This is a genomic window from Streptomyces sp. NBC_01260 (genome assembly GCF_036226405.1).
Taxonomy (GTDB): Bacteria; Actinomycetota; Actinomycetes; order Streptomycetales; family Streptomycetaceae; genus Streptomyces; species Streptomyces laculatispora.
On record NZ_CP108464.1, the window covers coordinates 1,777,037 to 1,892,379 of the forward strand.

The window sequence follows — 115,343 nt, forward strand, 5'->3', positions numbered from 1 at the left end:
GTGGGCGTCGTAGAAGGCGCGCACGGCCGCGGAGTCGATCCGCTCCACGGTCTTCTCGGTGCCCAGGCGCGGGCGCGACATGCGGGCCGTGGCCGGGAAGAGCTCCTTGGAGAGCTGCTTGGCGGCGCGCCGGGCGGGGTTCGCCTGCTCGTGCGGGATCTCGTCGAGCCGGTTGTTCACCAGCCGCTCGATCTCGCTGTCGGCGAAGGCCGGCGCCCGCAGGGCCTCGGCGACCAGACCGAGCGCCTTGGCCAGCCGGGAGGCGGGAACCTCCAGGGAGACCCGGACGCCGGGGTGGTCGGCGTGGGCGTCCAGGGTGGCGCCGCACCGCTCCAGCTCGGCGGCGAACTCCTCGGCACTGTGCTTGTCGGTGCCCTCGGACAGGGCGCGCGACATGATCGTGGCCACCCCGTCCAGGCCCTCGGGCTCGGCCTCCAGCGGGGCCTCGAGGAAGATCTCGACCGCGACGACCTGCTGGCCGGGGCGGTGGCAGCGCAGCACCGTGAGGCCGTTGGGCAGGGAGCCGCGCTCGGGTGCGGGGAAGGCCCAGGGCCTGGCCACTCCGGGTGCGGGCTGCGGGTGGTACTTCATCGAAACTCCAGTCGCGGCAGCGTCGCTCACTTGTCCGCTCCTTCGTGCGCGTCGGTGTCGTTGGCGGCGCCTTCTTCGGCCTCTTCGGCGGGCTCCGCCGACTCGACCGGCTCGTAGACCAGCACCGCCCGGTTGTCGGGCCGCAGCTGGGCCCTGGCGGCCGCCCGGACCTCTTCGGCGGTGATGTCGAGCACCCGGTTCACGGCGGTCAGGGCGCGCTGCGGGTCACCGAACAGCACGGCGAACCGGCACAGTTCGTCGGCCCGGCTCGCGACCGTACCGAGCCGGTCCAGCCACTCGCGCTCCAACTGGGCCTGGGCGCGCTCCATTTCCTCGGGGGTCGGGCCCTCCTCGGCGAACCGGGCGAGCTCCTCGTCGACCGCGGCCTCGACCTGCGCCACCTCGACACCGCCGGACGTCTTGACGTCCAGCCAGCCGAGCGAGGGCGCACCGGCCAGCCGCAGCATCCAGAACCCGGCCCCGACGGCCGTCCGGTCGCGGCGCACCAGGCGGTTGTGCAGCCGGGACGACTCGCCACCGCCCAGCACGGTCAGCGCGAGATCCGCGGCGTCGCACTCCCGGGTGCCGTCGTGCGGCAGCCGGTAGGCGGCCATCAGCGCACGCGCCGGGACCTCCTCGCGGACCTCCTCGCGCAGCTCACGGCCGATGACCTCGGGCAGCTTGCCGTCCCGCGGCGGCTGCTTGCCGTCGTGGGAGGGGATGGTTCCGAAGTACTTCTCGATCCAGGCGAGCGTCTGCTCGGGGTCGATGTCGCCGACGACCGAGAGCACCGCGTTGTTGGGCGCGTAGTACGTACGGAAGAAGGTCCGCGCGTCCTCGAGGGTCGCCGCGTCCAGGTCGGCCATTGACCCGATCGGGGTGTGGTGGTACGGGTGGTCGTCCGGGTGGACGAGAGCCGTCAGCCGCTCGAACGCGGTGCCGTACGGGACGTTGTCGTAGCGCTGGCGGCGCTCGTTCTTGACGACGTCGCGCTGGTTCTCCATGGACTTCTCGTCGAGCTCGGCGAGCAGTGAGCCCATCCGGTCGGCCTCGAGCCACAGGGCCAGCTCCAGCTGGTGCGTGGGCATCGTCTCGAAGTAGTTGGTCCGCTCGAAGCTGGTGGTGCCGTTGAGGGAGCCGCCGGCGCCCTGCACCAGCTCGAAGTGTCCGTTCCCCTTGACCTGGCCCGAGCCCTGGAACATCAGGTGCTCGAAGAGGTGAGCCAGACCGGTGCGTCCCTTGACCTCGTGGCGCGAGCCGACGTCGTACCAGAGGCACACCGCGGCGACCGGGGTCAGATGGTCCTCGGAGAGCACCACGCGCAGGCCGTTGGCCAGACGGTGCTCGGTCGCTGTCAAGCCGCCGGAGCCGGCCTGGGCTGTGGCCGTGTGACCCATGGGCATGTACGTCCCTTCGATCGCGATACTGGATGTGATGCGAGACCTGCCACTGTAAGCAGGCACACCGGCGCCTGGCGAAGTCTCCGTGCCGCGCAGGTCACCGGAAAGCGGCGTCCGGACCCCCTCGGGACGGGTGGAGAACCCCCTTTGGGACGGGTCGAGGTCGGAGTTGTCAGTGCGGCGGTCCACAATGGTCCGCGTCAGAACCTGAGGTTGCCCGAACAGAATCCGTGAAGGAGTCGCAGCAGCGATGGCCCGCCGCAGCACGAAGACCCCGCCGCCGGACGACTTCGAGGAGAAGATCCTCGACATCGACGTCGTCGACGAAATGCAGGGCTCCTTCCTTGAGTACGCGTACTCGGTGATCTACTCACGGGCCCTGCCGGACGCCCGTGACGGCTTGAAGCCGGTGCACCGCCGCATCGTCTACCAGATGAACGAGATGGGCCTGCGCCCGGACCGCGGCTATGTGAAGTGCGCCCGCGTCGTCGGCGAGGTCATGGGTAAGCTGCACCCGCACGGGGACGCGTCGATCTACGACGCCCTGGTGCGGATGGCACAGCCGTTCTCCATGCGGCTCCCCCTCGTCGACGGACACGGAAACTTCGGCTCGCTCGGCAACGACGACCCGCCGGCCGCCATGCGGTACACCGAGTGCCGGATGGCCGACGCGACGTCGTTGATGACGGAGTCGATCGACGAGGACACCGTCGCTTTCCAGTCGAATTACGACGGCCAGGAGCAGGAGCCGGTCGTCCTCCCGGCCGCCTATCCGAACCTCCTGGTCAACGGCACGACCGGGATCGCCGTCGGCATGGCGACGAACATGCCGCCGCACAACCTGGGCGAGGTCATCGCCGCCGCCCGCCACCTGATCAAGCATCCGGGCGCGGACCTGGAGACCCTGATGCGGTTCGTCCCCGGTCCCGACCTGCCGACCGGTGGCCGGATCGTGGGCCTCGGCGGCATCAAGGACGCCTACGCGGGAGGCCGCGGCTCGTTCAAGATCCGCGCCACCGTCGCCGTGGAGAACGTCACGGCACGCCGCAAGGGTCTGGTCGTCACCGAACTGCCCTTCAGCGTCGGTCCGGAGAAGGTGATCGCCAAGATCAAGGACCTGGTCTCGGCGAAAAAGCTCCAGGGCATCGCGGACGTCAAGGACCTCACCGACCGCTCGCACGGACTGCGCCTGGTCATCGAGGTCAAGAACGGCTTCGTGCCGGAGGCCGTGCTGGAGCAGCTCTACAAGCTGACGCCGATGGAGGAGTCCTTCGGCATCAACAATGTGGCGCTGGTGGACGGGCAGCCGCTCACCCTGGGCCTCAAGGAGCTCCTGGAGGTCTACCTCGACCACCGCTTCGACGTGGTGCGCCGGCGCAGCGAGTTCCGCCGGACCAAGCGCCGCAACCGGCTGCACCTGGTCGAGGGCCTCCTCGTCGCACTGATCGACATCGACGAGGTCATCCGGCTCATCCGATCCAGCGACAACTCGGCGCAGGCCAAGGACCGGCTCATCGAGCACTTCTCGCTGAGCGAGGTCCAGACGCAGTACATCCTGGACACCCCGCTGCGCCGGCTCACCCGGTTCGACCGGGTCGAGCTGGAGAGCGAGCGGGACCGGCTCAACGCCGAGATCGACGAGCTGACCGCGATCCTCGACTCGGACACCGAGCTGCGCAAGCTCGTCTCCACGGAACTGGCCGCGGTCGCCAAGAAGTTCGGCACCGACCGGCGTACGGTGCTGCTGGAGTCGGCCGGTTCGCAGGTCGCGGCGGTACCGCTGGAGGTCGCGGACGACCCGTGCCGGGTGCTGCTGTCCTCGACCGGTCTGCTGGCCCGTACGGCCAACGGCGACCCGATCGTCTTCGCCGAGGACGCCAAGCGCGCCAAACACGATGTGATCGTGTCGGCCGTGCCGGCCACGGCACGGGGTGATGTCGGCGTGGTGACCTCGACGGGGCGGCTGATGCGGCTCGCGGTGATCGATCTGCCGCAGCTGCCGGACACCCATGCGGCGCCCAGCCTCTCGGGCGGCGCGATGGTCGCCGAGTTCCTCACCCTGGAGGCGGACGAGGAGATCATCTGCCTCACCACGCTCGACGAGTCCTCACCGGGGCTGGCGGTCGGCACCCTGCAGGGCGTCGTGAAGCGCGTGGTGCCCGACTATCCGGCCAACAAGGACGAGCTGGAGGTCATCACCCTCAAGGACGGTGACCGGATCGTCGGCGCGATGGAACTGCGCACCGGCGAGGAGGACCTGGTCTTCATCACCTCGGACGCGCAGCTGCTGCGCTACCCGGCGGCGCAGGTGCGCCCGCAGGGCCGTCCGGCCGGCGGTATGGCGGGCGTCAAGCTCACGGAGGGCGCGGAGGTGCTCTCCTTCGCCGCGGTGGATCCGGCCGCGGACGCCATGGTGTTCACGGTCGCCGGTTCGCACGGCACACTCGACGACTCCGTGCTGACGTGCAAGTTCACCCCGTTCGACCAGTACCCGCGCAAGGGCCGGGCCACGGGCGGAGTGCGCTGTCAGCGGTTCCTCAAGGGCGAGGACATCCTGACGTTCGCCTGGGCGGGCCCGACACCCGCCCGCGCCGCGCAGAAGAACGGCGCGCCGGCCACGCTGCCCGAGCCCGACCCGCGGCGCGACGGTTCGGGGACGCCACTGGAGTCCCCGGTCGCGGTGATCGCCGGCCCCGTGTAACCGGCCGGCCCGGTCCGTGGCGCTATGCGTCGTCGCCGGGCTGCTGCACGTACCGCAGGACGCCCCACATGCTTCGCTCATGTGCGGCGTCCTGCGCTGTGTCCGGCGCCGCTTCCCCCGGCAGCGGGGCGGTCTCGCGGCAGTCCGCCAGCTCCTTGCGCAGGGCCTCGGCGTCGATGCCCGAGCCGATCAGCACGAGCCGCGTCAGCCGTGGTTCGCCGCGGGTCCAGGGCTGCGGGGCGAACCGCAGGAACCTGCCGACGGCGTGCAGCGCGTAGCTGTTGTCCCGGTCCCCCGTGCCGAAGTCGACGTACCCCTTGATCCGGTAGAGGCCTTCCGGCCGGGAGTCCAGGAAGCCCATCAGCCGACGGGGACTCATGGGCACGTCGGAGGTGAAGTCGACGCTCTCGTAGGCCGCGTGCAGATGCTCCCCGTGCTCCTCACCGGCCCGCGCCGCCCGTTCCTCCAGGTACAGGTCCTCGAAGGTCAGCTGCCGGGCCTTCTCCTCGCGGTCGGGCCGCAGCGCCGGATCGAAGAGCAGCTCGGGGTCGACGCGTCCGTAGATGGCGGGGACGACCGCCGCCGCACTGCCGGTGGCCGCGACGGCCTCCCGGATGCGCAGCAGGTCGTCGTCCGCGGCCCGGTCCGTCTTGTTCAGCACGACGAGGTCGGCGACGGCGAGATGGCGGTCGATCTCCGGGTGACGTTCCCGGGTGGCGGCGAACTCGGCGGCGTCGACCACCTCGACCAGTCCCCCGTACACGATGTGCGGGTTGTCGCTGGCCAGCAGCATCCGTACGAGTTCCTGGGGTTCGGCGAGCCCGCTCGCCTCGATGACGATCACGTCGAGCCGGGCGGCGGGCCGGGTCAGGGTCTCCAGGTAGGTGTCCAGCTCGCTCACGTCGACCGCGCAGCACAGGCAGCCGCCGCCGAGCGAGACCGTCGAGCCGACCTGTCCGGACACCGTCATGGCGTCGATCTCGATGGACCCGAAGTCGTTGACGATCACGCCGATCCGGTTTCCCGCGCGATGGCGCAGCAGGTGGTTGAGCAGCGTCGTCTTGCCGGATCCCAGGAATCCTGCGAGGACGATGACCGGGATCTGCCTGCTGCGGGGCGGGGGCGACGGGTTCAACGGGGGCCCTTCCGGGGGACGTCAGGCGGCCGGGACCGGCTGCGGCGGAGGCGGGCCGACGTAGCGGGCCGCCGGGCGGATGATCTTGGAGTCCTCCGCCTGCTCCAGGATATTGGCGCTCCAGCCCACCACCCGCGCCGCGCAGAACGTCGGTGTGAACATCTCGCGCGGCAGCCCGCACAGCTCCATGACCACTCCGGCGTAGAACTCCACGTTGGTGTGCAGTTCGCGCCCCGGCTTGAGCTCGGCGAGGATCGCCTCGACCTGCCGTTCCACCTCGACGGCGAAGTCGACGAGCGGTCCGCCGAAGCTCTGGGCGATGCCTCGCAGCATGCGCGAGCGCGGGTCCTCGGTGCGGTAGACCGGGTGCCCGAAGCCCATGATCCGGTCGCCGGCGAGCACGCGCTCGCGGATCCATCCGTCGATGCGGTCGGGGGTCCCGATGGCGTCCAGGGTGTCCAGGGCCCGGCTGGGCGCACCGCCGTGCAGCGGTCCGGAGAGTGCGCCGACGGCCGCGACCAGGCAGGCGGCGATGTCGGCTCCGGTGGAGGCGACGACCCGGCCGGTGAAGGTCGAGGCGTTGAAGCCGTGGTCGACGGTGGAGATCAGGTACTGCTCGACAGCCCTGACCCGGGCGGCGTCCGGCACGGAACCGGTGAGCATGTAGAGGTAGTTGGCCGCGTACGGCAGGTCGTCGCGCGGCTCCACCGGTTCGAGGCCCTGACCGAGCCGGTGCAGGGCGGTGAGCACGGTGGGGACCGCGGCGCAGGCGGTCAGCGCGTCGGCGCGGCGCCGCCCTGCGTCGATGTCGTACACCGGACGGAAGCCCGCCGACGCGCCGAGCAGCGAGAGCGCCGTGCGCAGCCCCGCGAGCGGGCCGGAGACGGCGCCCGCGCGGGCTATGGCGGGCAGGGCGTCACGTACCTCCGCGGGCAGCCGGCGCAGTGCCGCGGTGCGGGCCGCGAAGTCGGCGCGGGCGGCCGGACCGGGCAGCTCGCCCTCGGTCATCAGGTACCAGACGTCCTCGAAACCGCGGGTCTGTGCCAGCTCGATCGCCGAGTACTGCCGGTAGTGGTAGAAGCCCTCGCGGCCGCGGACATCGCCGAGGGCCGTGTCGGTGACGACGACACCCGCGAGGCCACGGGGGACGTCGAGCGGGGCTGAGCCGGTCATGGTCGTCATTGCGTCCTCCATGGACATTCCGGTGCTGCGACTCTTAACATTGATTCGACTGTCCATGCTTGACTTTAGATCTGTCAATGTTGATTGAATCAATATGGATACGGTGGGCAGCATGACGGATCAAGCAGGTGCGGGCGACGGTGCGGGCACTGCAACGCACCGGCTCACCACCCGGGAGACGGCCGAGCGCCTGGGCGTGAAGCCAGAGACGGTGTACGCGTACGTGAGCCGGGGCCAGCTGAGCAGCAACCGTGCGCCCGGCGGGCGGGGCAGCACGTTCGACGCGGCGGAGGTCGACGCCCTGGCACGGCGTACGGGACGCAGGGAGCCCGCTTCCCCCACCGGTGAGCTGGCCTTCCGGACCGGCATCACGCTCATCGAGAACGACCGCTACTACTTCCGGGGCGTGGACGCCGCAGAGCTGGCCCGGCGCCATACCTACGAGGAGGTCGCCGAATGGCTCTGGACCGGTGAGCTGCGGACGGGCACGCGCTTCACGGCACCTTCCGAAGCGCTGGCCGCGGCCCGCCGGACGGTCGGCGCACTCCCGGCGCACTGCGGTTCGACGGACCGGCTGCGGGTGGCGGTCGTCGCCGCGGCAGCCGCCGATCCACTGCGGTTCGACCTGTCGCGCGAGGCGGTGCTGGGCGGCGCCCGGAGTCTGATCCCCACCCTGGTGGCCGCACTGCCGACGGTGGGCGCGGACGGGGTCGACGGCGGCGCGGTCGCGTCCGCCGACGCCGGGCTGGCGCGTCAGCTGTGGCCGAAACTCACCGCACACCCGGCCGACGAGGCGTCACTCGACGTGCTGGACACCGCCCTGGGGCTGTTGATCGACCACGATCTGGCCGCCTCCACCCTGGCGGCCCGGGTCGCGGCCTCCGCCCGGGCCCACCCGTACGCCGTGGTCTCGGCGGGGCTGGGGGTGCTGGAGGGGCCGCTGCACGGCGCGGCCAGCGGACTGGCGCACCGGATGCTGGCCGAGGCCCTGGAACGGGGCGGCGCGGCCCCGGTGGTCGCGGACCACCTCCGTACCGGACGCCGGGTACCGGGGCTGGGCCACCGGCTCTACACCGGCGAGGACCCACGGGCCACGACGCTGTTCGCCCTGCTCGCGAAGGTCCCGCGGGCGGCGCCGGCACTGGCCGCGGCCCGCGATGTGGTCGCCACGACCGCGCGCCACACCCCACTGCACGCGAACGTCGACCTGGCGCTCGCGGTGCTGTCCGTCTCCTGGGGCATGGCCGCGGAGTCGGGCGAGACCGTGTTCGCGATCTCCCGTACGGCGGGGTGGATCGCGCATGCCCTGGAGGAGTACGGGGAGCGACCGCTGCGGATGCGTCCCATCGGCCAGTACACCGGGCCGCGGCCACCTCGGCCGCTGCCCGATGCCACAAGGACGCCGCCGCAATAGACGGTTCGCCAGTCGCAAATTAGCGACGGTCAGCGGGAAGCGTTGCGCGGGGGCTGGGCCGTGGAGCCGCGTACCACCAGCTCGGGCTCGAAGAGCAGCTCGTCGGACGGCACGGCACGCCCCCCGATCTGCACGGAGAGCAGCTCGACGGCCGCCCGCCCCATGGCCTCGATCGGCTGGCGGACCGTGGTCAGCGGCGGCTCGGTGCAGTTCATGAACGCCGAGTCGTCGTACCCGACGACGGAGACGTCGGCGGGCACCGAGAGACCGCGGCGGCGTGCCGCGCGCACCACCCCGAGGGCCAGCGGGTCGCTGGCGCAGATGAACCCCGTGACCCCTTCGTCCAGCAGTCGCATGGCGGCCGCCTGCCCTCCCTCCAGCGAGAACATCGCCCTGGCCACCCACGCGTCGGGGATGGCCGTGCCGGACTCCTCGGCGAGCACCCGGGCGGCGGCCAGCTTGCGCAGCGAGGGCATGTGGTCCGAGGGGCCGAGCACCAGACCGATGCGCTCGTGGCCCAGCGAGACCAGATGGCGCCAGGCCTGCTCGACGGCCACGGAATCGTCGCAGGAGACGGCCGGGAAGCCGAGATGGGCGATGGCCGCGTTGATCAGGACGACGGGGATCTTGCGGTCGGCGAGCACCTTGTAGTGGTCGTGCGGGGCATCGGCCTGAGCGTAGAGGCCACCGGCGAAGACGACGCCCGAGACCTGCTGCTGGAGGAGCAGCTCGACGTAGTCCGCCTCGGAGACGCCGCCCTTGGTCTGGGTGCACAGGACGGGCGTCAGGCCCTGCTGCGCCAGCGCGCCGCCGACCACCTCGGCGAAGGCGGGGAAGATCGGGTTCTGCAGCTCGGGCAGGACCAGGCCGACCAGCCGGGCCCGCTCGCCGCGCAGCTGGGTCGGCCGCTCGTATCCGAGCACGTCCAGCGCGGACAGGACGGCCTGCCGCGTGGCGTCGGAGACTCCTGGCTTGCCGTTGAGCACCCGGCTGACCGTGGCCTCGCTGACTCCAACTTTCTGGGCCACCTGAGCAAGTCGTCGCGTCATGCGTGCAAGATTAGCGCAAGAAGCGCAAGTGGATTGCGTGGAGCTGGAAACGAGACGAATTTCGGAAAGCACCGGAATGCCCTCTACCGTCTCTACGATGAGCGCCCCACCGCCCACCGTCAGGAAGCGGCGCCGGATCGGCTGGCCCCAGCGAGTCTTCTCGCAGGTACTGCTGATGCAGCTGGCCATCGCCACCGGCGTCACCGTACTCGCCACCGGCCTCTTTCTGGCACCCCTCAGCGCACAACTCGACGACCAGGCGATGCGCCGGGCGCTGGCCATCGCGCAGAGCGCGGCCGCCCAGCCGGAGATGGCCGAATCGCTGCTCACCACGGACCCGGCTCCGCTCGGTCCGGTCCAGTCCGCGGCGGAGCGGCTCAGGCGTGCCACGGGTGCCGAGTACGTCGTCGTGATGGACCGGCGAGGAGTGCGCTGGTCGCACCCCGACAGCAGCCGGATCGGCAAGCTCGTCTCCACCGATCCGGGCGAGGCACTCGCGGGCGAGAACGTCATGGAGATCGACAGCGGCACACTCGGACGCTCCGCCCGGGGCAAGGTGCCGCTGCGCGACGCGTCGGGACGTATCGCGGGCGCCGTCTCCGTCGGCATCGCGTACGACAGCGTCCGCGCCCGGCTCCTGGCGGCGATTCCCGGGCTGTTCGCCTACGCGGGCGGAGCGCTGGCCGTGGGGGCGCTGGCCGCCTACCTGATCTCCCGGCGCCTGCAACGGCAGACCCACGACCTGGGGTTCTCCGATATCGCCGCGCTGCTGGCGGAACGCGAGGCGATGCTGCACAGCATCCGGGAGGGCGTCGTCGCCCTCGACGCGACCGGCCGGATCCGCCTGCTGAACGACGAGGCGCAACGGCTCCTGGGGCTCGGGCCCGAGGCGTCGGGCCGCCCGCTGACCGAGGTGCTCGGCGCGGGACGCACCGCCGATGTGCTGGCCGGTGAGGTGGCGGGCGAGGACCTGCTGACCGTACGCGGCAGCAGGGTACTACTGGCCAACCGGATGCCGACGGCCGACGGAGGCGCTGTCGTCACCCTCCGCGACCGCACCGAGCTCGAACACCTCGGCCGCGAGCTCGACTCCACCCGCGGGCTGATCGACGCCCTGCGCGCCCAGGACCACGAGCACGCCAACCGGCTGCACACCCTCCTCGGGCTGCTGGAGCTGGAGCTGCACGAGGACGCGCGGGAATTCGTCACCGAGGTCGTCGGCGTCCACCGGGCCACCGCCGAACAGGTCACCGAGAAGGTCCGAGACCCGCTGCTGGCCGCGCTGCTGGTCGGCAAGGCGACGGTGGCCGCGGAGCGCGGCGTCGCGCTGCGCATGGTGCCCGGCACGCTGCTCCCCGACCGGCTGGTGGATCCGCGCGGGCTCGTCACGATCGTCGGCAACCTGGTCGACAACGCCCTGGACGCCGCGTCCGGATCGGGCGGCGCCCTGGTCGAGGTGGGGCTGCGGGCCGAGGGCCGTACGGTGGTGCTGCGGGTCCGCGACAGCGGTCCCGGTGTCCCGCCCGGCCAGCGTGAGTCCATCTTCACGGAGGGCTGGTCGACCAAGAACCTGCCCGCGCACGGCAAGCGGGGCCTGGGGCTCGCACTCGTGCGGCGACTGGCCGAGCGGCAGGGCGGCAGCGCGGCGGTCGACGGGGCGGACGGGGGCGGCGCCGAGTTCACCGTGGTGCTGCCGGAGGCCATGACCGAAGCGGAATCCGACAGGGCGGGAGCAGACCGGTGATCGAGGTACTCATCGTCGACGACGACGTCCGCGTCGCGCGGATCAATGCCGCCTATGTGTCGAAGGTGGCCGGATTCCGGGTGGCCGCGCAGGCGCACTGCGCCGCCGACGCCCTCGCCGCGGTCGAGGAGGGCCCGGTGGACCTGATCCTGCTGGACCACTACATGCCGGACCGCAACGGTCTGGCCGTGGTGCGGGAGCTACGCGGTCTCGGCCACCGCACCGACGTGATCATGGTGACGGCGGCGCGTGACATCGCCACGGTCCAGGAGGCCATGCGCCAGGGCGCTCTTCAGTACCTGGTGAAGCCGTTCACGTACGCGGGTCTTCGCACCAGACTGGAGGCGTACGCCTCCTTGCGGCACACCCTGGAGAGTGGCGGCGAGGCCGAACAGGCGGAGGTGGACCGGCTCTTCGGCGCTCTGTGGGCGGCGGGCGAGCCCGACCTGCCCAAGGGACACTCGACGACCACCGCCGAGCTGGTCCGCAAGGCGCTCCGGAGCGCCGACGGCCCGCTCTCGGCGCAGGAGGTCGCCGAGAGCGCCGGGATGAGCCGGCAGACGGCCCAGCGCTATCTGAAGCTGCTGGAACGGTCCGGGCGGGTACGTCTGACGCTGCGGTACGGGGAGACGGGGCGCCCGGAACACCGCTACACCTGGGGCACGGACCTGCCCCGCACCTGAGGGCGGGCCGTCCCCCGTCAGACCGCGCCGGCTCCGGTCAGCGCACGGACCTCGGTCTCCGCGTGCTTGGCCGCGTCCGGCGGCTCCTGCGAGGTGACCGTGCCGATCCAGCCGGCCAGGAATCCCAGCGGGATGGAGACCAGGCCGGGGTTCTCCAGCGGGAAGAGCTGGAAGTCCGCACCGGGGAAGAGCGAGGTGGCGCTGCCGGAGACCACCGGAGAGAACACGACGAGCAGCACGGCGGGGATCAGTCCTCCGTAGACCGACCAGACCGCCCCGCGTGTGGTGAAGTTCCGCCAGAACAGCGAGTAGAGCAGCACCGGCAGGTTCGCCGATGCCGCGACCGCGAAGGCCAGTCCCACCAGGAACGCCACGTTCAGGTCCTGGGCGAGCAGCCCCAGCCCGATGGCGGCCACCCCGATCCCCGCTGCGGCGACCCGGGCCACGGCGACCTCGCTGTGCTGCTTGGAACCCGGGCGGCGGAGCGAGGCGTAGAGGTCGTGGGCGACGGACGCGGACGAGGCGAGTGTGATCCCGGCGACGACGGCAAGGATGGTCGCGAAGGCGACGGCGGCGACCACGGCGAACAGGATCGTTCCCCCGGTGGAGCCCTCGCCGCCTCCGAGTACCAGGGCCAGCAGCGGAACGGCGGTGTTCCCGGCGGGATTCGAGGCCCGCACGTCCGCCGAGCCGACCAGCGCCGCCGCCCCGAATCCGAGCACGATCGTCATCAGGTAGAAGCTGCCGATGAGGCCGATGGACCAGACGACCGACCGGCGGGCCGCCCGGGCGGTCGGCACGGTGTAGAAGCGCGACAGGATGTGCGGCAGTCCGGCCGTGCCGAGCACCAGGGCCAGTCCCAGACTGATGAAGTCGACGCGGGCCGTCCAGGTACCGCCGTACCGGAGGCCGGGCGAGAGGAACTTCTTGCCGTATCCGCTGCGATCGGCGGCGGAGTTGAGCAGTTCGTTGACATTGCCGTGGAAGTGGACCAGGACGAGCACGGTGAGGACGATCGTGCCCGCCATCAGCAGGACGGCCTTCACGATCTGGATCCAGGTGGTGGCGCGCATGCCGCCGAGCGACACGTAGATCACCATGAGCGCACCGACGCCGATGACGGTCCAGGACCGGGCGGCGCCGCTCGTTCCGCCGAGGAGCAGGGCCACCAGGCTGCCCGCGCCCACCATCTGCGCCACCAGGTAGAGCACGGAGACCGTGACGGAGGACGTCCCCGCCGCGATCCGGACCGGGCGCTCCGCCATCCGCGCCGCGACCACATCGGCGAGGGTGAACCGGCCGCAGTTGCGCACGAGTTCCGCGACGAGCAGCAACACGACGAGCCAGGCGACCAGGAAGCCGACCGAGTAGAGCATGCCGTCGTATCCGAAGAGGGCGATCAGACCGGAGATGCCGAGGAAGGACGCGGCCGACATGTAGTCGCCCGCGATGGCGAAACCGTTCTCCATGGGCGAGAACAGCCGGCCGCCGGCGTAGAACTCCTCGGCCGAACCGTGCCGGTTGCGGCTCACCCATGTGGTGATGCCGAGTGTCACGGCGATGAAGACGCTGAACAGCAGGAGCGCCAGGGTCTGGTGATTCCCGCTCAACGCCCGAACCCCCGTGTCATCTCCTGTGTCTCCCAGCGCAGATCGAGCGCCGCCCGGTCCCTGCGCAGCCGCGCGTGCCGCGCGTACGCGCCGGTGAGCAGGAACGTGGTGAGGAACTGCCCGAGCCCCGCGACCATGGCGACGTTGACCGCCCCGGCCACCGGTCTGGCCATCAGGCCGGGCGCGGTGACCGCCATGACCACGTAGGCGAGGTACCAGACGAAGAAGGCGAGGGTGGCGGGGACGATGAAGCGCCGGTACCGGCGCCGCACTTCCTGGAAGGCGTCGCTGCGCTGCACCTCCAGATAGATGTCCGCTGCGCCGTGGCCGCGCTGCGGTGCCACGGAATCGGGCGTCCCGGCGGGCGCGAAGCTTCCCGTACCGTCCAGTTCCCCCCAACCGGAGGCCAGCGCGTCGTACCACGGGTCGTCGAGTCGCATCGCTGCGGACTCGCGCCCTGCTTCCTTCTCCACCGAACAACTCCCCTTGTCCACGGACCACTTCGGCCGCGTACCCAAGAATGGGCAGATCGGGAAGATCCCGGGCACTTCATTCGCGAGATTTCACCTCTTCAGGTGAAGGATGTCCCGGGTGGCTGTGCGAGCCCTCGAACGTACGCATAGCGGACCGCCTGGGCCCGGTCGCGGAGCCCCGCCTTGGCGAACAGGTTGTTGATGTGGCTCTTCACGGTGGCCTGCGAAATGTGCAGGCTGCGGGCGATCTCCGCGTTGGACAGCCCGTCGGCGATCAGGACGAGCACCTCCACCTCGCGAGGGGTCATCCCGTCGGGCAGCTCCGGCTCACCGCCCCCGGCCAGTGGCAACGGCCCTGTGGTGACCTGTTCCAGCAGCCGGCGCTGCACGGCCGGCGAGAGCCCTGCCTCGCCCGAGAGCACCGCCTCGATGGCGCGCACGATCTCGTCGCCCCCGGCGTCCTTGGTCAGATAGCCGCGGGCCCCCGCCCGGAGCGCGGGAAAGAGCGAGTCGTCCTCGGCGAAGGTCGTGAGCACCACGACCTGGGTGGCGGGAAAGTCCTTGCGGATACGGCGCGTTGCCTCCACCCCGTCGCAGCGGGGCATCCGCAGGTCCATCAGGACCACGTCCGGGGAATGCTCGGCCACCAGGGCAACGGCCTCCTCCCCGTCCTTCGCCGATCCGACCACCTCGATCCCGGGCAGCAGGCCCAGCAGCATGACGATTCCCTCGCGCACCACCGACTGGTCGTCGGCCACCACCACCCGCGCGCTCACGCGGGCACCCTCAGATTCACCACGAACCCCTCCTCGCCGGGACCGGCCTCCAGCGTGCCGCCCAGCAGTTCGGCGCGCTCCCTCATTCCCAGCAGACCGTATCCGGAGCCACTGACAGAGAGATCGCCCCCGGGGCTCCTCCCGCCCGAATCCCTGACCTCCAGGGCGATCCCGTCCGGCAGGTATTCCAGCCGGATGAGCACCCTGGCCCCCGGAGCGTGCTTGCGCACATTGGTCAGGGCCTCCTGTGCGACGCGCCGGACCGTCTGCGAGGCCTCGGCGGTCAGCGTCCGGCGCTCGCCCTCCACCCTGACCTCGGCCGGCTCGGCCGCCACCAGCTGGCGCAGGAAGTCCTCCACCGGCGACACCTCGCCGCGCAGGGCGGAGAGCGCCTGACGGGTCTCCGCAAGCCCCTCACGGGCCATGGAGCGGGCCGCGACCACCCGCTGGAGTACCTGGTCCCGGAACTCCCCCGCAGACTCCCTCTCGATCAGCAGCCGCGCCGCCTCCAGATGCACCAACTGGGCGGAGAGGCTGTGGGCGAGCACGTCGTGGATCTCCCGGGCGATCCTGGACCGCTCGTCCAGAGCGGCCGTTTCGGCCTCCGCCACCCGCGCGGCCCGCTCCTGTGCGAGGAGACGCCGCGCGCTGCCCCGGGCCTCGGCGTCCAGGCGCAGCACGTAGCCCGCGAGGCAGAGCCCGGCCGTCGTCACGGCCGTGGCCGGCCAGTTGTCGGTGTTCACGACGGCGTAGGCGCCGAGCGCCACCGCCGTGGACGGGACTCCCGCCACAAGCGGCAGCCGCTCCAGAGCGGTGACCGCGCAGCCGCACCAGAGCACCACCGCCGGCACGGTGGCCCCGGCCTGCTGGGCCCCGAACGCCGCCAGCATCAGCAGGGCGAGGACACCGAGGGACGCCCACAGGCGGTTCTCCAGACTGGCCCGGAAGAAGGCCACCGCGAGCACCGCACAGCCGAGCACCCCGATCAGGCCGACCGCGATCTCCCAGGGCTGGAACAGCCCGCCCGTGAAGGTGCCCCAGAGCATCAGGGTGAGCAGCCCGGCCCTTACGCACCATGCGATGACGATCCGTGAGCGGGTGCGCGTCTCCCGCGAGAGAGCCTCCCGCGAGGGCCAGCTCGTCCACGAAGCGGGTGTCACACACGGTCCTTCCATGCCTGCCGGAACGGCGCGCGGTCAGCAGGAACACCGTACGACGCCGGTATCTCCGCGGCCCGCCGGGCCAGCACCCCGCTGCGCACCAGCAGCGTCACGGCGAGAGCCGTCATCAGGGCGGGGCTGCCCTGATGTATGCCCAGCGCCGCGGCCACCCCGTAGAGAGCCGCCCTCAGCACCAGGCCCCCGGTCCAGACGTAGACGGTGGCCTTGGTCCCCTTGCTCCAGAGGGAGCCGTCCTCCGCGCGCCAGAGCCGGGCCGTCCATCCCCAGGCGGCGCCCGTGACCAGTGCCACGACGAGCTCGGCGCCCAGGACGACGACGGAGAGTGTCTCGTGGTGCTGGTCCACGAGTCCGGGCTCGCGCAGCGCCATGACGAGCAGGACGCCCGGCAGGACCCACCAGCGCCGGTCGCCGGAGATCCGCCGCGCCGAGCACTGGCGGACCACTACGAGAGCGATGACCGAGACGATCACCAGGATATTGACGAGCCCTGACATGGGAGCCTCCGAACAGCGGGAAGTTCTACGACTCCGACGCTACGGAAACGGCCAGGTCAGGGGATCGGCTCAGGGGTTGATCGTGGGTGGAGCCGTCGTCTCCACCCAGGGGTGGAGACGACGGCTCCGGTGGCGTACGGGCCGCACTGGCCACGTGCTCAGACGTCGATGCGCGAGCGGTCCAGTGTGGCGGCCGAGCTGGTGATGAATTCCTTGCGGGGCGCCACCTCGTTGCCCATGAGCAGATCGAAGACCTGCTCGGACGATTCCAGGTCGCCGATGTTGATCCGCCGCAGGGTGCGGAAGCGCGGGTCCATCGTGGTCTCGGCCAGCTGGTCGGCGTCCATCTCGCCCAGCCCCTTGTAGCGCTGGATCGAGTCCTTGTACCGGACGTTCTTGCGCTGGAGCTCCAGCAGCCGCTGGCGCAGCTCGTTGTCCGAGTACGTGTAGATGTACTTGTCCTGGCCCTTCTTCGGCTGGACGAGCTCGATCCGGTGCAGCGGGGGCACCGCGGCGAAGACCCGCCCCGCCTCGACCATGGGCCGCATGTACCGCTGGAAGAGCGTCAGCAGCAGGATCCGGATGTGGGCACCGTCCACATCCGCGTCCACCAGCAGAACGATCTTGCCGTAGCGGGCGGCGTCGATGTCGAACGTCCGACCGGACCCTGCTCCTATGACCTGGATGATCGCGCCGCACTCGGCGTTCTTCAGCATGTCGGAGACGGATGCCTTCTGAACGTTGAGGATCTTGCCGCGGATCGGCAGCAGGGCCTGGAACTCGCTGTTGCGGGCCAGTTTGGCGGTGCCGAGCGCCGAGTCGCCCTCCACGATGAACAGTTCGCTGCGCTCCACGTCGTCGCTGCGGCAGTCGGCGAGCTTCGCGGGCAGCGAGGAGGACTCCAGAGCCGTCTTGCGGCGCTGCGCGTCCTTGTGCTGGCGGGCCGCGATCCGGGTCCGGGCGGCTGCCACCGCCTTCTCCAGCACGGCCCTGGCCTGGGCCTTGGCGTCCCGCTTGGTCGAGGTCAGGTGCGCCTTGAGCTCCTTGGCCACGACGTTGGCGACGATCCGGTTGGCCGCAGAGGTACCGAGGACCTCCTTGGTCTGCCCCTCGAACTGCGGCTCCGCCAGCCGTACGGTGACGACCGCGGTGAGGCCCTCCAGCGCGTCGTCCTTGACGATGTCGTCCTCGGCGACGCGCAGCAGCTTCGCGGAGCGGAGCACCTCGTTGACCGTCTTGGTCACGGAGCGTTCGAACCCGGACACATGGGTGCCGCCCTTGGGGGTGGCGATGATGTTGACGAAGGACTTCAGGGTGGTGTCGTACCCGGTGCCCCAGCGCATGGCGATGTCGACGACCAGTTCCCGGGTGACCTCGGTCGCCGTCATGTGCCCGCGCTCGTCGAGTACGGGCACGGTCTCCTTGAAGGTGCCCTGACCGGTCAGGCGCAGGACGTCGCAGACCGCCTTGTCCTGCGCGAGGTACTCGCAGAATTCGCTGATCCCGCCGTCGAAGCGGAAGGTCTCCTCGGTCTTGCCCTCGCCGTTCAGGCCCCGCTCGTCGCGCACGACGATGGTCAGGCCCGGGACGAGGAAGGCGGTCTGGCGTGCCCGCTGGTAGAGCGTGTCCAGATTGAGCTTGGCGTCCTTGAGGAAGATCTGCCGGTCGGCCCAGTACCGGACCCTGGTACCGGTACGCGCCTTCGGAACCCGCTTGCCCTTCAGGAGGCCGTTGGCCGGATCGAAGGGGCTGTCCGGTCCCTGCTCGGTGAACATGCCCGGAACCCCGCGCCGGAAGCTGATCGCGTGGGTCGCGCCGTTGCGGTCGACCTCCACGTCGAGCCGGGCGGAGAGCGCGTTGACCACGGAGGCACCCACGCCGTGGAGACCGCCGGAGGCGGCGTACGAGCCACCGCCGAACTTGCCTCCGGCATGGAGCTTGGTCATCACGACCTCGACGCCGGACAGTCCGGTCTTGGGCTCCACGTCGACGGGGATGCCCCGGCCGTTGTCGCGGACCTCGACGGAGTTGTCGTCGTGGAGGATCACCTCGATGTGATCGCAGTAACCACCGAGAGCCTCGTCGACGGAGTTGTCGATGATCTCCCAGAGGCAGTGCAAGAGGCCGCGGCTGTCGGTGGACCCGATGTACATCCCGGGGCGCTTGCGAACCGCTTCGAGCCCCTCGAGTACGAGCAGATGCCGCGCGGTGTAGTTGGAACCGTCTCGGTCTGCTCCGGTCAGCAGCGCAGTGGACGGCACGGACGTATCGGCGGTCACGCGGTTCGCTCCTCGCTGAATTTCATTTGGGGCCCAGTGGGTAACGGGCTCGGCTTCGGTCGCCGCTGAGAGGGTACCGAGGCCTGGTAGAGCGGGTGTAACGCCACCCTCGGAGAACCCTCACACTAGTCCAGCCTCGCATACACGTTCGATCTCTCGTCGGAGTGACGTGCACATCACGTTCCCTTCCAGGCATGAACCATTTAGGCTCCGGGCACGTCCTCATCAACAAGTCGGCAAGCCGGCCGACCGGACGGACCGACCAAGACAAGCAACGCGAGACCGTAGCGCCACGCAATACGGCACATTCGCCGCGAACCGGCAACAGACAGCCATCCCGAGAAGAAGTTTCGAAGAAAAGCCACGAGCGGGAACGTTTTCGGCCTGGTTGGATGTTGACCCTGGTACGACAGCTCGTCGAGCTAGAGAAGAGGCGACGTGACTACTGTTCTGACCCCCGCGAGCCCGCTGACCGCAGCAGACCGCTGTGACCGTTGCGGCGCCCAGGCATACCTGCGCGTCGTCCTGATCAGTGGCGGTGAACTGCTCTTCTGCGCCCATCACGGTCGCAAGTTCGAGCCGGAACTCAAGAAGATCGCCGCGGAAATACAGGATGAGACGGACCGACTGACGGCCGTGCAGGCCCAAGCCGCCGAAGAGGAACAACACTGACACCTCGCATCCACGACGAGCCAGGGGCCGGTCCCGGACCGACCGACGGGCGGCTCCCTCCGTAAGAGGGAGCCGCCCGTTCTCGTACCCGGAACCGGCCCGTGCCCGGAGCCGGCGGGGGTCAGCCGGCGTCCGCCATCCACCCGATGGCGGCGGAAATCCGCGTATAGACCCCGGGGCTCCCGGCCTGACCGCAGCCGCTCCCCCAGGACACCAGCCCGACAAGCCGCCCATGGGCCACCAGCGGCCCCCCGCTGTCCCCCTGGCATGCGTCGTACCCGCCCTGCGGTTCGCCCGCACAGAGCATCGCTGAGGCGTCGTACGTGCCGTTCCTGCCGCCCGGGTAGGCCTGCTCGCACGAGCTGTCCGGCAGAACGCTCACTTTCGCGGACCGGAGTGACGACGCGTAGTCGCCGACACCCGTAGTGTCTCCCCACCCATAGACGACCGCCGCGGTACCCGCTCGGTACCCGGCGTCACCGGCTTCGGCCATCGGGATCACGCTCCGCCCGGGCAACGCTTCGGCGAGGGTCAGCACCGCGACGTCCCCGCTGTTGGTGGTGGCGTCGAACCCCGGATTGACCCACGCCTCGCTCACCGCGATCTCCTTGCCGCCGGAACCGTTCAGCTCGTCCCGGCCGGAGATGATCCGCAGATCGCGCATCTGGCCGACATCGGCACCGAGCGCCTCGCTGCTGAGGCAGTGCGCGGCCGTCAGCACTTTCTTCGGCCCCACCGCCACGGCGCCGCAGAACTGGCCGGCGCGGGCATCTCCGAACCGGTCACGGCTGGAGAGCGCCACCACCCACGGACTGTCCTTGACGTGAGCGGACTGGCCCCCGATGACGATGCTGTCCGCGACGGCCGAGGCGGGGAATGCGAGCGGCGTCACGGCCGCGGCGGCAGTGAGGGCGAGCGCCACGGTCATGGTGCGGACGACGGTACGGGACATACGTACTCCTGACTCTGTGATTGATCATGCCTACCCAGAGTCATTCCGCCGACGCCGATCCGCACCCCCACACAGGCCGAGGGCCCGCATCCCCAGGGGGATGCGGGCCCTCGTTCCGTGTACTCCCGCGACCTAGTCGAGGTAGTCGCGCAGCACCTGCGAACGCGACGGGTGACGCAGCTTCGACATGGTCTTGGACTCGATCTGACGGATGCGCTCACGCGTCACGCCGTAGACCTTGCCGATCTCGTCCAGCGTCTTGGGCTGTCCGTCGGTGAGACCGAAGCGCATGGAGACCACACCGGCCTCACGCTCGGAGAGAGTGTCGAGCACCGAGTGCAGCTGCTCCTGGAGGAGCGTGAAGCTGACCGCGTCGGCCGGGACGACCGCCTCGGAATCCTCGATCAGGTCACCGAACTCGCTGTCCCCGTCCTCACCCAGCGGGGTGTGCAGGGAGATCGGCTCGCGCCCGTACTTCTGGACCTCGATGACCTTCTCGGGGGTCATGTCGAGTTCCTTGGCCAGCTCCTCCGGGGTGGGCTCGCGGCCCAGGTCCTGGAGCATCTGGCGCTGCACCCGCGCCAGCTTGTTGATGACCTCGACCATGTGCACCGGAATACGGATGGTGCGGGCCTGGTCCGCCATGGCGCGGGTGATCGCCTGACGGATCCACCAGGTGGCGTACGTGGAGAACTTGTAGCCCTTGGTGTAGTCGAACTTCTCGACCGCGCGGATCAGACCGAGGTTGCCCTCCTGGATCAGGTCCAGGAAGAGCATGCCGCGGCCGGTGTAACGCTTGGCCAGCGAGACCACGAGACGGAGGTTGGCCTCCAGCAGGTGGTTCTTGGCGCGGCGGCCGTCCTCGGCGATGATCTCCAGCTCGCGCTTGAGCTTCGGCGCGAGCTTGTCGGAGTTCGCCAGCTTGTCCTCGGCGAACAGACCCGCCTCGATGCGCTTGGCGAGCTCGACCTCCTGCTCGGCGTTGAGGAGCGGGACCTTGCCGATCTGCTTCAGGTAGTCCTTGACCGGGTCGGCCGTGGCGCCGGCGACGGCGACCTGCTGCGCAGGTGCGTCGTCCTCGTCGTCGTCGGAGAGGACGAAGCCCTTGTTCTCGCCCTCGCCCTCCTCTTCCTCACCCTTGCCGGCCTTGACTTCCTCGGCTGCGTCGTCGCCGTCGAGGGCCTCGTCGTCCTGCTTGCCGGCCTTCTTCGCCGCAGTCTTCTTGGCTGCCGTCTTCTTCACGGCGGTCTTCTTGGCAGCCGTCTTCTTGGCTGCCGCCTTCTTCGCAGGGGCGGCCGCGGCGGCGTCATCGGCCACCACGTCCACGGTCTCGGCCGACGGGGCGGCGGTGGCCGCGACGGTACGCGTCACGGTCGTCTTGGCCGCGACAGTCTTGGTGGCGGTGCGCTTGACCGGGCTCTTCGCTGCGACGCTCTTGCGGGCGCGCTTTGACGGCTCCGCGGCACTGACCATCAGCGTCACACCCTCTTCCTCGAGGATCTGGTTGAGGCTGCGCAGAACGTTCTTCCACTGGGTTGGCGGAATCTGGTCAGCCTCGAAGGCCCGACGCACGTCATCGCCGGCGATCTGCCCATCAGCCTTTCCCCGCTCGATGAGCGCCATCACAGATTCGGACTCGGCGATCTCCGGCGGGAGCGTACGGGATGTGCTGGCCGACACGAACAACCTCTCGGAACGATGGAAACGGCTTCCGGCCCGGCCCAGGAGAGGGCTGAACCGACGACCGTCGGCTGGGAATGTGCCGACGGCGCGGGCTATGCCTCAGAACTGCACAGCGCACTGAATGGCTGCTGTATTCCTTCCGCGGCGGTCACCTCTTAAGTCATCGCGCTGTTTCGAGGAGTGTTACGCCCAATCCGCGTGGCCCGAGTCACACCTCATTTCCGACGAACGCGACCAGGGGCGACATCCCACCACAATTGTGCCGCCGGACCGCGCGGGTCCGGCGACACCTGGCTGGTACGCCCCGCCCGTGCCGCGCTCAGTGCTCGCGCGGCGCCGGCACCACCCGCTCCACCTCAAGGGGAACCGCGAGCAGCTGACGCATGGCCGCCTCGGCGCCTGCGGAGTCGCCGGACGCGAGGGCGTCGACGATCCGCGCGTGATGGCCGAGCGATGCCTCATTGGGGCGGTCACAACCGGTTACCGGACCGCCCGAGACATGCAGGGCGGCGGAAACGATGCCGGAGAGGTGCTCCAGCATGCGGTTACCCGCGGCCTGGATCAGCAGGGCATGAAACTCCGCGTCGGCCCGGGCGCACGTGATCACGTCAGCCTGTCCGAGCGCGTGCCCCATGATCTCGACCATGTCGGCGAGGCGCTGCTGAAGATCCTCACGGCCGTGACCCGCGGCCAGGCTGGCGGCGAGCGGCTCGATCGTCCACCGGAGCTCGCTCAGCTCGCGGCGCTGGTCGTCTCGCTGCGGGCCGAAGGCGCGCCATTCGATGATGTCGGGGTCGAGCAGATTCCAGTCACTGACGGGCCTGACCCGGGTACCCACATTGGGCCGGGCACTGACCAGCCCCTTCGCCTCCAGCACGCGCAGCGACTCCCGGACAACGGTGCGGGAGACCTCGAAACGCTGGCCGATCTCCTCCGGCACCAGGGGTCGGTCCGCACCCAGGTCTCCGGAGACGATCATCTGTCCCAGCTGCTGAACAAGTTGGCCGTGCAGGCCTCGGCCACGACTGGCCGAGCCCCGTCGGCCCACCCTGCCGAGCTCGTTGTCGGGACCGTTCCAGGAACGAATGGCGGCACGCTCGCCGGCCGGCGCCTCCGCATAGGGGTAACGATCGAGTTCGCCCGGGCCGGCGAGGCCGGAGTCGGCAGTGCGGGCGGCGGTCATCATGGTGTGCGCAAGGGTACTCACGCATCCTTTGTCGGCTCGGCTCAGCCGCCCCTTGAGGTCTTTGGTGAAAAGCACACGAAAGGGTGATCGGCACCCGCTTCCCAATTGACGCCTTATTTGAGCAAAACCGACATATCACACAGAGTTGTGGGGCTTTCGGCGTTCCGGCGTCGCCCTGCGATCACCAACGCACCCTGCCGCGAAGGCTGGTGAACAGATACGCGCAGATGAGGACCGACAACGACACGGTCAGTGCGGCCCCCACGGGATGTGCCACGACCTGCATCGCGCCCAGCACCCACCGGTCCGCCTCGTGCGGCCACTGCAGCCAGGCCAGATCCCGCAGCCGGCCCGGAAGTCCGGTCACCGAACGGGCGGTCGGAGCCTTCGGCATCCTCTGGACGAGCGGAACCATCAGCACCGGGACCGCGAGCACCGCGGCCACACCCGCCGCCGTCACCCGGAAGACCCCGGCGGCCAGCAGCCCGGCCCAGGCGCAGCCGACGGTCAGGCCCGACCAACTCACGGCCAGCGACATCACATTCGGCGGAATCCGGATCAAGTCGCCTCCGTACACGAGGCGGAGAGACGCTGCGGAGGCCAGCACGGCAAGCAGGGCGAGCAGCAGGGCGACGGCCGCGGACACCGCCAGTTTGGCGAGGAGCAGCCCGACGCGGCGAGGTACGGTGCCGCGGCCGGCGGCGAGCGCGGGGTAGCGGAACTCGTCACCGAAGGAGAGCGCCCCGAGCAGCCCGGCACAGAACGCGGCGGGCGGCAGCGGGAGCAGGGACGGCCAGGCGGCAAGCACGTTCGGCAGCGGCGTACGGCCGTTGCGGGCGAGCAGCACGGAGAGCCCGGCCGAGGCGACCAGGGCGACGGCCACGATCAGGGTCGTGGTCCTGACCCCGAAGAGGCGGCGCAGTTCGTAACGCACCGGGCGCAGCGGACCGCGGGCGGGACGACGCTTGATCGGCGGCGGAAGATCCGGCCCGGCGGCGCGCACGGCCGGCTGTGGCGCGGCCCCGGGCCCGTGGGCACCGGTTTCGTCGGCACCGGTCGCGGGAGTGCCGCCTCCGGGAACCGTGTGGTCGACGAGCGGGGCGGTGTCGCCGACCTCGTCGGCGAGCTGGTGTACGGGAAGCCCGTGCCTGAATGCCGTGTCGCCGATCTCCGCACAGCTGCTGCCGTAGACGGAGAGGCGGCTGCTGCTCGCCTCGGTGACAACCTCGACGGAACGCCGGGCCGCCCGCGCCTCGCGGCTGACGAGCGCGGCCAGGCGGGCGGCGTGCGGGGTACGGACCGCGACGCGGGGGCGGAGCCGGGTCCGTGCGAAATCGGCGGCGTCCTGGTCCGCGACAAGCCGTCCGCCGTCGATGGACACCACATGCCCCGCCGACCGCGCGGCCTCCTTGGGGTCGCTGGTGGTGTACAGCACGGCGCCTCCCCGGGCGGCGTGGGACCGCAGCACCCCGTGCAGCCAGTCGGCCTCCCGTGCGGCGAGGCCTTCCGTGGGCTCGTCAAGGATGAGCGTGTGCGGGTCGCCGAGCAGCGCGCAGGCGAGAGCCAGCCTGCGGTCCATGCCGAGGGAGAGCGAGGCGATGCGCTGATCGCCGAGCCCGGCGAGGCCAACGGTGTCGAGCAGTTCGTCGGCCCTGGACGCCGGTACGCCCGCCGCGGCGCAGAGCATGCGGAGCTGTCCCCGGGCGGTGCGGACCGGGTGGCCCGGCACATCCCCGAGCAGCACTCCCACTTCGCGGGCGGGGTCTGGGACGCGGTGCAGCGCTCTGCCCCGGAAGTAGGTGATCCCCCGGCCCGGCTCGAGTTCGAGCATCAGCCGCAGGGCTGCGGTTTTGCCGGAGCCCGGTGCGCCCAGAAGGGCGGTGACGCAACCGGTTCCGGCTTCGAACGTGAGGTCGTCCACGGCGGGCGGAAGTCCGCGGTGGCGGGCGCTGGTGAGTCCGATGGCCTGGAGCATCGCTTCTCTCGCAGGGGGTGAGACCGCTCGACGGGAGCGGGTACCTCAGCAAGATAACCCGACATATACGACTTTTTGCGCAGCGCCGCATCTCCGGCGTTCCGGCCTCACCCGCACAGGGCCCCGGGCGGCTGCCTCATCGGGCCCACGGGCACCCATCCGGTGCACGGCTCCACCGCCGACACGCCCGCTGAAGCCGGATCAGACCTCGGGCCGGAGCATCGGCGGGTTGAGCACGGTGGCCGCGCCCGACCGGAAGAGCTGGGCGGGACGGCCGCCCTGCCTGGTGGTCGTCCCGCCGGAGGGCACCAGGAAGCCGGGAGTGCCCGTCACCTTGCGGTGGAAATTCCGCGGGTCGAGCACCACGCCCCACACCGCTTCGTACACCCTGCGCAGTTCCCCGACCGTGAACGCCGGCGGGCAGAAGGCCGTGGCCAGCGAGGAGTACTCGATCTTGGAGCGGGCCCGCTCCACACCGTCGGCCAGGATCCGCGCGTGGTCGAAGGCCAGCGGCGCCCGGTGCTCGCCGTCACGTCCGTACCCGCCCTCCGGGCCGAGCAGGTCCTCGACAGGTGCCCAGCGCGCGCTGTTCGCGTCCCCGCCGGCCCGGGGAGCGGGCAGATCGGGGGCCAGCGCGAGGTGGGCGACGCTGACGACCCTCATCCGCGGATCGCGTCCGGGGTCCCCGTAGGTGGCGAGCTGTTCGAGATGAGCACCGTTCCCGACGGCCGGGACCGCGGGGTCGTGCGCGGACAGCCCCGTCTCCTCGACGAGCTCACGCGCCGCGGCGGCACCGAGGTCCTCATCGGCTTTGACGAAGCCGCCGGGCAGCGCCCACCTGCCCTGGAACGGCGATTCACCTCGGCGCACGACCAGCGCGCACAGCGCATGACGGCGCACTGTGAGCACGACCAGGTCGACGGTGACAGCGAAGGGCGGGAAGGTCGACGGGTCGTAGGGCGGCATGCCGTGATCATAGTCGTCTGCCTGACGATAAACACTCCCTTCGACTCGCTCTTCGTCCGTCCCGACACCGGCCGGAGCCGGCCCCGGCGCGCCCTGCCCCGCGCTCCCCCGCGCCTCGGGGTCCGGTCGCCGACACCTCGGATTCACCGTGTCGCCGGATTCCGCATCGCCGCCCGGGGTGCCCGGGAGCCGCAGCCCGTTACTCGCGGTGTGCCACCGTCATCGGCGGGTCCTGGCCCCCCGGCGGCCCTGGGTCCGCGACTGTCCGGCGCGACGCCTGCCGGTCGCGGGGCCGGTTGCCGTTCCGGGCCTGGTGGAGCGCGTCTGCGTCCCGCGTCGCACGGCTGCCCGCGCCCGTGCGGAACGGGCCCCCGCGACCCGTCCCGCACGGTGGCCGCGCCGCACCGTCCGTGTGGCGCGCTCACCGCGCAGGCAGCGTCGCAGCGTCTCCGGATCGAGGCCCTGGTTGCACGCCTCGTGCAGGAGCTGGGCGAAGGTGTATCCGGGATCCAGCCGCAGGGCGAGGCCCAGCGCGACCCGCGCGGCCGGTTCGTCACCGGTGGACCACGCGACCCAGCCCGCCAGGGTCAGCGGGGCCGCCGCGTGCTCCTCGTACGGCGCGACACAACGGCGTGCCAGCGCCCGCCACAGCCTCATCGCGGACTCCGCCTCGGGCCCTTCCATCCATTCCGCGGCCCTGTCGCGGGTCTCCCGGTCCTGGAGGCCGAGAATCACCGCGGCGGCCTCCTCGTGGCTGATCAGCCGGTCGTCGTTGAGGTCGGACACCGAGGGCAGCGCCGCCGGCGCCTCCCCGAGGCGTTTCATGAGCCGCCGGGCGAGCTTCAGCGTCGAGCCGCCGACCTCCCCGCGGCCCTCCTCGTCGAGGAGCTTCGGCAGCAGCGCGGCCCCTGCCGAATCGAGCGCCTGCTGCTGCCCCGTACCCGCCGTGGCTGTCAGGGGCGTCAGCCTCGCCTCCATCTCACGCAGCGATCCCCGTACTTGAATGCCCGCATAGGTCGCTGCGGCCGCCATCACCGAGGTGCCGGGCACGGCCAGCGGATTGCCGTCGACCGGGCAGCACCGGGCGTCGGGGCAGCAATAGGACCAGTAGCGGCTGTCGGAGATGCAGAGCGCTTCGAGCACGGGCACATCCAGTGCGCCGCAGGCGGTGCGCAGTCGCTGGGCGAAGGGCCGCAGACGCTCCATGATCTGGCTGCCGGTCTCTCCTTCGGCCGGATCCTGGCAGAGGAAGACGACGATCGCGTCGGGCCGGCCACCGCGCCGCTCGCTCCCCTTGACCAGACACTCCGCGAGTTGCTCGGCAACCGACGGCCACTCCTGCTCGGACTGCGGAATGCCGAGCCTGAGCCGCCCGCCGAAGCGGCCCCGGCCACCGTGCAGGGCGACCATGACCACGCTGTCGTTCGGATGGAATCCCATGAGATACGGGAGGGCATCGGCCAGCTCGGCCGGACCTCGCAGGGTGATCTGCTGCTCGTCGGACGGGCCGGTGGATTCGTGGTGCTTGTTCATGGCATGACCGTCTCGTACCGGGCGAGAATCCGCGACCCCCTGTGGATAAGTTATCCACAGGGGGTCGCGCGGCCGTTGTGGCCGCGAGCGGTCGTCGTGGTCGCTCTATCCGGCCTGAGCGAGAACGAGCGGGAGCACCTGACCGGCTCCGCCCTGGCGCAGGAGGCGTGCGCCGACGGCCAGGGTCCATCCTGAGTCGGTGTAGTCGTCGACGAGCAGGACCGGGCCGGGGGTGTCGGCCAGAGCGGCGGCGAGTTCGTCGGGGACGGTGAACGAGGCAGCCAGGGCCCGGAGCCGCTGGGCGGAGTTGCTGCGGTGGCTCGCGTACTCGCCGGCCTGCGCGGTGTAGGCCAGGCTGCCCAGCAGCGGGAGCCTGCCGACCCGGGCCAGCCCTTCGGCCACGGAGGAGACCAGGTGCGGGCGGGTGCGGGAGGGCATGGCGACGATACCGACCGGCCGCGCCACCGCGTCAGGGGCACCACTGGCCCAGCCGCCCGGTGAACGGGCCCAGTCGGCCACCACCGTCACGACGGCGGTCAGCACGTCGTCCGGGACCGGCCCGTCCGGTGCCTGCTCCGCCAGCAGGGGGCGCAGACGGTTGCCCCAGCCGATGTCCGACAACCTGCCGAGGGCGCGCCCCATGGCCGCCTGCTGGCCTGCGGGGATGCGGCCCTTGAGGTCGATGCCGACCGCCGCCATGCCCGTGGGCCACATGCGGCGCGGCTCCAGCTCCACCCCCGGGCGGTCCAGCTCGCCGGCCGCTCCGGCGAGAGAGCCCGGTGAGACGGCGGTATCGAGCCAGGGCCCTGCGCAGGTGTCGCAGCGACCGCAGGGGGCGGCCTTCTCGTCATCGAGCTGCCGCTGCAAGAACTCCATCCGGCACCCCGTGGTCGCCACGTAGTCCCGCATGGCCTGCTGCTCGGCCTTCCGCTGGCGCGCCACCCACGCATACCGCTCCGCGTCGTAGGTCCACGGCTGCCCGGTGGCCGTCCAGCCGCCCTTCACCCGCTTGACCGCCCCGTCCACGTCCAGGACCTTCAGCATGGACTCCAGCCGCGAGCGCCGGAGCTCCACCAACGGCTCCAGGGCCGGCAGCGACAGCGGCCGGCCCGCCTGCTCAAGGACGTCGAGGGTGCGTCGCACCTGCTCCTCGGGCGGGAAGCCGACCGAGGCGAAGTACGCCCAGATCGCCTCGTCCTCCCGGCCCGGCAGCAACAGCACATCCGCATGGTCCACCCCGCGCCCCGCACGCCCGACCTGCTGGTAGTAGGCGATCGGGGAGGAGGGCGACCCCAGGTGCACCACGAATCCCAGGTCCGGTTTGTCGAACCCCATCCCCAGCGCAGAGGTCGCCACCAGTGCCTTCACCCGGTTCGCCAGCAGGTCCTCCTCGGCCTGCAGCCGGTCTGCGTTCTCCGTCTTCCCGGTGTAGGAGGCCACGGGGTACCCGCGCTGCCGCAGGAACGCCGCGACCTCTTCCGCTGCCGCCACGGTCAGCGTGTAGATGATTCCCGAACCCTGCAGATCCCCCAGCCGCTCCCCCAGCCACGCCAGCCGGTGAGCCGCGTCCGGCAGCTCCAGCACGCCCAGCCGAAGGCTCGCCCGGTCCAGCGGCCCCCGCAGAACCAGGGCGTCACCGCTCCCCGTGCCCAACTGCTCGGCCACATCCGCTGTCACCCGGGCGTTCGCGGTCGCGGTCGTGGCCAGCACCGGCACCCCCGCCGGCAGCTCCGCGAGCATGGTGCGCAGCCGACGGTAGTCAGGCCGGAAGTCGTGCCCCCAGTCGGAGATGCAGTGCGCCTCGTCGACCACCAGCAGACCGGTCGTGGCCGCGAGCTTCGGCAGCACCTGATCGCGAAAATCCACGGAGTTGAGCCGTTCCGGGCTCACAAGGAGAACGTCGGTCTCGCCGCGCTCCACTTCCCCGTAGATCGTTTCCCACTCCTCCGGGTTGGCCGAGTTGATGGTGCGTGCCTGGATTCCGGCCCGCACCGCCGACTCGACCTGGTTACGCATCAGCGCCAGGAGCGGCGAAATGATCACCGTGGGTCCCGAGCCACGCCGCCGCAACAGAGCGGTGGCCACGAAATACACAGCCGACTTGCCCCAGCCGGTCCGCTGCACCACCAGCGCGCGACGGTGCTCCTGCACCAGAGCCGACACCGCCTGCCACTGGTCCTCCCGCAGCCGTGCCGAACCCCCGGGGTCACCGACGAGCTCAGCGAGGATGGCATCGGCTTCAGTGCGGAGCTCCAGGTTGTCCATGCCCCCATGCAACCCGATGGCACGGACAATCGACCACTTCACCTCGCGTGACAACCGACTCACAGGGCACGCACGCACCACGCGGCCGCCGGGTCGCACCGTCGTGAGCGTCGCGCTCAGGGGCCGTGGGTCGCGGACCGGGGCATGCCGTATCCCCAGCTGCCCCCGGAGCTGCGGCGGGCCGGAACAGGCGCTGCGTTTCCGCTGATCCTCGCTGTTCAGGCGTGACAGGTGGCGTCATCCGGGGCCTGATTGGGCAGGGATATCCGTGTCATTCCAGCTGATTACCGTCAGCTGCGCCGATTGCTCGTTGCCGCCTGCCGATGCGCCAGGAAGAATTGGACTCGCTCCCCGCACAGTTTCTTTCGCGGCCCGGAAGGGCTGTGCCGCGGCGCGCCCTCACCCGACCCTGCCCGCATCGTGGGCGCGTATGCGAAGGGAGGACCGTGACCTTCGGATTCGCTCCGTCCGCAGCCACTTCGATGTCGGCAGCCGCCGACTCCGCCAACCGCCTTGCCCGGATACTCGAACCGGCCGAGTGGGCCGCGGCGGGCATACCGCTGCTGCGCAACCCGCGCGAGGTTGTCAGCGGCCTGCACGCCAGACACCGGCCGGCTCCGGCGACCGCCGTCGTCGCCGTGCTCGATCACGAGGAACGCCTGACGGCCAGTGCCTCGTTCGCCCGCCGCTCGGTGACGGCGGACGGCTGGGAATTCCGCAACTCACTGCTGGCGCATCTGCGCCGGGTCATCCCGCACGATCTGCGCCGCCGCACACCCGTCCGTACCGCGGTACTTCTCTACTGCCGTGAGGGCGACGAGCGCTGGACGGAGGAGGACGGGGCGTGGATGTGGGGGCTGCGGGACGCCTGCACCCTGCACGGCCTCAGGTGCGGCGCGTACATCACGCTGACTCGCGGCGGCTGGCAGGTGCTGGGCGAAGGACGAGGCGGTCGCCGCCCCAGCTCCACCTCGCAGCCGGCCGCTCTCGCCGACGCGCTGGACCAGGAGCAGGCTCCGTCGCGCACCGGCGGTGGGGCGGCCCAGGCTCTGCACCGCAGCGCGGCCCGCTGACCCGGTCGTGGGCCCGGCCGCCCCTACGGGCAGCCGGGTCACCACAGGCCGGCTCGCGCTGCGGTCAGACGTCCGCGCCGAACACCGCGTTGACCGGCTGCGGGTCACCGCAGACGATCAGCAGGGCTCCGGCGCTGCGCTTCGCGGTGGACAGCGCCTGAGCGGCGGCGTCGTCCACGGCACCGTTGACCGCGACGATCACCACCGGCCGGGACTTCAGCCGGTCCGCGGCTGCGGCTCCGGCGAAGAACACATCGTCGCCGGCTTCGTGTTGGGCCCAGTAGGCGGCCTCACCGAAGGACAGCTCGTGCGTCGCCCACGGGTGCTGCTCACCCGTGGTGAGCACCAGGATGTCGCCGGGTGCCCGACCGGAGTCGAGCAGCAGGTCCACCGCCTCGTCGGCGGCGACGAGCGCGCCGTCGGCCGAGGCGGGGATCAGCTGGAGCTGCGGCGAGGAACGATTCTCCGGCGGAGCGGCCTGGGGCCGGCCGGAGGTGGGGTGCGGGCGCTGCGCCGGGGGCGCTGGCCTCGCGGGGCCGGGACCCGGACGACCGGGGCGCGGCATGGCCGCTGTACGCGGGCCGGGTACGGGACGAGGGGTCGACGCGGTACGGCCGGTGGCCGAAGTCGCGCGGGGACCCTGGGCGCTCTCGTGAATCTGAGGCTCCTCGGGGATGAGAGGCATGGGTGATTGTCTATCAAACGCCGACGTACAAGACATCGGCGGGTGGGCACGCGTGTGCGATCAGAAGTCGAAGCCGAGCTGGCCCCCGCTTTCCAGTGCGGCCGCCTCGGCGGAGAAGCGGACCTTCTTGAGGTGCTGCCACCTGGGCAGCGCGTCGAGGTAGGACCACGAGAGGCGGTGGTGGGCCGTGGGACCCCGCTCCTCCAGTGCGGCCCTGTGCACGGGGGACGGGTAACCGGCATTGGCACCGAACGCGAAGTCCTCGTACTCACCGGATTCCGCGCCGAGTTCGGCCATCACCTTGTCCCTGCGGACCTTCGCGATCACCGAGGCCGCCGCCACCGCGATGCAGGACTGGTCGCCCTTGATCACGGTACGGACCTGCCAGGGGTGTCCCAGGTAGTCGTGCTTGCCGTCGAGGATCACCGCGTCCGGACGCACCGGCAGCGCCTCCAGGGCGCGGACGGCCGCGAGCCGGAGAGCGGCGGTCATCCCGAGCTCGTCGATCTCCTGCGCGGAAGCGTCACCGAGGCCGTAGGCGGTGACCCATCGCTCCAGCAGCGGCGCGAGTTCGGCGCGGCGCTTGGGGCTGATCAGCTTGGAGTCGGTGAGCCCGGCGGGCGGCTTACGGAGACCGGTGACGGCCGCACACACGGTGACCGGACCCGCCCACGCTCCGCGCCCGACCTCGTCGACACCGGCGACGGTCCTGGCACCGGTGGTGGCGCGCAGTGAGCGCTCGACGGTGTGCGTGGGTGGTTCATACGGCATGGCGCCAGCAAGCGTACGCCGATGCGGCCGCCGAGAACACCCCGGGGCACCCGCCGGCCGCCGCCGTCCGGGGCGGATCATGACGGTGTCGCCGCCAGGGGCCCCGAGCGGCGTCCGGCGAGGACGGTCAGCGGGCGCCGGAGCGGAAGAACGGCATCGCGACCTGCCTGATCGATCAGCTCGGCGATGTCGCCGTCGTTCCATTCGCTGCCGCACACCTTGCTGCGACACATCATCATCGCGGGGATCACGTCGAAGGCCAGCCCGCGCAAGGCATCGGGGCGAACCTCACCCCGGTCGACCCCACGGCTCACCACTTCCCTGATGAGATCGGTCGACGGCCCGATCACACCGTTGAGGATCACCGACTGAAACCGTTCGGCCGTGCTCGCATCACACTCGTGAAGGACCGACCGCAGTGCGGTGCCGGACTTGGAGAGCATGCCGTCACGCAGCGTCCGGCACAGCTGGTAGAGGTCGTCACGGATGTTGCCGGAGTCGGGCGCATCGCCGATCGCCGGCAGCGCGCAGCGCAACGCGTCGGCGACCAGATCCTCCTTGGAGGGCCATCGCCGGTAGATCGCCGCCTTCCCGGTCTGGGCGCCCGCGGCGACCCCCTCCATCGTGAGCCCGTTCCAGCCGACCGTACTCAGCCGCTCCAGTGCGGCTTCGAGGATCGCGCGCTCCAGCACGGGGCCTCGGCGGCGGAGGGACACCACCGGCGGCCGGGCGGCGGCCGCCGATCGCGAAGTATCCATGAGCTTCTCTCCATCGAAAACAGGTTCGCCGCACCCGCACCGGCCCGACCGGCACTCGGACCGGGAGGGGCACAGCGGGACAGGGCGGTGCGTGGGGCCGGACGGGACCGAGCAGTCCCCGGCCGGGACGGCGGTTGCGGACGGGACCGGGCAACAGCGGATCCAGTGAACGCTTGCGTTCACTGGAGGGGACTCACTACCGTTGCGGGATCGAGGTGTTGCGACGACCGGTTGAATCCGCCTTCGGCGCCGCAGTCGTACTGCTCGCCTCGTTCGTCCTCATCGAGATGCGCGCCAGGGAGCCGATCACCCCGCTGCGGATGTTCGCCGACCGCAACCGCTCCGGAACGTACGTGATCATGCTCAGCCTGGCCGCGGCCATGCTCGGCATGTTCTTCTTCATCGTGCTGTTCGTGCAGAACGTACTGGCCTACAGCCCGATCGAATCAGGCCTGGCGTTCCTGCCCGTAGCCGTCGCGATCGCCGCCGGGGCCGGACTCTCGCAGCGGTTCCTTCCGGTGCTCGGACCGAAGCCCTTCATGGTCACCGGCTCGGCGCTCACCGGTGCGGGCCTCGGCTGGCTCACGCTCATATCCTCCTACAGCTCCTATCTGTCGGGGGTGCTGGGACCGATGCTGCTGTTCGGCTTCGGCATGGGACTGAACTTCGTGACGCTCACTCTCACCGCGGTCTCCGGCGTCGCCCAGCACGAGGCGGGGGCGGCGTCCAGCCTGCTCAACGCGAGCCAGCAGGTGGGCGGTTCGCTGGGACTCTCGATCCTGGTCACGGTCTTCGGCACGGCAAGCCGCAACGAGGCGGAGAAGCAGGTTCCGCGGTTCCTGGCGAAGGCGTCGCCCGGACAGAAGGCGGAGTTCGCCAGGACCCGGGAGCTGCCGGGGAGCTGGGGGCACCAGGTGCTCGCCCAGGGCATCTCGACCGCATTCATCGCGGCGGTTGCCATGGCGGCCCTCGCCCTGCTCACCGCGGCGCTGGTGATCCGTGTGCGCAAGAGCGATCTGGACGCGCTGAGCGGCAAGGCGTCGGCGGGAGGGCCGGCCGTGTAACGCACAGCTGTCCATGCGGACGGGGCCTGTCCGGCCCCGGTCCGCCGGACAGGCCCGCGTGGATCAGCAGAGGCGTACGGATCCAAACAGGGCGTACGGATCAGTACAGGCAGTACAGCTCAGTACGGGTCGTACGGGTCGTACGAGTCGCCCCCGTCGTCGCCTCGTCCGCTCCCTCCATCGCCCGGCCCCAAGCCCTGGCAGTCGCGCGCCCGCACACCGGGATCCCAGTCGCCGAGAATGTCCCGGGCCCGCGCCTCGCCCCAACTCGTCGCGTACCAGGGTGTGTCCGAGCTCCTCAGCGTCCGCTGGATCTCCTGAAGGGCGCAGGAGCGGAGCGGCTCGCGCAAGGTGTCCAGAGCCGGCACCGCATCGGCGGAGAGGCCACGGAGGTACTGGATGTCGATCGAGTGACCCTGGCGGTAGCGGTGGACGTTCTGTTCCGCGATCAGGCCGTCCGGCGAGACCAGCCCGAAGGCCAGCACCCCGACGGCCGCACTCGCCGCGACGGCGCGCGGAAGCAGCTTGGCGCCGAACACCCCCGCCGCCATGATCAGCACGAGGACCACACCGAGCCAGAGCTCCACCGCCGCCACGGAGATACGCAGCCGGGTCAGACCGTAGGCCTCGACGTACAGATCCATGCGCCGCAGTGCGGAGGCGACGACCACAAGGGTCAGCAGACACAGCGTGCCGAGCACGGCCCTCACGAGCGTACGGTCGCGTGCTCCGCCGCGAGGCGCCCAGCGCAGCGCGAGCGCGATGACCACAAGTGTGAGCAGGGTGGCCCAGAGGAGCTGCCAGAAGCCCTCGCGGGCGTACTGGGCGTACTGGTCACTGAGCTCGGTTTCGGCCATCACCTTGCCGTATCCGCCGAGCAGCACCGTGACCTGAATGGCGAGGAAGACGGCGAAGAGCAGATTCAGGACAATCAGCGGCAGCGCCCATTCCAGCCGCCCGCGTGCTGTGCCGGGAGGCACGGCCACCCCGTCCCAGCGCACCGGAGCGGCGGCAGTGTACGCGGCGGCGAGCGCACCCAGGAGCCCGATCACGCCGAGGAACAGCCGCCACGGGCCTTCGCTCAGCGACACATCGGGCATCAGGCTGCCGAGTACGTCGGCGAACGCGGCATCGGCGCTCGCGAAGAGCGCTCCGAACACGATGAGCAGCACAATCGCCACGGCCGTGGAACGGAACACGACACCCCAGCGGCCCCGGGAGTCCGCCATCCGGTCGCGTACGCCATGGGCGCACCAGCCCAGCGATCCGGCGACGGACGTCAGGAGTCCCAGCGAACCGAGGAAGATCCCGAGCCAGCCACGACTGCCGTGCAGCGCGAGCGAGCCCACCGCCACGGCGGACACGACGGCGAGGAAGACCGGCCAGCCCGCGTCCCGGAGTGCCGGGACGACGAGGAGCGAGAGGCCGCCGACCGCCCAGACAGCGGTCCACGGGCGCAGCCGGCGACCGGCCGCCCGTGCGGCGAAGTGCGCCGCGAGGGCCGCGGGCACCGCCACGACGAGCAGGTTCGGACCGATTCCGTCACCGAGCAGCAGGGCGCTGAGCAGCGCGGTGGCCAGCACGGACCAGAGAGTGGCTACGGGGATGACCCCCGGTTCGGCGGGGCGGATCCGCGTGAGCTCCGAGGGCGTCCGCTTGGCGTTGTGTCCCCAGGGAGCGGGCGGCGGCTGCGGATGGGCCTGCTGCGCGTACTTCGGCACCTTCAAAGGCTCCGGCACGGTGTCGCGCTCGTCCGGGACGGCGGGAGTCGGCGTGCCGGCCTGCGCGGGCACCTGCGCGGGCTTGGACAGCTGTGCTTTGGCCGGCCCCGTCCCGGGCGCCCCCGCCCCGGACGCTCCGGGCGGATCCGCCGGCTCCGGCGACCCCGATGCATGCCCAGGCCGGGGTGGTTCTGATCTGTGATCGGACATGGGACCCCTCCCCACCGAGGTCCGCCCACGCGAGCCCTGGGCAGCGCGCGGCCCCCCGGCATCTCATTCGGTGCGCACCCGTCGTAATGATCACCGAGGGCGGCGTGGCCGAAAGAGTAACCCCCCGTTACCGGCGTCGACCGAACGGGGAAGCGCTGTGGCAGTACCGTGACACTCGGGTACGGCGCGCCGATTCCTACCGGGCCAGCCAGCCGGGAAGCTGCTCCGTCCTGGCCGTCCAGTCCGCAGGTGGCGCGCCCGCCGTGCCCGCCGCGACCACTCCGCCGACGATCGCGCAGGTCGTGTCGACATCTCCGCCCGCCTGTGCGGTCACCCAGAAGGCCTGCTCGAAGTCGCCGAGGCTGCGGGCCGCGGACCAGAGGGCGAACGGGACGGTGTCGTGCGCGCTGGTACGACGGCCGTTGCCGAGGACCGCGGCGACCGTGCCGGCGTCGCGGTAGTCGAGCATGTCGCGCGCCCGGCGCAGTCCGGCACCGACCGCGCTGCGCGGTACGAGCGCGATGACGCCGTCGAGGAGGTCCGCCGGCTTCGGCGGGCCGGCGGGCGACGCCGCGAGCGAGGCGGCCGCCGCCACGGCCATCGCGCCCACGACGGCTTCCCGGTGCTGGTGGGTCGGGTACGAGGAGATCTCGGCCTGGTGCGTGGCCTGCTCGGGGTCGTCCGCGTACCAGGCACCGAGCGGTGCGATGCGCATCGACGAGCCGTTGCCCCACGACCCCTGGCCGTTGAACAGCGCGGAAGCCAGCTCCCGCCAGTCCCCGCCCTCCCGGACCAGCCTGAGCAGGCGGTTCACGGCAGGACCGTAGCCCCGGTCGAAATCGTGGTGCACCGCGAAGGAGCGGGCGAGCGCGTCCTGGTCGATGCGGTCGTGCCCCCGGAGCACGGACAGGACCGAACAGGCCATTTCCGTGTCGTCGGTCCACTGCCAGGGCCCCGGGGGCAGGGCACGGTCCTTCAGGAGCGGATAGTTGGCGGGCACAAAGAACTGGGAGCCCAGAGCGTCTCCCACGGAGAGGCCGCGCAGGCTGGCAAGGGCGCGTTCGAAGCGCTGGTCGGAAGCCGATTCGGTCATCGCTCCCACTCTATCCGGTGATGCCGTACGGCTCAGGGGTACGCCAGCGCTCGAACGGCCGGTCAAGTGTGTAGCGCCCGTCCTTGCCGAGCACCAGCGTGCGGGTCTCACCGTTGCCCGGGTTCGAGAGAGACTCGAATTCCGCCACGGACCAGTGGAACCAGCGCATACAGAACAGCCGCATGGTCAGACCGTGTGTGACCAGCAGGACGTTCGGCGGGTGGTCCGGGGCCTCGAAACTCCGGTGCAGGCTCTCCAGGAAGGCGCCCACCCGGTCGTACACATCCGCTCCGGACTCGCCCTGCGCGAAGCGGTAGAAGAAGTGCCCGTAGGCATCCCGGTACGCCTTCTGCAGCCTGACGTCATCCCGTTCCTGCCAGTTCCCCCAGTCCTGCTCGCGCAGCCGCGGCTCCTCCCGCACCCGCACGCGTTCCAGGTCGAGGCCGAGGGACCTGAACGTCTCGTGCGTACGGCGGTAGGGCGAGACGTACACACTGACCCGCTCGCCGTCGAAGAGCTCGCGCAGCCGCACCCCCGCCTCGCGAGCCTGCCGCAGCCCTGTCGCGGTAAGCCTCAGCGCGTGGTCGGGCTCACGCTCGTACACAGTGTCATCGGCATTGCCCTCGGACTCGCCGTGACGGACGAGGACAATGCGTTGCGGTCTTGCCATGTACCGACCCTAGATCGAGTCGCCACCGTTCGAGCAATTGTCCGGATCCCGACCCGTCGCATGTCGCGGGCGGGACTCCGACGCCTGGTCCGCTCACACCGTCCACGACGGTTCGAGCTGCACCACGTCCCCGGAGAGCGCCGCGACGTCGTCCTCGGTCTGCGCCCGCTGCGAGAGCCGTTCGACACTCCCCGCCCGGTACTTGCCGCGTTCGGCGCTCGACTGCCACATGGAAAGGACCAGGAACTCATGGCCCGGCGCCTCTCCGAACACTCCTCGCAGCATCCCGGGCGATCCGGCCATCGCCGGATTCCACACCCGCTGCTGCATCAGCGCGAAGTGCTCGACCCGGTCCTCGTGCACCTTGCTGTGCGCCACCCTGAGCACGTCCGCGTCGGTGAACCCGGGTTCGAATCCGGTCTTCACGTCGAAGCGGTACTCGAACAGCTTGACCTGTATGTCGTTGCAGGTACCCGACTGCGCGGCGGCCAGGGCGTCGTGCCCGCGTGCCATGAAGGAGTCGTAGAAGACCCGGTTCTCCCAGAACGCGAAGACATGGGCCACCTCCGGCCGGCCACGGCTCCAGCCGCCGCCCTGCCCCCTGAACCCCGGCTCCCCCAGCAGCCCCGCCCACTTCCGCTGCCCCCGCTCGAAACCGCGACGGTCGACCACATTGCAGCGAATCCACTTGACCAGCACGGCCCCATCGTACGGGTGTCGGACGTGGCATGGGCCACGCTCTGCCGTAGTGCACCGGAACGAGCCTGCGCAGTTCGCCAATCCGTCCTTCAGCGCCCTCGAAGGGCTCCCCCTCGACTCCTGGCTCGCGCCCGAACTCGCCCTCATCACGCCCGGAACGGCCCTCCACCAGACGTACTTCCCGCAGCGGATTCCGCACTGAGGCACCCGGTTCGAGCGGTGGCCCGATTCCGCCGCCCGTGGCCAAGCCGGTTGGTTTCACGGACAGTTACGGACATGATCGGGTAATGGAACCGGAGCGACGGCCCCGCGCGCGAAGGAGGGAAGTCCGATGAGCACGCCCAACAAGGACATCGAGAAGGTCGAGGTCAGGCTCAAATGGGACCCCAGTTCTCAAGGCGAATCCCCCAATGACCTCGACATAATCGCGGCAACCTACTCGACCGAGGAGCCGTACGGCAGCCCCGTGTACCTCGTGCACTTCGACAGCCGCGCCCCGGACGGCACCATCACGCTCAACCGGGACAGCCGGACCGGTCAGGGGCTGGGATACGACGAGGTGATGACGCTGGAACTGGACCGGCTGTCGGAGTCGTACGCCCGGGTCATCGTCGGTGTGGCCATCCAGCAGCGCGACGGCCACAAGACCTTCGACGCCGTGGAGAACACCGCGGTGCAGGTCCGCGAGGGGTACGACAGCCTGGCCGAGGACGATTTCTCGGCGGTCGGCGCCGCGACGGCGGCCGTCGTCGCCGAGTTCGTCCGGGACTCCTCGGGCGTCTGGCGGTTCCACGACACGGTACGGGGCTTCGACGGGGACGCCGACTCGTTCGCCGCGACGATGGGAAGCCGCCCGCCCGGAGCGTGAGGCTCGGGATACGGGAAGGGGCGGGAAGGTCTCCGAGGAGACCTTCCCGCCCCTTGGCCGGCCGCTGTGCGCGGCTCAGCCGTGGTGCCTCATGCCGCCGGGATCAGCTGCAACCGCTGGTCGAGCCGCAGCCCTCGCAGATGTAGCAGGATCCGGCGCGCTGCATCTTCGTACCGCAGGAGAAGCAGAGCGGGGCGTCCGCGCTGATGCCCAGCTGCATCTCGACGAGTTCCGCCGAGGTGTGAGCCGTCTTCGGGTCCGGCTTCTCGGCCTCCCGCACGGGGGCGACCGCCTTCAGCGGTTCCGGCGTCCGCACGGGGGCGGACTGGGCCAGGCTCTCGACGTCCAGATCCTCGTCGTCCAGCGAGGCCTCGTACGAGCCGGTGTCGAGGTGGCGCTGACGCTCGTCGGCCGAGTGGATGCCGAGTGCCGAGCGGGTCTCGAACGGCAGGAAGTCGAGCGCCAGGCGACGGAAGATGTAGTCGACGATCGACTGCGCCATCCGCACGTCCGGGTCGTCCGTCATACCGGCCGGCTCGAAGCGCATGTTGGTGAACTTCGAGACGTACGTCTCCAGCGGGACGCCGTACTGCAGACCGACCGAGACGGCGATGGAGAAGGCGTCCATCATGCCCGCGAGGGTCGAACCCTGCTTGGACATCTTCAGGAAGACCTCACCGAGACCGTCGTCCGGGTAGGAGTTGGCGGTCATGTAGCCCTCGGCGCCGCCCACCGTGAAGGAGGTGGTGATACCGGGACGGCCCTTGGGCAGACGCTTGCGGACCGGGCGGTACTCGACGACCTTCTCGACCGCGGTACGGATGGTGTCCTCGGCCTTGGCGGTGACCGCCGCCTTCTCCTTCTCCTTGGTCTTCGCGGAGAGGGGCTGGCCGACCTTGCAGTTGTCGCGGTAGATCGCGAGCGCCTTGACGCCCATCTTCCACGCCTCGAAGTAGACCTCTTCGACGTCCTCGACGGTGGCCGTCTCCGGCAGGTTCACCGTCTTGGAGAGCGCGCCGGAGATCCACGGCTGGATGGCCGCCATCATGCGCACGTGACCCATCGCGGAGATGGAACGCTCGCCCATCGCGCAGTCGAAGACCTCGTAGTGCTCCGGCTTCAGGCCGGGCGCGTCGATCACATTGCCGTTCTCGGCGATGTGGGCGACGACCGCCTCGATCTGCTCCTCCTGGTAGCCCATGCGGCGCAGGGCCTGCGGCACGGTGCCGTTGACGATCTGCATCGAGCCGCCGCCGACCAGCTTCTTGAACTTGACCAGGGCGAGGTCGGGCTCCAGGCCGGTGGTGTCGCAGGACATCGCGAGACCGATGGTGCCGGTGGGCGCGATGACCGAGGCCTGCGCGTTGCGGAAACCGTTCTTCGCGCCGAGGCGGATGACGTCCTGCCAGGCCTCCGTGGCGGCGGCCCAGATCTGGTTGTCGAGGTCGTCCGCGTGGACGGCCACGGCGTTGGCGTCGGAGTGCTGCTTCATGACGCGCTGGTGCGGCTCGGCGTTACGGGCGTAACCGTCGTACGGGCCGACGACCGCCGCCAGCTCCGCGGAGCGACGGTAGGAGGTGCCGGTCATCAGCGAGGTGATGGCGCCGGCGAGCGCGCGGCCGCCGTCGCTGTCGTACGCGTGGCCGGTCGCCATCAGCAGGGCGCCGAGGTTGGCGTAACCGATGCCCAGCTGGCGGAACGCGCGGGTGTTCTCACCGATCTTCTGGGTCGGGAAGTCGGCGAAGCAGATGGAGATGTCCATCGCGGTGATGACCAGCTCGACGACCTTGGCGAAGCGCTCGGACTCGAAGGACTGGTTGCCCTTGCCGTCGTCCTTGAGGAACTTCATCAGGTTCAGCGAGGCCAGGTTGCACGAGGTGTTGTCCAGGTGCATGTACTCGCTGCACGGGTTCGAGCCGTTGATCCGGCCGGACTCGGGGCAGGTGTGCCACTGGTTGATCGTGTCGTCGTACTGGATGCCGGGGTCGGCACAGGCCCAGGCGGCCTCGGCCATCTTGCGGAAGAGGGACTTGGCCTCGACCTCTTCGATGACGTCACCGGTCATCCGGGCACGAAGCCCGAACTTCCCCCCGGCCTCGACGGCCTTCATGAACTCGTCGTTCACCCGGACCGAGTTGTTGGCGTTCTGGTACTGGACGGACGTGATGTCGTCGCCGCCCAGATCCATGTCGAAGCCCGCGTCACGCAGGGCGCGGATCTTCTCCTCCTCCTTCACCTTGGTCTCGATGAAGTTCTCGATGTCGGGGTGGTCGACGTCGAGGATGACCATCTTGGCCGCACGGCGGGTGGCGCCACCGGACTTGATCGTTCCGGCGGACGCGTCGGCGCCGCGCATGAAGGAGACCGGACCGGAGGCGTTGCCGCCGGAGGAGAGGAGCTCCTTGGAGGAGCGGATGCGGGAGAGGTTCAGGCCGGCGCCCGAGCCGCCCTTGAAGATCATCCCCTCTTCCTTGTACCAGTCGAGGATCGACTCCATGGAGTCGTCGACGGCCAGGATGAAGCAGGCGGAGACCTGCTGCGGCTGGGGCGTGCCCACGTTGAACCAGACCGGCGAGTTGAAGCTGAAGATCTGGTGCAGGAGGGCGTACGCCAGCTCGTGCTCGAAGATCTCCGCGTCCGCCGGAGAGGCGAAGTAGTCGAAGTCCTCACCGGCCTTCCGGTAGGTCTTCACGATCCGGTCGATGAGCTGTCGCAGACCGGTCTCGCGCTGCGGGGTGCCTACGGCCCCGCGGAAGTACTTGCTGGTGACGATGTTGACCGCGTTCACCGACCAGAAGTCGGGGAACTCGACGCCACGCTGCTCGAAGTTGATCGAACCGTCGCGCCAGTTGGTCATGACGACGTCACGGCGCTCCCACGCCACCTCGTCGTACGGATGCACGCCGGGGGTGGTGTGAATGCGCTCGATACGCAGGCCCTGCTTGGTCGCAGTCGACTTGGTTCCCTTGTTGCGGGAACCTCGTGCCGGGCCGCTCGCCGTCTCTGTCATGCCGCCTCCCATATGTGGGCAAAAACGCCCTGAAGTGCCGAGAACTTCCCCGAGCACAGTGTGTGTCTGGTACTTCGGACGCCGCGCAGGGCATCCGGAGCAGGTCTGTGTGCCGCTCGGCCGCCGGTCCGCGGACCGGCGACGATCGGCCTGCGCCGCTCAGTCGGCGGCGACGGCGGGAACGGGGACCTCAAGGGTCTCGCCGGTCCCGCATCCTTCTACGGGAGGCCGCTGCTCGCGGAGTTCCACGATGGCGGCCTCGAAGTCCTCGAGACTGTTGAACGCCCGGTACACGGATGCGAACCGCAGGTACGCGACCAGGTCGAGTTCCTGCAGGGGGCCGAGAATGGCCAGCCCCACGTCGTGCGTGGTCAGCTCGGCGCTGCCGGTGGCACGCACCGCCTCCTCGACCCGCTGGCCGAGTTTGGCGAGGGCGTCCTCGGTGACCGGCCGCCCCTGGCACGCCTTGCGCACCCCGGAGATGACCTTGGTGCGGCTGAAGGGCTCGGTCACGCCGCTGCGCTTCACCACCATGAGCGAGCAGGTCTCCACCGTCGTGAAACGGCGGGAGCAGTCGGGGCACTGACGGCGCCGGCGGATCGAGGTCCCGTCGTCGGTGGTGCGACTGTCGACGACCCTGCTGTCGGGGTGCCTGCAGAAGGGGCAGTGCATAGCTCCCAACCCTCCTTCACAGCACGACTGAATGGCCTCTTCAGGCCCCGCGAGGGGCCTTCGAAGCAGTCTCAAGCATAGGCGATGACCGCACCCCCAAAGGACGGGGACCACAACTTCTGGGCGGCTGGAACAATCGAACCACTAGATATTGGGTTTGGCCGCGCATTTGGCCCTAGCGCGTGTCGCGCGTCACGGACGGCCGGAAGGCAGCGTACGACCGAGCACGAGGGTACGGGAAGCGCGCGGCTCCACTCATTGCGGGGCGGCGGCTTCCGGGGCGCGAGGAAGACCGGACGGCGCCCCCGCGCGGCGCCGCCGCGGCCGCGAACGCTACCGTAATGGTCCGAATTGCCGTTCGACCCGACGGCGGGCGGCACACACCCCGGCTTCGCTCATACACCCAGCAATGAACGCCCAACAGGCTTTTATTTGTTTTTCACTCGAACGTGTGTTTGGCGCAACCTTTCGAAAGCTACTACCGTTGTGCAGCTAGGGAGACCATTCGAGAGGGGCCGACGTGACCACCACCGCAGACAGTGCCATCATCACTGCCCAGGACCGCTCCCAGAGCCGACTCGAGCCGGTGCATGCCATGAATGACTCAGTCACGAACACGGAGGGACCGGAGCCCGCGCGCCCAGCGCGCTCGCTGCCCGGGCGACCTCCTGGAATCCGAGCGGACAGCTCCGGGCTCACGGACCGGCAGCGGCGAGTGATCGAGGTCATCCGGGACTCCGTGCAGCGGCGGGGATACCCCCCGTCGATGCGGGAGATCGGTCAGGCGGTGGGCCTTTCCAGTACGTCCTCCGTCGCGCATCAGCTCATGGCTCTGGAGCGCAAGGGATTCCTTCGCCGCGACCCTCACCGCCCCCGGGCGTACGAGGTGCGCGGTTCGGATCAGCCCAGCACACAGCCCACGGACACCACGGGGAAGCCGGCGGCCTCCTATGTGCCGCTGGTCGGCCGGATCGCGGCCGGTGGCCCGATCCTCGCCGAGGAATCCGTCGAGGACGTCTTTCCGCTCCCCCGCCAGCTGGTCGGTGACGGAGAGCTCTTCGTACTGAAGGTCGTCGGCGACTCGATGATCGAAGCGGCGATCTGCGACGGGGACTGGGTCACCGTCCGCCGCCAGCCCGTGGCGGAGAACGGCGACATCGTGGCGGCGATGCTGGAGGGCGAGGCCACGGTCAAGCGCTTCAAGCGGGAGGACGGTCATGTCTGGCTGCTCCCCCACAACTCCGCGTACCAGCCGATCCCCGGCGACGAGGCGACCATCCTCGGCAAGGTCGTGGCGGTGCTGCGGCGGGTGTGACGTCTCGCCTGCTCCGACGGGGCCCCGGGATCGGTACAGCCGATCCCGGGGCCCCGTCCGTGCGACCCGGCCCCGTACGGAACTACTTCTCCTCGGCCTTCGCGGCGGCGTCGATCGCGGCGAGCGAGCGACGCGTCTGGTTGCGGTCGGTCGTGTACCAGAAGTCGGGGAGCGAGGCGCGCAGATAGCTCCCGTACCGGGCATTGGCGAGGCGCGGGTCGAGCACCGCGACGACGCCCTTGTCGCCTGTGGCACGGACGAGTCGGCCGGCGCCCTGCGCCATCAGCAGCGCGGCGTGTGTCGCCGCGACCGCCATGAAGCCGTTGCCCCCCGCTTCCTCGACCGCCTTCTGGCGCGCGCTCATCAGCGGGTCGTCGGGTCGGGGGAACGGAATCCGGTCCATGACCACCAGCTGACAGCTCGCCCCGGGGACGTCCACACCCTGCCAGAGCGAGAGCGTGCCGAAGAGGCAGGTCTCCGGGGAGGCCGCGAAATTCTTGATCAGCTCCCCCAGCGTCTCCTCGCCCTGGAGCAGGATCGGCCTCTCCAGCCGGCCCCGCAGCTCCTCGGCGGCCGCCTGGGCGGCCCGCATGGAGGAGAACAGCCCCAGTGTGCGGCCGCCTGCGGCCTCCACCAGCTCGGCGAGCTCGTCCAGCATGTCGGTACGGGAGCCCTCCCGGCCGGGTGTCGCCAGATGCCGGGCGACGTACAGGATTCCCTGCTTCGGGTAGTCGAAGGGCGAGCCGACGTCGAGCCCCTTCCACTGCGGGATGTCGTCACCGGCGGTGCCCTCGGGGGCGAGCCCGAGTGACGCGCCCACCCCGTTGAAATCGCCGCCGAGCTTCAGCGTGGCCGAGGTGAGTACGACGGAGCGGTCGGTGAAGAGCTTCTCGCGCAGCAGTCCGGAGACGGAGAGCGGGGCGACCCGTACGGAGGCACCGAAGCGGTCATGGCGTTCGTACCAGACGACGTCGTACTCGGACCCCTGCGTGATGCGTTCGGCGACACCGTGGATGGTCTCCACCGAGGCCAGTGCCTGCTTGCGGACGGCGTCCTCGTCCTGGACGGACTTGTCCCGGGTGGAGCCCAGGGCGGAAATCACCGTACGTGCCGCGTCGCGCAGGGCCATCAGCGCGTAGCCCAGATCCTCCGGCACCTCCTCCAGACGGCCGGGAAGCGCCAGCTCCATCACGCGCTCGAAACCTTCCGACGCGCTCTGCAGCGCGTCGGCGGCCTTCTCGTTGACCAGCTTCGCCGCGCGGCGCACCGCGCGGCCGACCTGGCCGGGAGTGAGCTCGCCGGTGGCCACGCCGGTGACCCTGGAGACCAGCTCATGGGCCTCATCGACGATCAGCACCTCGTGCTGCGGGAGCACCGGGGCGCCCTCGATGGCGTCGATGGCCAGGAGCGCGTGGTTGGTGACCACCACATCGGCGAGCTTCGCCCGCTCACGGGCCTGTTCGGCGAAGCACTCCGCCCCGTACGCGCACTTGCTGGCGCCCAGGCACTCGCGCGAGGAGACGGAGATCTGCGCCCAGGCGCGGTCGGAGACACCCGGGGTGAGGTCGTCACGGTCGCCGGTCTCCGTCTCGTCCGCCCAGTCCCGCATCCGCAGCAGGTCCTGACCGAGCTTGCTCGACGGGGCCGCGGCCTCGAACTGGTCGAAGAGCCCCTCTTCCTCCTCCTGCGGCACTCCTTCGTGGAGGCGATGCAGGCAGAGGTAGTTCGACCGGCCCTTGAGCATCGCGAACTGAGGACGGCGGCGCAGCAGCGGATGCAGGGCGTCGACCGTACGCGGCAGGTCCCGCTCCACCAGCTGTCGCTGGAGGGCCAGGGTCGCCGTGGCCACCACGACGCGCTCGCCGTGCGCCAGGGCGGGCACCAGGTAGCCGAGCGATTTGCCCGTGCCGGTACCGGCCTGGACGAGCAGGTGGGAATGGTCGTCTACGGCCACGGCGACGGCGTCGGCCATGGCGGCCTGACCGGGCCGCTCCGTACCGCCGACGGCGGTCACGGCGGCGTGCAGGAGCTCGGGGAGGGATGGCTTCGTCATAGCCCGACCAGCCTACGGGGCGCCACTGACAGCGGCGATCACTCCCGGCCTCACGCGGAGGGGTGGAGCGGGTTGGGCACCGTGCCGTGGACCGCCGCGTGCGGTCGCTCGGGTCGGTCCCGGTAGCCGTCCAGATGCAGGCGGTTGCGGTTCAGGCAGAGGCGTTCGATGCGCGGCGTCAGCATGTCGAACATCTCGAACCTGTCCTTCAGCTCGGGAAAGCGGGCGTGGTGGCGCAGGATCTCCGCCCGGACGAGTGACCAGAATTCGGCCTCCGGGACGCCCAGCTGCTCCTCGCAGAGCGGGGAGAGGAAGCGGAAGACGCCGGTGAAGAGCCCCGAGTGGATGAACTGGGTGAGGAAGGCGGGCTCCTCGGTGAGCAGGACGCGGCGTACGTCGTGCGGCATGGTGTCGTGCTCCGGCAGCGGCCGGGCGCTGATGTTCACGTCGTCCACGAAGTCCTTGATCGCCAGACGGACGGGCACGTCCTGGCCGTCGAAGACGACGATGGCGTTCTCACCGTGCGGCGAGAACACGGTGCCGTAGCGGTAGAGGAAGTGCAGCAGCGGCGGAAGGAGCGCGGCGAAGAGCCGGGTCAGCCACACGGCGGGGGGCAGTCCCGAGCGGGCGACCAGCTCGGCGGTGAAGGCACGGCCCTGGGGGTCGGTGAGCAGCAGTGAGGCGAGGGTGCGGGCGCGCTCGCCGGGCGCCAGACGCGGGAGGAGGGGCTCACGCCAGATCGCGCCGAGGATCTCCTTGAACTGGTACGGCGTCTCGGGGAGGTGGTCGTACAGCGGGTGCTCGACCGTGACCGATGCCACCTCGCCGAGCAGGATGACGCCGCAGGTGTCACGCAGGAAGGGATCGCTGTCGCGCAGCCCCTGGACCCAGCCGGTGACGGCGGGGGCCGCGAGGGTGCGTTCGGTCGGGAGTCCGCGCCAGACCAGCGTGTTGAGGATCGACAACGGCAGTTTGACGGTGTGCCGGTCGGGCCGCTCCAGGTTGACGAAGGTGCGGATGGACTGCTGCGGCAGCCGCAGGTCCGGGTCGGCGTGCAGCGGGACGATGTCGCCCGCGGCGATGGCCGGGGCGAACAGCGGAACGATCCATTCGTCCCATTGCCAGGGGTGGACGGGCAGACAGTAGTAGCCGTCGGGGTCGAGGCCTCGGGCACGGAGGGCGGCGGCGAAGGACTCGCGGACCTCGGCGTCGAGCTCCTGGGCGTAGAGCTGCTCGGCGGTGGCGAGCGAGGGCACGCCCCGGTAGGCGGCGATCCGGGAGGAGACCGCGATCCAGGGCAGCCTGACCGGCTTGCGGGCCTCGGGGGTGAAGCGGGACGCGTCGGTGGCGGAGAATCCGAGCCGCCCTTTGTTGGCGACGATCCAGGGGTGGCCGGTCTGGTGTCCTTCGAGTTCCGCGTAGTCGAGGTCGGCCAGCTCGGCGACGGCGAGCGCGCTGTGGTCGAGGCGGGCGTCGGCGGTGAGCGTGGTGGTGAGCTCGCGGACGAGGTGGCCGAGGGTGGCGCCGTCGAGCCCGAGGAGACGGCGGGCGCGGGCGAGGAAGAGCAGCGGGTCGCGGAAGGGGACGCCGGCGGGGACGCGGTCCCGGGGCCGGCCGGTGTGCTCGGCGGGTGCGTCGGGACCGGGTGCGGCGGGTGGATCGGCCGGGGGCGCACCGAGTGCGTCCGCCTCGGTCTCGGCGGTGGTCGCCTCACGGATCGAGTCGGGGCCGACCCGCCAGCTGCCGTAGACCCCCCGCCCGGCGGTGAAGGTCAGGCTTCCGCCGTCGTCCAGCACGAGGGTGTACGCATCGCCCCCGGCGGATCGCGGAACCGGCTGGATGACTTCCTCGTAGGCGAATTCGCCGAGCATCTTCGCAAGCATCCGGGCGGCGGCTCGGTCCCACACCGCCCGGTTCAGTTCTGGAGTGCTGAGTTGCGCGGGCGACTCCGCTGATTCATGGCTCACAGGGTATTTGGGCACGGGCACTCCTCGGGACGGAACCGATGGGGTTCGAGCGGTGTGGAGAAGGCGGCGGATGGTTCACAGCTGGGCACGGTGGGCTCGGTCGCGGATCATCAGCGCGGCCCGCTTGTCCGGGAGTTCGACCTCCGCGAAGAAGCGGAATCCGGCGCTGAGAAAGGCGGAGACGGAAGGGGTGTTGCGGAGATCCGGTTCGGCGACGACTCGTGTGCACAGGGGCCGGTTGTCGAGCACGAGGTCGGAGGCGGCCCGGAGCAGCGTGGTGCCGACTCCGTGGCCGCGGCTGTTCACTTCACCGATGAGGAGGTGGATTCCGGTGTCATGCGGGCGGGCGGGGTAATGGCGCGCCAACGGGTCCAGGTCGGCGCGGTAGATCTCCCAATAGCTCATGGGGACCCCTGACAGCACCCCCAGACAGGGGAGGCTGCGTCCGTCGCCGTCGAGTTGGGGCATCAGATGCTCCGCTGTGACGGATGCGGCTCCGTCGAGTTCCCAGAAAGCCGCGACGGCCGGGTCGTTCATCCAGCGGCTGATCACCGCGAGGTCGCGCTCCAGCCGTACGGGAACGAGCTGGAACACTCCGGCCGGCGTGGTGACGGGCTTCCACTCGGCCGGCCGGTCGAGCAGCTCGCAGACGCCCGCGCCGTGCTCGGTCACGGGTGTGCCGGGTGTGTCCGGCGCCAGGAACGCGAGGAGCTCATCGGCGAGCTGTAGATCCAGTGTGTCCTCGGCACCCGTACCGGCCTGGGGGGCAGGGCCGGTACCGGGGCCGGCGTGCGCATCGGTGGGCGGCACGGTGATGCTCTCCTCTCTCAGCATTTCGGACGGCGGGGTTCCGTCGGGCACCCTGCGGGATTCCGTCAGCCGCAGAGCGGGTTGGTGATGGTGACGTAGACGGACTGGGTGTCGACGGGGCCGACGAGTTCATCGAGGCCGTGCAGCCGGGTCAGCATGTTGGCCTTGCAGCGCAGGCGCGGCGTTTCCAGCAGATGCGCCGGGAGGGGGGATCCCAGCCCGGTGGCCGCTCCCAGGAACCGGCGGAAGGCGGCGAGGAGCATGTGTTCGTCGGCGAGCTGCTGGGCACCGAACGCTCCGATCAGTCCGAACACGTTGTTGATGCCGAGGTAGTACGCGAAGCGCTCGTCGGTGACGGCATCGGAGACGAAGGTGTCGCTGACCGATCCGATGCCGGGGAGCCTGCGCTCAAGTGCCGCGCGGTGTGACTCGCGGAAGTAGTAGCCCTGATTGTCGCGGTAGCGGCCGCCGACCGGCCAGCCTTCTGCGTCGAGCATGACCAGGGTGTTCTGCTGGTGGGCTTCGAGGGCGACCCCGGCGTGTGCGTCGAGCCAGAGCACCGGCCGGACGACACGGTCCAGGTAGCGCAGGAACCACTCGGCGGCGACGGCGGTCGTGGTCCGTCCGGTGCCGGTGGCGAGCCGGCGGACGATTTCGGCGAGGCGTGAGTGCATACCCGCCCGGTCCGGCCAGGGGCGCGGCGCGGTGAGCCCGGCGATGCAGACCGCGTCGTCGTGCCGGTCGAACGGGTTGTGGCGCAGCATGACGTCGAAGCCGTGGACGGGCTCGCCGTCCGGGGTGTCGACCGCGAGCCAGGCGGGGTCCCGGACGATGTCGAAGCCGGGTTGGGCCAGGTGCAACTGGGTGGCGAGTCCGCTGCGCAGCAGACGGTGGACCTCCACCCCCCGGTGGAGTTCCTTACGGAGGTTCTCGCGACGGGAGTTGGTGATGCGCAGGCCGAGCGAGAGCTTCAGCATGGTGTCGACGCCGGGCCGTTGCACGGTGCGCACCGACGAGGTGGGGTGCCAACGCGCGCCGTACGGCCCCAGATCGTGCACGAGTCCGACGTCGAGCAGAGCGGCGACCTCGGGCCGGTTCCCCAGTTCCCGGGCCTGCCAGGGGTGGAGCGGAATCAGCGCGGTGTGCTCGGGGAATCGCAGTCCTTCGGCGTGCCGGGCCACGAGTTCCGTCGCCGGCACCGGACGGCCCTGGTCGGTCCATGCGGAGTCGGCTGCCAGTACGGACCGGTCGACGGCCATCCAGTGGAGGCGGAAGGAGCCGTGCGACTCGGGTGAGTAGAGGCGGGATTCGGAGTCGGAGAGACCTTCGCGGCTTTTGGGAGAGGGGTGGAGAGGATGTCCGAGGAGAAGTGACTGCTCCGCGGTAAGGAAGAGGTCGGCCTCGGCGGGAGCAGTGGGGCGGCGGCGTTGCCCGTCGATGAACCCGGCGGTTCGCCGTACCGAGTCGGCCACCCTGGCGACCATGTCGGCACCCTCGTTGTGGTCGGCCTCGCGGCCCAGGAGAGCGGCGACGGTGACGGCGTCCGTGGTGGGCGCCCCGTCGGGTGCCTGTTCCAGGACGGGTGCGCCGAAGCGGTGCCAGCCCGTGGCCGACCAGTGGCGGAGGGGGACGAGCAGGGCGGTTCCGCTCGCGGGCAGCGGAATGCGGAGGGTCTCCCCCTCCGGGCGGGGCAAGTCGCATTCGCGGACCCAGCAGCGCAGCAGGTTCTCGATGCCGGCGGCATCCGCGGCCCGGAGCGGGTCCGGGTGGTCCAGGGGGTCGGCGGCCGGTGCCGGGCAGGCGGGCGTGGCCAGGGAGGCGTACCACTGACCGTGCGGCATCTCCTTCTGGCGCGGCACGGTCGTCGATTCGACAGCGAGGTGGCCGGTTGTTCCGGCCTCTGCGCGGTGGTGGGTGGAGGGAGGGCCGTCGGCCTCGGGCGTGGGGGTGGGGTTCACGGCGGTCTTTCCTGTGGTGGTGTCCGGGGTCAGCGGATCGATCCGGTCGCGGTCCGTCGGCGCGGTGAGCGCTCCGCGGCTGCCATGGCATCGGCAAGGCGGTCGACGACCGCCGTTGCCTGTTCGTCGGTGAGGGTGAGGGGAGGGAGCAGGCGTACGACCGTGGAGTGACGGCCGCCGAGTTCGACGATGAGACCGCGGCGCAGGCACTCCTGCTGGACGGCGACGGCGAGCACCGGGTCGGGCGGTGCCTCGCTCCCTCCGCCCACCGGGGCCGCCTCGGGGTCGACGAGTTCCACGCCGATCATCAGGCCCCGGCCGCGGACGTCGCCGATGCACGGGTGGTCAGCGGCGAGTGCCCGCAGGCTCGCCAGCATCCGGGCGCCGAGGACTGCGGCCCGCTCGGCGAGGCGGTTCTCCCGGACGTGGGCGAGGGTGGCCGTGCCTGCCGCCATCGCGAGCTGGTTGCCGCGGAAGGTGCCCGCGTGGGCACCGGGCTGCCAGGTGTCGAGTTCGGAGCGGTAGACGATCACAGCGAGCGGGAGGGAGCCGCCGATGGCCTTGGACAGCACCATCACATCGGGAACGACCCCGCTGTGCTCGACGGCCCAGAAGGCACCGGTCCTGCCGACGCCGGTCTGGACCTCGTCCGCGATCAGGGGGATGGACCGGGACGCGGTGATGTCCCGCATCCGGCGCATCCAGCCGTCCGGGGCGGGGTTGACGCCGCCCTCGCCCTGTACCGGTTCGACGATCATTCCGGCCGGCGCGGGTGTTCCGCTCTTGGGGTCGTCCAGCACGCTCTCGGTCCACCGCGCGGCGATCTGCGCGCCGCGCTCGCCGCCGATGCCGAAGGGGCAGCGGTAGTCCTGCGGGTACGGAAGACGCGTCACCCGTACGTCCTCGGCGCCGCCGGATGCCGCGAGGGCGCCGGCCGTCATGCCGTGATAGGCGCCGGTGAAGGCGAGCAGACCGCTGCGTCCGGTGGCCGCGCGGACCAGTTTGAAGGCCGCCTCGACAGCGTCCGTACCGGCGGGTCCGCAGAACTGGATCCGCGCGTTGTCGGCGAACTCACGCGGCAGCGTGGCGAACAGCTCCGTGGTGAAGGCGTCCTTGACCGGAGTGGCCAGGTCAAGCACATGCAGGGGTGCGCCCGAATCGAGGACCTTCTTGATCGCTTCCAGGACGACCGGGTGGTTGTGGCCGAGGGCCAACGTCCCGGCTCCGGAGAGGCAGTCGAGATAGCGCCGCCCGTCCGCACCCTCGATGGTCAGGCCCCTGGCCCGTACCGGGACGATCGGCAGCGACCGCGCGTAGGTGCGGGCGGCCGACTCGCGCATCGCCTGGCGGCGCAGGATTCCCTCGTACGCCGCCGGCGGTGCCGCCGGAGCTGGTTCGGTCACGGCCACGACTCTTGATCCTCCCGCTGTAACAGTTGCGTTGCACGTCAGCACGATTCCGCAGGGACGGACCGCGGGGGTGAATTCTGTCCGTGTGTCCCCCGTACGTACCAACGACCCAGGACGCAGCGGATCACGGGTAAATCTGAAGATCCTTGCGGAACGGAACCATGCCCCTGCCGCGCACCGTCCGGACCGGCACCGGCATAGTGGGGGACCGCGCCGAGCCTCCGGGACAGCTTCCCGGCGGTCGCGGCGCCTCCGGAGCAGTCTCAGATCGCCATCCGGGGAACTGCCGGTGTGCCGTAAGCGAGTCCGGTGCGCCGTGCACAAGTGCGTTACAGAAGCGTTGAGTTACGAAGTCCCAGGGGGATCACCAGATGCGACTCATTCGACCAGCAGCCACCACGCGCCGCGAAGGGAGCGCCCGTCGCTCCGCCTCTCCCGTGCTCGCCACCGCGGCGGTCGCCGCCGTCCTCGCGCTCACCGCGACCGCCTGCGGGCCGAGCGACGACGGTGCGAGCGCCGAGCCGAACAGCAGCTCCGCGGGCCAGACGTCGGACAACAAGATCACCGTCCCGGACGATCTCAAGGACCGGCTCAAGGAGCACGGGATAGACCTCGGCCAGTGGAAGAACGGCGAGTGGAAGAACTGGGACAAGGACAAGTGGCTGCGTGAGGCCAAGGACTTCATCAATCCGATCATCGCGGGCCTCTGGGACCCGGACCGGATGCGGGACGCCGACAAGCCGCCCGAGAAGCCCGTCGACAACGACATCTCGGGTGACGAGGGCGTGACCGACCCGACCCCCGCGCCGGTCCGGGCTGTGGGCGTGAAGGCCCCGTTCCACGACAGCGCCGCCGAGTCCGGGAAGCTGTTCTTCGACGGCCCCGAGGGATCGATGGTCTGCTCGGCGACCGTGGTGAAGGACCCGGCGCACCCCGGCAAGTCCAACATGGTGTGGACCGCCGGCCACTGTGTCCACGCGGGCAAGAAGGGCGGCTGGTACCGCAACATCGCCTTCGTTCCGTCGTACAACAACAGCGGTCTGTCGACCGATGAGCTCCGGAACAACCCGCCCAAGGAGAAGGTCGCCCCGTACGGCGTGTGGTGGGGCTCGTGGGCACAGACCTCCGAGCAGTGGATCGACCAGGGTTCCTCGGCCGGTGGTCTGGGCGCTCCGTACGACTTCGCGGTGCTGCACGTGACGCCGGAGAAGGGCTCGAACGGAAAGTCCCTCGAGGAGACGGTCGGTTCGGCCCTGCCGGTCGAGTTCAACGCCCCGGCCGTACCCAAGATCGCCGATATGACGGCTACCGGCTTCCCGGCCGCTCCGCCGTACGACGGCCAGAAGATGTTCCAGTGCGAGGACAAGCCGGGCCGGCTCTCGCTCACCAAGGACGACCCGACGATGTACCGCATCGGCTGCTCCATGACCGGCGGTTCCTCCGGTGGCGGCTGGGTCGCGGCGGGCCAGGACGGCAAGCCCGCGCTGGTCTCGAACACCTCCATCGGGCCGGTGACGGCCGGCTGGCTGGCCGGACCGCGCCTCGGCAAGGAGGCCAAGGGCGTCTACGACTCGGTCAGCGAGAAGTACGCGGGACAGTGAGGACGGGCCGTCACCCGTTCAGCCACGGGTGACGGCCGGTCAGGGGCCCTCGGCTCCGGCGGGAAGGCTGTCCGCCGGAGCCGAGGGCCCCTGACCTGTCCGGACCTTGTTCCGGGCCCCGCCGCGTCCGGCTCCCCGGCCCGTGGACCTCGCCCGCCACCCGCGCACCGGCCGGTGGCAAGAACCTCGGTTCCGGCCGTCATAGGGTGATCCCGCATCATCACCGACCGCCGGTCCGACCGGCGTTTCGCATGACACGCTCATGCCATTTTTAGATTTCAGGGGGAATCTTTTCCATGCGATCCATACGTCCGCTGCTCGCAGCCACCGGCCTCGTCGCGGCACTGGCGCTGACCGCGACGGCCTGTGGTCCGGGCGAGGACCAGGCGGCCGACAAGCCCGCCGCCACCGAGTCCGCCGGTACCGGCGCCGACGGCGGGCTGTCCGCCGGTCTGGCCGACACGCTGAAGAAGCACGGTGTCGACCCGGAGAAGTGGAAGAACGGCGAGTGGAAGAACTGGGACAAGGACAAGTGGCTGCGTGAGGCCAAGGACTTCGTGAACCCGGTCATCGACGGGCTGTGGAAGCCCGACCGGATGAAGTCGGCCAAGGACCCGGCCAAGACCATGTCCGCCGGTGACTTCTCCGGCGACCAGGGCGTCAGCGACCCCGAGCCGAAGCCGGTCAGGGCCGAGCGCGAGAAGACGCCGTACCACGACTACGCGGCCCCGGTCGGCAAGGTGTTCTTCGACTCCCCCGAGGGCCACATGGTCTGCTCGGGCACGGTCGTCAAGGACCCGAAGAACCCGGGCAGGTCCAACCTGGTGTGGACCGCGGGCCACTGTGTGCACGCCGGTTCCAAGGGCGGCTGGTACCGCAACATCGTCTTCGTCCCCGCGTACAACGACCAGGGCAAGGACGCCGCCGCGCTGCGGAACGCGCAGCCCCAGGAGATCGCCCCGTACGGCGCCTACTGGGCCGACTGGGCCACCACCTCCGGCGAGTGGCTGGCCGACGGCGGCCCCACCGGCGGCGAGGGCGCACCGTACGACTACGCGGTCCTGCATGTGAAGCCGGAGAAGGGCACGAAGTCCCTGGAGGAGACCGTGGGCAACGCCCTGGCGGTCGACTTCGACGCCCCCGGGGCCGAGCGGATCAGCGCGATGGGCGCCTGGGGCTACCCGGCCGCCCCGCCGTACGACGGCCTGATCATGCACAAGTGCGTCGACCGTCCCGGCCGGCTCTCCATCAGCCCCGGCACCCCCACGATGTACCGCATCGGCTGCACCATGACCGGCGGTTCCTCCGGCGGCGGCTGGTTCAGTAAGGGCGACGACGGCAAGCCTGCACTGGTCTCCAACACCTCCATCGGCCCGGTGACCTCGGGCTGGCTGGCCGGGCCCCACCTGGGCCAGGGCGCCGAGCAGATCTTCACGATGATGAGCGACAAGTTCGGCGGTCAGTGACGACGCCGCATGACGAACGGCCGACGGCCCGCTCCCTGGATGGGGAGCGGGCCGTCGGTCCGTACGGTGCTGCGCCGCGGTCAGTGCACCGCGGGCACGAACGGGGCGAGGTCCGAAGCCAGTTCCTCGTGCACCCGGGCCTTGAGCAGGGTGCCCTCCGATGTGTGCTCCTCGGAGATCACCTCACCCTCGGCGTGCACCCGGGAGACGAGTCCGCCCTGGGTGTACGGCACGAGCGCCTCGATCTGGACCGAGGGCCGCGGCAGTTCGCTGTCGATGAGCGCGAGCAGCTCATCGATTCCGGCGCCGGTCCGGGCCGACACCGCGATCGCGTGCTTCTCGATGCGCAGCAGCCGCTGGAGCACCAGCGGATCCGCGGCATCCGCCTTGTTGATCACCACGATCTCGGGCACGTCCACCGCGCCGACCTCGCGGATCACCTCGCGCACGGCGGCGAGCTGCTCCTCGGGCACCGGGTGCGAGCCGTCCACCACGTGCAGGATCAGGTCGGATTCGCCGACCTCCTCCATGGTGGAGCGGAACGCCTCGACGAGGTGGTGCGGCAGATGCCGTACGAATCCGACGGTGTCGGCCAGCGTGTAGATCCGGCCGCTCGGCGTCTCGGCCCGGCGCACGGTCGGGTCGAGGGTGGCGAACAGCGAGTTCTCCACCAGCACGCCCGCGCCGGTCAGCCGGTTGAGGAGTGAGGACTTACCGGCGTTGGTGTAGCCCGCGATCGCGACCGAAGGCACCTTGTTGCGCTTGCGCTCCTGGCGCTTGATCTCGCGGCCGGTCTTCATCTCCGCGATCTCCCGGCGCATCTTCGCCATCTTCTCGCGGATCCGGCGCCGGTCCGTCTCGATCTTGGTCTCACCGGGACCACGGGTCGCCATGCCGCCACCGCCGCTGGAACCGCCGCCGCCCATCTGACGGGACAGCGACTGACCCCAGCCGCGCAGCCGCGGCAGCATGTACTGCATCTGTGCCAGCGAGACCTGCGCCTTGCCCTCACGGGACTTGGCGTGCTGGGCGAAGATGTCGAGAATCAGGGCGGTCCTGTCGACCACCTTGACCTTGACGACATCCTCCAGGTGGATCAGCTGGCCGGGGCTCAGCTCACCGTCGCAGACGACGGTGTCGGCCCCGCTTTCGAGGACGATGTCGCGCAGCTCCAGGGCCTTGCCGGAACCGATGTAGGTGGCCGCGTCCGGCTTGTCGCGGCGCTGGAAGACGGCGTCCAGCACCTGGGCTCCGGCCGTCTCGGCGAGAGCCGCCAGCTCGGCGAGCGAAATCTCCGCGTCGTGCACGGTGCCCGAGGTCCACACACCGACCAGCACCACACGCTCCAGGCGCAGCTGCCGGTACTCGACCTCGGTGACGTCCTCGAGCTCGGTGGAGAGTCCCGCCACTCGCCGCAGGGCGGCGCGCTCGGAGCGGTCGAGCTGTTCGCCGTCCCGCTCTCCGTCGATCTCGTGGCTCCAGGCGACGTCCTCTTCCATCAGGGCGTCGGCCCGGAGGGGCTCGGTGAGGCTCTCGGTGACGTTCTCCGTGGCGCTCTGCGCGTCCTGCGCGTCCTGGGGAAGGGAAGAAGAGGAGGTCATTGGATCCTTACGTCGATAGAAGTGGTCTACAGCAGTCACAACGCGTGACCTCCCCGGATGATTCCCGCACGGGGAACGCTCCGGTCCGGCCGCCGTGGCGACCTGTCGATAGTGGCATGGCGCGCCCGGCCCGTCACGCGGGTTTCCCCCCGCCCGACGGTGCGGTGCTGTGCCAGTCCGGGTGGCCCGGCATGGGCGGCGTACTCGTCCCGTACAGCCAGCCGTCGAAGAACGCGGTCAGGTCGCGTCCCGCCACCTGGGATGCCAGCCGGGTGAAGTCCGCCGTGGCGGCGTTGGAGTCGCGGTGCTTGCGCACCCAGAGCCTCTCCAGCCGGTCGAAGGCGCGGTGGCCGATCTCCTGGCGGAGCGCGTACAGGACCAGCGCGCTGCCGTCGTAGACCACCGGCCGGAACAGGCTGATCTTCTCGCCCGGGGCCGGCGCGTCGGGGCGCGCGGGCGGGCCTCCGTCGGCGCGCCAGCCGTCCGACCTGGTGTAGGCGTCACGCATCCGGCGTTCGAGCGGCTTGTCGCCGTGCTCCTGCGCGTAGCGTGCCTCGTACCAGCTGGCGTGCCCCTCGCTCAGCCAGAGATCGGACCAGGTGCGCGGCGAGACGCTGTCGCCGAACCACTGGTGTGCCAGCTCATGGACCATGACCGAGTCGACGTACCACTCGGGGAAGCCGCCGTCGGTGAACAGGCGGCGTTCGAAGAGCGACAGGGTCTGGGTCTCCAGCTCGAAGCCGGTGTCGGTGTCGGCGATCAGCACGCCGTAGTTCTCGAAGGGGTAGCGGCCGACCTGCTTCTCCATCCATGCCAGCTGCCCGGGTGTCTTCTTCAGCCACGGTTCCAGCCGCTTCCGGTCGGCGGCCGGCACTACGTCGCGCACCGGCAGTCCGTGCGGCCCGGTCCGCCGCACGACGGCGGACTTGCCGATGCTGACCTGGGCCAGTTCGGTGGCCATCGGGTGGTCGGTGCGGTAGGTCCAGGTGGTGCGGTCGCCGTGCCGGGTACGCCCGGTGCGCAGCCCGTTGGCCACCACCGTCAACTCCTGGGGGGCGGTGATCCGGAAGGTGAAGTACGCCTTGTCGGCCGGGTGGTCGTTGCCGGGGAAGACCCGGTGCCCGGCGTCGGCCTGGTTGGCCATGGCGAGCCCGTCGGCGGTCTGCACCCAGCCGCCGCTGTTCTGCTCCCCGCGGGGATCGCTGGTGTGCCGGACCGTGATCCGCAGCGGCACGCCGGCCGGGAGCCGGCCGGGCGTCTCGACGATCAGGTCCTCGTCCTCGACCGCGAAGCCGGCGCGCAGGCCGTTGACTTCGACGGAGTGCACGGTGCCCCGGGTGAAGTCGAGGTTGATCCGGTCCAGCGGCCCCGTCGTCCGCGCGTCGATCGTGGTGACGGCTTCGAGCGGTTCGCTGTTGCTGCCCGGGTAGTCGAGTCCGATGTCGTAGGCGAGTACGTCGTATCCCGGGTTGCCGAGGTGGGGGAAGAGCGGGTCACCGATACCGAGCGGCACCGGTGCGGGCAGGGTGGCGGCGACGAGAGTGGCCGATGCGGTGGCCAGCAGAGCGGCACGCAGTCGGCGGGAGAGGAACGGCATGGACTACGGCTACCAGCGCTGCCCCGCCCCTCGCGGGACGGCGCGCGCCCCGCCACTCGAACGAGATCCGCGGTGGCGGACGATGCCTGCCGGCCGGGGCCGGGAGCCCGCCGGGGTCAGAGAACGGCGGCCGGGTGCTGGGCGCGGCTCACGTCGTACACCCCCGGTACGTCACGCATCGCGCGCATCAGCGCGGGCAGTCCTGCGGCGTCGGGGAGTTGCAGGGTGTAGGTGTGCCGCACGCGCTGTTCACTGGGCGGTTCGACGGTGGCGGAGATGATCGCCGCGTCCGCTCCGGCGATCGCCTCGGTGAGGTCGGCCAGCAGCCGGGGCCGTCCGAAGGACTCCGCGACCAGCGTCACCCGGCATTCGGACGCATCGCCCCAGCTCACCGCGACCGGCACCCGGCCGACGGCCTCCATGCGGGCCACCGCGGGACAGGCCAGCCGGTGGACGGTGACCGCGCCGCCGCGCACCGTGAAGCCGGTGACGTCGTCGGGCGGTACGGGGGTGCAGCAGCCGGCGAGCCGCACGGTGGCGCCCGACCGTTCGACCAGGGCGCTCGCGCTACGGCCGGCCGGCCCCGCGGATCCGGGCGGCGCGGGCTGCGGTCCGGGTCTGGGGTCCGCGGGCCGGCTGCCGTGGACGGTCTCCGGATCCTGCGGGTGGGCGTCGAGCCAGCCGGTGATCGCGATGCGCGCGGTGGGGGTCCGGGCGTGGTCGAGCCAGCCGGGCGAGGGCCCCGACGCGGCGTCCTCGGTGAGGAGCAGCTGTACGGTGTCGCCGTCGCCGAGCGGGGTGCCGAGCGTGGCCAGCCTGCCGTTCACCCGTGCCCCGATACAGCTGTGCGCCGCGTCCCCGTACTGCGCGTAGGCGGCGTCGACGCAGCTGGCGCCCGCGGGCAGGCCGAGCGTGCCGCCGTCGGTGCGGAAGACCGTGATCTCGCGGTCCTGGGCGAGGTCGGCGCGCAGTGTGGTCCAGAAGGTGTCGGGGTCGGTCGCGGACTGCTGCCACTGGAGGAGCCGGGACAGCCAGCCGGGCCGGGTCGGGTCGGCGCGTTCGCCGTCGGTCGGCTCGACGGTCTGCGCACCGCTGTCCGCGGCGTACGGATTGCCGAGCGCGATGACCCCCGCCTCGGCGACCTTGTGCATCCGGTGGGTGCGGATGAGGACTTCGGCGACCTCGCCCTCGGGGCCCACCACCGCGGTGTGCAGCGACTGGTACAGGTTGAACTTCGGGGCCGCGATGAAGTCCTTGAACTCGGAGATCACCGGGGTGAAGCAGGTGTGGAGTTCACCGAGGACCGCGTAGCAGTCGGCGTCCTCGCCGACGAGCACCAGCAGCCGCCCGAAGTCGGTGCCGCGCAGTTCGCCGCGTTTGATGCTGACCCGGTGGACGGAGACGAAGTGCCGTGGCCTGACAAGGACTTCGGCGGGGATACCGGCTTCCCGCAGCACCGAGGCGACGTTCCCGGCGATGGCGGTGAGCGGGTCCGCCGCGGCGGTGGCGGCGGAGATCACGGCTCGGGTGTGTACGTACTCCTCGGGGTGGAGGATCGCGAAGACGAGATCCTCCAGCTCGGTCTTGAGCGCCTGCACGCCGAGCCGTTCCGCGAGCGGAATCAGTACATCGCGGGTGACCTTGGCGATCCGGGCCTGTTTCTCGGGGCGCATCACGCCGAGCGTGCGCATGTTGTGCAGCCGGTCGGCGAGCTTGATCGACATCACCCGGACGTCGTCCCCGGTGGCCACCAGCATCTTGCGGAAGGTCTCGGGCTCGGCCGCCGCGCCGTAGTCGACCTTCTCCAGTTTGGTGACGCCGTCGACCAGGTAGCGGACCTCGTCGCCGAACTGCTCCCCCACCTGATCGAGGGTCACCTCGGTGTCCTCGACGGTGTCATGGAGCAGGGACGCGGTCAGCGTCGTGGTCTCGGCGCCGAGTTCGGCGAGGATCAGGGTGACCGCGAGCGGGTGTGTGATGTACGGCTCGCCGCTCTTGCGCATCTGTCCGCGGTGCGAGGACTCCGCGAGGACGTAGGCCCGGCGCAGGACGGTGAGGTCGGCGTCTGGATGGTGGGCCCGGTGCGCCTCGGCGACATGGCCGATGGCGTCCGGCAGCCGGTCCCGGGAGACCGGGCCGAGCAGGGCGACCCGCCCCAGCCTGCGGAGGTCGATCCGGGGACGGCCCCGTCTGCGGATGGGAGCACCTGGGTTGGTGGCCTCTGCGCTCATGGGGCACCTCCGGCGGCGTCGACCGGCGGTGGGGAGGTGCGGTCGCGCCTCCGGGCCGGTGCTTGATGCTACCGACCCCACCACGTGGCGGAGTCCAGCTCTCGCCCAGCGTGAAACGGATCACCCATTCGAGCGAAGCCCCAGGGCCCCTCGTTTGGATCTTGCCTGGCTCACGGGGCCGGCACCGCACCCCGATCCACCCTGAACCCACCTGATCCAGGCGAAGGACCTAGCCGTTCAGCGTGTGGAGCCAGGCCGGATCGATCTTGCCCTCGGCGACGATGACGGCCGGTCCGGTCATCTCGATCTCGCCGTGCGGGTGCTCGGTGATCACCAGCGTGCCGCCGGGGAGGTCGACGGTGTAGGTGACCGGGGTGCCGGTCAGCGCGGGATCGGCCGCGTCCCGGCGGGCCGCCGCGACGGCCACGGCGCAGGCGCCGGTGCCGCAGGACCGGGTCTCCCCCGAGCCGCGCTCATGAACGCGCATGGCGACATGGCGGGGGCCGAGGTCCACGACGAATTCGATGTTGACCCCGTCGGGGTAGACCGCGGCCGGGCCGAAGGCCGGCTCGGAGAGCAGATCACCGGCGTGCGCCAGATCGTCGACGAAGGCGACCGCGTGCGGGTTGCCCATGTTCACGTTGCGGGCGTCCCAGCTGCGGTCCCCGACGGTGACCGTGACTCCGGCGGCCGGGAGCTGCGCGCGGCCCATGGAGACGGTGATGTCGCCGTCCTTGGCGAGGTGCACCTTCTTCACCCCGCCGCGGGTGGCGACCGCCAGATCGCCCTCCTCGACCGAGCCGGAGCGCTGGAGGTAGTGGGCGAAGACCCGTACGCCGTTGCCGCACATCTCGGCGATCGAGCCGTCCGCGTTGCGGTAGTCCATGAACCACTCGGCCTCGTCGGCCATGGCCCGCGCCTCGGGGTGGGCGGCGGACCGCACGACGTGCAGCAGCCCGTCCCCGCCGATACCGGCCCGGCGGTCGCAGAGCCCGGCGACGACGGAGGCGGGCAGGTCGACGGCGTTGTCCGGGTCCGGAACGATCACGAAGTCGTTCTCGGTGCCGTGGCCCTTGAGGAAGGCGATCTGCGAGGTGGTCACGGGACAACTGTACGAGGCTGCGCCGACAGCGCCGTGAACCGGCCGCCCGCGTGGAGGGGCTCCGGCCCTGCCGCCGGCAGGGCCGGGTCCGGCCCGGTCTCAGGAACGCAGTCGCGCCACGCGCCACACAGCCAGCGCGACCAGCGCCGCGCACACGGCGACGTAGAGCATGATCACGCGCCAGTCGGGGCGCTCCCCCGAGCCCTTGGACGGCAGTCCGGGCCAGGTGTGTCCGACGCGGCGGGCGGCCATCATGCCCCAGCCCGCGGCGCAGCAGCTGATCAGCAGTCCCAGCATGGCGACGACCGCGCCGCCGTCACCGAACTCGAAGGCGAGCGGGAAGGCGAACATCAGCGATCCCAGCGCGGCGAGGGTGACGATCGGCGCGAGCTGCCAGATACGCAGTCGGCGGGCGGGGCGAAGCTCTACCTCGACCTCGGGGGTCACATCGAGCTCATCGGGCCCGTCGGGGCTCAAGCGTCCTGCCTCGTGCTGCGTGTCCGGTGCGTCTTGTTCCGTGTCGCGAGGGCCGGCCTCCATCGCCACGCGCCCTCCCAACTCGGACTCCACTGGTCGATCGATGCTCGATGATGGCACGCCGCAGGTCGCCGAACTGACGGGCAGGGCTTCCCGATGCCATCACGTGATCAGGCTGTAACCGCTCGTTCGACCAACGCCATCGCCTGGCCCGGGAGTTCCCCGCGGTGCGCCGCGGCGCCGTTCAGCCAGTGGACGCGCGGGTCGCGGCGGAACCAGGAGTCCTGGCGGCGCGCGAACCGTTTGGTGGCGCGCACCGTCTCACCGCGCGCCTCGTCCTCGGTGCACTCCCCGGCCAGCGCGGCGAGCACCTGCTGATAGCCGAGCGCCCGGGAGGCGGTGCGTCCGTCCCGCAGCCCCCGCGCCTCCAGGGCGCGCACCTCGTCGACCAGTCCCGCGTCCCACATCCGGTCGACCCGCAGGGCGATGCGCTCGTCGAGTTCGGGGCGGGCCACGTCGACGCCGATCTGAACGGTGTCGTAGACCGCATCGTTACCGGGGAGGTTGGCGGTGAAGGGCTTGCCTGTGATCTCGATGACTTCGAGGGCCCGGACGATGCGCCGCCCGTTGCCCGGCAGGATGGCGCGGCCGGCTTCCGGGTCCGCCGCGGCGAGCCGGTCGTGCAGCGCGCCGGAGCCCCGCTCGGCCAGCTCCGCCTCCAGCGCGGCCCGGACGGCGGGATCCGTTCCCGGGAACTCCAGGGCGTCGATCGCGCCCTTCACGTAGAGGCCGGAGCCGCCCACCAGGACCGGGGTACGGCCCTCGGCGAGCAGCCGGTCGATCTCGGTGCGGGCCAGCCGCTGGTACTCCGCGACGCTGGCGGCCTCGGTCACGTCCCAGATGTCCAGCAGCAGGTGCGGGACGGACGCGCGCTCCGCGAGTGTCAGTTTCGCGGTGCCGATATCCATCCCCCGGTAGAGCTGCATGGAGTCGGCGTTGACCACCTCGCCCCCGAGCTGCTGGGCGAGGAACACCCCCAGGTCGGACTTTCCGGCTGCGGTGGGACCGACGACGGCGATGACCCGCGGTGCGGGAGCTGGACTTCTCACTGCGACAGTCTCGCAAACCCGGGGGCCTGTTCCCCAATGGACGACGTGACAGCCGGGACCGTGGCGCGTTCGGATGCCCTGTCAAGTAAAATGTCGAGTACATATGGACGTTTTCTCACGGTTCTGCCGATCGTCCTCCACGACCGCCGATGCCGCGGCCGGGAGAGTGCGCGACAGCGCGGCGGGTATCCGGGCCGGAGAGAACACCCGCAGGCAGTCCCCCAGCAGAGAAGGTGTCCGATGGGCTTCATGGACAATTTGAAGGCGAAGCTGAGCCCGGCGAAGGACAAGGTCAGCGACCTCGCGCAGCAGCACGGGGGCAAGATCGACGAGGGGCTCGAAAAGGCCGCGCGGACGGTGGACGAGAAGACCAAGGGCAAGTACAGCGACAAGATCGTGTCCGGCACCCAGAAGGCCAAGGACGCGGTGGAGCGGCTGTCCCACAAGGACGGGGGCACCACGCCGCCCGCTTCCTGACCCCGGTCCGGCAGGAGACCGTGACGGCCGCGGAGCGGCATCGCTCCGCGGCCCTCGTGCGTCCGCAGCGGACCCGGCCGGGGCCACCTCGCGGTCAAAGCCGCCGCAGGGTCAGGACCAGGCGGCGACCAGGTAGCCCACACCGTACGGCGCGTCGTCGTACAGCAGCCGGCCGTCCAGACCGACCCCCTGCGCGGCCCCCGCGAGCACCTGCCAGGGTGCGCGACCCGCGGCCTTCAGTTCGTGCCCCAGCGCCTCGTCCAGCGCGATCAGCGCACCGGTGTCCGCCGCGCCCAGCGCGCGCGAGGCGGCTGCGTCGAACTCCGTGGCGCGCTCGTCCAGGTAGCCCGGGGCCTTGACGGTGCGGCAGGCACTGCCGTCGCCCATCACCAGCAGCGCGACCCGGTCCGCCCGGGCGGCCAGCGCCCGCCCCGTGTCGGTGCAGCGGCCGGTCTCCAGGGTCTCGACCACGCCCAGCGCCTCGACCGGGGCATCCGCCCACCCGGTACGGGCCAGCAGCCAGGCGCCGACGGCGAGCGACGCCGGAAGAGGCCGGCCGGCGGCCGTGCCCAGGTCCCGCCCGAGCCGTACCGCGAGATCGACGCCGAACTCCTCGAAGGTGCCGGTGGCGCCCTCGGGACGGGGCCCGCTGCCCGTGAGGTCCGCCGGGCCGATCACGATCAGCAGATCGGGCCGGGAGGCGGCCAGCACGCCCAGTGCGTCGCTGCACGCGGTCCTCGCGGCGTCGAGCTCTGGCGCGGCACCGGCGGCGACGTCGGGGACCAGCAGGGGCGGACAGGGGCAGACAGCGGCGGCGACAAGCATGGTGGGCAGCGTACTGGCTGGGCGTCGCGTTCCCCTCGGCACGCTGACGCCCCGGGAGCGGTACGCCCTGCTGACGGAGCGGTGCCGCCGTCCCGGCGCGCGGGTGGTGGCGTCCGTCAGTCGCAGCCGCAACCCGGTGCCGAGGCGGCGGGCAGCGGTGCCGGGGCACCGATCCCGGGCAGGCCCAGCATCACGCCGGCGGGCTTGGCGGCCGCGGCGGCGTTGCGCTTCTCCCAGGCGTCCCCGGAGCGGGTCCGCCGCACCCCGACGGGTGCGCCCTCGGCGAGCAGGTGGTGCGGGGCGGCGTAACTGATCTCGACGGTCACCACATCGCCGGGCCGTACGTCCTGGTCCGGCTTGGTGAAGTGGACCAGGCGGTTGTCGGGGGCGCGGCCGGACAGCCGGTGGGTCGCGCCGTCCTTGCGGCCCTCGCCCTCCGCGACCATGACGTCCAGGGTGCGGCCGACCTGCTTCTTGTTCTCCGACCAGGAGATCTCCTCCTGGAGAACGGACAGGCGCATGTACCGCTCCTGGACGACCTCCTTGGGGATCTGCCCCTCCATGTCGGCGGCCGGGGTGCCGGGGCGCTTGGAGTACTGGAACGTGAAGGCGTTGGCGAACCGCGCCTCCCGGACCGCGTGCATGGTCTGCTCGAAGTCCTCCTCGGTCTCACCGGGGAAGCCGACGATGATGTCGGTGGAGATCGCGGCGTCCGGCATCGCGGCGCGCACCTTCTCGATGATGCCGAGGAAGCGTTCCTGCCGGTACGAGCGCCGCATCGCCTTCAGGATCGTGTCCGAGCCGGACTGCATCGGCATGTGGAGCTGCGGCATCACGTTCGGGGTCTCGGCCATCGCGGCGATCACGTCGTCCGTGAAGTCACGCGGGTGGGGCGAGGTGAAGCGGACCCGTTCCAGGCCCTCGATCCGCCCGCAGGCCCGCAGCAGCTTGGAGAAGGCCTCGCGGTCGCCGATGTCGGAGCCGTACGCGTTCACGTTCTGGCCGAGCAGGGTGATCTCGGAGACGCCCTCGGCGACCAGGGCCTCGATCTCGGCCAGGATGTCGCCGGTCCGGCGGTCCTTCTCCTTGCCGCGCAGCGCCGGGACGATACAGAAGGTGCAGGTGTTGTTGCAGCCGACGGAGATGGAGACCCAGGCGGCGTACGCGGACTCGCGGCGGGTGGGGAGCGTCGAGGGGAACGCCTCCAGGGATTCGGCGATCTCGATCTGCGCCTCCTCCTGGATACGGGCGCGCTCCAGCAGCACGGGCAGCTTGCCGATGTTGTGCGTACCGAAGACGACGTCGACCCAGGGAGCCCGCGCGACGATGGTGTCCCGGTCCTTCTGGGCGAGACAGCCGCCGACCGCGATCTGCATCCCGGGGCGCTTCGTCTTCATCGGGGCGAGCCGGCCGAGGTTGCCGTAGAGCTTGTTGTCGGCGTTCTCCCGCACCGCGCAGGTGTTGAAGACGACGACGTCCGCGTCTCCGTCGGAGCCCTCGGGCGCCCGTACGTAGCCGGCGTCCTCCAGCAGCCCCGACAGCCGCTCGGAGTCGTGGACGTTCATCTGGCACCCGTAGGTGCGCACCTCGTAGCTTTTTCTGACGTCCACTGCTTCGCTCCGGTTGCCGCTGCTCATGCGACAAGGGTAGGCGCTGCCCGGACACCTCCCGCCGCGGGCGGCTCCCGGACGGTTCTCCCGGCCGTCGCGTCGGCCGGGAGATCCGTCGGCACCCCTGGCCACGGCCGGGAACCACCTGGCAGGATCGCCGCCATGCTCCCGGCGGCACTGTCCCGAATCGGCCGGCGTCGCTCCCTGCGGGCCGGCGCCGCCCTCGTCGTCGTGCTCGGGCTGCTCCTGTGGTGGCTGCTCCCGCTCGGGGAGTCCACACCGAGCGGGAGCCTGTCGTTCAGCACCGGGGTCCGCAGCGGCGTCTACCAGCGCTACGGCGAGCGGCTGAAGGGCGCACTCGCCAAGGACCTGCCCGATGTGTCGGTACAGCTCCAGACCAGCGAGGGATCTCAGCAGAACATCGCCCGGGTGGCGACGGGCAAGGCCGATTTCACCATCGCGACCACCGACGCCGTAGCCACCTATCTGCGCGACGGGAAGCCGGGCGCCGAGCGGCTGCGTGGCTGTGTCCGGCTGTACGACGACTACATCCAGCTGGTCGTGGACCGGGGCTCGGAGATCCGCAAGGTCGCGGACCTGCGCGGCAAGAAGGTCGCGGTCGGGCAGCCGGGGTCGGGGGTGCGGCTGGTCGCCGACCGGCTGATGACGGCCGCCGGCCTGGACCCGGTCAACGACGTGACGGCGATACCGGCGGGCATCGACACCATGCCGAAGCTGCTGGAGGACGGCAAGCTCGACGCGTTCTTCTGGTCCGGCGGGCTGCCGACCACCGCGGTGGCGGATCTCTCGGACCGGTTCGCGATCCGGCTCGTCCCGCTGGAGGACCCGCTGATCAAGGAACTCCAGGCGGCGGGCGGTTCCACCCGCTACTACCGCTCGGCCGTGATGCCCGCCGACGCCTACCGCAACGCGCAGCAGGGCCAGGCGGTGCCCACCGTGGCCGTGGCCAATGTGCTGGTGACCACCGACCGTACGGACGCGACGATGACCGAGGCGTTCACCCGGACCGTGATCGACAGCCGGGACCGCATCGGGCGCGAGGTGCACGCCGCGCAGCTGGTGGATCTGCGGACCGCGATCTACACCGATCCGCTGCCGCTGCACGAAGGGGCCAGGCGCTACTACCGCTCGGTCAAACCCTGAGACCCGGCCCGGCCGCCGCGCGGTCGACTCAGCCGTCTCAGCCGTCTCAGCCGTGCGGCCCGTTGCGCGGCACCGACACCGTCACCCGCAGCCCGTGCGGTTCGTGCCGCTCGTAGGAGAGGGAGCCGCGGCTCGCGGCCAGGAGCGCCTGCGAGATGGAGAGGCCGAGGCCGGACCCCCGCACGTTCTGATGCTGGGAGCTGCGCCAGAAGCGGTCTCCGACGCGCTCCAGCTCCTGCTCGGTGAGACCTGGTCCGCGGTCCGCGACGACGACCGTGACGCATTCGCTCCCCGAGGCGACCGTGACCCGGACCTCCTCGTCGGCGGGGGTGAACTTGAGCGCGTTGTCGATGATGGCGTCGAGTGCGCTGGACAGGGCGATGGGGTCCGTCCAGGCCGTGACGGCAGGGGCGCCGTCCGCCCTCAGCCGTACGCCCTTCTCCTCGGCCACCGGTCGCCAGGACGAGACACGTTCGGCGGTGAGTGCGCCGATGTCCGTGAGCTGGAGATCGGCTGCGGCGTGCTCGGCCAGCGCCAGGTCGAGCAGATCGTCGAGGACCTGGCCGAGGCGCTTTCCCTCCGTGCGCACGGAGGCGATCTCCTCGTTGCCCTCAGGGAGTTCGAGGGCAAGCAGCTCGATCCGCAGCAGCAGCGCGGCCAGCGGGTTGCGCAACTGGTGCGAGGCGTCCGCGACGAAGGCGCGCTGCTGTTCCAGCACGTCCTCGACGTTGTCGGCCATCTCGTTGAACGAACGGGCCAGCCGCCTGAGTTCCGGCGGCCCGCCGGAGGCCGCCACCCGGGACCGCATCCGGCCGCTGGCGATGTCGTGGGCGGCCACGTCCAGGGTCCGCACCGGGAGCAGCACCCAGCCGGTGAGCCGGATCGCCGCGCCGACGGCCACCAGCATCGCGACCACCTCGCCCGCCGCGATCACCAGCCAGCCGCGGAGCGTGTCGGAACGCATCTGCGCGGTGGGCGAGTCGATGACGACGACGGCGATCACGTCGCCGTCGCGCACGACGGGCGAGGCGACGACCACCCGGCCGTCCTGCCAGGGCCAGACCTGCGGCGGATCGTGGCTTCGACGGCCGAGCAGCGCCTCGTTGAACGCCTCGCGGCCCTCGCCCTCGACCGGCAGCCGCCAGGTCGCCGGGGCCTTCGCCATCGCGGAGTCGTCACGGTAGAAGACACCCGCCCGGATGCCGTAGACGGAGTCGTACGTCTCCAGTTCCGTCTGGAGCGTGCGCCGCCGTTCGTCGTAGCCGTGAGTACGTTCGGTGATGAACTGGGCGAGGGCGGCGAAGCGTGCCGTGTCGTCGATCCGGTCGATCACGACGCCCTGCTGCTGAGCCGCGGCCACACTGACGGCCAGCGGGAAGCCGAGCGCGAGCAGGACACTCGCCATGAGAACGATGAGCAGCGGAAGCAGCCTGGTGCGCACCGGAGACGTACGCCTCTACGCGGACGGGGCGACGAGTCGGTAGCCGACCCCGCGCACGGTCTCGATCAGTGCGGGAAGCCGCAGCTTGGCGCGCAGGGAGGCGACGTGCACCTCAAGCGTGCGCCCCGTCCCCTCCCAGCTCGTGCGCCAGACCTCGCTGATGATCTGCTCCCGGCGGAACACCACACCGGGCCGCTGCGCGAGGAGTGCGAGGAGATCGAACTCCTTGCGGGTGAGCTGGACTTCACTCCCGTCGACGCTGACCCGCCGGGTGGGCAGCTCGATGTGGACATGGCCCAGCCGCAGCGCGGCGACGGGCGTGGGCCCGGTCTCCTCAGCGGCCGGCTTGCGCCGGCTGACGGCGTGGATACGGGCGAGGAGCTCGCCGGTGTCGTACGGCTTGGTCACGTAGTCGTCCGCGCCGAGGTTCAGCCCGTGGATCCGCGAGCGGACGTCGGCCCGTGCGGTCACCATGATCACCGGCACGGAACTGCGCTTGCGAATCTTCCCGCACACCTCGTAGCCGTCCTGGTCGGGCAGCCCCAGATCGAGGAGTACGACGCCGAAGGGTTCCGTATCCGCGGGGAGGAGGGCCTGGAGGGCCTCCTCGCCGCTGCGGGCGTGCACCACCTTGAAGCCGTGCCGGCCGAGGATGGCGGACAGGGCGGCGGCGACGTGGTTGTCGTCCTCGACGAGCAGCAGTCTCATGGCCCCCCTCTCCGAAAGGTGCGGTGTCGGTGCGATCGCGTACGCCCCTGGTCACTTCCCCGTATCGAGGTGTTTCACGTCAGGGTGTATCAAGGCATCCACTCCGATGACCGGTGGGCCAGTCAAGTGCCCGCCCGTTGCATCCGTGTTTCCGTTATGCACCCGGTACGCCCGGACGGCCCGCGTGACGTCCCGTTCACACGGAGTGTCCGGTTGCGGCCGGATCGTTATGCTCAATTTCCGCTCAGATGTAATGACGCTGGTCGCACTGCGTCACTAGGGTCCTTCCCAACCGAGGAGGACGGAGCAAGAAGCCGATGAGCGGAGTTTCAGTGACCAAGGGCGCCGAGGACGCTGCACCCGCGGCCGGCGACGACCTGGTCGTGCTGAGCAACGTCAACAAGCACTTCGGCGCGCTGCATGTGCTCCAGGACATCGACCTGACGATCGCCCGTGGCGAGGTCGTGGTCGTCATCGGGCCCTCGGGGTCCGGGAAGTCCACGCTGTGCCGCACGATCAACCGCTTGGAGACGATCGACTCGGGCGCGATCTCGATCGACGGGAAGCCGCTGCCCCAGGAGGGCAAGGAGCTGGCGCGGCTGCGTGCCGATGTCGGCATGGTCTTCCAGTCGTTCAATCTCTTCGCCCACAAGACGGTGCTGGAAAACGTGATGCTGGGCCAGCTCAAGGTCCGCAAGACGGAGAAGAAGGCGGCCGAGGACAAGGCGCGTTCGCTGCTCGACCGGGTGGGCGTGGCGACCCAGGCCGACAAGTACCCGTCCCAGCTCTCCGGTGGCCAGCAGCAACGTGTGGCGATCGCACGGGCGTTGGCGATGGACCCCAAGGTCATGCTGTTCGACGAGCCGACCTCCGCGCTCGACCCGGAGATGATCAACGAGGTGCTGGAGGTCATGCAGCAGCTCGCCCGCGACGGCATGACCATGGTCGTCGTCACCCATGAGATGGGTTTCGCCCGCTCAGCGGCGAACCGGGTCGTCTTCATGGCGGACGGGAAGATCGTCGAAGAGGCCGTGCCCGACCAGTTCTTCAGCAACCCGCGCAGTGACCGGGCCAAGGACTTCCTGTCGAAGATCCTTCACCACTGATGGAGCCTTCAGCGCCGGTCTCCGGACCGGCTGATCACTCACATCGCGTCAACTCTAGGGAATTTCACCATGCAGCTTCGTAAGGTCACCGCCGCCTCGGCCGCCGTGCTCGCCCTCGCCCTGACCGCCACCGCCTGTGGCTCCGACGACAAGGACGACTCGTCCGGTTCGGGCGGCGGCAAGAAGATCTCGATCGGTATCAAGATCGACCAGCCGGGTATCGGCCTGAAGACCCCGGACGGCAAGTTCACCGGCTTCGACGTCGATGTCGCCACGTACGTCGCCAAGGAACTGGGCTACGACGCCAAGGACATCAACTTCAAGGAGACCAAGAGCGCCGACCGCGAGACGTCGATCGACCGCGGTGACGTCAAGTTCATCGCCGCCTCCTACTCGATCAACGACGAGCGGCTGAAGAAGGTCGACTTCGCGGGTCCGTACCTCCTCGCCCACCAGGACATCCTGGTCCGCGCGGACGACACCTCGATCAAGTCGCCGAAGGATCTGAACAACAAGAAGCTCTGTTCGGTCACCGGCTCGACCTCGGCACAGAACGTCCACGACACGCTGGCCCCGAAGGCACAGCTCCAGGAGTACGGCGGCTACTCGGAGTGCCTGACCGGCCTGGAGAACAACGCCGTTGACGCGCTGACCACGGATGACAGCATCCTGGCCGGCTACGCCTCGCAGGACGCCAACAAGGGCAAGTTCAAGCTGGCCGGTTTCAAGATGACCAACGAGAACTACGGCATCGGCCTGAAGAAGGGCGACGCCGACCTCAAGAAGAAGATCAACGACGCGCTGACCAAGATGGTCTCGGACGGTTCGTGGGAGAAGGCCGTGAAGGCCAACTTCGGTCCGGCGGGCTACAAGAACGAGCCCGCCCCCAAGATCGGCAACGTCGTCAAGTGAAGCAGGGCTGACCGGGCGCGCCGCCACTGACGGCGGCGCGCCGTGCCCTCCTACACGCGGAAGCGCGGGAGATCGTGTTCGACTTTCTTGATGGTTACGACCTGCTGGGGGCCTTCTGGGTGACGGTGCAACTCACCGTCTACTCCGCCCTCGGCTCCCTCATATGGGGAACGCTGCTGGCCGGCATGAAGGTCAGCCCGGTCCCCCTGATGCGCGGTTTCGCGACCGGCTATGTGAACGTGGTCCGGAACATTCCGCTGACCGTGATCATTGTGTTCTCTTCGCTGGGCCTGTTCCAGACGCTCAACGTCAAGCTCGGTGCCAGTGACTTCACCGACATCAACTTCCGGCTCGCGGTTCTCGCTCTGAGCACGTACACGGCAGCGTTCGTCTGCGAAGCACTGCGATCCGGGATCAACACGGTGCCGGTCGGCCAGGCCGAAGCGGCTCGCGCTCTCGGCCTCAGCTTCACTCAGGTACTGCGGATGATCATCCTCCCGCAGGCCTTCCGCTCGGTCGTCAACCCGCTCTCCAACGTGCTGATCGCGCTGACGAAGAACACCACGGTCGCTTCCGCGATCGGTGTGGCGGAGGCCTCGTACCTGATGAAGGGCATGATCGAGGCAGAGGCCCAACTTCTGCTGATCGCGGCCATCTTCGCGTTCGGATTCATCGTTCTGACCCTCCCCACCGGCCTTCTTCTCGGCTGGGTGAGCAAGAAGGTGGCGGTGAAGCGATGAGCTCCGTCCTCTATGACGCCCAGGGACCGCGCGCCAAACGGCGCAACATCCTCTACACGGTCCTGTTCGTCCTCGTCGCCGCGGTCGTGGTGTGGTGGGTGTACGACGGCCTCGCCTCCAAGCACCAGCTCGACTGGATCAAGTGGAAGCCCTTCTTCACCAGCTCCCAGCCGTGGGAGACGTACCTCTGGCCAGGGCTCTGGAACACGCTGAAGGCGGCGTTCTTCGCGCTGATCATCGCGCTGCCGCTGGGAGCCCTGTTCGGTATCGGCCGGCTTTCGGACCACCGGTGGATGCGGGCGCCGTCCGGTGTGGTGGTGGAGTTCTTCCGGGCCATTCCGGTGCTGATCCTGATGATCATCGCAAACGCGATGTACTCCGAGTACACGAGCATCAGCACCGACACCCGTCCCCTGTACGCCGTGATCACCGGACTGGTGCTCTACAACGCGTCGGTGCTCGCCGAGATCGTGCGCGCCGGCATCCAGACCCTCCCGCAGGGGCAGACCGACGCCGCCAAGGCGATCGGCATGCGCAAGGGCCAGACGATGGTCTTCGTGCTGCTGCCTCAGGCGGTCACCGCGATGCTCCCCGCGATCGTCAGCCAGCTCGTGGTCATCGTGAAGGACACCGCCTTGGGTGGCGCGATGATGACGTTCCCCGAACTGCTGGCGTCCGTCCGGCCGATGTCGGCCAACTACGGGGCGAACACCATCGCGTGCTTCACCGTCATCGCCCTGATCTACATCGCGGTGAATTTCTCCCTCACCTCGTTCGCGAGCTGGCTGGAGCGGCGGCTGCGGCAACGGAAGAAGAGCGACGGCAAGAAGGGCGCACCGACGACGGTCGGTGAGCCGGTGCTCGTCATGGACTCGACCTCCGCCTGACGGCTCGTCGGTAGACATCCCGCGAGGGGCGGTGGCGCATTCGCCACCGCCCCTCGCCGCGTTCCGGTGTCACTTGACGCAAGCACCGGCAGTAGGTTGCATACGTTCTGTGATCGCGCATCGAGCCCCCTACGCCGCCGCATCCCCGTCGCCGCCGTCCCCGACCCCGTGGGCCGACGCGGCCCGTCCGCTCTCCACATGCGCCTCCACGCGTCCGACCGCACACGTTCCGGGAGCCGCGCCGTGGACCCGGTGATCATCGTCGGTGCCGGGCCGGTCGGCCTGGTGCTGTCGCTCGCCCTCGCGGCACAGGGAGTGCCTTCCGTGCTCCTCGACGAGGACCCCGGCAAGGACGAGACACGCCCGGCCCGCACGGTCGTGCTCCGGGAGGACACCGCAGCCCTGGTGGAGCGGCTCGGCTGCAAGGCGCTCCAGGACGAGGGCCTTCGCTGGTCCGGCTGGCGGTCCCTGCGCCGCAAGCAGCTGGTACGCGAACTGCCGCTCGGCGAAGGCGCCCCGTCGGGGAACCCGCCGGCCGCCCCCGTCCATGTCCCGCAGCATGCGCTGGTGCGCGGACTGCGGGACGCGGTGGCCGCGCAGGACCTCGTCCGGACGACGGGGCCCAGCCGGATCGACACGCTGGAGCAGGACCCGGCCGGGGTCACCGTGCACACCAGGGAGCCCGGTTCGACCTGGTGGCGGGGGAGTTACCTGGTCGGCTGCGACGGGGCGCGGTCCACTGTGCGCAAGCTCCTCGACATCCGGTTCCCCGGACGTACGGCGGTGGAGCGGCATGCCGTCGCCGCACTGCGCACCGAACTGCCCTGGCCGGGCGAGGCCGTACTGCACCGGCTGCCGCCCTGGCGCACCGGTGGCGCCGAGGTGACCGCACGGCCGCTGCCGGACGATGTCTGGCGGCTGGACTGGCTGCTGCCGCCACGTGGCGAGCTCGTCACGCCCGATGTCCTGGTCGCCCGGGTCCGGGACACCCTGGCGGGCTGGTGCGGCGAGACGCCCCCGTACGAGCTGCTGGACACCGGCGTCTACACGCTGCACCACCGGCTCGCCCGGCGGTGGCGGGTGAAGCGGGCCTTCCTCGCCGGGGACGCCGCCCATCTGCTGGGCGCGCTCGGCACCCAGGGGCTGGACGAGGGGCTGCGGGACGCCGAGAACCTGGCCTGGAAACTGGCGCTGGCCTGGCATCACGGCGCGTCCGACGTGCTCCTGGACAGCTACCAGGCCGAGCGACGGGCCGCGGTCGCCTCGCGGCTCCGCGCCGCCGACCAGTCGCTGCCGATACTGCGGGGCGGCGGCGGACTGCGGACCCTGGTCCCTGGGAGCGCACGGGGGCACGATTCGCTGCTCACCGACGGACATCTGGGCTGCGGCCCCCTCGGTGCGCCCCCTTCATACTCCCTGTCCCCCCTTGCGCCCCCACGCGCCGAGGCGCACGTCTCCGTGGGTACGCCCCCCGGTGCGCCGGTCGCCGATGTGCGGGTGACTGCGCCGGACGGCACGCGCGTAGGGCTCCGGGAGCGGCTGGGACAGGGGCAGCTGCTGGTGGTCCTGGTGGCCCCCGGCACCGGTGTGTGGGACCGGCGGCACTGGATGCGGGCGGGGGTCATGCCCCGGCTCGTCGAGGCGGTGGACGCCCTGCCGGTGAAGGGTGAACTGCTGGTGGCGGAGAGCTATCCGGGGGCGCCCGCGCACACCGTTCTGCTGGTCAGGCCGGACGGTCACCTCGTGGAGTCGTTCGGCGGGGTACGGCCCGCGGACCTCCTCGCGGCGGCGGAAGCGGCGCGCGGCGGCGCGGCCCGCACCTCCGAACGCTCCGACCGCACCGCAGACATCAATTGACCCCCGCAGGCGCACATGGTCTACTCCGGAACATGACCGACACCGATGTGCGCCTGTGGCGGAGGGTCCATATGGACCTGCTCCGCTATGCGGGCTGCGTGTGTCGCCCGTCCTGCTGAATCGCCTTCTGCTGCTCCGCCGTGCGCCACGACGTACGGCGTGAGCATCCGCGCGAACTCTCAGGACGGTCCCCTTGTCTGCCTCTCCCTCCCCTGTTTCCGTACGCACGTCCGCTTCCGGTCCGACGGCCGCGGAACTACTCGACTTCGTCCGCCGTACCGCCGCGGACGAAGGCCTCATCGCCTCGCTCCCCCTCGATCCCGAGGGCCGGACCTGGACCCGGCTCGACGGGCCCGGCGGCAGTGAGGCCTGGCTGATCGGCTGGCCGCCCGGCACCGGCACCGGCTGGCACGACCACGCCGACTCGATCGGCGCCTTCCTGACCGCGAGCGGCACGCTCAAGGAGCACTCGCTCGCGGCGCGGCTGCCCACCGACGGGTGGAGGACCCTGGAACTGACCGAGGACATCGACCTCTCACGGGAGTTGGCGCCAGGCCGGGGCAGGGCCTTCGGCAGGCACCATGTGCACGAGGTGCTGAACGAATCCGCCACGGAGCACGCCGTATCCGTCCACGCGTACTATCCGCCGCTGCCACAGATCCGGCGCTACAGCCGCACCGGTGCGGTGCTCCGTCTCGAACAGACCGAACGTCCGGAGGACTGGCAGTGAGCGACGAACCGCACGACGGCACGGAACGGGTCGGCGCCGAGCCGACCGGTACGCGACGGGTTGGTACGGAGCCTGTTGGTACGAAGCCGGTCGGGATCGATGAGCTCCTGGAGCGGGTCCGGTCCGGGTACGAGCGGCTCGAACCCGATGAGGCCGGCGCGGCGGCTGCCCAGGGGGCCCTGCTCGTCGACATCCGCTATGCGGAGCTGCGTACCCGGGACGGGCTGATCCCGGGCGCGCTGGTCGTCGAGCGCAATGAGCTGGAGTGGCGGCTGGACCCACAGGGGAGCCATCGCGCGGCGGAGGCGGTGAGTCACGGTCTCCGGATCGTGGTGATCTGCGACGAGGGCTACGCGTCGAGCCTCGCCGTCGAGTCCCTGCACCGGCTCGGGCTGCACCGGGCAACCGATCTGGTCGGCGGCTTCCAGGCCTGGCGCGCGGCGGGGCTCCCGGTCGACGCATGACCGGGAGCCACGGCCTGGGGAAGACGGGGCCGGCCCTCGCCCGGGGCCTGCCGGTCACTGACTCGATGTGACGGCCTCCACCGGGCGGGCCTTCAGCGCCACCCTGCCCGGCAGCGCCGTGGCGGTCAGGGCCAGCAGCGCCGCGGCGCCCGCCACCGCCGCGTACACCAGCGGCAGAACGGCGGGTGCCGCGCTGCCCGTCATACCGATACTGAACGCGGTCAGCACGGCGAGTGCGATTCCGGTGCCGAGAACGGCGGCGATCAGCAGGACCGACACGGTCTCGATACGGAGCATCCGCAGCACCTGGCGTCGCGTCGCTCCGGCCAGCCGGAGCAACGCGAACTCCTTGAGCCGCTCCGACACCGACATGGCGAGCGTGTTGACGACCGCGATGGCGGTGAAGGCCAGGACGAGGCCCATGGCGAGATAGTTGACCTCGGCGTTCTCCTGCTGCCGGTCCGCCTGGAGCCGGTCGGCGGCCGTCGGGGCCAGAACGGCGATACCGGGGAACCTCCTTACGGAGGCGGCCAGTGCGCTGCGAGAAGCGTCTCCGGCCACCAGGACGGTCGCGGCCAGTGGGTTGTCCATGTGGCGGGCGACCAGTTCGTGCGGCAGCGTCAGATCACCGAAGCCCAGCCCGCGGTGATAGACGGCGGCAACCGTGAGGGTGGCGGGTGTCCCGTCACCGAGGTGCAGCTCCAGCTTGCTGCCGGGGTGGAGACCGAGCCGGTCGGCGGCGAGTTCGCTGATCGCGGCGGTGCGTGGGTCCGCGGTGAACGCGGCGATCGAACCGCTCGTCACCTCGGGGTCCCAGGTGCGGACGAGGCCGGCCGCCGTGATCCCCTGGGCCGGGTACTTGTCGAGCCCGACCCGGACCGTGGTCCGGACGACCTCCGTCGCGGCGGTGACACCCGGCGTCGCGCGGACCGCGTCGACGGCGGCGGACGGGACGCCGGGGCCCTGTGCGCCCAGTACCCAGGTCGCACGGGTGCCCTCCCGGGCCTGGGCCAGGGCGGCGTTCCCGAGGGTCGGCTGGATGAAGATCACCGTGCAGGTCATGCCGATGAGCAGGGTGAGCGGGGTGACGACGGAGGCCATCCGGGTGGAGTTCCCGCGGATGTTGGCGTTGGCCAGCTTCCCCATGGGTCCGGCAGGCCGGAGCACCGGCCTCAGCAGGACAGCGGCCGCCCGTACGAGGTACGGGCCCAGGAGCGACACCGACGTGGCCAGCACCACCACGGCGAGGAAGGTGACGGGGGTCGAGGCGGCCTCGGTGCGCAGGATGCTCAGTACGGCGACCAGTACGCCGCCGCCGATGAGCAGGACCAGGCCGGCGACGGTCCGCGCACGGGCGGGGCGGGCGCGCTCGACCGCGGCTTCGGCCATGGCCTCGGCCGGGCGGAGTCCTGCGATGCGGCGGCCCGCGATCCGCGCGGCGGCCCAGGCGCCGATGAGCGTGACGGCCACGGCGACGCAGGCCGGGAAGATGCCTGCCGTCCGCTCCAGGGTCGCCGGGATCGCTCCTGTGTCGATGAATCGACTGTTCAGCCAGCCGGCGAGCGGCAGTCCCGCCAGCGCGCCCAGCACCCCGGCGACGGCACCGACCACCAGTGCCTCACGGCCGAGCAGCCGGCGGATCTGCCGTGAGGTGGCGGCGATGGTGCGGAGCAGGGCCAGTTCACGGTGGCGCTGCTGGATGGAGAGCGCGAACGTGCCGACGACGACGAGCACGGCGACCAGCAGGGAGGTACCGCCCATGGCCGCACCCATGGAGATGAGCTTGACGCGGGCGCCCGCCGCGTCCAGGAACTCGACCGGCCCGCGGTCGTCACCCGTGGCGACCCGGGCAGTCGTTCCCTCAAGGGCATGGGCGACCTGCTGCTTCAACCGGCCGAGGTCCGTCCCGGATGCGGGCAGCACGCCGAACGCGCTGACCCGGCCGGGGCGGGCGGCGAGACGCTCGGCCTCCGCCGTGGAGAAGAACAGCGAGGCCTGTTGCCGGAGTTGACCACGGCCGTCCGGGGCCGCGATGCCGCTGACACGGTACGTGCGAGGAGCCCGGGTGGACTGCACGGTGAGCCGGTCACCGGTCGTCAGGCCGGCCCGTTCGGCGAGGCCCCGGTCGATCACCACATCGTCGCCGGTGGCCGGTGCGCGGCCTGCGGTGAGGGCGAACGGGGTGAGCGGGGCGGAGGTCCACGCGTGGCCGTAGGACGGCGGACCGGCAGCTCCCTCACCCGTGGGGAGGCCGAGCGGCACGGCGAGGAAGGTCAGTTCGGGGACGACCGCGCGGACGCCCTCCAGGTCACGGAGCCGGTCGGCGTCGCCCGCGGGGAGCCAGGCACGTTCGGCGACCGGCTTCGCCTTGTGCTTGACCTTGGTCTTTCCGTTGCCCTTGTGCTTGACGGTGGTCCGGTGAACGTTCTGGTCGGCGGAGACGACGAGCGGCGTCGCGGCATAGCGTTCGGTGGCGATACGCCCGCGCAGGCCGGTCTCCAGCAGGGTGCCGCAGGCGGTGACGAGAGCTGCGGCGCACATGAGGGCCAGCAGTGCTCCGAGGAATCCGCCCTTGCGGTGTCTGATGGTCCGCAGGGCGTAGCGCAGCATCATAATGCGTCCGTCTCTTTTCCGTTGTCGTCTGCGGTGTTGTTGCCCGGGCCGCTGCCGTCACCGGGCCTGCGTGCGCCGGGCTCCGGAGGCACGTCGTCGGCCACGCAGCCGTAGCGGGCCGGCTCGCGCAGGTGGTGGCCGGTGGCCGCGGTGTCCGGGCCCAGGGCGCGTGCGAGGGGCGTGGCCGTCGCGGGGCGGTGCCTGCCCAGGTGCTGACGGATCTGCCGGCGTCGCGGCTGGGCCAGGCCGTGTCCGTGGAGGCCCGCCTGCTCCGTGATCTCGGTACCACCGGGCTTCTCTGGCATGCGTCACAGACTGCTCTGTGCACAGGCGCCTGTGCACTGGAGCGTTCCGCCGTCTTCGTGCGGGGGCTTTCCCCCGTACCAAGGGCACGTCCAGGCCCGCGCGCCCAAGAGCACTTCCCGGCCCGAATCCGTCGCGACACACCCGTATGGCCTCGCTCGGGTGGAGCGATCCCCGCGCGGGACAGACATTCGCCTCAACGACAAGGACCGCTACGACGGGGAGCCCGCACCGATGCCGACCACCGCCCTCACCCCTGACGAGTTCGACATCCGGGCCGCTCGTCTCCACGACACGGATGCGTGGCGGCAGATCGTCACGGGCTGGGACCTCACGGCCCCGGAACCCGTACCTCCCGCCCCGGCCGTACCCGAGCCGGACGACCCGTCACGCTCGACGTACCCGCTGCGTCCGTCGCGCCCGTCGCAGGGGGACCTCGCCGGCTGGCGTGACCTGCTGTCCGTGCCGGTCGATCAACTGATCGCGGATACGGTCCGCGCCCTGCCCGCCACCGCGCCGCGCGAGCGCCCGCTCCCCGGGCGCCTCGGTGCGGTACTGCCCGACCGGCTCCACTCCTGGCGGCGCATCGGACAACCCGATGTGCGGCCCTCCACCCATCTCGCCCATGCGCGGCAGATCCTGACCGAGTGGGGCTGGCAGAACACCCCGTACCGGCTTCGCAACGCGAGGGGCGCCCGCTGTGTCTGCGGTGCCATGCTCACCGCGCACCGCCTCGGATACGGCTCGCCGGCCACCGTCGACCGGGCCGGCGCCTGGCTGATCACCGAGCTCCGCTCGCAGGGCTGGACCGGGTTGATCGGACCGTGGAACCGGTGCCCCGGACGTACGGCCGCAGACGCCCTCGCCCTGATCGACGCCACCGTCAACCGCGCCGCCCGCGCCGGGCAGTGAGGGCGCAGAACCCCTGCCGTCCGCCGCGCCCCGGGGGCCTCGCCGCCCGCGACTCCCCCGAGGGGCGCAGGTGTCCGGAACCGCGGAAGGCCGAATGACCGACCGGCCCGTCCTGATGCCGACCGGCCCGCCGGGATACTGTCCCGCCGGTCCGGATGCCACCGGTCAGAAGGGATGTCGGCCGGTCAGAAGGGATCGTCCAGCCCTTCGGTGTCCTCGCCCTCCTCTTCGAGTACCCCGCGCACCACACGCAGGGCCATTCCCTCCCCGTACCCCTTGCGGGCGAGCATGCCGGCAAGCCTGCGCAGTCGCTTGTCGCGGTCCAGCCCCCGGGTGGAGCGGAGTTTGCGCGCGACGAGTTCGCGCGCCGTCGCCTCCTCCTGATCCGGGTCGAGCTGGCCGACGGCTTCGTCGATCACTGCCGCGTCCACCCCCTTGGTCCGCAGCTCACGGACGAGTGCGCGGCGGGCGAGCCCTCGGCCGTGATGCCGGGATTCCACCCAGGCATCGGCGAACGCGGCATCGTCGATCAGTCCGACATCCTCGAAGCGCGAGAGCACTTCTTCGGCGGCCTCGTCGGGGATCTCCCGTTTGCGCAGGGCGTCCGCGAGCTGCTTGCGGGTGCGCGGCGTCCCGGTGAGCAGCCGCAGACAGATGTTGCGCGCCTGCTCGACAGGGTCTCGCGGCTCCCCCTTCTCGGCCCTCGACGAGGAGGGGGAGCCGCTGCTTCTGGAACGGGATCGGGAACGGCGCCCGCCCCCCTCACCGAATCCGGAGCCCGAATCCGACCCCCTGCCTCGGCCGGCCCCCGCAGCCGGCTCGTAGGAAGGATCGGACTCGGGATCGGGTCCGGCGGCGGATTCGGGGCCGGGTCCGGCGCCGGATTCGGCGGCGCTGCCCGGCCACTCCGTACGACGCGTCACGGTCTAGCTCTTGGCCGCCGCCGTCTTGGCCGGCTTGGCCTTGCCGGCCGCAGCGGACACCGGCTTCGCCGCACCGTCGGCCGGAGCCGCGGCAGTTCCGGCCGCGTCCGCTCCGGGCTCGGCGGGCGCCGCGTCGGGCCGCACACCGACGCCCAGCTTCTCCAGGATCTTCTTCTCGATCTCGTTGGCGAGATCGGGGTTGTCCTTGAGGAAGTTGCGGGCGTTCTCCTTGCCCTGGCCGAGCTGGTCGCCCTCGTACGTGTACCAGGCACCGGCCTTGCGTACGAAGCCGTTGTCCACGCCCATGTCGATCAGACCGCCCTCGCGGCTGATGCCCTGGCCGTAGAGGATGTCGAACTCGGCCTGCTTGAACGGCGGCGCGACCTTGTTCTTGACAACCTTGACGCGGGTGCGGTTACCGACGGCGTCGGTGCCGTCCTTGAGCGTCTCGATCCGTCGGATGTCGAGGCGCACCGAGGCGTAGAACTTGAGCGCGCGGCCACCGGTGGTGGTCTCCGGCGAGCCGAACATCACACCGATCTTCTCGCGAAGCTGGTTGATGAAGATCGCGGTGGTCTTGGACTGGTTGAGCGCGCTGGTGATCTTCCGGAGCGCCTGGCTCATCAGACGGGCCTGCAGACCCACGTGCGAGTCACCCATCTCGCCCTCGATCTCCGCACGGGGCACCAGGGCCGCGACGGAGTCGATGACGATCAGGTCGAGGGCGCCCGAGCGGATCAGCATGTCCACGATCTCGAGAGCCTGCTCACCGTTGTCCGGCTGGGACAGGATGAGGTTGTCGATGTCGACACCGAGCTTCTTCGCGTACTCGGGGTCGAGGGCGTGTTCGGCATCGATGAAGGCCACCGTGCCGCCGAGCTTCTGCGCGTTCGCCACGGCGTGCAGCGTCAGCGTCGTCTTACCGGAGGACTCCGGTCCGTACACCTCCACCACACGGCCGCGCGGCAGGCCGCCGACGCCGAGCGCGACGTCGAGCGCCGTCGAACCGGTGGGGATCACTTCGATGGGCTCGTTCGGCCGCTCACCGAGGCGCATCACCGCGCCCTTGCCGAATTGCCGTTCAATCTGTGCGAGTGCGGCGTCCAGCGCCTTCTCGCGGTCGTTTCCTGCCATGGGTTCCACCCGATTTGCTTGAGTCGATCGCTTCACGTCTCAGACGCTAACCCCTGCCACTGACAATGGGCCTCGACGTCCTCCCGGCCTGTGGACAACTCCACGGTCGAGCCCGGCAAAACCCGGCCGGAATCCCATGAGAACGGATGTTCGATTTTGGTGTCAAGCGCACCGCACCCTATCGGCTCGCCCCCAGGATAGCGCTCCCGTATCGGGCATCGAGGGAGTCAATGCCACACATCCGGCATCACGCTCAAAGCTGGCGTTTTAGGGGCGTCATCGACCGGAGGCGTCTCCGCTCCGCATCGGGAACCGCGCTCTCAGGGGCGGGGCTGCCGTCCCTGCGGCACCTCGTCCGACCCCTGCCCGCCATCGCCCTCCGGGGCATGCCAGAGCCGGCGCAGCCGCATCGACAGCGGTTCGCCGCGCTGCCACGGGTGCTGGCCCTGCACCCGCGGGTCGTCCGTGACGTCGTACCGCTTCACATAGGCACCGAGGAAGGCCTGCAGCGTGGCCACGGCGGGGATGGCGATCAGCGCGCCGACGGCGCCCATCAGTGCCGTACCCGCGATCACCGAGCCGAAGGCGACCGCCGGGTGGATGTCCACGGTCCTGGAGGTCAGCTTGGGTTGCAGCACATAGTTCTCGAACTGCTGGTACACCACGACGAACCCGAGGACCCAGAGGGCGTACCAGGGGTCGACGGTGAAGGCGATCAGCATCGGCAGGGCGCCCGCCAGATAGGTGCCGATCGTGGGGATGAACTGCGACACGAGCCCGACCCAGACCGCGAGCGCCGGCGCGTACGGCACCCCGAGAGCCGCCAGCAGGATGTAGTGCGCGATCCCGGAGATGAGCGCCATCAGGCCGCGCGAGTAGAGGTAGCCGCCGGTCTTGGCGACCGCGATCTCCCAGGCCCGCAGCACCTCGGCCTGGCGGGAGGGCGGGAGAACGGAACACAGCCCGCGGCGCAGCCTGGGCCCGTCGGCAGCGAAGTAGAAGGAGAACAGGAAGATCGTCAGCAGCCGGAACAGGCCACCGAGAACGGTGGTCGACACGTCGAGCACACCGGTCGCACTGTTCTGGACGTACTTCTGCAACCAGTCGGAGTGCAGCAGGCTGTCCTGCACCTCGACCCGGGAGAGCTCCGTGTGGAAGCTCTGGTTGACCCAGTTGATCACCGAGTCGAGATACTTCGGGAAGTCCTCCACCATGTCGACGATCTGGCCCGCGAGCATCGAGCCGAGCAGTACGACGAAGCCCGCACTGGCGATCGCCACGGCGAGGAAAACCAGGAAGGTGGCGAGGCCCCGGCGCATACCGGAGGCCGACATACGGCTCACCGCGGGCTCGATGGCGAGCGCCAGGAAGAAGGCGATCAGCACATTGATCAACAGCCCGATGAGCTGGTCGAACGCCCAGCTCCCGAGCCGGAAACAGGCGTAGAGCGCAAGGGCCAGCACCATCGCACGCGGCAGCCAGGCGGGCATGCGGACCTGCCCGGTGCCGGACGGCGGGGCCGGTGGCCCGACCGGCGGGACGGGCGCGGTGGGGGGCGGCTGGGTCTGAGCGGTCTCGTCTGTCGGTGCCACGCAACCAGTCTCGCCTACGGCTGAGACACGCTGTCGCGCACCCCGGGCAACCGCCACCCGGCGCAGGGCTCTGAGCTGTGCGTCAGCGCTTGTCCGCGGGGATGCCGACCGCCGTGCAGACTCCGCGCCAGACGTCCTTGGCCTCCCAGCCGGCGGCCAGCGCCTGATGCACCGTGCGCCCGCCGAGCTCGGCCATCACATGGTCGCGCGCGAAGGAGTCGGCGTAGCCCGCGCCGAAGTGGTCCGCCATCCGTTCCCAGAAAATCGTCAACCGCATGCCCTCAGTATCCCGCTCCTGAGAGTGCAGCCGGGCCGCCTGCCCTTGCCGGGAGCACATACCGGCCTACGGTCGGTCCATGGCTGGAACTGGAGAAAGTCCCCTCAACCGTGCCGAGCAGTTCATCTGGCTCACGGCCCGTGTCCTCGAGCAGCGGCGGTTCGCCCATCACTTCCTGAAAGGAAGTACGGATGCCGTGGAAACGGCGCTCGCCGCCTACCTCAATGAGGACGGCGGATACGGTCACGCGCTCGAACCCGATCTGCGGGGCCCCGTCAGTCAGCCGCTGCACACGGCCCACGCGCTGAGCGTCCTCGACTCCATCGGCCGCTGCAACGGGCTCCGGGTGGAGCGGATCTGCCGTTTCCTTACGGATGTGTCCACAAAGGAGGGGGCGCTTCCCGCACTCCTCCCCTCGCAGCGCGGCTATCCGGCCGCACCGTTCGTTCCGATCGTCGACGACCCGCCGGCCGAGCTGCTGGCCACCGGGCCCGTGGTCGGGCTGCTGCACCGCAACGCGGTGTGGCATGCCTGGCTGTTCCGGGCCACCGACTTCTGCTGGGCGGCCGTCGACGCCCTTCAGGTGTCGCATCCGTACGAGATCGAGGCGGCCGTCGCCTTTCTCGACGGAGCCCCGGACCGGTCGCGGGCCGAGGCCGCCGCCGATCGCCTGGGGCGCCTGGTGCGCGAACAGCGGCTCGCCGTGCTGGATCCGGAGCGGCGCGCGGAGTACCCGGTGGCGGCCGGATACGCGCCCGGCGAGCAGCACTTCCCGTACGACTACGCCCGCGCCCCGGAGTCGCTCGCCCGCCGGTGGTTCACCGACGCGGAGATGAATCTGTCGCTGGACCACCTGGCGGCCGGCCAGGAGGCGGACGGCGGCTGGCCGGTGACCTGGCGGCAATGGGCGCCGGGGACCGCGCTGGAGGGGCGGCCCCTGGTGACCCTCAGGGCGTTACAGACGTTGCGCGCACACGGGCGCGGCCTCGGCTGACCCGGGCCGCCCCGGCCCTCGTGTGGTCAGCCGAGGGCGCGCACTCCGGCGGTGACGACCACGGCAGCGCCCACCACCACGAGGAAGGGGGCGCGCAGGACGAGCGCGAGCGCTGCCGCGGCGAGACCCGCGCCCCTGGCGTCCAGTACCAGCTGGTGTCCGTCACCGAAGGTCTGCTGCGCGGTCAAGGCGGCCAGAAGTGCCACCGGAAGCAGCGCGGCGAGGCGCTGCACGAGAGGGCGTTCCAGGGCTCCGGCAGGCACCAGAAGGCCGAGGAGCTTGGCGAGGTAGCAGCCGACGGTGGTGAGCGCGATGGCGATCCAGACGTTCATCGGCCGCCCTCCGGCGTGATCGTGCCCGAATCCTTGGCGTTCTCGGGCCCCGGGCCCTTGTCGCGTCCCTTCACAAAGAGGACGACGGGCGCCGCGAGCGCGGACACCAGTACGGGCACCCCGGCGGGCAGTACCGGCAGCAGGCCGAGGGCGAGGACGACCGCGAGCCCGGCAGTGACGCGCTCCGTCGTGGTCTTCAGCATCGGCGCGAGCAGGGCGAGGAAGACGGCGGGGCTGGCCGCGTCCAGCCCCCAGGCGTCGGTGTCGCCGAGCGCCTCGGCACCAAGGGCGCCGACCAGGGTGGTGAGATTCCACAGCACGTAGAGCGTGAGCCCGGTGACGGTGAAGCCGATCCGGGCGGCCCGCCGGGTGGGCTGGGGCAGCGTCACGGCTGTCGTCTCGTCGATCACCCAGTGGGCGGCGAAGGGGCGCACGGCGCGCGGGAGGACGAGCAACTGCGACAGCCGCAGGCCGTAGAACGAGTTGCGTACGCCGAGGAAGAAGGCGCCGGCTGCCGCGGTGTACGGATTGCCGCCCGCGGCGAGGGCGCCCACCAGGGCGAACTGGGAGGCGCCGGTGAAGACGAGGAGGCTGAGCGCGCAGGTCTGCAGCAGGCTCAGTCCGGAGCCGGCCGAGGTGACGCCGAAGGCGAAGCCGGAGAGTCCGACGGCGATGCCGACGCCGAGCGCGTCACGTACGACGGCCGCGTCCGGCTTGGCCCCGGCGGTGATCACACTGCCGCCGGCCGCTTCGCCGGCTCTCTGAGGTGCTGTCTGTTCTGCCACGTCCGGAACGCTACCCGGGCAGCTCAGGGCCGGTCTTGTACGTTCTTGCACGTTCGCGCTGGTAGGCGCCCGGTGGCACGCCCACGATCCGGGTGAAGTGGCGGTTGAGATGCGGCTGGTCGGTGAAGCCGACCTCGGCGGCCGCCACCGCGGGAGGCGTGCCCGCGTCGAGCATCCGGCGCGCACGGCGGACCCGGGCGTCGGTGAGCCAGGTGTGCGGCGGCATTCCGTACTGCTTCTTGAAGGCTCTCAGCAGCGCGAACGGGCTTGTGCCCAGTTCGGTGGCCAGGGCCTCCAGCGTGGGCGGCCCGGCCATCCTGCTCTCCAGTACGGCACGGGCACGCTCCGCGTCCCGCGCGCCCGCCGCCCGGGGCTCGAAGGTGGGAAGCGCGCTGCCGTGCCGGGTGAGCAGGCGCGTGACCATGACCCGCAGCACGCTGTCCGCGGCGAGTGCGTTGCCCTCCTCCGCCGCGCGGTGGACCTCGCCGATCAGCCGGGCCGCGTACGGATCGACCACGCCGGTCTCCGTGAAGCCGACCGTGCCGCGCAGGCTCGTCGTATCGGCCGCGATGTCGTTGATCACCTGTGCGGACGGGTAGAGCGTGGCGTACACCCACCCCTCGGGCACACCGGCGCGGGCGGTGTGCGGCACCTCAGGGTTGATCATGACGACGGTGCCGGGACCCGCGTGGACGGTGCCGCCGGGCAGCCCGACGTCCTCGACCCCGTGGCTGATGGTGCCGAACACATAGCCCTCGTGGCTGTGGCGCGGGAAGGTGTGGCGGACGTAGCGGGCCCGCAGCAGGTCGAGATCGGGCAGCTCCGCGTACTGCCAGTGCCTCGCCCACTCCCCCGGTCCCGCGGTTCCCGCCATACCCGGATTCTCGCAGCTCGCGACGGGGTTACCGACCCTGGCCACGCCGCCCGCGAAATCGGCCGGAGCGCGTGGTCCGGCCCGGTCGCACGGCGGCGTCGCGGCCGTTGTCAGTGGCGGGGTGCACGATGGGGAACATGACCGGCTCCGCACTCGATTCGTTCTCCTCCGCGACCCGCAGCTGGTTCACGGGCGCCTTCAGCGCGCCGACGGCCGCGCAGGAAGGCGCCTGGCGGGCGATCGGCGCCGGGTCGGACGTGCTGGTCGTCGCGCCGACCGGATCGGGCAAGACCCTGGCCGCCTTCCTCGCCGCCCTGGACCAGCTGACGGCGGTCCCGCCGCCCGCCGAGGCGAAGAAGCGCTGCCGGGTGCTGTACGTATCGCCCCTCAAGGCCCTCGCGGTCGATGTGGAGCGCAATCTCCGCTCCCCGCTCACCGGCATCCGCCAGGAGTCGGTGCGCCTGGGACTGCCCGAGCCCGAGGTGCGCGTGGGGATCCGCTCGGGCGACACCCCGCCCGCCGAGCGCCGGTCGATGGCGACCAGGCCGCCGGACATCCTGATCACCACACCCGAGTCCCTGTTCCTGATGCTGACCTCCTCGGCCCGGGAGGCGCTGGCCGGGATCGAGACGGTGATCCTGGACGAGGTGCATGCCGTCGCGGGCACCAAGCGCGGCGCCCATCTCGCCCTGTCGCTGGAGCGTCTCGACGAACTGCTGCCGCGGCCGGCCCGCCGGATCGGCCTGTCCGCCACGGTCCGTCCGGTCGACGAAGTGGCGCGGTTCCTCTCCCCACAGCGCAGGGTCGAGATCGTCCAGCCGCCGTCCACCAAGCAGTTCGATCTGTCGGTGGTCGTGCCGGTCGAGGATCTGGGCGAGCTCGGCGGCTCCCCCGCCGCCGGCCCGGACACCGCGGGCCAGGCGGACAAGCCGTCGATCTGGCCGCATGTGGAGGAGCGGATCGCCGATCTCGTCCAGGCGCACCGCTCCACCATCGTCTTCGCCAACTCCCGGCGTCTCGCCGAGCGGCTCTGCAACCGGCTCAATGAGATCGCGTACGAGCGCGCCACCGGCGAGACGATGCCGGAGGCCCACTCACCCGCCGAGATCATGGCCGAGTCGGGTGCCGCGAAGGGGGCGCCCGCTCTGCTCGCGCGGGCGCACCACGGATCGGTCTCCAAGGAGCAGCGCGCCCAGGTCGAGGAGGACCTCAAGGCGGGCAGACTGCCCGCGGTGGTCGCCACCTCCAGCCTGGAGCTGGGCATCGACATGGGCGCGGTCGACCTGGTGATCCAGGTCGAGTCACCGCCGTCGGTCGCCTCCGGGCTGCAGCGGGTCGGCCGTGCCGGACACCAGGTGGGCGCGGTGTCCACCGGGGTCGTCTTCCCGAAGTACCGCGGTGATCTGGTGCAGGCGGCGGTGGTCACCGAGCGGATGCGCGAGGGTTCCATCGAAGCGCTGCGGATCCCGTCCAATCCGCTGGACGTGCTGGCCCAGCAGCTGGTCGCGATGGTCGCTCTGGACAGCTGGCAGGTGGACGACCTGCTGGCCGTGACCCGCCGGGCCGCCCCTTTCGCCTCGCTTCCCGAGTCGGCGTTCACCGCCGTGCTCGACATGCTGGCCGGCCGCTACCCGTCCGACGCCTTCGCCGAACTGCGTCCGCGCGTGGTCTGGGACCGCGTCGCGGGTACGGTCACGGGCCGTCCCGGCGCCCAGCGGCTCGCCGTCACCTCCGGTGGCACCATCCCCGACCGCGGACTCTTCGGGGTCTTCCTGGCGGGCGCCGACCCCAAGAAGGGCGGCGGCCGGGTCGGTGAGCTGGACGAGGAGATGGTGTACGAGTCCCGGGTCGGCGATGTCTTCACGCTGGGCACCACGTCCTGGCGGATCGAGGACATCACCCGCGACCGGGTGCTGGTGTCGCCCGCGCCCGGCGTCCCCGGCCGGCTGCCGTTCTGGAAGGGAGACCAGCTGGGCCGCCCGCTGGAGCTGGGCCGCGCGCTGGGAGCCTTCCTCCGCGAGCTCGGCGGGCTGTCCTCCGAGGACGCGCGGCAACGGCTGCTGGCCGCGGGCCTGGACACCTGGGCCGTGGACAACGTGCTGTCGTACATCGACGAGCAGCGCCGGGCCTGTGGTCACGTACCGGACGACCGGACGATCCTCGTCGAGCGTTTCCGCGACGAGCTGGGCGACTGGCGCGTCGTCGTGCACTCACCGTTCGGTGCCCAGGTGCACGCCCCGTGGGCGCTCGCGCTCAGCGCCCGCCTCGCCGAGAGGTACGGCATGGACGCCCAGGTCATGCACGCCGACGATGGCATCGTCCTCAGGCTGCCCGACGCCGACATGATGGGCCTGGACCTCCTCGACTTCGACCCGGTGGACCAGGAGCGGGCCTCCGACTCCGGCGGCGGGGCACCGGCCCCGCTGTCGAACGCCCCCCGGGACGGCGACCAGCCCCCCGTCGGCGCCGCCGATGTGGCCTTCGACCAGGGCGAGATCGGGCAGATCGTCACCGACCAGGTCGGCGGTTCCGCCCTGTTCGCCTCCCGGTTCCGGGAGTGCGCGGCGCGGGCACTGCTGCTCCCGCGGCGCAGCCCCGGCAAGCGCACACCGCTGTGGCAGCAGCGGCAGCGGGCCGCCCAGCTCCTCCAGGTCGCCTCCGAGTTCGGCTCCTTCCCCATCGTTCTCGAAGCGGTGCGCGAATGCCTCCAGGACGTGTTCGACGTCCCGGGGCTCACGGAAGTGATGGGCGATCTGGAAGCACGCCGGATCCGTCTGGTCGAGGTGACGACCCAGGAGCCCTCACCGTTCGCGCGCTCGCTCCTGTTCGGCTACGTCGCGCAGTTCCTGTACGAGGGCGACTCCCCCCTCGCCGAGCGGCGGGCCGCCGCGCTCTCCCTCGACTCCCACCTCCTGGCCGAGCTGCTGGGCCAGGCGGAGCTGCGCGAGCTGCTCGACGCCGACGTCCTGACCGAACTGGAGCGGGAGCTCCAGTGGCTGACCGAGGACCGCCGGATCAAGGACATCGAAGGCGTCGCCGATCTGCTGCGGGTCCTCGGGCCACTCACCACCGCGGAACTGACCGAGCGCGGGGCCGAACCACCGTGGGCACAGGAGCTGTCATCGGCCCGCCGGGCCATCCGGGTCCGGATCGGCGGCGGCGAGCACTGGGCGGCGATCGAGGACGCCGGACGGCTGCGCGACGCACTGGGCACGGCGCTCCCGGTCGGCGTCCCGGAGGCGTTCACCGAACCGGTGAAGGACCCGCTCGGCGACCTCCTCGCCCGCTACGCCCGTACGCACGGCCCGTTCACCTCCACCGCGGCCGCCGCCCGCTTCGGTCTCGGCACCGCGGTCACCGACGGTGCGCTGCAACGGCTGGCGGCCTCCGGCCGGATCGTCCAGGGGGAGTTCCATCCCGCCGGCATCGGCCAGGAGTGGTGTGACGCCACGGTGCTGAGGCGGCTGCGGCGCCGCTCGCTCGCCGCGCTCCGGCATGAGCTGGAGCCGGTCCCGCCCGCCGCCCTCGCGGGCTTCCTGCCCCAGTGGCAGCATCTCGGCGGCAACAGCCTGCGCGGAATCGACGGACTGGCCCGTGCCATCGAGCAGTTGCAGGGCGCTCCCGTCCCCGCGTCGGCGCTGGAGAAGCTGGTCCTGCCCGGCCGTGTCACCGGTTACTCCCCCGCGCTCCTCGATGAACTCACCACTACCGGCGAGGTCGTGTGGGCGGGTGCGGGCGCGCTCCCCGGCAAGGACGGCTGGCTCTCCCTCTACCTGGCCGACAGCGCGCCCCTGCTCCTGGCTCCCCCGCGCCCGCTCGAACTCAGCGCACTGCACGAATCCGTACTCACCGCTCTGACCGGCGGATACGGTCTCTTCTTCCGCCAGATCGCCGATCAGGTCCGGGCCACCACCCACCCGGACTGCACCGACCCACACCTCGCGGACGCTCTCTGGGACCTCACCTGGTCGGGCCGGCTCACCAACGACACGCTCGCACCGCTGCGTTCGCTCCTCGGCTCCGGTCGCACCGCCGGATCGACCGCGCACCGCGCCAGACGGAACGTCCCGCGCGGCCGCTACGGCTCGCTGACGGCCGCGGCCCGTCCGGCCTCGCGCACCGGCCCGCCCACGGTCTCGGGCCGCTGGTCCCTGCTGCCCGCCGCCGAGCCCGATCCCACGCACCGGGCCCACGCCCTGGCCCGCACCCTCCTGGACCGGCACGGTGTGGTGACCCGCGGCGCGGTCCAGGCCGAGGGCGTCGAGGGCGGTTTCTCCGCCGCGTACCGCGTGCTGTCGGTCTTCGAGGACAACGGTCAGGCGCGCCGCGGCTATGTCGTGGAGGGGCTGGGGGCCGCACAGTTCGCGATGGACGGCGCGGTCGACCGGCTCCGCGCGGCCTCCACCGCCCGCGACCGCAGGGAGCCGGGCGCGGCCCCTCAAGCCCTGGTCCTCGCCGCGGCCGACCCGGCCAATGCCTACGGTGCCGCGCTGCCCTGGCCCGAGCCACCGGACGGGGCCGGGCACAAGCCAGGCCGTAAGGCGGGCTCCCTGGTGGTCCTGGTCGACGGCGAACTGACGCTGTACATGGAGCGCGGCGGGAAGACGCTGCTGGCCTGGCCGACCGACCCGGAGGATCCCGCGCTCCGGGCGGCCGCGGCAGCCCTGGCCGCAGCCGCCCGCGCCGGAGCCCTCGGCACGGTGACGGTGGAGCGCACCAACGGCGCCTCGGCGCTGACCTCACCGCTGGGCCGCACGCTGGAGTCGACCGGTTTCCTCGCCACCCCGAGAGGCCTCCGCCTGCGCGCCTGATCACGCCCGCCCGCACACCCCCGAACCCGCTGCCACACGCACGCCACCCGCGGGACCTCGTCCGTACCGCGCATCGCGCGCATCATGGAGGCATGCCCGAAGGAGACACCGTCCTGCAGACCGCCAGGCGTCTGCACCACGCGCTCGCAGGTCAGGTGCTCACCAGGTCCGACCTGCGCGTCCCCCGGTTCGCCACCGCCGACCTCACCGGCCGGACCGTGCTCGGCGCCATCTCGCGCGGCAAGCATCTGCTGACCCGTTTCGAGGGCGGCCTGACCCTCCACAGCCATCTGCGGATGGACGGCGCCTGGCGGATCTACGGCCCTGACGAGCGCTGGCGCGGCGGCCCCGCACACCAGATCCGCGCCGTGCTCGCCAACACCGCGCACACGGCCGTCGGCTACCGCCTCCCCGTCCTCGAACTCCTGCGCACCGCGGACGAGGAGAAGGCGGTCGGCCACCTCGGCCCGGACCTCCTGGGTCCCGACTGGGACGCTGCCACCGCGCTGCGCAATCTGCTCGCCGACCCCGCCCGCCCGCTCGGCGAGGCTCTCCTGGACCAGCGCAACCTGGCCGGCATCGGCAACATCTACAAGGCCGAGCTGTGCTTCCTGGCCTGTGCCACGCCCTGGCTCCCCATCGGTGAACTGCCTGCCGCCACGGCTGCCCTTCTGGTGAGCACCGCCCACCAACTCCTCGAAGCCAACCGCGACCGCCCGGTGCGCACCACCACCACCGGCGCACGCCCCCGCACCACCGCGGGGCAGCCGTACCGCACCGGCCGCCGGAGCGAGAACCTCTGGGTCTACGGCAGAACCCACCGCCCCTGCCTCCGCTGCGGAACGCCGATCCGCACGGCGGAGCAGGACGCCCGCCCCGCCTACTGGTGTCCACGCTGCCAATCCGGCCCCACCCCCTAGTTGACGACCCGTCAGATTCAGTCGTACGGTCCGGTCATGTCCCTCGCCGCGTACGACCTCACCGGCCGATCCGCGTTCGTCACCGGCGCAGCAGGCGGCATCGGCCGCGCCTGCGCCGTCCTCCTCTCGGAGGCGGGCGCCACCGTCCACTGCGCGGATCTCGACGAGAAGGGCCTCCAGGAGACCCTGGAGCTGATCACCGCGGCGGGTGGCGAAGCCCACACGCACCCGCTGGATGTCACCGACCGCAATCAGGTCCGGGCCGCCGTCGCGGCCGCCGGAGATCTGGACATCCTGGCCGCCGTCGCCGGGATCATGCACACGAGCAGCGTCCTGGAGACCGCTGACGAGGACCTCGACCGCGTGCTCTCGGTCAACTTCAAGGGCGTTCTGTACGCCTGCCAGGAAGTCGCCCGCTCCATGATCGCCCGCGAGGTTCCCGGATCGCTGATCACCATGGCCTCGGGTGCGGTCGACTCCGCGAGCCCGGGGCTGCTCTGCTACAGCGCGGCCAAAGCGGCGGTGGTCCAGCTGACCAAGACCCTGGCGACCGAACTGGGGCCGCGCGCCATTCGGGTCAACGCCGTCGCACCGGGCTGGGTCCGCACCCCCATGACCGCCCGCCACGACGCGGAGCAGCAGCACCGGGCGGAGTCCACCATGGCGCGGATATCGCCGCTGGGCAGGGTCGGGGAGCCCATGGACGTGGCGCACACGGTTCTGCATCTGGCGTCCGACGCATCGGCTTTCATGACAGGTCAGATCCTCCGCCCGAACGGCGGCGTCGCCATGCCCTGGTAGCCACCCCGGCGGCCCACCGGGACCGCACCCCCGCGGCGCACCGCCGCAGCAGGCCGGTGCCCGCGTCGAATATCCCGGTCGGCCGGGCGGTCGCGGCCACATGCACCGGCAGGAGGCTCAGCCCCCAGCCGCCCGCCGCCACCGCTCCCTCGACCACCCCGGTATGTGCCGGCTCCAGCACCAGCCGCAGCACGGCCCACCACCACACACCACCGAGAACGAGCGCCGGCACCCATCGCCGTACCATGGCTGCCTCCTCCGGCCGAACCTAGTCCGGCCCGATCACCCAACGGGAGAGCGCACCGGTGCAGTACCGGCGCGCACGGCGCAGTCGCACACCCTCGCAGTCTCACCCGGCGCCACCGGGGCCGCGTCCAGAGCGGAGCCCCCACCGCTTCCGGTGGGGGCTCCGCGTCGGCCGTCAGTGCTTGTCGTCGCCGGTCAGCGAGTCCTTGACGCCCTCGGCGCGCTCCTTGGCATCGCCGATCCCGCCCTTGGTCTTGCCCTTCGCCTGGTCCGTCTTTCCCTCGGCCTCCTTGCGGCGGTCACCGGTCATCTTGCCCATGGCCTCCTTGGCCTTGCCGGTGATCTTGTCCTTCGCGCTTCCGTCGGTCATGACGTCTCCTCGAATGGGGCGAACCGACTGCTGCCCGAACGGGGGCAGGCCGGGTTGGGGGGCCGGTCCGGCGCAATGGCGCCCGACCGGGTGCCTACGGGGCGGGTCAGGCGCTCTCCGCCTGGAACATCCACGCGTGCTTCTCAAGGTCGGCGGTCAGCGCGATCAGGATGTCCTGGCTGACCGGGTCGGGGTCGCCGGTCACGTCGATCCGCTCCCGCATCCGGCCGATCACCACACCGAGGGCGTCGACCAGGGTCCGTACCGCGTCCACGTCCTTGACCCAGCCCTCGGGCACGGAGTCGATGGCCGTGGTCCTGGCGATCGTCCCCGACCGCCCGTCCGGGTTGACGCCCAGCGCGGAGGCCCGTTCGGCAACCGTGTCGGAGTGCTGGCGGGCGGTGTCGACGACCTCGTCGAGCTGAAGGTGCACGGACCTGAAGCGCGGCCCCACCACGTTCCAGTGGACCTGCTTCGCCACCAGGGAGAGATCGACGAGATCCACCAGGGCGCCCTGCAGGGCACCGCCGACGGACTTGAGGCCGGCCTCGGACAGCGGGCTCTTCACCACAGACATGCACGTCTCCGATCTGGTATCCGTTCCGTTCAGCACCACCCACGATGGCACAAACGAAGCAAAAGGGTCATTCGGGGAGGTCTGCACGAGACCACTCCCCGGTCTCACACAGAGCGCCTGCCCGGCATATCCCCGCCAACACATGCAGAAGCCCCGGTCCGCCCCCTGAGGGGAGGACCGGGGCTCCGGCTTCAGACCGAACCGAGCGGATCAGGCGGCGACGACATCCACCGCTTCCGCGGGCGCCTTGATGGTCACCCGTCCCGTCGGTACACCCGCCACCGACGAAACAGAGACGGAATTGAGCCTGGGGCGCACCGGTACGGGTACCGGATCGCTGGCTGCTGCCGACTCGGCCAGTTCAGCCAGCGACAGATCATCGCTCACTTCACGCATGAGCTCGGACATCCGTACGTCAAGCGCGTCGCAAATGGCGGAGAGCAGTTCGGAGGATGCCTCCTTCTGCCCCCGCTCCACCTCGGAGAGATAGCCGAGCGAAACTCGGGCGGACGAGGAGACTTCGCGCAGAGTACGGCCTTGGCGCTGGCGCTGCCGACGCAGCACATCACCAAGCAGGCGACGGAGCAGAATCATCGGTGGCTCCCTCCTCGGACCGCGTAGCCGCATCCTTCACGCCCCACCGTACCGCCTAGCGCCGCGGCCGTGCGGGGAGCGATGTCGTGTTCACTCAGGGCTGCAAACATCAATTCCCCCCGATCTGTTCCGTATCCTGTGCGCTCGCGTACCCGCCGAGTTCGCCGGAGAGCAGATCGAGCACGCTCCGTACGCTCTCATTGCGGATGTCCGCTCGTCCGCCGTTCAACCGCAGCGTGGCCACTTTCGCCGCCCCGTCAGGCCCGCAGACTGCGACGAAGACCGTTCCCACCGGCCGGCCGTCCTGCGGCTCGGGGCCCGCGACACCGGTGGTGGCCAGCCCCCAGTCCGCTCCGAGGACCCGGCGTACGCCCGCGGCCATCTGGGACGCGACCCCGGGGTCCACGGCACCGTGCGATGCCAGAAGGGCCGGATCCACACCCAGGACTTCACTCTTCAGGGGGGTCGCATAGGCCGTCACGGACCCGCGGAAGGAGTGCGAGGCACCGGGTACGGACGTCAACTCAGCGGCGACCAGACCGCCGGTCAGCGATTCGGCGACGGCCAGGGTCTCCCCCCGCTCGACAAGCAGTCGCAGCACCCGGGCCGCGGCTGTCACCGCTCGGCCTCCGCCGCACCGCGGGCCCCCGGGGTCCCGGCGACCCGATCGACGTCCCCGACGCCCTCCGGCGTCTCCGCGGCCGCCTCGACGGCTTCCTGTGCCGCGGCCGACCGCTCCGCCGCGAGCCCCTGGCGTCGCAGCACGACGGCCTGGCGTACGTAGTCCAGACCGGTGACGACCGTCAGCACGACGGCCACCGCCATCACCCAGAACCGCAGCGTCGCCAGCGGTCCGGTCAGCGCCAGGACGTACATCCCGACGGCGATCCCCTGCGACAGCGTCTTCAGCTTCCCGCCGCGACTGGCCGGAATCACCCCGTGCCGGATCACCCAGAACCGCAGCACGGTGATGCCGAGCTCCCGGAAGAGGATCACGCCCGTGACCCACCAGGGCAGATCACCCAGGTACGACAGGCAGACCAGCGCCGCACCCATGATCGCCTTGTCGGCGATCGGGTCCGCGATCTTCCCGAAGTCGGTGACCAGGTTGTACGTGCGCGCCAGATGCCCGTCGAACAGATCGGTGATCATGGCGATGGCGAAGGCCGCCCAGGCGAAGGAACGCCACGCCGGGTCATATCCGCCGTTGTGGAACATCAGCACGACGAAGCCGGGGACCAGCACCAGCCGCGCCATGGTGAGGAGATTGGCGATGTTCCACAGGCTGGCCTGATTGACGGCCGCAGTGCCCAGCTTCCCGCCGCGGACCGGCGTCGCGCCGGAGCCCCCTGTCGCGGATGCCGGCGCTCCGGTCATCTGGCCACCTCCGCAAGCTCACGGCATTCGGCCACCAGGTCCACGCCCTCGGTGCCCACTGCCTTTGCCTCGACCATACGGCCCGGGACGAGTCCCTCGCGTGCGGTGAAGAGCACCTGGCCGTCCGTTTCAGGTGCCTGGTGCGCCGCGCGGCCCACGGCGCGTGACTCGTCCTCGGTCGCCTCGACCGACTCGACCAGCACCTGGAGCGTCTCCCCGACGCGTTCCTCGGCCCGCTGGGAGGTCAGCTCCTCGGCCAGCTGAGAAATGTGCGCGAGCCGCTCCGCGATGGTGTCGGCGTCCAGCTTGTTGTCGTAGCCGACCGCCTCGGTGCCGTCCTCGTCGGAGTAGCCGAAGACGCCGATGGCGTCGAGACGCGCACCGGTGAGGAACCGTTCCAGCTCCGCCAGATCGGCCTCGGTCTCACCGGGGAAGCCCACGATGAAGTTGGAGCGGGCACCGGCCTGCGGTGCCTTGCTCCGGATGGTGTCCAGAAGCTCCAGGAAGCTGTCGGTGTCGCCGAACCGGCGCATCGCCCGCAGCACGCCGGGGGCCGAGTGCTGGAAGGAGAGGTCGAAGTAGGGCGCGACCTTCGGCGTCGAGGTCAGTACGTCGATCAGACCGGGCCGCATCTCGGCGGGCTGCAGATAGCTGACCCGGATGCGCTCGATCCCGTCGACGTCCGCGAGCTCCGGCAGCAGGGTCTCCAGCAGCCGGATGTCACCGAGGTCCTTGCCGTACGAGGTGTTGTTCTCGGAGACCAGCATGACCTCCTTCACGCCCTGCTCGGCCAGCCACCTGGTCTCGCCCAGGACGTCGGAGGGCCGCCGCGAGATGAAGGAACCGCGGAAGGACGGGATGGCGCAGAAGGAGCAGCGGCGGTCGCAGCCGGAGGCCAGCTTCACCGAGGCGACGGGGCTGGTGCCGAGCCGACGGCGCAGGGGTGCCCGGGGGCCGGAGACCGGCGCGACACCCTCCGGAAGATCGGCGGGGGCCGGTACGGCCTCCTGGGCGTGGCCGGGCAGGGCCACGACGGCGTCCTGGCGCTCGGCCGGGCTGATCGGCAGCAGCTTGCGGCGGTCCCGCGGGGTGTGCGAGGCGTGGATGCCCCCGTTGAGGATGGTCTGGAGGCGGTCCGAGATGTCTGCGTAGTCGTCGAATCCGAGGACTCCGTCCGCTTCCGGCAGGGCCTCGGCGAGGTCCTTGCCGTAGCGCTCGGCCATGCAGCCGACGGCGACGACGGCCTGGGTGCGGCCGTGGTCCTTCAGATCATTGGCTTCGAGCAGGGCATCGACGGAGTCCTTCTTGGCGGCCTCGACGAATCCACAGGTGTTGACCACGGCGACATCGGCATCGGAGGCATCCTCGACGAGCTCCCAGCCGTCCGCTGCCAAGCGGCCTGCGAGCTCCTCCGAGTCCACCTCGTTACGGGCGCAGCCAAGAGTGACAAGGGCGACGGTACGGCGTTCGGGCATGGGCTCAAGACTACTTTGTCCCGGCACTGGCCCCACCGTGCAGGTTCCGCAGTTACAGGGAGTAACAAAGCGGCGAGCGCCCGGCGCGAGGGCCGGGCGCTCGCCGCAGTGTGCGAACCGTGGAGTACTGCGGTCAGCCGACCTCGGGATCACCCTTGGTGTACGAGAGCCGCTCGACCTGACCGGGCTGGAACTGGTCCTCGACCTTCTTGCCGTTGACGAAGAGTTCGATCGAGCCGGCGTCTCCGAGGACGAGGTCGACCCGCTCCTTGTCCTGGAACGTCTTCGACTGGCCCTGCTGGAGCAGCCCGTCGAAGAGCAGCCGGCCGTTGTGGTCCTTGGCGGAGATCCAGCTCTTGCCCTGACTGGCGCTGAGCTTGACCGTCACCTTGTCCTGCGGCGCCGCGGCGATGGCGCTGTCGGAGGGGGCCGGTTTGGGATCGGCGGTCTTGCTGGTCGCCGGTTTGGGTGTGGTCTTGGCGGACGTCGGGCCTTCGGCGACCCGGCCGGCCGTCGGTGAGTCGTCGCCGCCCTTGATGAACGTGAAGCCGACGAATCCGACCACGGCGACGATGGCCGCGACCATGGCCGCGGTCCAGTTGGGCCGTCGGGGTTCGGAACGGATCCGCTCGGCCTCGAACAGCGGAGCCGCAGGCGTGGGCGCGGGACGGCCGCCGTGCTCGCCGTCGTACTGCGAAACCAGCGGTTCCGGATCGATGGCGACGGCACGTGCGAGCGTACGGATATGTCCGCGCGCATACACGTCGCCGCCGCAGCGGGAGAAGTCGTCGTCCTCGATCGCGTGCACGATGGGGATGCGCACCCGGGTGGACGTGCTGACCTCTTCGACCGTGAGACCTGCGGCGATTCGAGCCTGCTGGAGCACTCGACCGATCGAAGGCCGGTCGTCTTCGGGGGAGTTGCCGATGGACACGGGGGCGCCTTTCGAGCGTGAGCCACCTGCTGGATGTTCAGTCTAGGGGGGGTACGAAAGGGTGGGGCAACCGGGAGGGAGGACTTTGTACGCCATCAGATTCGAACAGAGCCGGATTCGCCGGACCGCCCCATGGAAGGACATCCTGCTGTCCCTCCCTTCAACTTGACGTACGACCCGGCGAAACGGTTGCCCGCAAAACCCTCACGAACCGGTTTCCCCGCGAATCAGCGCCAACACCCCGTCGAGCTCGTCCGGCTTCACCATGACGTCGCGCGCCTTGGATCCCTCGCTGGGTCCGACGATGTTCCGGGACTCCATGAGGTCCATCAGTCGGCCTGCCTTGGCGAAACCCACCCGCAGCTTGCGCTGGAGCATCGAGGTGGAGCCGAACTGGGTGGAGACGACCAGCTCGGCCGCCTGGCAGAGCAGGTCCAGGTCGTCGCCGATGTCCTCGTCGATCTCCTTCTTCTGCTTCGTGCCGACCACCACGTCCTCGCGGAACACCGGTGCCATCTGGTCCTTGCAGTGCTGGACCACGGCGGCGACCTCGGCCTCGGTGACGAAGGCACCCTGCATACGGGTCGGCTTGTTCGCCCCCATCGGCAGGAACAGTCCGTCACCCTTTCCGATGAGCTTCTCGGCCCCGGGCTGGTCGAGGATGACCCGGCTGTCGGCGAGCGACGAGGTCGCGAAGGCGAGCCGGGAGGGCACGTTCGCCTTGATCAGACCGGTGACGACGTCCACCGAGGGGCGCTGGGTGGCGAGGACCAGATGGATACCGGCGGCGCGGGCCAACTGGGTGATGCGCACGATCGAGTCCTCGACATCGCGCGGGGCGACCATCATCAGGTCGGCCAGCTCGTCGACGATCACCAGCAGATACGGGTACGGCGACAGCTCCCGTTCGCTGCCCTCCGGGGTCTTGAGCTTCCCGGTGCGCACGGCGTGGTTGAAGTCGTCGATGTGCCGGTACCCGAACGCGGCGAGGTCGTCGTAGCGAAGATCCATCTCGCGCACGACCCACTGAAGGGCCTCGGCGGCCTTCTTGGGGTTGGTGATGATCGGCGTGATCAGGTGCGGAATGCCCTCGTACGCGGTCAGCTCGACGCGCTTGGGGTCGACCAGCACCATGCGGACGTCCTCCGGCGTCGCCCGCACCATCACCGAGGTGATCAGGCAGTTGATGCAGGAGGACTTCCCGGAACCGGTCGCACCGGCCACCAGGACGTGCGGCATCTTCGCGAGGTTGGCCATCTCGTAGCCGCCCTCGACGTTCTTGCCGAGTGCGACCAGCATGGGGTGGTCGTCCTCGGCCGCGTCCGCCAGCCGCAGGACGTCCCCGAGGTTGACCATCTCGCGGTCGGAGTTCGGAATCTCGATGCCGACCGCCGACTTCCCCGGGATCGGCGAGATGATCCGGACGTCGGGGCTGGCGACGGCGTACGCGATGTTCTTGGCGAGCGCCGTGATCCGCTCGACCTTCACGGCCGGGCCGAGCTGCACCTCGTACCGCGTCACCGTGGGTCCGCGGGTGAAGCCGGTGACGGCCGCGTCGACCTTGAATTCGGTGAAGACGTTGGTCAGCGACGCGACGATCGCGTCGTTGGCGGCGCTGCGGGTCTTGCCGGGGCCGCCGCGCTCCAGCAGATCGAGCGAGGGCAGCGAGTAGGTGATGTCGCCGGAGAGCTGGAGCTGCTCGGCGCGGGCCGGCAGCGGCTGCGACTGCGACCGGTCGGGGGCCGGCTTGGTCAGGTCGGGTACGCCGCCGGAGGGCGAGGAGGCCTTCTCCCCCGGCCTCCGGGCGGGCTCCGCCTCCCTGGCACCCGGCACCGGGGTACCCGCGCGCTCACGGTCCGCGGAGACGCCCTGGGTGAGGTCGGCGACGACGGGCGAGGGCGGCATCCCGTTGAGCACGGCCCCGTCGAGCGCGGCGGCAGCGGCCGCCGCGACGTCCACCGCGTCCATGGCGCGGTTCATCGCGGGCTGCGCGGACGGCCTGCGCGGCCTGCGCCGCTTGGCCAGGGCGTCGGCCTCCACGCGGTCGGTGTCGTACACGTCGGACGCCTCGGAGCGGCGTGCGGAGGAGCGCCGCGAGCGGGCGGGCAGTGCCTCGCGCCACTGCTCCTCGTACCGCTCGTCGTCGCTCTCGTCCTCCGCCTCGGGGTCGTACACGGGGTCGACGATCCCCAGCCTGGAACCGAGCAGCCGCAGCCGCTGCGGAATGGCGTTCACCGGGGTCGCCGTGACGACCAGCAGCCCGAAGACGGTGAGCAGCAGGAGCAGCGGTACGGCGAGCACCTCGCCCATGGTGAAGATCAGCGGTTTGGAGGCGGCCCACCCGATGAGACCGCCCGCGTCCTGCATGGCCTCGGTGCCGTCCCCGCGCCCCGGCGATCCGCAGGCGATGTGGACCTGGCCGAGCACCCCGATGACCAGTGCGGACAGTCCGATGACGATCCGGCCGTTGGCCTCGGGCTTCTCGGGATAGAGGATCAGCCGTACGGCGATGGCGCCCAGCAGTATCGGCACGAGCAGGTCGAGCCGGCCGAAGGCGCCGGTGACGAGCATCTCCACGAGGTCGCCGACGGGACCGCGCAGATTCGACCAGGTGCCCGCGGCGACGACCAGCGCGAGGCCGAGCAGCAGCAGTGCGACACCGTCCTTGCGGTGGGCGGGGTCGAGGCCCTTGGCGCCACGCCCTATGCCGCGGAACATCGCGCCGATGGCGTGGGCCGCACCGAGCCAGACAGCGCGCACCAGGCGGTACACACCGCCGGTGGGCGAGGGCGCCTGTTTGGGCGCGGCCGCCTTCTTGGCCACCGCCTTCTTGGCGGGAGCCTTCTTCGCGGGCGCGCCCCTCTTGGCAGCGGCCTTCTTCGCGGGCGCGGCTTTCTTGGCCGGCCCCGGGCCACCGCCGACGCGCTTCGCGGTGCCCGCAGCGCCCTGGGAACCCTTGCCGGACGTACGTGAGGCCATGGGCCCGAGGTTACCGGTGTCCGCGGCGGTGAACACGTGCGTATGCCCGTTCACCCGACCGTGTCGCCTTGCGGCGGCCGCAAACTGACGCGCCCTCATCCGCTCCGCACCGCGGCCGGAGTACCGACCGGCCGGATCCGCCGGGCAGTTACCGCCCCACAGGCCTGAAGACACCTGACGGGAAAGGGCGGTACGGGCGGGAGCCGGACGCGCTACGAGGGAAGGGGGGCCGGTCCGCCGTTGGCGCCGGGCTCCAGGGCGTCCAGCGCCCGGCGCAGTCCGGTCAGCTTCCGTTCGAGATGAGCGGCGGTGGCCACGGCCCCGGCGTCCGCCGACTCGTCGTCGAGCTGCTTGGACAGCGCCTCGGCCTGCTCCTCGACGGCCGCGAGCCGCGCGGAGAGTTCGGCCAGCAGGCCGGCGGGCTCCCTCTCGTGGTGCACACCGGCGTGCACGCCGCCTTCGAGCTGCAGCCGCAGCAGCGCGGCCTGCTCCCGCAGCTGGCAGTTCTTCATGTACAGCTCGACGAAGACCGAGACCTTCGCCCGCAGCACCCACGGGTCGAACGGTTTCGAGATGTAGTCCACCGCGCCTGCCGCATAACCCCGGAAGGTGTGATGCGGACCATGATTGATCGCGGTGAGGAAGATGATCGGGATGTCCCGGGTCCGCTCCCGCCGCTTGATGTGCGCGGCGGTTTCGAAACCGTCCATGCCCGGCATCTGCACATCCAGCAGAATGACCGCAAAGTCGTCCGTGAGCAGCGCTTTGAGCGCTTCCTCCCCTGACGATGCCCGCACCAGTGTCTGATCGAGCGCAGAGAGGATGGCCTCCAGCGCCAGCAGATTCTCCGGCCGGTCATCGACCAGGAGGATCTTGGCCTTCGGCACCATGGCCCGTCCTCCTCGCCCCGGAATTGCACCGGGCGCCGCCCCAGAGGACGACTCCCTTACGCCGTCCGTCCTTGTGCCGGTCATGGTAGCCGCACCCCGCCCGTCACCACACCCTGTCACCGCGATGTCACCGTGCACATACCAGAAACGCGGTGGGAGACCAAAAGGTTCCCCGGAAACCGCGTTCCCACACCACTTCGGACACACTCGATCAACAAATCATCATGGATTCGCTCAATCGACGATCACTCTCCGCGCATCCATCCCTCCATAACGGAAAGAAGATGATCAGGGTCGACCGGCTTGGTGACGTAGTCGGATGCGCCGGACTCGATCGCCTTCTCCCGGTCGCCCTTCATCGCCTTGGCCGTCAGCGCGACGATCGGCAGCCCGGCGAACTGCGGCATCCTACGGATCGCCGAAGTCGTCGCATAGCCGTCCATCTCCGGCATCATGATGTCCATCAGTACGACCGTCACATCGTCGTGCTGCTCCAGGACTTCGATCCCCTCGCGCCCGTTCTCCGCGTACAGAACCGACAGCCCGTGCTGCTCCAGCACGCTGGTGAGCGCGAAGACGTTACGGATGTCGTCGTCGACGATCAGCACCTTCTCGCCGCTGAAGCGGAACGTCCTGCGGACCTCGGGCTCCTCCTGGACAGCAGGCGTCCACGGCTCCTGCGGACCGCTACGGGCCGCCGAGGGGGCAGGCAGCGCGGGCTGCTGTCCGGTGCCGCCCAGCGCCTTGCGCCGACGCCGGAACAGCTCTGCCGTGCCGCTCTGATCGTGTCCGCTCCCCTGCTGGCCCGTTCCCCGTCCGAAGCCCTGGAAGCTCTCTCCGAGCCCCTGTCCGGCCTCTGGCAGCCGCCCGCTCTCGACCGCGGCACCGTGCGCCTCGATGGGCCCGGGGCCGATCTGCGGGTAGCCCTGCGGCGGGAGTTCACTCGGGTGCAGCGGCAGGTACAGCGTGAACGTCGAGCCCCGGCCGGGCTCACTCGCCGCATGGATCTCACCGCCCAGCAGCCGGGCGATCTCCCGGCTGATGGAGAGGCCCAGGCCCGTACCGCCGTACTTGCGGCTGGTCGTGCCGTCCGCCTGCTTGAACGCCTCGAAGATCACCAGCATCTTGCTGGACGCGATCCCGATTCCGGTGTCGGTCACCGAGAACGCGATCAGATCGGCGTCGGCGTCACGCAGCGAACCCGCCTCCAGCAACTGTTCACGGATGGCGTTCGGCACCTCCGCCCCCGCATGCCGGATCACCAGCTCGACAGCGCCGCTGTCGGTGAACTTCACCGCGTTGGAGAGCAGATTGCGCAGCACCTGGAGCAGCCGCTGTTCGTCGGTGTGCAGCGTGGCCGGCAGTTCCGGTGACACCCGTACGGAGAAATCCAGCCCCTTTTCCGCGGTGAGGGGCCGGAAGGTCGCCTCTACGTAGTCGACCAGCTGAACCAGCGCGATCCGGGTCGGGCTGACGTCCATCTTGCCCGCCTCGACCTTCGACAGGTCGAGGATGTCGTTGATCAGCTGCAGCAGATCGGACCCCGCGCCGTGGATCGTCTCGGCGAATTCCACCTGCTTCGGTGACAGATTGCCCTCGGCGTTGTCCGCCAGCAATTTGGCCAGAATGAGCAGCGAGTTGAGCGGCGTACGCAGCTCGTGCGACATGTTGGCCAGGAACTCCGACTTGTAGCGCATCGAGACCGCGAGCTGTTCGGCGCGCTCCTCCAGGACCTGGCGCGCCTCTTCGATCTCGGTGTTCTTGACCTCGATGTCGCGGTTCTGCTGGGCCAGCAGCTCGGCCTTCTCCTCCAGTTCCGCGTTGGACGCCTGGAGGGCTTTCTGGCGGTTCTCCAACTCCTGCGACCGGTCGCGCAATTGCTCGGTCAGCTCCTGCGACTGCTCCAGCAGCTTCTCGGTCGTCGTGTTGACGCTGATGGTGTTGACGCTCGTGGCGATCATCTCGGCGAGCTGGTTGAGGAAGTCCCGCTGGATATGCGTGAACGGCTGGAACGAGGCCAGTTCGATCACTCCGAGGACCTTCCCCTCGAAGAGCACCGGCAGCACGATCACATGCGCGGGCGGCGCCTCTCCGAGGCCCGAGGAGATCTTCAGATAGCCCGGCGGCACGTTGTCCACCTGGATCGTCCGCTTCTCCTCCGCGGCCGTGCCGATGAGCGTCTCACCGGGCCGGAAGGACGTCGGCATGGAGCCGGCGGAGTAGCCGTAGCTGCCCCGCATCCGGAGCACGTACGCGCCCTCCCGGTCGCCCTCCGCGCCCAGCGCATCGGTCTCGCCGGTCGCCATGGCCAGGAAGAAGGCGCCGTGCTGCGCGGACACGACCGGGGTCAGCTCGCTCATGATCAGCGAGGCCACGTCGTCGAGATCGCGCCGCCCCTGCATCAGACCGGAGATCCGGGCGAGGTTGCCCTTGAGCCAGTCCTGCTCCTTGTTGGTGGCCGTGGTGTCACGCAGGTTGGCGATCATCGTGTTGATGTTGTCCTGCAGGGCCTGGATCTCACCGGCCGCGTCCACATCGATCTTCAGATTGAGATCGCCGCGGGTCACCGCGGTGGCGACGGCCGCGATGGCACGCACCTGGCGGGTCAGGTTTCCGGCCATCTCGTTCACCGACTCGGTGAGGTCGCGCCAGGTGCCGTCGACGTCCCGCACCCGTGCCTGGCCGCCCAGCTGCCCCTCGGTACCCACCTCGCGGGCCACCCGCGTCACCTGCTCCGCGAAGGAGGACAGCTGATCGACCATCGTGTTGATGGTGTTCTTCAGTTCCTGGATCTCACCGCGGGCATCGATGTCGATCTTCTTGGTGAGATCGCCCTTCGCGATCGCCGTCGTGACGGTGGCGATCTGGCGCACCTGACCGGTCAGGTTGGACGCCATCGAGTTCACGGACTCGGTGAGGTCCTTCCAGGTACCGGCGACCCCGGGGACCCGTGCCTGGCCGCCCAGCTCGCCCTCCGTGCCCACCTCGCGGGCGACCCGGGTCACCTCGTCGGCGAACGAGGACAGGGTCGTCACCATCGTGTTGACGGTGTCGGCGAGCTCGGCGACCTCGCCGCGTGCCTCGACGGTGACCTTCTTCGTCAGATCGCCGTTGGCGACCGCGGACGAGACCCGGGAGATGTTCCGCACCTGGCTGGTCAGGTTGTTGGCCATCAGGTTGACGTTCTCGCTGAGGTCCTTCCAGATGCCCGTGGCACCGCGCACCCGGGCCTGGCCACCGAGGATGCCCTCGGTACCCACCTCACGAGCGACTCGCGTCACCTCGTCACCGAAGTTCATCAGCTGGTCGACCATCGTGTTGACGGTCGTCACCAGTTCGAGGATCTCGCCCTTGGCGTCGACGGTGATCTTCTTGGAGAGATCGCCCTTGGCCACGGCGGTGGTGACCTCGGCGATGTTGCGGACCTGAAGGGTCAGGTTGTTCGCCATGCCGTTGACGGACTGCGTGAGGTCCTTCCACGTACCGGAGACGCCCTGCACCTCGGCCTGACCGCCGAGGATGCCTTCCGTACCCACCTCGCGGGCGACCCTGGTCACCTGCTCCGCGAAGTTCGAGAGCTGGTCGACCATCGTGTTGAGGGTGTTCTTCAGCTCCAGGATCTCACCGCGCGCGTCCACGTCGATCTTCTGCGACAGGTCACCGCGCGCCACCGCGGTGGCGACCTGCGCGATGTTACGGACCTGAGCGGTGAGGTTCCCCGCCATGCCGTTCACCGAGTCGGTCAGATCGCGCCACACACCGGCCACGCCGGGCACCTGGGCCTGGCCGCCGAGCCGCCCGTCCGTGCCCACCTCGCGGGCCACCCGGGTCACCTGCTCCGCGAAGGCGGAGAGCTGGTCGACCATCGTGTTGATGGTGTTCTTCAGCTCCAGGATCTCGCCGCGCGCGTCCACGTCGATCTTCTGCGACAGGTCACCCCGGGCCACCGCCGTGGTCACCTGGGCGATCTGGCGCACCTGGGAGGTCAGGTTCCCCGCCATGAAGTTGACGGAGTCGGTGAGCTCCTTCCACGTACCGGAGACTCCGTCGACCCGTGCCTGACCGCCGAGACGGCCCTCCGTGCCCACGTCCCGCGCCATCCGTGTCACCTGGTCGGCGAAGGACGACAGCTGCGCCACCATCGTGTTGACGGTGTTCTTCAGCTCCAGCATCTCGCCCGCGACATCGACGGTGACCTTCTGCGACAGGTCGCCGTTGGCGACCGCGGTCGTCACCTGCGCGATGTCCCGCACCTGACCCGTCAGGTTCCGGAACGCCGTGTTGACGGAGTCCGTGAGGTCCTTCCAGGTACCGGCCGCACCGGGCACCTCGGCCTGGCCGCCCAGCCGGCCCTCGACGCCGACCTCCCGGGCCACCCGGGTCACTTCCGAACCGAAGGACTGGAGCTGGTCCACCATCGTGTTGACGGTGTTCTTCAGCTCCAGCATCTCGCCGGCCACGTCGACCGTGACCTTCTGCGTCATGTCACCGCTGGCCACCGCGGTCGTCACCTGCGCGATGTCGCGCACCTGGGTCGTCAGGTTGCGGAAGACGGTGTTCACCGAGTCGGTGAGGTCCTTCCACGTGCCCGCGGCACCCGGCACCTGTGCCTGTCCGCCGAGCACGCCCCCGCCGCCGACCTCGCTGGCCACCCGCGTGACCTCGTCGGCGAAGGTGCGGAGCGTCTCGGTCATCTGGTTGATGGTCTCGGCGAGCTGGGCGACCTCGCCGCGCGCGCTCACCCGGACCTTCTGTGACAGGTCGCCGTTGGCGACCGCCGTCGTCACCTCCGCGATGCCGCGCACCTGAGAGGTGAGGTTCCCCGCCATGGTGTTGACGGAGTCGGTGAGGTCCTTCCACACCCCGGCCACCCCAGGCACCGTCGCCTGCCCGCCCAGCTCGCCCTCGGTGCCCACCTCGCGGGCGACCCGGGTCACCTCGGAGGAGAACGACGACAACTGGTCGACCATGGTGTTGACGGTGTTCTTCAGCTGAAGCATCTCGCCGGCCACATGGACGGTGACCTTCCGGGACAGGTCGCCCTTGGCGACCGCCGTCGTCACCAGGGCGATGTCACGCACCTGTGCCGTCAGCCGGTACGCCATGGTGTTCACGGAGTCCGTGAGGTCCTTCCAGGACCCGGACATGCCGCGCACCTGGGCCTGCCCGCCCAGCTTGCCCTCGGTCCCCACCTCGACCGCGACCCGCGTCACCTGCTCGGTGAACGCCGCCAGCTGGTCGACGAGGTTGTTGACCGTACGGGCGACCTTCAGGAACTCGCCGCGCAGCGGCCGTACCGTCTCGTCGGTGACGTGCGACCGGAGCTCCATCCGCTGCTCCAGATCACCGTCGGCCACCGCCGACAGCACCCGTCCGACCTCCGAGACCGGGCGCGCGAGATCGTCGACCAGCTCGTTGGAGGCATCGATGGCGGCGGCCCAGGACCCTTCGCAGGCACCCGTCTCCAGCCGCTCGGTGAGCTTGCCCTCCCGTCCGACCACACGCCGCACCCGAGCGAGCTCACCCGTGAGGTGGACATTGCGGTCCGCGACTTCGTTGAAGACAGCCGCGATCTCCGCCATCACACCGTCGCCGGAGACGGTCAGGCGCCTGCGGAAATTACCGTCACGCATGGCCACCAGACCGGCCAGCAGTCTGTTGAGCGCTGCCGCGTCGACTTCGATGGTTCCATTGCGCTGCTTCTTCACGGACTGTCCGCCTTTAGTGCGCGTGCCTGTACCCCGCGCCGCCACGTCAGACTCCACCGTGTCCCTCCCGCAGGGTTGACCGTATCGCTCGGGTCTTCTCTGGGAGCTTGCCCAGATCCTCAATGGCTCACCGCCACAGACCACCGTTGACGGGTGACCATGCGGACGTCAAATCGTTGAAACCTACCAGGCCGGAACCGGTCGGGGTGGAACGTCCAATGGTTGTCCCACATGCCTCTGTTGGGAAGCCCACACTTGTCCGGTCACAGGTCCGTATCCGTTCGTCCGCGCCCGAAGTCTGCCCTCGTGTACCCGGTGCCCGGACGGAGCGTCTAGCCTGGCAAGCGAATCGAAGCGGCTAGAAACGGGCACAGGACTCGGGGAAGCGACGAGACACCAAATGGGGAGTGCTGTGATCACGGCGCGCGCGGCTGCCACCTTCGACCCGGTCGGGCGCTCCGTCGCGACCGCCCGTGCCTTTGTCCGCGACACCCTCCAGGGGTGGGGATACACCGACGTCGTCGATGATGCCGTCGTCCTCACCAGCGAGCTCGTCACCAATGCGGTGGTCCACGCGGGCACCGCCGCGGACGTGCTGTGCCTTCGTACGGAGGACGGCGTCCGGGTCGAGATCGCCGACCACTATCCGGAACGCGAGATCCCGCTCCAGTCCACCGGCCCCGACTTCGGCAGCCCGGACCGGGAGGGCGGCCGCGGCCTGCTGCTGTGCGCCGCGCTCGCCTCCCGCTGGGGCGTCGAGTACTCCCCCGCGCACAAACACGTCTGGTTCCAGCTCGATCTCCCCGACCGCCCGGTGGGTATCCGCTCCGCGGGCCCGCTGCTCCCCGTCGACCTGCTCCCGGTCACCGACGAACGGGTCAGGGTCGCCGTCGTCCAGATCGACAGCCTGGGCGCCATCGCGGCATGGAACGACGACGCCGCGTACCTGTTCGGATACACGTCGGACCAGGTCACCGGCAAGCAGCTCACCGACTTCACCGCCTGGCCGCAGACGCCCGGCACCAACACCGGTATCGCCGACGCGCTGCGGCTCTCCCGCTGGGAGGGCAGCTACGGCATCCGGGGCGCCGACGGCCGCACCATCGCGGTCTACGGCTCCCACCTGCGCGTACGGGACACTCAGGGCGACCCCTCGACGGTCTGTCTGCTGGTCCGCGAATACGAGCGGGCGGTGCTCCAGTCGCCGGTGCGCACTCCGGTCTCCGACCCGAACACCGAGATCCGCAAGACGGACCCCTTCGAGGTCTTCATCGGCTCCCCCGCCCCCGACGACCTCGACGGTCTGCTCCAGCGCACCGTCGAGCGGGCACGCGACATGCTCGACGCCGACGCGGCGTTCCTGCTGCTGGCGACGGACGACGAGACCGAGCTGGAGGTGCGGGCCACGACCGGCCTGCCCTCCGCGCGCCAGCGCTTCGCCCGTGTCCCCGTCGAGGCCGGCACCGGGCGGTACGGCTCGGCGCGCATGCCCGCGGTCCACGAGGACCTCGACGCGGTCCCGGGCGCCGTCCCGCTGCTGGGCAACACCGGTATGCGTTCCGTGGTCACCGTCCCGCTGAAGGTCGAGGGCCGTCTCACGGGCTCCCTGGGCGTCGCCGCCGAGGCCGCCGGCCGGTACTCGAACGAGGAGGCCCTGCGCCTCCAGTTCGCGGCGGACCGCATCGCCCTGGCCGTCGAGTCCGCCCGCCTCGGCGAACTGGAACGGCTGCGCCGCGGTTCCCTCTCCTTCCTCGTCGAAGCGTCGGACCTCCTCGCGGGCACGCTCGACCGGGATCAGACCCTGGCCCTGATGGCTCAGATGACGGTCCCGACCCTGGCCACCTGGTGCGCCGTCTACACGATCGCCGACCAGTCCTCGGACCCGTACCTCTCGTACGTGCTGCACGAGGACGAGGAGCTCATCGACGGCCTCAAGGCCCTTCTCTCCAAGATCTCCCCGCCGGAACCGGTGCCGGCCCCCGGCGCCCGTGTCTGGTCCGCTCCGTCCGAGGCAGCCCACGAGGCAGCCCTGCGCACCTCGATGCGCACCATCGGCCTGGGCGACGCCGGAAGCCTGGGCGCGGGTATCCGTACAACGCTTGCCACTGCGGCCGCGGTGGGCGGGGAGACGGTCGTCCTTCCGCTCGTCGCCCGCAACCGTGTCATCGGGATGCTCACGCTCGGCAAACCGTCCGACGACCATTTCCGCCAGGAGATCCTGGAACTGGCCGAGGACCTCTCCCGCCGGGCGGCGCTGGCTCTCGACAACGCCCGCCTCTACTCGGAGCGCATGGCGATCAGCCAGTCGCTGCAGCGCAGCCTGCTGCCGCCGGGACTGCCGGACGTACCCAATGTCGAGATCGAGGTCATCTACCGGGCAGCCGGTGAGGGCAACGAGGTGGGCGGCGACTTCTACGACGTCTTCCCGATCCGCGACGGTGCCTACGGTTTCGCCATCGGCGACGTCTGCGGCACCGGCCCGGAAGCGGCGGCCGTGACAGGCCTGGCCCGCCACGCCCTGCGTCTGCTCGCCCGCGAGGGCTTCGGCGGCCCCGCCGTCCTTGAGCGGCTGAACGCCGCCATCCTCGACGAGGGCGCCCGCAGCCGCTTCCTGACGCTGCTGTACGGGGAGCTGTGGCCCCAGGAGGACGGCAGTGCGCTGCTGAAGGTGGTCTGTGCGGGCCACCCGCTGCCGCTGCGCCTGCGCCAGGACGGGTCGGTCGAGGCCGCGGCGGAACCGCAGCCGCTGCTGGGCGTCATCGAGGACCTGGAGCTGTACGAGCAGACGTTGACCCTCGACCCGGGCGATGTGCTGCTGTGCGTGACCGACGGTGTCACCGAACGCCGTGAGGGCACCCGGATGCTCGGCGACGACGGCCTGGCGGAGGTACTGGCCACGTGCACGGGCCTTACGGCGGGTGCGGTGGCGTCACGCATCCTGCGGGCCGTCGAGCGGTTCGCCGCCGAACCGGCCTCGGACGACATGGCCATCCTCGCAATGCGCGTCCCCGAACCGCCGGCCGCATAGCTCCGGATACGCGAAAAGCCCCCGCCGAGTGGCGGGGGCCTTTTCGTCTGCCTGAGCCCCAATGCGGAATCGAACCGCAGACCTTCTCCTTACCATGGAGACGCTCTACCGACTGAGCTATTGGGGCCTCGCTGCCCTGCGGCAACGAGCTAAATCATACCCTGATCCAGGGGGTGCGCAAAACCATCTGTCGCAGCGTCACCGACCCACGTCCCCACGGTGTTCCGCCCCCGCAGGGGCCCGTCGGCGGGCCTTCCGGGCCGGGTGTGCCTCCGTACCGCGGCAGTGGGCCGGCGGACCTGGTCCGGAACGCAGAAAAGCCCCGTGCCACAAGGGCACGGGGCTCAACTACTATCAAAAGGAGTTCGGCGGCGTCCTACTCTCCCACAGGGTCCCCCCTGCAGTACCATCGGCGCTGAAAGGCTTAGCTTCCGGGTTCGGAATGTAACCGGGCGTTTCCCTAACGCAATGACCACCGAAACACTATGAAATTAACCAACACCGGAACAAAACACGGCCGTTCGTTATTTCAGAACTAACACAGTGGACGCGAGCAACTGAGGACAAGCCCTCGGCCTATTAGTACCAGTCAGCTCCACCCGTTACCGGGCTTCCACATCTGGCCTATCAACCCAGTCGTCTACTGGGAGCCTTAACCCTTCAAGAGGGTGGGAATACTCATCTCGAAGCAGGCTTCCCGCTTAGATGCTTTCAGCGGTTATCCTTTCCGAACGTAGCCAACCAGCCATGCCCTTGGCAGGACAACTGGCACACCAGAGGTTCGTCCGTCCCGGTCCTCTCGTACTAGGGACAGCCCTTCTCAATATTCCTACGCGCACAGCGGATAGGGACCGAACTGTCTCACGACGTTCTAAACCCAGCTCGCGTACCGCTTTAATGGGCGAACAGCCCAACCCTTGGGACCGACTCCAGCCCCAGGATGCGACGAGCCGACATCGAGGTGCCAAACCATCCCGTCGATATGGACTCTTGGGGAAGATCAGCCTGTTATCCCCGGGGTACCTTTTATCCGTTGAGCGACAGCGCTTCCACAAGCCACTGCCGGATCACTAGTCCCGACTTTCGTCCCTGCTCGACCCGTCGGTCTCACAGTCAAGCTCCCTTGTGCACTTACACTCAACACCTGATTGCCAACCAGGCTGAGGGAACCTTTGGGCGCCTCCGTTACTCTTTAGGAGGCAACCGCCCCAGTTAAACTACCCATCAGACACTGTCCCTGATCCGGATCACGGACCCAGGTTAGACATCCAGCACGACCAGAGTGGTATTTCAACGACGACTCCACAACCACTGGCGTGGCCGCTTCAAAGTCTCCCACCTATCCTACACAAGCCGAACCGAACACCAATATCAAACTATAGTAAAGGTCCCGGGGTCTTTCCGTCCTGCTGCGCGAAACGAGCATCTTTACTCGTAGTGCAATTTCACCGGGCCTATGGTTGAGACAGTCGAGAAGTCGTTACGCCATTCGTGCAGGTCGGAACTTACCCGACAAGGAATTTCGCTACCTTAGGATGGTTATAGTTACCACCGCCGTTTACTGGCGCTTAAGTTCTCAGCTTCGCCGACCCGAAAGTCAGCTAACCGGTCCCCTTAACGTTCCAGCACCGGGCAGGCGTCAGTCCGTATACATCGCCTTACGGCTTCGCACGGACCTGTGTTTTTAGTAAACAGTCGCTTCTCGCTGGTCTCTGCGGCCACCCCCAGCTCATGGAGTAAATCCAATCACCAGTGATGGCCCCCCTTCTCCCGAAGTTACGGGGGCATTTTGCCGAGTTCCTTAACCATAGTTCACCCGAACGCCTCGGTATTCTCTACCTGACTACCTGAGTCGGTTTAGGGTACGGGCCGCCATGAAACTCGCTAGAGGCTTTTCTCGACAGCATAGGATCATCCACTTCACCACAATCGGCTCGGCATCAGGTCTCAGCCTTAATGTGTGACGGATTTACCTACCACACGGCCTACACCCTTACCCCGGGACTACCACCGCCCGGGCTGGACTACCTTCCTGCGTCACCCCATCGCTTACCTAGTACAAGTCTGGTTCGTCGGCTCCACCACTACCCTCAACTCCGAAGAGATCGGGCCGGCTTCACGGACTTAGCATCGCCTGATTCAGTATTGGGCGTTTCAAAGCGGGTACCGGAATATCAACCGGTTGTCCATCGACTACGCCTGTCGGCCTCGCCTTAGGTCCCGACTTACCCTGGGCAGATCAGCTTGACCCAGGAACCCTTAGTCAATCGGCGCACACGTTTCTCACGTGTGTATCGCTACTCATGCCTGCATTCTCACTCGTGAACCGTCCACAACTCGCTTCCGCGGCTGCTTCACCCGGCACACGACGCTCCCCTACCCATCCACACAGGCGTTGGCCCTATATGTGTGAATGACACGACTTCGGCGGTACGCTTGAGCCCCGCTACATTGTCGGCGCGGAATCACTTGACCAGTGAGCTATTACGCACTCTTTCAAGGATGGCTGCTTCTAAGCCAACCTCCTGGTTGTCTCTGCGACTCCACATCCTTTCCCACTTAGCGTACGCTTAGGGGCCTTAGTCGATGCTCTGGGCTGTTTCCCTCTCGACCATGGAGCTTATCCCCCACAGTCTCACTGCCGTGCTCTCACTTACCGGCATTCGGAGTTTGGCTAAGGTCAGTAACCCGGTAGGGCCCATCGCCTATCCAGTGCTCTACCTCCGGCAAGAAACACACGACGCTGCACCTAAATGCATTTCGGGGAGAACCAGCTATCACGGAGTTTGATTGGCCTTTCACCCCTAACCACAGGTCATCCCCCAGGTTTTCAACCCTGGTGGGTTCGGTCCTCCACGAAGTCTTACCTCCGCTTCAACCTGCCCATGGCTAGATCACTCCGCTTCGGGTCTTGAGCGCGCTACTAAATCGCCCTATTCGGACTCGCTTTCGCTACGGCTTCCCCACACGGGTTAACCTCGCAACACACCGCAAACTCGCAGGCTCATTCTTCAAAAGGCACGCAGTCACGACTGCATG

At 70.1% G+C, this 115,343-nt stretch carries 89 protein-coding genes, 1 tRNA gene, 2 rRNA genes and 1 pseudogene (2 of these 93 running past the window's edge); 28 read left to right on the forward strand and 65 right to left on the reverse strand.

Annotated features, from left to right (window positions below; translation table 11 throughout):
• Positions 1–591 carry the 5' end (the start) of a M16 family metallopeptidase gene (locus OG322_RS07755; RefSeq protein WP_123462845.1) on the reverse strand. The gene continues 792 nt to the left of window position 1, outside the view, so the window shows 591 of its 1,383 coding nt (coding positions 1–591); its start codon is at positions 589–591; its stop codon lies off the left edge, out of view.
• A gap of 26 nt (positions 592–617) precedes the next feature.
• On the reverse strand, positions 618–1,994 hold the full coding sequence (locus tag OG322_RS07760; protein WP_185095455.1) for a M16 family metallopeptidase: 1,377 nt from the start codon (positions 1,992–1,994) through the stop codon (positions 618–620).
• A 247-nt stretch (positions 1,995–2,241) separates the two neighbouring features.
• On the opposite strand from OG322_RS07760, the gene OG322_RS07765 reads away from it, so the two are divergent.
• A complete protein-coding gene (locus OG322_RS07765) occupies positions 2,242–4,692 on the forward strand; it encodes a DNA gyrase/topoisomerase IV subunit A (protein ID WP_123462841.1) in 2,451 nt (816 codons plus the stop codon).
• 22 nt (positions 4,693–4,714) lie between these two features.
• On the opposite strand, the gene OG322_RS07770 is transcribed toward OG322_RS07765, so the two are convergent.
• Complete coding sequence (locus tag OG322_RS07770) at positions 4,715–5,827, reverse strand: CobW family GTP-binding protein (protein WP_123462839.1); 1,113 nt, start codon at positions 5,825–5,827, stop codon at positions 4,715–4,717.
• 21 nt (positions 5,828–5,848) lie between these two features.
• Positions 5,849–7,009 carry a citrate synthase/methylcitrate synthase gene (locus tag OG322_RS07775; protein ID WP_124285396.1) on the reverse strand — a complete coding sequence of 387 codons (1,161 nt, stop codon included), beginning with the start codon at positions 7,007–7,009 and terminating at the stop codon, positions 5,849–5,851.
• A gap of 112 nt (positions 7,010–7,121) precedes the next feature.
• Here OG322_RS07775 and OG322_RS07780 point away from each other — a divergent pair, with 112 nt between their 5' ends.
• Complete coding sequence (locus OG322_RS07780) at positions 7,122–8,423, forward strand: citrate synthase (protein ID WP_123466127.1); 1,302 nt, start codon at positions 7,122–7,124, stop codon at positions 8,421–8,423.
• 29 nt (positions 8,424–8,452) lie between these two features.
• Here the strand turns inward: OG322_RS07780 and OG322_RS07785 are convergent, their stop codons facing one another.
• Entirely contained in the window at positions 8,453–9,472 is a 1,020-nt protein-coding gene (locus tag OG322_RS07785) for a LacI family DNA-binding transcriptional regulator (RefSeq protein ID WP_123462835.1), read from the reverse strand.
• Between the two features lie 97 nt (positions 9,473–9,569).
• Here OG322_RS07785 and OG322_RS07790 point away from each other — a divergent pair, with 97 nt between their 5' ends.
• The gene (locus OG322_RS07790) at positions 9,570–11,216 is read left to right on the forward strand and encodes a sensor histidine kinase (RefSeq protein ID WP_329306243.1); all 1,647 of its coding nucleotides are present in this window, start codon (positions 9,570–9,572) and stop codon (positions 11,214–11,216) included.
• On the forward strand, positions 11,213–11,899 hold the full coding sequence (locus OG322_RS07795) for a DUF7342 family protein (protein WP_123462831.1): 687 nt from the start codon (positions 11,213–11,215) through the stop codon (positions 11,897–11,899). Before OG322_RS07790 ends, OG322_RS07795 begins: the two co-directional genes overlap by 4 nt.
• A gap of 17 nt (positions 11,900–11,916) precedes the next feature.
• Here the strand turns inward: OG322_RS07795 and OG322_RS07800 are convergent, their stop codons facing one another.
• From OG322_RS07800 to OG322_RS07825, 6 genes are all read right to left on the reverse strand, one after another.
• Positions 11,917–13,509, reverse strand: coding sequence for a solute symporter family protein (locus OG322_RS07800; protein ID WP_123462829.1), 1,593 nt, complete (start codon positions 13,507–13,509; stop codon positions 11,917–11,919).
• Positions 13,506–13,949, reverse strand: a complete 444-nt coding sequence (locus tag OG322_RS07805) for a DUF485 domain-containing protein (protein WP_124286078.1) — start codon at positions 13,947–13,949, stop codon at positions 13,506–13,508. The genes OG322_RS07800 and OG322_RS07805 overlap by 4 nt, the downstream gene beginning before the upstream one ends.
• Before the next feature lie 131 nt (positions 13,950–14,080).
• Entirely contained in the window at positions 14,081–14,758 is a 678-nt protein-coding gene (locus OG322_RS07810) for a response regulator transcription factor (protein ID WP_123462825.1), read from the reverse strand.
• Positions 14,755–15,918, reverse strand: coding sequence for a sensor histidine kinase (locus OG322_RS07815; RefSeq protein WP_329306244.1), 1,164 nt, complete (start codon positions 15,916–15,918; stop codon positions 14,755–14,757). The genes OG322_RS07810 and OG322_RS07815 overlap by 4 nt, the downstream gene beginning before the upstream one ends.
• Complete coding sequence (locus tag OG322_RS07820) at positions 15,915–16,433, reverse strand: DUF1453 family protein (protein WP_123462821.1); 519 nt, start codon at positions 16,431–16,433, stop codon at positions 15,915–15,917. The genes OG322_RS07815 and OG322_RS07820 overlap by 4 nt, the downstream gene beginning before the upstream one ends.
• A gap of 158 nt (positions 16,434–16,591) precedes the next feature.
• Positions 16,592–18,712 carry a DNA gyrase/topoisomerase IV subunit B gene (locus tag OG322_RS07825; protein WP_123462818.1) on the reverse strand — a complete coding sequence of 707 codons (2,121 nt, stop codon included), beginning with the start codon at positions 18,710–18,712 and terminating at the stop codon, positions 16,592–16,594.
• 438 nt (positions 18,713–19,150) lie between these two features.
• On the opposite strand from OG322_RS07825, the gene OG322_RS07830 reads away from it, so the two are divergent.
• The gene (locus tag OG322_RS07830) at positions 19,151–19,384 is read left to right on the forward strand and encodes a DUF7455 domain-containing protein (RefSeq protein WP_024489001.1); all 234 of its coding nucleotides are present in this window, start codon (positions 19,151–19,153) and stop codon (positions 19,382–19,384) included.
• 121 nt (positions 19,385–19,505) lie between these two features.
• Here OG322_RS07830 and OG322_RS07835 read toward each other — a convergent pair whose 3' ends face one another.
• The 7 genes from OG322_RS07835 to OG322_RS07865 all read right to left on the reverse strand — a co-directional run bounded on the left by OG322_RS07835 (position 19,506) and on the right by OG322_RS07865 (position 29,944).
• On the reverse strand, positions 19,506–20,336 hold the full coding sequence (locus OG322_RS07835) for a S1 family peptidase (protein ID WP_329306245.1): 831 nt from the start codon (positions 20,334–20,336) through the stop codon (positions 19,506–19,508).
• Positions 20,337–20,468: 132 nt separating this feature from the next.
• Positions 20,469–22,016, reverse strand: a complete 1,548-nt coding sequence (locus OG322_RS07840) for an RNA polymerase sigma factor (protein WP_123466126.1) — start codon at positions 22,014–22,016, stop codon at positions 20,469–20,471.
• Positions 22,017–22,338: 322 nt separating this feature from the next.
• The gene (locus tag OG322_RS07845) at positions 22,339–23,226 is read right to left on the reverse strand and encodes a FadR/GntR family transcriptional regulator (RefSeq protein WP_185095454.1); all 888 of its coding nucleotides are present in this window, start codon (positions 23,224–23,226) and stop codon (positions 22,339–22,341) included.
• Between the two features lie 160 nt (positions 23,227–23,386).
• Complete coding sequence (locus tag OG322_RS07850) at positions 23,387–25,180, reverse strand: ABC transporter ATP-binding protein (protein WP_123462812.1); 1,794 nt, start codon at positions 25,178–25,180, stop codon at positions 23,387–23,389.
• Positions 25,181–25,381: 201 nt separating this feature from the next.
• The gene (locus tag OG322_RS07855) at positions 25,382–26,146 is read right to left on the reverse strand and encodes an NUDIX hydrolase (protein WP_123462810.1); all 765 of its coding nucleotides are present in this window, start codon (positions 26,144–26,146) and stop codon (positions 25,382–25,384) included.
• Between the two features lie 219 nt (positions 26,147–26,365).
• On the reverse strand, positions 26,366–27,679 hold the full coding sequence (locus OG322_RS07860) for a DUF4192 domain-containing protein (protein WP_123462808.1): 1,314 nt from the start codon (positions 27,677–27,679) through the stop codon (positions 26,366–26,368).
• A 105-nt stretch (positions 27,680–27,784) separates the two neighbouring features.
• The gene (locus OG322_RS07865) at positions 27,785–29,944 is read right to left on the reverse strand and encodes a RecQ family ATP-dependent DNA helicase (protein ID WP_329306246.1); all 2,160 of its coding nucleotides are present in this window, start codon (positions 29,942–29,944) and stop codon (positions 27,785–27,787) included.
• A gap of 446 nt (positions 29,945–30,390) precedes the next feature.
• Here OG322_RS07865 and OG322_RS07870 point away from each other — a divergent pair, with 446 nt between their 5' ends.
• On the forward strand, positions 30,391–31,017 hold the full coding sequence (locus OG322_RS07870; protein ID WP_123462804.1) for a hypothetical protein: 627 nt from the start codon (positions 30,391–30,393) through the stop codon (positions 31,015–31,017).
• Between the two features lie 64 nt (positions 31,018–31,081).
• Here OG322_RS07870 and OG322_RS07875 read toward each other — a convergent pair whose 3' ends face one another.
• The 3 genes from OG322_RS07875 to OG322_RS07885 form a co-directional block, all read right to left on the reverse strand.
• Complete coding sequence (locus OG322_RS07875; protein WP_329306247.1) at positions 31,082–31,702, reverse strand: hypothetical protein; 621 nt, start codon at positions 31,700–31,702, stop codon at positions 31,082–31,084.
• A 60-nt stretch (positions 31,703–31,762) separates the two neighbouring features.
• On the reverse strand, positions 31,763–32,473 hold the full coding sequence (locus OG322_RS07880) for a ribonuclease HII (RefSeq protein WP_123462800.1): 711 nt from the start codon (positions 32,471–32,473) through the stop codon (positions 31,763–31,765).
• 77 nt (positions 32,474–32,550) lie between these two features.
• A complete protein-coding gene (locus tag OG322_RS07885) occupies positions 32,551–33,231 on the reverse strand; it encodes a TetR/AcrR family transcriptional regulator (RefSeq protein WP_123462798.1) in 681 nt (226 codons plus the stop codon).
• A 239-nt stretch (positions 33,232–33,470) separates the two neighbouring features.
• Between OG322_RS07885 and OG322_RS07890 the strand changes: the two are divergent.
• Positions 33,471–34,295, forward strand: a pseudogene (locus OG322_RS07890) (MFS transporter); the annotation flags it as partial.
• Between the two features lie 119 nt (positions 34,296–34,414).
• Here OG322_RS07890 and OG322_RS07895 read toward each other — a convergent pair.
• From OG322_RS07895 to OG322_RS07910, 4 genes are all read right to left on the reverse strand, one after another.
• The gene (locus OG322_RS07895) at positions 34,415–36,226 is read right to left on the reverse strand and encodes a DUF4153 domain-containing protein (protein ID WP_329306248.1); all 1,812 of its coding nucleotides are present in this window, start codon (positions 36,224–36,226) and stop codon (positions 34,415–34,417) included.
• 196 nt (positions 36,227–36,422) lie between these two features.
• Positions 36,423–37,319, reverse strand: a complete 897-nt coding sequence (locus OG322_RS07900) for an ADP-ribosylglycohydrolase family protein (protein WP_124285388.1) — start codon at positions 37,317–37,319, stop codon at positions 36,423–36,425.
• A gap of 10 nt (positions 37,320–37,329) precedes the next feature.
• Positions 37,330–37,989, reverse strand: a complete 660-nt coding sequence (locus OG322_RS07905) for a histidine phosphatase family protein (RefSeq protein WP_123462794.1) — start codon at positions 37,987–37,989, stop codon at positions 37,330–37,332.
• 93 nt (positions 37,990–38,082) lie between these two features.
• Positions 38,083–38,688 carry a YdbC family protein gene (locus tag OG322_RS07910; RefSeq protein WP_124285387.1) on the reverse strand — a complete coding sequence of 202 codons (606 nt, stop codon included), beginning with the start codon at positions 38,686–38,688 and terminating at the stop codon, positions 38,083–38,085.
• Positions 38,689–38,737: 49 nt separating this feature from the next.
• On the opposite strand from OG322_RS07910, the gene OG322_RS07915 reads away from it, so the two are divergent.
• Both OG322_RS07915 and OG322_RS07920 read left to right on the forward strand, forming a co-directional pair.
• Positions 38,738–38,890 (forward strand): hypothetical protein, encoded by a 153-nt coding sequence (locus OG322_RS07915; protein ID WP_164494442.1) that lies wholly within the window; start codon positions 38,738–38,740, stop codon positions 38,888–38,890.
• A gap of 129 nt (positions 38,891–39,019) precedes the next feature.
• Positions 39,020–39,556, forward strand: a complete 537-nt coding sequence (locus tag OG322_RS07920; RefSeq protein WP_123462789.1) for a TerD family protein — start codon at positions 39,020–39,022, stop codon at positions 39,554–39,556.
• A 103-nt stretch (positions 39,557–39,659) separates the two neighbouring features.
• Here OG322_RS07920 and OG322_RS07925 read toward each other — a convergent pair whose 3' ends face one another.
• Positions 39,660–42,566, reverse strand: coding sequence for a vitamin B12-dependent ribonucleotide reductase (locus tag OG322_RS07925; protein WP_123466122.1), 2,907 nt, complete (start codon positions 42,564–42,566; stop codon positions 39,660–39,662).
• A 159-nt stretch (positions 42,567–42,725) separates the two neighbouring features.
• Positions 42,726–43,238, reverse strand: coding sequence for a transcriptional regulator NrdR (gene nrdR, locus OG322_RS07930; protein ID WP_073737717.1), 513 nt, complete (start codon positions 43,236–43,238; stop codon positions 42,726–42,728).
• A 520-nt stretch (positions 43,239–43,758) separates the two neighbouring features.
• Between nrdR and lexA the strand changes: the two genes are divergently transcribed.
• The gene (gene lexA / locus OG322_RS07935; protein ID WP_123462787.1) at positions 43,759–44,553 is read left to right on the forward strand and encodes a transcriptional repressor LexA; all 795 of its coding nucleotides are present in this window, start codon (positions 43,759–43,761) and stop codon (positions 44,551–44,553) included.
• An 82-nt stretch (positions 44,554–44,635) separates the two neighbouring features.
• On the opposite strand, the gene OG322_RS07940 is transcribed toward lexA, so the two are convergent.
• The 5 genes from OG322_RS07940 to OG322_RS07960 form a co-directional block, all read right to left on the reverse strand.
• Positions 44,636–46,606, reverse strand: a complete 1,971-nt coding sequence (locus OG322_RS07940) for an ATP-dependent DNA helicase (RefSeq protein WP_123462785.1) — start codon at positions 46,604–46,606, stop codon at positions 44,636–44,638.
• A 50-nt stretch (positions 46,607–46,656) separates the two neighbouring features.
• The gene (locus OG322_RS07945) at positions 46,657–48,588 is read right to left on the reverse strand and encodes an IucA/IucC family protein (RefSeq protein ID WP_329306249.1); all 1,932 of its coding nucleotides are present in this window, start codon (positions 48,586–48,588) and stop codon (positions 46,657–46,659) included.
• 60 nt (positions 48,589–48,648) lie between these two features.
• A complete protein-coding gene (locus OG322_RS07950) occupies positions 48,649–49,383 on the reverse strand; it encodes a GNAT family N-acetyltransferase (RefSeq protein ID WP_241200245.1) in 735 nt (244 codons plus the stop codon).
• A gap of 65 nt (positions 49,384–49,448) precedes the next feature.
• Complete coding sequence (locus tag OG322_RS07955; protein ID WP_329306250.1) at positions 49,449–51,341, reverse strand: IucA/IucC family protein; 1,893 nt, start codon at positions 51,339–51,341, stop codon at positions 49,449–49,451.
• A gap of 29 nt (positions 51,342–51,370) precedes the next feature.
• Positions 51,371–52,750, reverse strand: coding sequence for a diaminobutyrate--2-oxoglutarate transaminase family protein (locus OG322_RS07960; RefSeq protein ID WP_123462777.1), 1,380 nt, complete (start codon positions 52,748–52,750; stop codon positions 51,371–51,373).
• A 371-nt stretch (positions 52,751–53,121) separates the two neighbouring features.
• Between OG322_RS07960 and OG322_RS07965 the strand changes: the two genes are divergently transcribed.
• Entirely contained in the window at positions 53,122–54,351 is a 1,230-nt protein-coding gene (locus tag OG322_RS07965; RefSeq protein WP_329306251.1) for a trypsin-like serine peptidase, read from the forward strand.
• A gap of 296 nt (positions 54,352–54,647) precedes the next feature.
• Positions 54,648–55,817, forward strand: coding sequence for a trypsin-like serine peptidase (locus tag OG322_RS07970; RefSeq protein ID WP_123462773.1), 1,170 nt, complete (start codon positions 54,648–54,650; stop codon positions 55,815–55,817).
• Between the two features lie 80 nt (positions 55,818–55,897).
• Here OG322_RS07970 and hflX read toward each other — a convergent pair whose 3' ends face one another.
• The 6 genes from hflX to miaA all read right to left on the reverse strand — a co-directional run bounded on the left by hflX (position 55,898) and on the right by miaA (position 63,934).
• Positions 55,898–57,418, reverse strand: a complete 1,521-nt coding sequence (gene hflX, locus OG322_RS07975) for a GTPase HflX (protein ID WP_124285383.1) — start codon at positions 57,416–57,418, stop codon at positions 55,898–55,900.
• A 133-nt stretch (positions 57,419–57,551) separates the two neighbouring features.
• Positions 57,552–59,015 (reverse strand): M1 family metallopeptidase, encoded by a 1,464-nt coding sequence (locus OG322_RS07980; protein ID WP_123462769.1) that lies wholly within the window; start codon positions 59,013–59,015, stop codon positions 57,552–57,554.
• A 116-nt stretch (positions 59,016–59,131) separates the two neighbouring features.
• Positions 59,132–61,246 (reverse strand): RelA/SpoT family protein, encoded by a 2,115-nt coding sequence (locus OG322_RS07985; RefSeq protein ID WP_123462767.1) that lies wholly within the window; start codon positions 61,244–61,246, stop codon positions 59,132–59,134.
• 229 nt (positions 61,247–61,475) lie between these two features.
• Entirely contained in the window at positions 61,476–62,348 is an 873-nt protein-coding gene (dapF, locus tag OG322_RS07990; protein ID WP_124285382.1) for a diaminopimelate epimerase, read from the reverse strand.
• A gap of 99 nt (positions 62,349–62,447) precedes the next feature.
• A complete protein-coding gene (locus tag OG322_RS07995; protein WP_123462763.1) occupies positions 62,448–62,888 on the reverse strand; it encodes a hypothetical protein in 441 nt (146 codons plus the stop codon).
• Positions 62,889–62,995: 107 nt separating this feature from the next.
• A complete protein-coding gene (gene miaA / locus OG322_RS08000; protein WP_329306252.1) occupies positions 62,996–63,934 on the reverse strand; it encodes a tRNA (adenosine(37)-N6)-dimethylallyltransferase MiaA in 939 nt (312 codons plus the stop codon).
• A gap of 240 nt (positions 63,935–64,174) precedes the next feature.
• Here miaA and OG322_RS08005 point away from each other — a divergent pair, with 240 nt between their 5' ends.
• Positions 64,175–64,411 carry an antitoxin gene (locus OG322_RS08005; protein WP_123462759.1) on the forward strand — a complete coding sequence of 79 codons (237 nt, stop codon included), beginning with the start codon at positions 64,175–64,177 and terminating at the stop codon, positions 64,409–64,411.
• 111 nt (positions 64,412–64,522) lie between these two features.
• Here the strand turns inward: OG322_RS08005 and OG322_RS08010 are convergent, their stop codons facing one another.
• Both OG322_RS08010 and miaB read right to left on the reverse strand, forming a co-directional pair.
• Entirely contained in the window at positions 64,523–65,236 is a 714-nt protein-coding gene (locus OG322_RS08010) for a class III extradiol dioxygenase subunit B-like domain-containing protein (RefSeq protein WP_123462756.1), read from the reverse strand.
• 116 nt (positions 65,237–65,352) lie between these two features.
• A complete protein-coding gene (miaB, locus tag OG322_RS08015; RefSeq protein WP_123462754.1) occupies positions 65,353–66,873 on the reverse strand; it encodes a tRNA (N6-isopentenyl adenosine(37)-C2)-methylthiotransferase MiaB in 1,521 nt (506 codons plus the stop codon).
• 135 nt (positions 66,874–67,008) lie between these two features.
• Between miaB and OG322_RS08020 the strand changes: the two genes are divergently transcribed.
• Positions 67,009–68,010 carry a TAXI family TRAP transporter solute-binding subunit gene (locus tag OG322_RS08020; RefSeq protein ID WP_266410837.1) on the forward strand — a complete coding sequence of 334 codons (1,002 nt, stop codon included), beginning with the start codon at positions 67,009–67,011 and terminating at the stop codon, positions 68,008–68,010.
• A 46-nt stretch (positions 68,011–68,056) separates the two neighbouring features.
• On the opposite strand, the gene OG322_RS08025 is transcribed toward OG322_RS08020, so the two are convergent.
• Positions 68,057–69,451 carry a sensor histidine kinase gene (locus OG322_RS08025; protein ID WP_329306253.1) on the reverse strand — a complete coding sequence of 465 codons (1,395 nt, stop codon included), beginning with the start codon at positions 69,449–69,451 and terminating at the stop codon, positions 68,057–68,059.
• 15 nt (positions 69,452–69,466) lie between these two features.
• Positions 69,467–70,159 carry a response regulator transcription factor gene (locus OG322_RS08030; RefSeq protein WP_123462748.1) on the reverse strand — a complete coding sequence of 231 codons (693 nt, stop codon included), beginning with the start codon at positions 70,157–70,159 and terminating at the stop codon, positions 69,467–69,469.
• Positions 70,160–70,476: 317 nt separating this feature from the next.
• Here OG322_RS08030 and OG322_RS08035 point away from each other — a divergent pair, with 317 nt between their 5' ends.
• The 8 genes from OG322_RS08035 to OG322_RS08070 all read left to right on the forward strand — a co-directional run bounded on the left by OG322_RS08035 (position 70,477) and on the right by OG322_RS08070 (position 76,855).
• The gene (locus OG322_RS08035; protein ID WP_123462746.1) at positions 70,477–71,265 is read left to right on the forward strand and encodes an amino acid ABC transporter ATP-binding protein; all 789 of its coding nucleotides are present in this window, start codon (positions 70,477–70,479) and stop codon (positions 71,263–71,265) included.
• Between the two features lie 69 nt (positions 71,266–71,334).
• Positions 71,335–72,177 carry a glutamate ABC transporter substrate-binding protein gene (locus OG322_RS08040; protein ID WP_123462744.1) on the forward strand — a complete coding sequence of 281 codons (843 nt, stop codon included), beginning with the start codon at positions 71,335–71,337 and terminating at the stop codon, positions 72,175–72,177.
• Positions 72,178–72,251: 74 nt separating this feature from the next.
• Complete coding sequence (locus tag OG322_RS08045) at positions 72,252–72,917, forward strand: amino acid ABC transporter permease (RefSeq protein ID WP_123462742.1); 666 nt, start codon at positions 72,252–72,254, stop codon at positions 72,915–72,917.
• Positions 72,914–73,804 carry an amino acid ABC transporter permease gene (locus OG322_RS08050; protein WP_123462740.1) on the forward strand — a complete coding sequence of 297 codons (891 nt, stop codon included), beginning with the start codon at positions 72,914–72,916 and terminating at the stop codon, positions 73,802–73,804. Before OG322_RS08045 ends, OG322_RS08050 begins: the two co-directional genes overlap by 4 nt.
• A gap of 243 nt (positions 73,805–74,047) precedes the next feature.
• Positions 74,048–75,661 carry an FAD-dependent monooxygenase gene (locus OG322_RS08055; protein WP_123462738.1) on the forward strand — a complete coding sequence of 538 codons (1,614 nt, stop codon included), beginning with the start codon at positions 74,048–74,050 and terminating at the stop codon, positions 75,659–75,661.
• A gap of 32 nt (positions 75,662–75,693) precedes the next feature.
• On the forward strand, positions 75,694–75,780 hold the full coding sequence (locus OG322_RS08060) for a putative leader peptide (RefSeq protein ID WP_311307652.1): 87 nt from the start codon (positions 75,694–75,696) through the stop codon (positions 75,778–75,780).
• Positions 75,781–75,854: 74 nt separating this feature from the next.
• Entirely contained in the window at positions 75,855–76,391 is a 537-nt protein-coding gene (locus OG322_RS08065) for a cysteine dioxygenase (protein ID WP_123462736.1), read from the forward strand.
• Entirely contained in the window at positions 76,388–76,855 is a 468-nt protein-coding gene (locus OG322_RS08070; RefSeq protein WP_443066532.1) for a rhodanese-like domain-containing protein, read from the forward strand. The genes OG322_RS08065 and OG322_RS08070 overlap by 4 nt, the downstream gene beginning before the upstream one ends.
• A 54-nt stretch (positions 76,856–76,909) precedes the next feature.
• Here OG322_RS08070 and OG322_RS08075 read toward each other — a convergent pair whose 3' ends face one another.
• Positions 76,910–79,468: an FtsX-like permease family protein gene (locus OG322_RS08075; RefSeq protein WP_123462732.1), complete on the reverse strand. Its 2,559-nt coding sequence runs from the start codon at positions 79,466–79,468 to the stop codon at positions 76,910–76,912.
• Positions 79,465–79,773: a helix-turn-helix transcriptional regulator gene (locus tag OG322_RS08080; RefSeq protein WP_123462730.1), complete on the reverse strand. Its 309-nt coding sequence runs from the start codon at positions 79,771–79,773 to the stop codon at positions 79,465–79,467. Before OG322_RS08080 ends, OG322_RS08075 begins: the two co-directional genes overlap by 4 nt.
• A 232-nt stretch (positions 79,774–80,005) precedes the next feature.
• Here OG322_RS08080 and OG322_RS08085 point away from each other — a divergent pair, with 232 nt between their 5' ends.
• Positions 80,006–80,683, forward strand: coding sequence for a DUF6197 family protein (locus tag OG322_RS08085; RefSeq protein ID WP_266413087.1), 678 nt, complete (start codon positions 80,006–80,008; stop codon positions 80,681–80,683).
• A gap of 185 nt (positions 80,684–80,868) precedes the next feature.
• Here the strand turns inward: OG322_RS08085 and recX are convergent, their stop codons facing one another.
• The 4 genes from recX to OG322_RS08105 all read right to left on the reverse strand — a co-directional run bounded on the left by recX (position 80,869) and on the right by OG322_RS08105 (position 84,609).
• Entirely contained in the window at positions 80,869–81,606 is a 738-nt protein-coding gene (recX, locus tag OG322_RS08090; protein ID WP_329306254.1) for a recombination regulator RecX, read from the reverse strand.
• A gap of 3 nt (positions 81,607–81,609) precedes the next feature.
• Positions 81,610–82,740: a recombinase RecA gene (recA, locus tag OG322_RS08095; protein WP_123462723.1), complete on the reverse strand. Its 1,131-nt coding sequence runs from the start codon at positions 82,738–82,740 to the stop codon at positions 81,610–81,612.
• Positions 82,741–83,060: 320 nt separating this feature from the next.
• A complete protein-coding gene (locus tag OG322_RS08100) occupies positions 83,061–84,230 on the reverse strand; it encodes an AI-2E family transporter (RefSeq protein WP_123466120.1) in 1,170 nt (389 codons plus the stop codon).
• A 184-nt stretch (positions 84,231–84,414) separates the two neighbouring features.
• Entirely contained in the window at positions 84,415–84,609 is a 195-nt protein-coding gene (locus OG322_RS08105; protein ID WP_123462721.1) for a DUF3046 domain-containing protein, read from the reverse strand.
• A gap of 79 nt (positions 84,610–84,688) precedes the next feature.
• Here OG322_RS08105 and OG322_RS08110 point away from each other — a divergent pair, with 79 nt between their 5' ends.
• Positions 84,689–85,603 (forward strand): hypothetical protein, encoded by a 915-nt coding sequence (locus tag OG322_RS08110; protein WP_123462719.1) that lies wholly within the window; start codon positions 84,689–84,691, stop codon positions 85,601–85,603.
• A gap of 26 nt (positions 85,604–85,629) precedes the next feature.
• Here the strand turns inward: OG322_RS08110 and OG322_RS08115 are convergent, their stop codons facing one another.
• The 3 genes from OG322_RS08115 to OG322_RS08125 are packed head-to-tail and all read right to left on the reverse strand — an operon-like array spanning position 85,630 to position 87,594.
• Positions 85,630–85,935, reverse strand: coding sequence for an AzlD domain-containing protein (locus OG322_RS08115; protein ID WP_123462717.1), 306 nt, complete (start codon positions 85,933–85,935; stop codon positions 85,630–85,632).
• Complete coding sequence (locus OG322_RS08120) at positions 85,932–86,720, reverse strand: AzlC family ABC transporter permease (protein WP_123462715.1); 789 nt, start codon at positions 86,718–86,720, stop codon at positions 85,932–85,934. The genes OG322_RS08115 and OG322_RS08120 overlap by 4 nt, the downstream gene beginning before the upstream one ends.
• 10 nt (positions 86,721–86,730) lie before the next feature.
• Positions 86,731–87,594 (reverse strand): helix-turn-helix domain-containing protein, encoded by an 864-nt coding sequence (locus OG322_RS08125; RefSeq protein WP_123462713.1) that lies wholly within the window; start codon positions 87,592–87,594, stop codon positions 86,731–86,733.
• Positions 87,595–87,731: 137 nt separating this feature from the next.
• On the opposite strand from OG322_RS08125, the gene OG322_RS08130 reads away from it, so the two are divergent.
• The 3 genes from OG322_RS08130 to OG322_RS08140 all read left to right on the forward strand — a co-directional run bounded on the left by OG322_RS08130 (position 87,732) and on the right by OG322_RS08140 (position 94,126).
• Entirely contained in the window at positions 87,732–92,405 is a 4,674-nt protein-coding gene (locus OG322_RS08130; RefSeq protein ID WP_329306255.1) for an Lhr family helicase, read from the forward strand.
• A gap of 92 nt (positions 92,406–92,497) precedes the next feature.
• On the forward strand, positions 92,498–93,325 hold the full coding sequence (locus OG322_RS08135) for a DNA-formamidopyrimidine glycosylase family protein (protein ID WP_124285375.1): 828 nt from the start codon (positions 92,498–92,500) through the stop codon (positions 93,323–93,325).
• A 36-nt stretch (positions 93,326–93,361) separates the two neighbouring features.
• On the forward strand, positions 93,362–94,126 hold the full coding sequence (locus OG322_RS08140; protein ID WP_329306256.1) for an SDR family NAD(P)-dependent oxidoreductase: 765 nt from the start codon (positions 93,362–93,364) through the stop codon (positions 94,124–94,126).
• Here the strand turns inward: OG322_RS08140 and OG322_RS08145 are convergent.
• The 11 genes from OG322_RS08145 to OG322_RS08195 all read right to left on the reverse strand — a co-directional run bounded on the left by OG322_RS08145 (position 94,074) and on the right by OG322_RS08195 (position 109,276).
• Positions 94,074–94,373 carry a hypothetical protein gene (locus OG322_RS08145; RefSeq protein WP_123462706.1) on the reverse strand — a complete coding sequence of 100 codons (300 nt, stop codon included), beginning with the start codon at positions 94,371–94,373 and terminating at the stop codon, positions 94,074–94,076. The genes OG322_RS08140 and OG322_RS08145 overlap by 53 nt on opposite strands.
• Before the next feature lie 174 nt (positions 94,374–94,547).
• Positions 94,548–94,742 (reverse strand): CsbD family protein, encoded by a 195-nt coding sequence (locus OG322_RS08150; RefSeq protein ID WP_123462704.1) that lies wholly within the window; start codon positions 94,740–94,742, stop codon positions 94,548–94,550.
• 106 nt (positions 94,743–94,848) lie between these two features.
• The gene (locus OG322_RS08155) at positions 94,849–95,319 is read right to left on the reverse strand and encodes a Dps family protein (protein ID WP_123462702.1); all 471 of its coding nucleotides are present in this window, start codon (positions 95,317–95,319) and stop codon (positions 94,849–94,851) included.
• 210 nt (positions 95,320–95,529) lie between these two features.
• Positions 95,530–95,913, reverse strand: coding sequence for a helix-turn-helix domain-containing protein (locus OG322_RS08160; protein WP_123462700.1), 384 nt, complete (start codon positions 95,911–95,913; stop codon positions 95,530–95,532).
• A gap of 109 nt (positions 95,914–96,022) precedes the next feature.
• Positions 96,023–96,532, reverse strand: a complete 510-nt coding sequence (locus OG322_RS08165) for a CinA family protein (RefSeq protein ID WP_123462698.1) — start codon at positions 96,530–96,532, stop codon at positions 96,023–96,025.
• Entirely contained in the window at positions 96,529–97,290 is a 762-nt protein-coding gene (gene pgsA, locus OG322_RS08170) for a CDP-diacylglycerol--glycerol-3-phosphate 3-phosphatidyltransferase (RefSeq protein WP_123462696.1), read from the reverse strand. Before pgsA ends, OG322_RS08165 begins: the two co-directional genes overlap by 4 nt.
• The gene (gene rimO / locus OG322_RS08175; RefSeq protein WP_124285372.1) at positions 97,287–98,765 is read right to left on the reverse strand and encodes a 30S ribosomal protein S12 methylthiotransferase RimO; all 1,479 of its coding nucleotides are present in this window, start codon (positions 98,763–98,765) and stop codon (positions 97,287–97,289) included. Before rimO ends, pgsA begins: the two co-directional genes overlap by 4 nt.
• A gap of 133 nt (positions 98,766–98,898) precedes the next feature.
• Complete coding sequence (locus OG322_RS08180; RefSeq protein WP_123462692.1) at positions 98,899–99,699, reverse strand: helix-turn-helix domain-containing protein; 801 nt, start codon at positions 99,697–99,699, stop codon at positions 98,899–98,901.
• Positions 99,700–99,903: 204 nt separating this feature from the next.
• Positions 99,904–102,678, reverse strand: coding sequence for a DNA translocase FtsK (locus tag OG322_RS08185; protein WP_329306257.1), 2,775 nt, complete (start codon positions 102,676–102,678; stop codon positions 99,904–99,906).
• A gap of 212 nt (positions 102,679–102,890) precedes the next feature.
• Complete coding sequence (locus OG322_RS08190; RefSeq protein WP_123462690.1) at positions 102,891–103,568, reverse strand: response regulator; 678 nt, start codon at positions 103,566–103,568, stop codon at positions 102,891–102,893.
• Positions 103,569–103,813: 245 nt separating this feature from the next.
• Entirely contained in the window at positions 103,814–109,276 is a 5,463-nt protein-coding gene (locus OG322_RS08195) for a HAMP domain-containing protein (protein ID WP_329306258.1), read from the reverse strand.
• 400 nt (positions 109,277–109,676) lie between these two features.
• Between OG322_RS08195 and OG322_RS08200 the strand changes: the two genes are divergently transcribed.
• Positions 109,677–112,304, forward strand: coding sequence for a SpoIIE family protein phosphatase (locus tag OG322_RS08200; protein WP_185095453.1), 2,628 nt, complete (start codon positions 109,677–109,679; stop codon positions 112,302–112,304).
• Between the two features lie 54 nt (positions 112,305–112,358).
• On the opposite strand, the gene OG322_RS08205 is transcribed toward OG322_RS08200, so the two are convergent.
• From OG322_RS08205 to OG322_RS08215, 3 genes are all read right to left on the reverse strand, one after another.
• Positions 112,359–112,431: transfer RNA gene (locus tag OG322_RS08205), tRNA-Thr, on the reverse strand.
• A gap of 236 nt (positions 112,432–112,667) precedes the next feature.
• Positions 112,668–112,784: ribosomal RNA gene (gene rrf, locus OG322_RS08210) — 5S ribosomal RNA — on the reverse strand.
• 79 nt (positions 112,785–112,863) lie between these two features.
• Positions 112,864–115,343, reverse strand: a 23S ribosomal RNA gene (locus OG322_RS08215); it runs 645 nt beyond the window's last position.

Bases quoted from the DNA above. Each gene is read 5' to 3' on its own strand.
- OG322_RS07760 (WP_185095455.1), bottom strand. From the start codon at position 1,994: ATGCCCATGGGTCACACGGCCACAGCCCAGGCCGGCTCCGGCGGCTTG.
- OG322_RS07765 (WP_123462841.1), top strand. From the start codon at position 2,242: ATGGCCCGCCGCAGCACGAAGACCCCGCCGCCGGACGACTTCGAGGAG.
- OG322_RS07775 (WP_124285396.1), bottom strand. From the start codon at position 7,009: ATGACGACCATGACCGGCTCAGCCCCGCTCGACGTCCCCCGTGGCCTC.
- OG322_RS07780 (WP_123466127.1), top strand. From the start codon at position 7,122: ATGACGGATCAAGCAGGTGCGGGCGACGGTGCGGGCACTGCAACGCAC.
- OG322_RS07785 (WP_123462835.1), bottom strand. From the start codon at position 9,472: ATGACGCGACGACTTGCTCAGGTGGCCCAGAAAGTTGGAGTCAGCGAG.
- OG322_RS07790 (WP_329306243.1), top strand. From the start codon at position 9,570: ATGAGCGCCCCACCGCCCACCGTCAGGAAGCGGCGCCGGATCGGCTGG.
- OG322_RS07805 (WP_124286078.1), bottom strand. From the start codon at position 13,949: ATGCGACTCGACGACCCGTGGTACGACGCGCTGGCCTCCGGTTGGGGG.
- OG322_RS07820 (WP_123462821.1), bottom strand. From the start codon at position 16,433: ATGTCAGGGCTCGTCAATATCCTGGTGATCGTCTCGGTCATCGCTCTC.
- OG322_RS07835 (WP_329306245.1), bottom strand. From the start codon at position 20,336: ATGTCCCGTACCGTCGTCCGCACCATGACCGTGGCGCTCGCCCTCACT.
- OG322_RS07850 (WP_123462812.1), bottom strand. From the start codon at position 25,180: ATGCTCCAGGCCATCGGACTCACCAGCGCCCGCCACCGCGGACTTCCG.
- OG322_RS07855 (WP_123462810.1), bottom strand. From the start codon at position 26,146: ATGCCGCCCTACGACCCGTCGACCTTCCCGCCCTTCGCTGTCACCGTC.
- OG322_RS07860 (WP_123462808.1), bottom strand. From the start codon at position 27,679: ATGAACAAGCACCACGAATCCACCGGCCCGTCCGACGAGCAGCAGATC.
- OG322_RS07865 (WP_329306246.1), bottom strand. From the start codon at position 29,944: ATGGACAACCTGGAGCTCCGCACTGAAGCCGATGCCATCCTCGCTGAG.
- OG322_RS07875 (WP_329306247.1), bottom strand. From the start codon at position 31,702: ATGCCTCTCATCCCCGAGGAGCCTCAGATTCACGAGAGCGCCCAGGGT.
- OG322_RS07880 (WP_123462800.1), bottom strand. From the start codon at position 32,473: ATGCCGTATGAACCACCCACGCACACCGTCGAGCGCTCACTGCGCGCC.
- OG322_RS07885 (WP_123462798.1), bottom strand. From the start codon at position 33,231: ATGGATACTTCGCGATCGGCGGCCGCCGCCCGGCCGCCGGTGGTGTCC.
- OG322_RS07895 (WP_329306248.1), bottom strand. From the start codon at position 36,226: ATGTCCGATCACAGATCAGAACCACCCCGGCCTGGGCATGCATCGGGG.
- OG322_RS07900 (WP_124285388.1), bottom strand. From the start codon at position 37,319: ATGACCGAATCGGCTTCCGACCAGCGCTTCGAACGCGCCCTTGCCAGC.
- OG322_RS07905 (WP_123462794.1), bottom strand. From the start codon at position 37,989: ATGGCAAGACCGCAACGCATTGTCCTCGTCCGTCACGGCGAGTCCGAG.
- OG322_RS07920 (WP_123462789.1), top strand. From the start codon at position 39,020: ATGAGCACGCCCAACAAGGACATCGAGAAGGTCGAGGTCAGGCTCAAA.
- OG322_RS07925 (WP_123466122.1), bottom strand. From the start codon at position 42,566: ATGACAGAGACGGCGAGCGGCCCGGCACGAGGTTCCCGCAACAAGGGA.
- nrdR (WP_073737717.1), bottom strand. From the start codon at position 43,238: ATGCACTGCCCCTTCTGCAGGCACCCCGACAGCAGGGTCGTCGACAGT.
- OG322_RS07940 (WP_123462785.1), bottom strand. From the start codon at position 46,606: ATGACGAAGCCATCCCTCCCCGAGCTCCTGCACGCCGCCGTGACCGCC.
- OG322_RS07965 (WP_329306251.1), top strand. From the start codon at position 53,122: ATGCGACTCATTCGACCAGCAGCCACCACGCGCCGCGAAGGGAGCGCC.
- OG322_RS07970 (WP_123462773.1), top strand. From the start codon at position 54,648: ATGCGATCCATACGTCCGCTGCTCGCAGCCACCGGCCTCGTCGCGGCA.
- hflX (WP_124285383.1), bottom strand. From the start codon at position 57,418: ATGACCTCCTCTTCTTCCCTTCCCCAGGACGCGCAGGACGCGCAGAGC.
- OG322_RS07980 (WP_123462769.1), bottom strand. From the start codon at position 59,015: ATGCCGTTCCTCTCCCGCCGACTGCGTGCCGCTCTGCTGGCCACCGCA.
- OG322_RS07985 (WP_123462767.1), bottom strand. From the start codon at position 61,246: ATGAGCGCAGAGGCCACCAACCCAGGTGCTCCCATCCGCAGACGGGGC.
- OG322_RS07995 (WP_123462763.1), bottom strand. From the start codon at position 62,888: ATGGAGGCCGGCCCTCGCGACACGGAACAAGACGCACCGGACACGCAG.
- OG322_RS08005 (WP_123462759.1), top strand. From the start codon at position 64,175: ATGGGCTTCATGGACAATTTGAAGGCGAAGCTGAGCCCGGCGAAGGAC.
- OG322_RS08010 (WP_123462756.1), bottom strand. From the start codon at position 65,236: ATGCTTGTCGCCGCCGCTGTCTGCCCCTGTCCGCCCCTGCTGGTCCCC.
- miaB (WP_123462754.1), bottom strand. From the start codon at position 66,873: ATGAGCAGCGGCAACCGGAGCGAAGCAGTGGACGTCAGAAAAAGCTAC.
- OG322_RS08020 (WP_266410837.1), top strand. From the start codon at position 67,009: ATGCTCCCGGCGGCACTGTCCCGAATCGGCCGGCGTCGCTCCCTGCGG.
- OG322_RS08030 (WP_123462748.1), bottom strand. From the start codon at position 70,159: ATGAGACTGCTGCTCGTCGAGGACGACAACCACGTCGCCGCCGCCCTG.
- OG322_RS08035 (WP_123462746.1), top strand. From the start codon at position 70,477: ATGAGCGGAGTTTCAGTGACCAAGGGCGCCGAGGACGCTGCACCCGCG.
- OG322_RS08040 (WP_123462744.1), top strand. From the start codon at position 71,335: ATGCAGCTTCGTAAGGTCACCGCCGCCTCGGCCGCCGTGCTCGCCCTC.
- OG322_RS08050 (WP_123462740.1), top strand. From the start codon at position 72,914: ATGAGCTCCGTCCTCTATGACGCCCAGGGACCGCGCGCCAAACGGCGC.
- OG322_RS08060 (WP_311307652.1), top strand. From the start codon at position 75,694: ATGACCGACACCGATGTGCGCCTGTGGCGGAGGGTCCATATGGACCTG.
- OG322_RS08075 (WP_123462732.1), bottom strand. From the start codon at position 79,468: ATGATGCTGCGCTACGCCCTGCGGACCATCAGACACCGCAAGGGCGGA.
- OG322_RS08080 (WP_123462730.1), bottom strand. From the start codon at position 79,773: ATGCCAGAGAAGCCCGGTGGTACCGAGATCACGGAGCAGGCGGGCCTC.
- OG322_RS08085 (WP_266413087.1), top strand. From the start codon at position 80,006: ATGCCGACCACCGCCCTCACCCCTGACGAGTTCGACATCCGGGCCGCT.
- recA (WP_123462723.1), bottom strand. From the start codon at position 82,740: ATGGCAGGAAACGACCGCGAGAAGGCGCTGGACGCCGCACTCGCACAG.
- OG322_RS08100 (WP_123466120.1), bottom strand. From the start codon at position 84,230: ATGCCCGCCTGGCTGCCGCGTGCGATGGTGCTGGCCCTTGCGCTCTAC.
- OG322_RS08105 (WP_123462721.1), bottom strand. From the start codon at position 84,609: ATGCGGTTGACGATTTTCTGGGAACGGATGGCGGACCACTTCGGCGCG.
- OG322_RS08110 (WP_123462719.1), top strand. From the start codon at position 84,689: ATGGCTGGAACTGGAGAAAGTCCCCTCAACCGTGCCGAGCAGTTCATC.
- OG322_RS08115 (WP_123462717.1), bottom strand. From the start codon at position 85,935: ATGAACGTCTGGATCGCCATCGCGCTCACCACCGTCGGCTGCTACCTC.
- OG322_RS08125 (WP_123462713.1), bottom strand. From the start codon at position 87,594: ATGGCGGGAACCGCGGGACCGGGGGAGTGGGCGAGGCACTGGCAGTAC.
- OG322_RS08130 (WP_329306255.1), top strand. From the start codon at position 87,732: ATGACCGGCTCCGCACTCGATTCGTTCTCCTCCGCGACCCGCAGCTGG.
- OG322_RS08135 (WP_124285375.1), top strand. From the start codon at position 92,498: ATGCCCGAAGGAGACACCGTCCTGCAGACCGCCAGGCGTCTGCACCAC.
- OG322_RS08140 (WP_329306256.1), top strand. From the start codon at position 93,362: ATGTCCCTCGCCGCGTACGACCTCACCGGCCGATCCGCGTTCGTCACC.
- OG322_RS08145 (WP_123462706.1), bottom strand. From the start codon at position 94,373: ATGGTACGGCGATGGGTGCCGGCGCTCGTTCTCGGTGGTGTGTGGTGG.
- OG322_RS08150 (WP_123462704.1), bottom strand. From the start codon at position 94,742: ATGACCGACGGAAGCGCGAAGGACAAGATCACCGGCAAGGCCAAGGAG.
- OG322_RS08155 (WP_123462702.1), bottom strand. From the start codon at position 95,319: ATGTCTGTGGTGAAGAGCCCGCTGTCCGAGGCCGGCCTCAAGTCCGTC.
- OG322_RS08160 (WP_123462700.1), bottom strand. From the start codon at position 95,913: ATGATTCTGCTCCGTCGCCTGCTTGGTGATGTGCTGCGTCGGCAGCGC.
- pgsA (WP_123462696.1), bottom strand. From the start codon at position 97,290: ATGACCGGAGCGCCGGCATCCGCGACAGGGGGCTCCGGCGCGACGCCG.
- rimO (WP_124285372.1), bottom strand. From the start codon at position 98,765: ATGCCCGAACGCCGTACCGTCGCCCTTGTCACTCTTGGCTGCGCCCGT.
- OG322_RS08185 (WP_329306257.1), bottom strand. From the start codon at position 102,678: ATGGCCTCACGTACGTCCGGCAAGGGTTCCCAGGGCGCTGCGGGCACC.
- OG322_RS08190 (WP_123462690.1), bottom strand. From the start codon at position 103,568: ATGGTGCCGAAGGCCAAGATCCTCCTGGTCGATGACCGGCCGGAGAAT.
- OG322_RS08200 (WP_185095453.1), top strand. From the start codon at position 109,677: ATGGGGAGTGCTGTGATCACGGCGCGCGCGGCTGCCACCTTCGACCCG.